This window comes from Stenotrophomonas sp. 62841_Sma (assembly GCF_056482945.1).
The window spans coordinates 115,344-227,489 of record NZ_CM151224.1 but is presented as its reverse complement, the minus strand read 5'-3'; the positions used below and the strand labels follow the sequence as shown (position 1 = coordinate 227,489).

General features: G+C 66.8%; 103 protein-coding genes, 2 pseudogenes and 1 riboswitch (2 of these 106 running past the window's edge). Of the genes and pseudogenes, 37 read left to right on the top strand and 68 right to left on the bottom strand.

Annotated features, from left to right (window positions below; translation table 11 throughout):
• The 4 genes from ACZK5G_RS01005 to aceB form a co-directional block, all read right to left on the bottom strand.
• On the bottom strand, nt 1-302 hold the beginning of the coding sequence (locus tag ACZK5G_RS01005) for a putative peptide modification system cyclase (protein WP_478465018.1). The gene continues 2,203 nt to the left of window position 1, outside the view; the window shows 302 of its 2,505 coding nt (coding positions 1-302); its start codon is at nt 300-302; its stop codon lies off the left edge, out of view.
• Nucleotides 303-315: 13 nt separating this feature from the next.
• Nucleotides 316-1,356, bottom strand: a complete 1,041-nt coding sequence (locus ACZK5G_RS01000; protein WP_478465016.1) for a GGDEF domain-containing protein — start codon at nt 1,354-1,356, stop codon at nt 316-318.
• Between the two features lie 420 nt (nt 1,357-1,776).
• On the bottom strand, nt 1,777-3,078 hold the full coding sequence (gene aceA / locus ACZK5G_RS00995; RefSeq protein ID WP_478465014.1) for an isocitrate lyase: 1,302 nt from the start codon (nt 3,076-3,078) through the stop codon (nt 1,777-1,779).
• A 64-nt stretch (nt 3,079-3,142) separates the two neighbouring features.
• The gene (gene aceB / locus ACZK5G_RS00990; RefSeq protein ID WP_478465012.1) at nt 3,143-4,780 is read right to left on the bottom strand and encodes a malate synthase A; all 1,638 of its coding nucleotides are present in this window, start codon (nt 4,778-4,780) and stop codon (nt 3,143-3,145) included.
• A 110-nt stretch (nt 4,781-4,890) separates the two neighbouring features.
• Here aceB and ACZK5G_RS00985 point away from each other — a divergent pair, with 110 nt between their 5' ends.
• On the top strand, nt 4,891-5,859 hold the full coding sequence (locus ACZK5G_RS00985; protein ID WP_478465010.1) for a LysR family transcriptional regulator: 969 nt from the start codon (nt 4,891-4,893) through the stop codon (nt 5,857-5,859).
• 287 nt (nt 5,860-6,146) lie between these two features.
• Nucleotides 6,147-7,055 (top strand): LysR family transcriptional regulator, encoded by a 909-nt coding sequence (locus ACZK5G_RS00980; RefSeq protein WP_032956221.1) that lies wholly within the window; start codon nt 6,147-6,149, stop codon nt 7,053-7,055.
• 82 nt (nt 7,056-7,137) lie between these two features.
• On the opposite strand, the gene ACZK5G_RS00975 is transcribed toward ACZK5G_RS00980, so the two are convergent.
• Nucleotides 7,138-8,394 (bottom strand): MFS transporter, encoded by a 1,257-nt coding sequence (locus ACZK5G_RS00975; RefSeq protein ID WP_478465009.1) that lies wholly within the window; start codon nt 8,392-8,394, stop codon nt 7,138-7,140.
• 124 nt (nt 8,395-8,518) lie between these two features.
• Nucleotides 8,519-9,145 carry a signal peptidase I gene (gene lepB, locus ACZK5G_RS00970; RefSeq protein WP_189720369.1) on the bottom strand — a complete coding sequence of 209 codons (627 nt, stop codon included), beginning with the start codon at nt 9,143-9,145 and terminating at the stop codon, nt 8,519-8,521.
• A gap of 182 nt (nt 9,146-9,327) precedes the next feature.
• On the opposite strand from lepB, the gene ACZK5G_RS00965 reads away from it, so the two are divergent.
• Together ACZK5G_RS00965 and ACZK5G_RS00960 are read left to right on the top strand one after the other, a co-directional pair.
• Nucleotides 9,328-9,729 (top strand): hypothetical protein, encoded by a 402-nt coding sequence (locus ACZK5G_RS00965; protein WP_478465007.1) that lies wholly within the window; start codon nt 9,328-9,330, stop codon nt 9,727-9,729.
• A 3-nt stretch (nt 9,730-9,732) separates the two neighbouring features.
• A complete protein-coding gene (locus ACZK5G_RS00960; RefSeq protein ID WP_032968155.1) occupies nt 9,733-10,179 on the top strand; it encodes a 3-dehydroquinate dehydratase in 447 nt (148 codons plus the stop codon).
• Nucleotides 10,180-10,292: 113 nt separating this feature from the next.
• Here the strand turns inward: ACZK5G_RS00960 and dcp are convergent, their stop codons facing one another.
• The 3 genes from dcp to arfB all read right to left on the bottom strand — a co-directional run bounded on the left by dcp (nt 10,293) and on the right by arfB (nt 13,599).
• Nucleotides 10,293-12,449, bottom strand: coding sequence for a peptidyl-dipeptidase Dcp (gene dcp / locus ACZK5G_RS00955; RefSeq protein WP_032130469.1), 2,157 nt, complete (start codon nt 12,447-12,449; stop codon nt 10,293-10,295).
• 111 nt (nt 12,450-12,560) lie between these two features.
• Entirely contained in the window at nt 12,561-13,121 is a 561-nt protein-coding gene (locus ACZK5G_RS00950; RefSeq protein ID WP_223276957.1) for a lysophospholipid acyltransferase family protein, read from the bottom strand.
• A gap of 46 nt (nt 13,122-13,167) precedes the next feature.
• Nucleotides 13,168-13,599, bottom strand: coding sequence for an alternative ribosome rescue aminoacyl-tRNA hydrolase ArfB (arfB, locus tag ACZK5G_RS00945; RefSeq protein WP_032130467.1), 432 nt, complete (start codon nt 13,597-13,599; stop codon nt 13,168-13,170).
• A gap of 133 nt (nt 13,600-13,732) precedes the next feature.
• Between arfB and ACZK5G_RS00940 the strand changes: the two genes are divergently transcribed.
• Nucleotides 13,733-14,260, top strand: a complete 528-nt coding sequence (locus ACZK5G_RS00940; RefSeq protein ID WP_010487093.1) for a DUF2059 domain-containing protein — start codon at nt 13,733-13,735, stop codon at nt 14,258-14,260.
• A 75-nt stretch (nt 14,261-14,335) separates the two neighbouring features.
• Here the strand turns inward: ACZK5G_RS00940 and ACZK5G_RS00935 are convergent, their stop codons facing one another.
• From ACZK5G_RS00935 to ACZK5G_RS00920, 4 genes are all read right to left on the bottom strand, one after another.
• A complete protein-coding gene (locus ACZK5G_RS00935) occupies nt 14,336-15,103 on the bottom strand; it encodes a pseudouridine synthase (protein ID WP_430544502.1) in 768 nt (255 codons plus the stop codon).
• Between the two features lie 117 nt (nt 15,104-15,220).
• Complete coding sequence (locus ACZK5G_RS00930) at nt 15,221-15,799, bottom strand: O-methyltransferase (protein ID WP_132808784.1); 579 nt, start codon at nt 15,797-15,799, stop codon at nt 15,221-15,223.
• Between the two features lie 5 nt (nt 15,800-15,804).
• Entirely contained in the window at nt 15,805-17,460 is a 1,656-nt protein-coding gene (gene ubiB / locus ACZK5G_RS00925) for a ubiquinone biosynthesis regulatory protein kinase UbiB (protein WP_329893759.1), read from the bottom strand.
• Nucleotides 17,457-18,092: a ubiquinone biosynthesis accessory factor UbiJ gene (locus tag ACZK5G_RS00920; RefSeq protein WP_032130462.1), complete on the bottom strand. Its 636-nt coding sequence runs from the start codon at nt 18,090-18,092 to the stop codon at nt 17,457-17,459. Before ACZK5G_RS00920 ends, ubiB begins: the two co-directional genes overlap by 4 nt.
• Before the next feature lie 623 nt (nt 18,093-18,715).
• Here ACZK5G_RS00920 and ddlA point away from each other — a divergent pair.
• Entirely contained in the window at nt 18,716-19,810 is a 1,095-nt protein-coding gene (gene ddlA / locus ACZK5G_RS00915; RefSeq protein ID WP_478465004.1) for a D-alanine--D-alanine ligase, read from the top strand.
• Between the two features lie 227 nt (nt 19,811-20,037).
• Here ddlA and ACZK5G_RS00910 read toward each other — a convergent pair whose 3' ends face one another.
• The 3 genes from ACZK5G_RS00910 to oleC all read right to left on the bottom strand — a co-directional run bounded on the left by ACZK5G_RS00910 (nt 20,038) and on the right by oleC (nt 22,923).
• The gene (locus ACZK5G_RS00910) at nt 20,038-20,193 is read right to left on the bottom strand and encodes a DUF1328 domain-containing protein (protein ID WP_004153593.1); all 156 of its coding nucleotides are present in this window, start codon (nt 20,191-20,193) and stop codon (nt 20,038-20,040) included.
• An 82-nt stretch (nt 20,194-20,275) separates the two neighbouring features.
• Nucleotides 20,276-21,268: a 2-alkyl-3-oxoalkanoate reductase gene (gene oleD / locus ACZK5G_RS00905; protein ID WP_032130147.1), complete on the bottom strand. Its 993-nt coding sequence runs from the start codon at nt 21,266-21,268 to the stop codon at nt 20,276-20,278.
• Complete coding sequence (gene oleC, locus ACZK5G_RS00900) at nt 21,265-22,923, bottom strand: olefin beta-lactone synthetase (protein WP_478465002.1); 1,659 nt, start codon at nt 22,921-22,923, stop codon at nt 21,265-21,267. Before oleC ends, oleD begins: the two co-directional genes overlap by 4 nt.
• A 104-nt stretch (nt 22,924-23,027) precedes the next feature.
• On the opposite strand from oleC, the gene ACZK5G_RS00895 reads away from it, so the two are divergent.
• Nucleotides 23,028-23,453 carry a YkgJ family cysteine cluster protein gene (locus ACZK5G_RS00895; protein WP_004135417.1) on the top strand — a complete coding sequence of 142 codons (426 nt, stop codon included), beginning with the start codon at nt 23,028-23,030 and terminating at the stop codon, nt 23,451-23,453.
• 100 nt (nt 23,454-23,553) lie between these two features.
• On the opposite strand, the gene ACZK5G_RS00890 is transcribed toward ACZK5G_RS00895, so the two are convergent.
• From ACZK5G_RS00890 to ACZK5G_RS00875, 4 genes are all read right to left on the bottom strand, one after another.
• Nucleotides 23,554-24,444 (bottom strand): alpha/beta fold hydrolase, encoded by an 891-nt coding sequence (locus tag ACZK5G_RS00890; protein ID WP_478465000.1) that lies wholly within the window; start codon nt 24,442-24,444, stop codon nt 23,554-23,556.
• A 95-nt stretch (nt 24,445-24,539) separates the two neighbouring features.
• A complete protein-coding gene (locus tag ACZK5G_RS00885) occupies nt 24,540-25,556 on the bottom strand; it encodes a 3-oxoacyl-ACP synthase III (RefSeq protein ID WP_014035559.1) in 1,017 nt (338 codons plus the stop codon).
• Nucleotides 25,557-25,659: 103 nt separating this feature from the next.
• Complete coding sequence (locus tag ACZK5G_RS00880; RefSeq protein ID WP_005407628.1) at nt 25,660-25,977, bottom strand: DUF4156 domain-containing protein; 318 nt, start codon at nt 25,975-25,977, stop codon at nt 25,660-25,662.
• Between the two features lie 254 nt (nt 25,978-26,231).
• Nucleotides 26,232-29,081 carry a M16 family metallopeptidase gene (locus ACZK5G_RS00875; protein ID WP_032130144.1) on the bottom strand — a complete coding sequence of 950 codons (2,850 nt, stop codon included), beginning with the start codon at nt 29,079-29,081 and terminating at the stop codon, nt 26,232-26,234.
• Between the two features lie 415 nt (nt 29,082-29,496).
• On the opposite strand from ACZK5G_RS00875, the gene ACZK5G_RS00870 reads away from it, so the two are divergent.
• Nucleotides 29,497-29,973: an XAC0231 family protein gene (locus ACZK5G_RS00870; RefSeq protein ID WP_032130143.1), complete on the top strand. Its 477-nt coding sequence runs from the start codon at nt 29,497-29,499 to the stop codon at nt 29,971-29,973.
• Nucleotides 29,974-30,042: 69 nt separating this feature from the next.
• On the top strand, nt 30,043-30,522 hold the full coding sequence (locus ACZK5G_RS00865; RefSeq protein ID WP_005407625.1) for a tRNA (cytidine(34)-2'-O)-methyltransferase: 480 nt from the start codon (nt 30,043-30,045) through the stop codon (nt 30,520-30,522).
• 706 nt (nt 30,523-31,228) lie between these two features.
• On the opposite strand, the gene ACZK5G_RS00860 is transcribed toward ACZK5G_RS00865, so the two are convergent.
• On the bottom strand, nt 31,229-32,392 hold the full coding sequence (locus ACZK5G_RS00860; protein WP_134951103.1) for an acyl-CoA dehydrogenase family protein: 1,164 nt from the start codon (nt 32,390-32,392) through the stop codon (nt 31,229-31,231).
• Nucleotides 32,393-32,707: 315 nt separating this feature from the next.
• Here ACZK5G_RS00860 and ACZK5G_RS00855 point away from each other — a divergent pair, with 315 nt between their 5' ends.
• From ACZK5G_RS00855 to ACZK5G_RS00840, 4 genes and pseudogenes are all read left to right on the top strand, one after another.
• Nucleotides 32,708-34,384 (top strand): electron transfer flavoprotein-ubiquinone oxidoreductase, encoded by a 1,677-nt coding sequence (locus ACZK5G_RS00855; protein ID WP_032130141.1) that lies wholly within the window; start codon nt 32,708-32,710, stop codon nt 34,382-34,384.
• Nucleotides 34,385-34,449: 65 nt separating this feature from the next.
• A pseudogene (locus ACZK5G_RS00850) lies at nt 34,450-34,596 on the top strand (c-type cytochrome); the annotation flags it as partial.
• 1,181 nt (nt 34,597-35,777) lie between these two features.
• A complete protein-coding gene (locus ACZK5G_RS00845; RefSeq protein WP_239684336.1) occupies nt 35,778-36,050 on the top strand; it encodes a type II toxin-antitoxin system RelE/ParE family toxin in 273 nt (90 codons plus the stop codon).
• Nucleotides 36,047-36,394 (top strand): helix-turn-helix domain-containing protein, encoded by a 348-nt coding sequence (locus ACZK5G_RS00840; RefSeq protein WP_049395288.1) that lies wholly within the window; start codon nt 36,047-36,049, stop codon nt 36,392-36,394. Before ACZK5G_RS00845 ends, ACZK5G_RS00840 begins: the two co-directional genes overlap by 4 nt.
• 92 nt (nt 36,395-36,486) lie before the next feature.
• Here ACZK5G_RS00840 and ACZK5G_RS00835 read toward each other — a convergent pair whose 3' ends face one another.
• The 11 genes from ACZK5G_RS00835 to ACZK5G_RS00785 form a co-directional block, all read right to left on the bottom strand.
• On the bottom strand, nt 36,487-37,524 hold the full coding sequence (locus ACZK5G_RS00835) for a phage portal protein (protein ID WP_049395287.1): 1,038 nt from the start codon (nt 37,522-37,524) through the stop codon (nt 36,487-36,489).
• Nucleotides 37,524-38,276 carry a hypothetical protein gene (locus ACZK5G_RS00830; RefSeq protein WP_049450320.1) on the bottom strand — a complete coding sequence of 251 codons (753 nt, stop codon included), beginning with the start codon at nt 38,274-38,276 and terminating at the stop codon, nt 37,524-37,526. The genes ACZK5G_RS00835 and ACZK5G_RS00830 overlap by 1 nt, the downstream gene beginning before the upstream one ends.
• A gap of 73 nt (nt 38,277-38,349) precedes the next feature.
• A complete protein-coding gene (locus ACZK5G_RS00825; protein ID WP_478464996.1) occupies nt 38,350-40,206 on the bottom strand; it encodes a DUF927 domain-containing protein in 1,857 nt (618 codons plus the stop codon).
• 58 nt (nt 40,207-40,264) lie between these two features.
• On the bottom strand, nt 40,265-41,116 hold the full coding sequence (locus tag ACZK5G_RS00820) for a toprim domain-containing protein (RefSeq protein ID WP_478464994.1): 852 nt from the start codon (nt 41,114-41,116) through the stop codon (nt 40,265-40,267).
• The gene (locus ACZK5G_RS00815; protein WP_478464992.1) at nt 41,103-41,741 is read right to left on the bottom strand and encodes a hypothetical protein; all 639 of its coding nucleotides are present in this window, start codon (nt 41,739-41,741) and stop codon (nt 41,103-41,105) included. Before ACZK5G_RS00815 ends, ACZK5G_RS00820 begins: the two co-directional genes overlap by 14 nt.
• Nucleotides 41,738-41,953: a hypothetical protein gene (locus tag ACZK5G_RS00810; protein WP_049395282.1), complete on the bottom strand. Its 216-nt coding sequence runs from the start codon at nt 41,951-41,953 to the stop codon at nt 41,738-41,740. Before ACZK5G_RS00810 ends, ACZK5G_RS00815 begins: the two co-directional genes overlap by 4 nt.
• A complete protein-coding gene (locus ACZK5G_RS00805; RefSeq protein ID WP_049395281.1) occupies nt 41,950-42,159 on the bottom strand; it encodes a hypothetical protein in 210 nt (69 codons plus the stop codon). Before ACZK5G_RS00805 ends, ACZK5G_RS00810 begins: the two co-directional genes overlap by 4 nt.
• A 294-nt stretch (nt 42,160-42,453) precedes the next feature.
• Nucleotides 42,454-42,738 carry an Ogr/Delta-like zinc finger protein gene (locus ACZK5G_RS00800; RefSeq protein WP_449156947.1) on the bottom strand — a complete coding sequence of 95 codons (285 nt, stop codon included), beginning with the start codon at nt 42,736-42,738 and terminating at the stop codon, nt 42,454-42,456.
• Between the two features lie 9 nt (nt 42,739-42,747).
• Nucleotides 42,748-42,951, bottom strand: a complete 204-nt coding sequence (locus ACZK5G_RS00795; RefSeq protein ID WP_312456796.1) for a hypothetical protein — start codon at nt 42,949-42,951, stop codon at nt 42,748-42,750.
• Nucleotides 42,948-43,220 (bottom strand): helix-turn-helix transcriptional regulator, encoded by a 273-nt coding sequence (locus ACZK5G_RS00790; RefSeq protein WP_449156946.1) that lies wholly within the window; start codon nt 43,218-43,220, stop codon nt 42,948-42,950. Before ACZK5G_RS00790 ends, ACZK5G_RS00795 begins: the two co-directional genes overlap by 4 nt.
• Before the next feature lie 660 nt (nt 43,221-43,880).
• Nucleotides 43,881-45,071: a tyrosine-type recombinase/integrase gene (locus ACZK5G_RS00785; protein WP_449156945.1), complete on the bottom strand. Its 1,191-nt coding sequence runs from the start codon at nt 45,069-45,071 to the stop codon at nt 43,881-43,883.
• A gap of 173 nt (nt 45,072-45,244) precedes the next feature.
• On the opposite strand from ACZK5G_RS00785, the pseudogene ACZK5G_RS00780 reads away from it, so the two are divergent.
• Nucleotides 45,245-45,517: pseudogene (locus ACZK5G_RS00780) on the top strand (c-type cytochrome); the annotation flags it as partial.
• On the opposite strand, the gene ACZK5G_RS00775 reads toward ACZK5G_RS00780, so the two are convergent.
• Nucleotides 45,511-49,110, bottom strand: coding sequence for an ATP-binding protein (locus tag ACZK5G_RS00775; RefSeq protein ID WP_478464990.1), 3,600 nt, complete (start codon nt 49,108-49,110; stop codon nt 45,511-45,513). The pseudogene ACZK5G_RS00780 and the gene ACZK5G_RS00775 sit on opposite strands and share 7 nt — an antisense overlap.
• Before the next feature lie 74 nt (nt 49,111-49,184).
• Here ACZK5G_RS00775 and ACZK5G_RS00770 point away from each other — a divergent pair, with 74 nt between their 5' ends.
• The 7 genes from ACZK5G_RS00770 to pnuC all read left to right on the top strand — a co-directional run bounded on the left by ACZK5G_RS00770 (nt 49,185) and on the right by pnuC (nt 57,932).
• A complete protein-coding gene (locus ACZK5G_RS00770) occupies nt 49,185-49,823 on the top strand; it encodes a response regulator (protein WP_032130138.1) in 639 nt (212 codons plus the stop codon).
• Nucleotides 49,824-50,201: 378 nt separating this feature from the next.
• Nucleotides 50,202-50,972 carry a hypothetical protein gene (locus ACZK5G_RS00765; protein ID WP_478464988.1) on the top strand — a complete coding sequence of 257 codons (771 nt, stop codon included), beginning with the start codon at nt 50,202-50,204 and terminating at the stop codon, nt 50,970-50,972.
• Between the two features lie 111 nt (nt 50,973-51,083).
• Entirely contained in the window at nt 51,084-53,075 is a 1,992-nt protein-coding gene (locus tag ACZK5G_RS00760; RefSeq protein WP_478464987.1) for an XVIPCD domain-containing protein, read from the top strand.
• Nucleotides 53,076-53,321: 246 nt separating this feature from the next.
• Nucleotides 53,322-53,705, top strand: a complete 384-nt coding sequence (locus ACZK5G_RS00755) for a glycine zipper 2TM domain-containing protein (protein ID WP_478464985.1) — start codon at nt 53,322-53,324, stop codon at nt 53,703-53,705.
• A 125-nt stretch (nt 53,706-53,830) separates the two neighbouring features.
• Nucleotides 53,831-54,955, top strand: a complete 1,125-nt coding sequence (locus ACZK5G_RS00750; RefSeq protein WP_478464984.1) for a phosphotransferase enzyme family protein — start codon at nt 53,831-53,833, stop codon at nt 54,953-54,955.
• Nucleotides 54,956-54,998: 43 nt separating this feature from the next.
• A riboswitch (TPP riboswitch) is annotated at nt 54,999-55,094 on the top strand.
• Between the two features lie 70 nt (nt 55,095-55,164).
• Nucleotides 55,165-57,354: a TonB-dependent receptor gene (locus ACZK5G_RS00745; RefSeq protein WP_478464983.1), complete on the top strand. Its 2,190-nt coding sequence runs from the start codon at nt 55,165-55,167 to the stop codon at nt 57,352-57,354.
• 8 nt (nt 57,355-57,362) lie between these two features.
• Nucleotides 57,363-57,932 carry a nicotinamide riboside transporter PnuC gene (pnuC, locus tag ACZK5G_RS00740; protein ID WP_478464981.1) on the top strand — a complete coding sequence of 190 codons (570 nt, stop codon included), beginning with the start codon at nt 57,363-57,365 and terminating at the stop codon, nt 57,930-57,932.
• A gap of 1,296 nt (nt 57,933-59,228) precedes the next feature.
• Here pnuC and ACZK5G_RS00735 read toward each other — a convergent pair.
• The 5 genes from ACZK5G_RS00735 to ACZK5G_RS00715 form a co-directional block, all read right to left on the bottom strand.
• Complete coding sequence (locus ACZK5G_RS00735; protein ID WP_478464980.1) at nt 59,229-59,645, bottom strand: hypothetical protein; 417 nt, start codon at nt 59,643-59,645, stop codon at nt 59,229-59,231.
• Between the two features lie 84 nt (nt 59,646-59,729).
• Nucleotides 59,730-60,704, bottom strand: coding sequence for a Dyp-type peroxidase (locus ACZK5G_RS00730; protein WP_478464978.1), 975 nt, complete (start codon nt 60,702-60,704; stop codon nt 59,730-59,732).
• A gap of 123 nt (nt 60,705-60,827) precedes the next feature.
• Nucleotides 60,828-61,196, bottom strand: a complete 369-nt coding sequence (locus ACZK5G_RS00725; RefSeq protein ID WP_478464977.1) for a VOC family protein — start codon at nt 61,194-61,196, stop codon at nt 60,828-60,830.
• A gap of 68 nt (nt 61,197-61,264) precedes the next feature.
• The gene (locus ACZK5G_RS00720) at nt 61,265-62,032 is read right to left on the bottom strand and encodes a helix-turn-helix transcriptional regulator (protein WP_478464976.1); all 768 of its coding nucleotides are present in this window, start codon (nt 62,030-62,032) and stop codon (nt 61,265-61,267) included.
• A 123-nt stretch (nt 62,033-62,155) separates the two neighbouring features.
• Entirely contained in the window at nt 62,156-62,731 is a 576-nt protein-coding gene (locus ACZK5G_RS00715; RefSeq protein WP_004134798.1) for an OmpO family porin, read from the bottom strand.
• Between the two features lie 206 nt (nt 62,732-62,937).
• Here ACZK5G_RS00715 and ACZK5G_RS00710 point away from each other — a divergent pair, with 206 nt between their 5' ends.
• The 5 genes from ACZK5G_RS00710 to ACZK5G_RS00690 all read left to right on the top strand — a co-directional run bounded on the left by ACZK5G_RS00710 (nt 62,938) and on the right by ACZK5G_RS00690 (nt 67,262).
• Nucleotides 62,938-63,888 (top strand): DUF2268 domain-containing putative Zn-dependent protease, encoded by a 951-nt coding sequence (locus tag ACZK5G_RS00710; RefSeq protein WP_478464975.1) that lies wholly within the window; start codon nt 62,938-62,940, stop codon nt 63,886-63,888.
• Between the two features lie 212 nt (nt 63,889-64,100).
• Nucleotides 64,101-64,373: a hypothetical protein gene (locus ACZK5G_RS00705; protein WP_012509703.1), complete on the top strand. Its 273-nt coding sequence runs from the start codon at nt 64,101-64,103 to the stop codon at nt 64,371-64,373.
• Nucleotides 64,374-64,529: 156 nt separating this feature from the next.
• Nucleotides 64,530-65,216: a L,D-transpeptidase gene (locus ACZK5G_RS00700; RefSeq protein WP_032130168.1), complete on the top strand. Its 687-nt coding sequence runs from the start codon at nt 64,530-64,532 to the stop codon at nt 65,214-65,216.
• 439 nt (nt 65,217-65,655) lie between these two features.
• A complete protein-coding gene (locus ACZK5G_RS00695; RefSeq protein ID WP_240792106.1) occupies nt 65,656-65,877 on the top strand; it encodes a helix-turn-helix domain-containing protein in 222 nt (73 codons plus the stop codon).
• Complete coding sequence (locus ACZK5G_RS00690) at nt 65,874-67,262, top strand: HipA domain-containing protein (RefSeq protein ID WP_478464973.1); 1,389 nt, start codon at nt 65,874-65,876, stop codon at nt 67,260-67,262. The genes ACZK5G_RS00695 and ACZK5G_RS00690 overlap by 4 nt, the downstream gene beginning before the upstream one ends.
• A gap of 36 nt (nt 67,263-67,298) precedes the next feature.
• On the opposite strand, the gene ACZK5G_RS00685 is transcribed toward ACZK5G_RS00690, so the two are convergent.
• Nucleotides 67,299-67,964, bottom strand: a complete 666-nt coding sequence (locus tag ACZK5G_RS00685; RefSeq protein WP_107431376.1) for an Ivy family c-type lysozyme inhibitor — start codon at nt 67,962-67,964, stop codon at nt 67,299-67,301.
• 115 nt (nt 67,965-68,079) lie between these two features.
• Here ACZK5G_RS00685 and ACZK5G_RS00680 point away from each other — a divergent pair, with 115 nt between their 5' ends.
• Nucleotides 68,080-68,556, top strand: coding sequence for a YybH family protein (locus ACZK5G_RS00680; RefSeq protein ID WP_478464971.1), 477 nt, complete (start codon nt 68,080-68,082; stop codon nt 68,554-68,556).
• A 141-nt stretch (nt 68,557-68,697) separates the two neighbouring features.
• Here the strand turns inward: ACZK5G_RS00680 and ACZK5G_RS00675 are convergent, their stop codons facing one another.
• From ACZK5G_RS00675 to ACZK5G_RS00650, 6 genes are all read right to left on the bottom strand, one after another.
• Nucleotides 68,698-70,029, bottom strand: a complete 1,332-nt coding sequence (locus tag ACZK5G_RS00675) for an IS4 family transposase (protein ID WP_478464969.1) — start codon at nt 70,027-70,029, stop codon at nt 68,698-68,700.
• Between the two features lie 93 nt (nt 70,030-70,122).
• The gene (locus tag ACZK5G_RS00670; RefSeq protein ID WP_005407597.1) at nt 70,123-71,148 is read right to left on the bottom strand and encodes an NAD(P)H-dependent glycerol-3-phosphate dehydrogenase; all 1,026 of its coding nucleotides are present in this window, start codon (nt 71,146-71,148) and stop codon (nt 70,123-70,125) included.
• A gap of 20 nt (nt 71,149-71,168) precedes the next feature.
• The gene (secB, locus tag ACZK5G_RS00665) at nt 71,169-71,687 is read right to left on the bottom strand and encodes a protein-export chaperone SecB (protein WP_005407596.1); all 519 of its coding nucleotides are present in this window, start codon (nt 71,685-71,687) and stop codon (nt 71,169-71,171) included.
• Between the two features lie 100 nt (nt 71,688-71,787).
• Nucleotides 71,788-72,225, bottom strand: coding sequence for a rhodanese-like domain-containing protein (locus tag ACZK5G_RS00660; protein WP_004134671.1), 438 nt, complete (start codon nt 72,223-72,225; stop codon nt 71,788-71,790).
• Between the two features lie 57 nt (nt 72,226-72,282).
• Nucleotides 72,283-72,708, bottom strand: a complete 426-nt coding sequence (locus ACZK5G_RS00655; protein WP_049423133.1) for a hypothetical protein — start codon at nt 72,706-72,708, stop codon at nt 72,283-72,285.
• Nucleotides 72,709-72,740: 32 nt separating this feature from the next.
• A complete protein-coding gene (locus ACZK5G_RS00650) occupies nt 72,741-73,208 on the bottom strand; it encodes a YiiD C-terminal domain-containing protein (RefSeq protein ID WP_005407593.1) in 468 nt (155 codons plus the stop codon).
• A 35-nt stretch (nt 73,209-73,243) separates the two neighbouring features.
• Here ACZK5G_RS00650 and ACZK5G_RS00645 point away from each other — a divergent pair, with 35 nt between their 5' ends.
• The 3 genes from ACZK5G_RS00645 to ACZK5G_RS00635 all read left to right on the top strand — a co-directional run bounded on the left by ACZK5G_RS00645 (nt 73,244) and on the right by ACZK5G_RS00635 (nt 76,437).
• Nucleotides 73,244-74,053 (top strand): uroporphyrinogen-III synthase, encoded by an 810-nt coding sequence (locus ACZK5G_RS00645; RefSeq protein WP_032130164.1) that lies wholly within the window; start codon nt 73,244-73,246, stop codon nt 74,051-74,053.
• 104 nt (nt 74,054-74,157) lie between these two features.
• On the top strand, nt 74,158-75,135 hold the full coding sequence (locus ACZK5G_RS00640; protein WP_049462222.1) for a uroporphyrinogen-III C-methyltransferase: 978 nt from the start codon (nt 74,158-74,160) through the stop codon (nt 75,133-75,135).
• A 6-nt stretch (nt 75,136-75,141) separates the two neighbouring features.
• Entirely contained in the window at nt 75,142-76,437 is a 1,296-nt protein-coding gene (locus ACZK5G_RS00635; RefSeq protein ID WP_032130162.1) for a heme biosynthesis HemY N-terminal domain-containing protein, read from the top strand.
• A 221-nt stretch (nt 76,438-76,658) separates the two neighbouring features.
• Here the strand turns inward: ACZK5G_RS00635 and ACZK5G_RS00630 are convergent, their stop codons facing one another.
• Entirely contained in the window at nt 76,659-77,954 is a 1,296-nt protein-coding gene (locus ACZK5G_RS00630) for an acetyl-CoA C-acetyltransferase (protein ID WP_099551602.1), read from the bottom strand.
• A gap of 93 nt (nt 77,955-78,047) precedes the next feature.
• Between ACZK5G_RS00630 and ACZK5G_RS00625 the strand changes: the two genes are divergently transcribed.
• On the top strand, nt 78,048-78,935 hold the full coding sequence (locus ACZK5G_RS00625) for a hypothetical protein (RefSeq protein ID WP_049423143.1): 888 nt from the start codon (nt 78,048-78,050) through the stop codon (nt 78,933-78,935).
• Between the two features lie 316 nt (nt 78,936-79,251).
• Here ACZK5G_RS00625 and ACZK5G_RS00620 read toward each other — a convergent pair whose 3' ends face one another.
• The 8 genes from ACZK5G_RS00620 to ACZK5G_RS00585 all read right to left on the bottom strand — a co-directional run bounded on the left by ACZK5G_RS00620 (nt 79,252) and on the right by ACZK5G_RS00585 (nt 88,481).
• The gene (locus ACZK5G_RS00620; protein WP_478464967.1) at nt 79,252-79,866 is read right to left on the bottom strand and encodes a superoxide dismutase family protein; all 615 of its coding nucleotides are present in this window, start codon (nt 79,864-79,866) and stop codon (nt 79,252-79,254) included.
• A 31-nt stretch (nt 79,867-79,897) separates the two neighbouring features.
• A complete protein-coding gene (locus tag ACZK5G_RS00615; protein WP_004134573.1) occupies nt 79,898-80,467 on the bottom strand; it encodes a superoxide dismutase family protein in 570 nt (189 codons plus the stop codon).
• A gap of 93 nt (nt 80,468-80,560) precedes the next feature.
• The gene (gene ntrC, locus ACZK5G_RS00610) at nt 80,561-82,009 is read right to left on the bottom strand and encodes a nitrogen regulation protein NR(I) (RefSeq protein ID WP_478464965.1); all 1,449 of its coding nucleotides are present in this window, start codon (nt 82,007-82,009) and stop codon (nt 80,561-80,563) included.
• Entirely contained in the window at nt 82,002-83,063 is a 1,062-nt protein-coding gene (locus ACZK5G_RS00605; protein WP_032130157.1) for a two-component system sensor histidine kinase NtrB, read from the bottom strand. Before ACZK5G_RS00605 ends, ntrC begins: the two co-directional genes overlap by 8 nt.
• Nucleotides 83,064-83,178: 115 nt before the next feature.
• Nucleotides 83,179-85,224: a TonB-dependent receptor gene (locus ACZK5G_RS00600; RefSeq protein WP_478464964.1), complete on the bottom strand. Its 2,046-nt coding sequence runs from the start codon at nt 85,222-85,224 to the stop codon at nt 83,179-83,181.
• Between the two features lie 105 nt (nt 85,225-85,329).
• Nucleotides 85,330-85,644, bottom strand: coding sequence for a hypothetical protein (locus tag ACZK5G_RS00595; RefSeq protein WP_032130155.1), 315 nt, complete (start codon nt 85,642-85,644; stop codon nt 85,330-85,332).
• Between the two features lie 84 nt (nt 85,645-85,728).
• Complete coding sequence (gene mltA, locus ACZK5G_RS00590) at nt 85,729-86,904, bottom strand: murein transglycosylase A (RefSeq protein WP_478464962.1); 1,176 nt, start codon at nt 86,902-86,904, stop codon at nt 85,729-85,731.
• A gap of 65 nt (nt 86,905-86,969) precedes the next feature.
• Complete coding sequence (locus ACZK5G_RS00585) at nt 86,970-88,481, bottom strand: alpha/beta hydrolase (RefSeq protein WP_478464960.1); 1,512 nt, start codon at nt 88,479-88,481, stop codon at nt 86,970-86,972.
• Nucleotides 88,482-88,608: 127 nt separating this feature from the next.
• On the opposite strand from ACZK5G_RS00585, the gene ACZK5G_RS00580 reads away from it, so the two are divergent.
• Nucleotides 88,609-90,318, top strand: a complete 1,710-nt coding sequence (locus ACZK5G_RS00580; RefSeq protein ID WP_478464959.1) for a histidine kinase — start codon at nt 88,609-88,611, stop codon at nt 90,316-90,318.
• Nucleotides 90,306-91,007 (top strand): LytR/AlgR family response regulator transcription factor, encoded by a 702-nt coding sequence (locus ACZK5G_RS00575; RefSeq protein WP_346487194.1) that lies wholly within the window; start codon nt 90,306-90,308, stop codon nt 91,005-91,007. The genes ACZK5G_RS00580 and ACZK5G_RS00575 overlap by 13 nt, the downstream gene beginning before the upstream one ends.
• An 88-nt stretch (nt 91,008-91,095) precedes the next feature.
• Here ACZK5G_RS00575 and ACZK5G_RS00570 read toward each other — a convergent pair whose 3' ends face one another.
• From ACZK5G_RS00570 to glnA, 4 genes are all read right to left on the bottom strand, one after another.
• Nucleotides 91,096-91,842 (bottom strand): N-acetylmuramoyl-L-alanine amidase, encoded by a 747-nt coding sequence (locus tag ACZK5G_RS00570; protein WP_180844558.1) that lies wholly within the window; start codon nt 91,840-91,842, stop codon nt 91,096-91,098.
• Between the two features lie 249 nt (nt 91,843-92,091).
• Nucleotides 92,092-93,522 (bottom strand): ammonium transporter, encoded by a 1,431-nt coding sequence (locus ACZK5G_RS00565; RefSeq protein ID WP_478464958.1) that lies wholly within the window; start codon nt 93,520-93,522, stop codon nt 92,092-92,094.
• Nucleotides 93,523-93,543: 21 nt separating this feature from the next.
• Nucleotides 93,544-93,882, bottom strand: coding sequence for a P-II family nitrogen regulator (locus ACZK5G_RS00560; protein ID WP_004134334.1), 339 nt, complete (start codon nt 93,880-93,882; stop codon nt 93,544-93,546).
• 368 nt (nt 93,883-94,250) lie between these two features.
• Entirely contained in the window at nt 94,251-95,660 is a 1,410-nt protein-coding gene (gene glnA / locus ACZK5G_RS00555; RefSeq protein WP_004153533.1) for a type I glutamate--ammonia ligase, read from the bottom strand.
• A gap of 224 nt (nt 95,661-95,884) precedes the next feature.
• Here glnA and ACZK5G_RS00550 point away from each other — a divergent pair, with 224 nt between their 5' ends.
• Together ACZK5G_RS00550 and ACZK5G_RS00545 are read left to right on the top strand one after the other, a co-directional pair.
• Nucleotides 95,885-96,679 carry an undecaprenyl-diphosphate phosphatase gene (locus ACZK5G_RS00550; RefSeq protein WP_197655637.1) on the top strand — a complete coding sequence of 265 codons (795 nt, stop codon included), beginning with the start codon at nt 95,885-95,887 and terminating at the stop codon, nt 96,677-96,679.
• A gap of 73 nt (nt 96,680-96,752) precedes the next feature.
• Nucleotides 96,753-97,580, top strand: coding sequence for an META and DUF4377 domain-containing protein (locus ACZK5G_RS00545; protein ID WP_012509681.1), 828 nt, complete (start codon nt 96,753-96,755; stop codon nt 97,578-97,580).
• A 137-nt stretch (nt 97,581-97,717) separates the two neighbouring features.
• On the opposite strand, the gene ACZK5G_RS00540 is transcribed toward ACZK5G_RS00545, so the two are convergent.
• The 9 genes from ACZK5G_RS00540 to ACZK5G_RS00500 form a co-directional block, all read right to left on the bottom strand.
• Entirely contained in the window at nt 97,718-98,329 is a 612-nt protein-coding gene (locus ACZK5G_RS00540; RefSeq protein ID WP_049398185.1) for a YbhB/YbcL family Raf kinase inhibitor-like protein, read from the bottom strand.
• A 10-nt stretch (nt 98,330-98,339) separates the two neighbouring features.
• Entirely contained in the window at nt 98,340-100,409 is a 2,070-nt protein-coding gene (locus ACZK5G_RS00535) for a tetratricopeptide repeat protein (RefSeq protein ID WP_478464957.1), read from the bottom strand.
• Between the two features lie 56 nt (nt 100,410-100,465).
• Nucleotides 100,466-101,455, bottom strand: coding sequence for a YheT family hydrolase (locus ACZK5G_RS00530; protein ID WP_050509830.1), 990 nt, complete (start codon nt 101,453-101,455; stop codon nt 100,466-100,468).
• 52 nt (nt 101,456-101,507) lie between these two features.
• Nucleotides 101,508-102,299 carry a lysophospholipid acyltransferase family protein gene (locus ACZK5G_RS00525; protein ID WP_478464955.1) on the bottom strand — a complete coding sequence of 264 codons (792 nt, stop codon included), beginning with the start codon at nt 102,297-102,299 and terminating at the stop codon, nt 101,508-101,510.
• Between the two features lie 120 nt (nt 102,300-102,419).
• Nucleotides 102,420-102,854, bottom strand: a complete 435-nt coding sequence (locus ACZK5G_RS00520) for a hotdog fold thioesterase (protein WP_032128719.1) — start codon at nt 102,852-102,854, stop codon at nt 102,420-102,422.
• Nucleotides 102,855-102,864: 10 nt separating this feature from the next.
• Nucleotides 102,865-104,916: a phospholipase D family protein gene (locus tag ACZK5G_RS00515; RefSeq protein WP_071228820.1), complete on the bottom strand. Its 2,052-nt coding sequence runs from the start codon at nt 104,914-104,916 to the stop codon at nt 102,865-102,867.
• Nucleotides 104,913-105,530: a YceI family protein gene (locus ACZK5G_RS00510; protein ID WP_032128717.1), complete on the bottom strand. Its 618-nt coding sequence runs from the start codon at nt 105,528-105,530 to the stop codon at nt 104,913-104,915. The genes ACZK5G_RS00515 and ACZK5G_RS00510 overlap by 4 nt, the downstream gene beginning before the upstream one ends.
• A gap of 4 nt (nt 105,531-105,534) precedes the next feature.
• Nucleotides 105,535-106,011, bottom strand: coding sequence for a SixA phosphatase family protein (locus ACZK5G_RS00505; protein ID WP_005407539.1), 477 nt, complete (start codon nt 106,009-106,011; stop codon nt 105,535-105,537).
• Nucleotides 106,012-106,060: 49 nt separating this feature from the next.
• Nucleotides 106,061-106,690, bottom strand: a complete 630-nt coding sequence (locus ACZK5G_RS00500; protein WP_010487235.1) for a ParA family protein — start codon at nt 106,688-106,690, stop codon at nt 106,061-106,063.
• A 123-nt stretch (nt 106,691-106,813) separates the two neighbouring features.
• On the opposite strand from ACZK5G_RS00500, the gene ACZK5G_RS00495 reads away from it, so the two are divergent.
• The gene (locus ACZK5G_RS00495; protein WP_049398189.1) at nt 106,814-108,298 is read left to right on the top strand and encodes an AAA family ATPase; all 1,485 of its coding nucleotides are present in this window, start codon (nt 106,814-106,816) and stop codon (nt 108,296-108,298) included.
• A gap of 748 nt (nt 108,299-109,046) precedes the next feature.
• Here the strand turns inward: ACZK5G_RS00495 and ACZK5G_RS00490 are convergent.
• Nucleotides 109,047-109,682, bottom strand: a complete 636-nt coding sequence (locus ACZK5G_RS00490; protein WP_032128715.1) for a tetratricopeptide repeat protein — start codon at nt 109,680-109,682, stop codon at nt 109,047-109,049.
• Nucleotides 109,683-109,850: 168 nt separating this feature from the next.
• Here ACZK5G_RS00490 and ACZK5G_RS00485 point away from each other — a divergent pair, with 168 nt between their 5' ends.
• Nucleotides 109,851-112,146: the 5' portion of an indolepyruvate ferredoxin oxidoreductase family protein gene (locus tag ACZK5G_RS00485; RefSeq protein ID WP_478464953.1), read on the top strand. It continues 1,391 nt past the right edge of the window; only the first 2,296 of its 3,687 coding nucleotides appear in the window; its start codon is at nt 109,851-109,853; the stop codon falls past the right edge of the window.

Below are 112,146 nucleotides of genomic sequence, written 5' to 3'. Positions count from 1 at the left end.
GCCTGCAGTCGGAGATCACGCGCCTGCCCCAGCGGCTGCAGGCCACGCTGGTAATCCAGGGCGAATCCGAGCGCATCAATCGGGCGCTCGAACAGCATGAACAATCCGTCGGAGCGGTCGATCAGCTGGCCGTGCCAGCGCTGCTGCAGCGCCAGCACCAAGCGGTCGTGTTCCTGGAACAGTTCGGCAGCGGCAACATCGCCGATGCGTTCGACCAGCAGCAGCGAATCACACAGATCGGTGAACAGCAGCGCACGCAGTTGCTGGTTGTGCGGCGTCGACGTTCCGTTGTCGCCATTCATCGCCTGCATCTCCCTATGGGCCGTCCGGAGCATCCGCCCAGCGCAGGCAGTTGCCACCATCGCGCTTGGCCTGGTACAGCGCGCGGTCCGCGTTGGCGTACCACTCGCTCCAGCCTGCCTCCGGCGCCAGCAGGCTGGCACCGATGCTGACCAGGCTGACGTGCGGCGTGCCATGACTGCGTTCGAGCAGGCCATGCACCGCGCTGAGGATGAACTCGGCCGCGTGCTGCACGATCTCATGGTTGCCACGGCGCAGGATCAGGCAGAACTCATCGCCGCCGAGGCGGCAGGCCAGGTCCTGTTCGCCGGCCATCGAGCGCAGGATGTTGCCCATGCTCTGCAGTACACGGTCGCCGGCCTGGTGGCCGTGGCGATCATTGATCTGCTTGAAGCGGTCGCAGTCGATCAGCAGCAGTGCCTGCGGCAACCCTTCGCCATCGGCGCGGCATTCCTGCAGGTACAGGGTGAGGCCACGACGGTTGTGCAGCCCGGTCAGTTCATCGGTACGCACCAGTTCACGGGTGTGGGTCAACTGGTGGGTGGTGATGTAGAGGTTGTCCAGCGCGGTTTCCAGATCGTGGTTGCGCCGGCGCAGCTGGCTGATCAGCGCCTGCTCGTTGGTCAGCACGCGCATGATCGTACGGCGCAGGAAGTAGGCGACCAGGCCGGGATCGGATTCCACCAGGCGATGGAAGTCGGCCGGGCCCAGCTCCAGTACTTCACAGTCGGCCAGCGCGCGTGCACTGGCGCTGCGCAGGTGATCGCCGACCAGCAGGCCAAGCTCACCGAAGAACTCATGCTGGCCGAGCGTCTTGATCACCAGGTCCTCGCCGAAGTCCAGTTCTATCTGGCCTTGGAGGATCACATACATCCGTTCGCCGCGATGGCCACGCTGGAACAACCACTGTCCGGCATGAAGCTTGCATGGACGGGCATATCTGGCGAACAATGCGACCTCGGCAGCGGACAGCAGCGCGTGCACGATCTCGGCCATCGCCACCCGGGCGATACCTGACGTCACATCACTGTTCTCGGCCGCACCCCTGCCGGTCATTCCCTGCACCCGCCGCCAGCGTCCCCTGGTGAGCCGCGGAGCATAGCACCGCTTTAAAGTGTGCGCCCTATCTCATTTTGACCCGTCTGCCGATCTTGATTGATGTGAAGATCGGTGGTGGCCCGTTCTGGTCACAGGTGTCCGGGCAAAACCCCTGCTGGATCAATCCGATGCTGGGTTTCACAGGCTTTCGGCCAAGTTGCCGGCACGCGGGGGTGCGCCTGATTGACGCTGGCTGCGCGCTGCTCCCTTGCATCGATACAACAACGCCGGCAGGTCCCCCGACCGGCCGGCGTTGTCTGGCCCTTCCCTGGCCACCCTGATCGGATTCCGAAGCTTCGGTAGCGCCGGCCGCTGGCCGGCTTCCCTGTGGTGCCCGAAGGATCACGTGGTTGCCGGCCAGCGGCCGGCACTACCGCATCACGCCGCGCGTTCGCTGTGCCCGCCGTGGAACTGCTCTTCCTCGGTCGAACCGGTCAATGCGGTGGTCGACGACTGGCCCTGCTGGATCGCCTGGGTCACCGCATCGAAGTAGCCGGTGCCGACTTCGCGCTGATGCTTGACCGCAGTGAAGCCGCGCTCGGCCGCTTCAAACTCGGCTTCCTGCAGTTCCACGAACGCGCTCATCTGTCGACGTGCATAGCCGTGGGCCAGATTGAACATGCCGTAGTTCAATGCATGGAAGCCGGCCAGGGTGATGAACTGGAACTTGTAGCCGTAGCTGCCCAGCTCGCGCTGGAACTTGGCGATGGTGGCGTCGTCCAGGTTCTTCTTCCAGTTGAAGCTGGGCGAGCAGTTGTAGGCCAGCAGCTTGCCCGGGAACTTCGCATGGATCGCCTCGGCGAACTTGCGCGCGAACTCCAGGTCCGGCTTGCCGGTCTCGCACCACACCAGGTCGGCGTAGGGCGCATAGGCCAGGCCACGGCTGATCGCCTGGTCCAGGCCGTTGCGGGTCTTGTAGAAGCCTTCCACGGTGCGCTCGCCGGTGGCGAATGGCTTGTCGTTGCCATCGATGTCGCTGGTCAGCAGATCCGCGGCTTCGGCATCGGTACGTGCCACCAGCAGGGTCGGCACGCCCAGCACGTCGGCGGCCAGGCGCGCAGCGTTGAGCTTCTCGATGGCCTCGCGGGTCGGCACCAGCACCTTGCCGCCCATGTGGCCGCACTTCTTCACCGACGCCAGCTGGTCTTCGAAATGCACGCCGGCGGCACCGGCCTCGATCATCGCCTTCATCAGTTCGAACGCATTGAGCACGCCGCCGAAACCGGCTTCCGCATCGGCCACGATCGGCTGCAGGAAGTCGATGTCGTCCTTGCCTTCGGCGTGGTGCAGCTGGTCGGCGCGCAGCAGCGTGTTGTTGATGCGCTTGACCACCGCCGGCACCGAATCGGCCGGGTACAGCGACTGGTCCGGGTACATCTGCCCGGCCAGGTTGGCGTCGGCCGCCACCTGCCAGCCGGACAGGTAGATCGCCTTCAGGCCCGCCTTGACCTGCTGCATGGCCTGGTTGCCGGTCAGCGCACCCAGCGCGTTGACGAACTCGCGCTCATGCAGCGACGCCCACAGCTTCTCTGCGCCCAGGCGGGCCAGCGAATGCTCGATGTGGACGGTGCCGCGCAGGCGCACCACGTCGGCGGCGCTGTAGTTGCGCTGGATGCCTTCCCAGCGCGGGTTGGTATCCCAGTCGTGCTGGATCTGTTCGGCAGTGGGCAGCTTGCTCATGTCTTTCTCCAGTTCGGTTCGTGCGTGCAGCGGGGAGGGAAACGGCGGGATTGCGGGCAGTCGGTCAGTCGATGCGCGCGTAGGCCGGCAGGGTCAGGAAATCGGTGAGCTCTTCGCTGCGGCTCAGTTCGCCGAGCAGGGCGATGGCCTCGCCGATGCGTGTGCCACCGGGCAGCGCGGCGGTATCGCCCAGCCGTGCCGGCAGCTGCGAGAGGGTGGAATCCAGCAACGCCAGATCGATCGCAGTGCCATCGTCCAGCTGCTGGCCCGGCGTATGCAGCCACTGCCACAGCTGGCTGCGGCTGATCTCCGCGGTGGCCGCGTCCTCCATCAGGTGGTGGATCGGCACGCAGCCGTTGCCATCCAGCCATGCCGCCAGGTAGCGCACGCAGACTTCCACATTGCCTTCGAAGCCGGCGCGGGTGATGGTGCCGGGCGGCCGTGCGATCAGTTCGTCGCGGCCGACGCGCACATCCTGGCGCAGCACGCTGTGCTGGTTCGCACCGGGCATGTGTTCGTCGAAGATCGCCATCGCCACCGGAATCAATGCCGGATGCGCGACCCAGGTTCCGTCGTGGCCGGCGGTCACTTCGCGCAGCTTGTCGGCGCGCACGCGGGCCATCGCCTGTTCGTTGGCGGCGGCATCGTTGTTGATGGGAATCTGCGCGGCCATGCCGCCCATCGCATGCGCACCACGGCGATGGCAGGTCTGGATCAGCAGCTCCGAATACGCCTTCAGGAACGGCTGGGTCATGGTCACCTGGCCGCGCTCGGGCAGCACGCGGTCGGCGTGGCGGCGGAAGGTCTTCAGGTACGAGAAGATGTAGTCCCAGCGCCCGCAGTTCAGGCCGACGATGCGGTCACGCAGCGCGTACAGGATCTCATCCATCTCGAACACCGCCGGCAGCGTTTCGATCAGCACGGTCACCTTGATCTGGCCGTGCGGCAGGCCGAGCATGCCTTCGATGTGCGACAGCGCGGTCTCCCACAGCGCCGCCTCTTCCATGCTCTGCAGCTTGGGCAGGTAGAAGTACGGGCCGCGATCCTTGGCCTGCAGGGTGCGGGCGTTGTGGAAGGCGAACACCGCCGCGTCGAACAGGCCACCAGCGATGAACTGGCCATCGATGCGCACGTGCTTCTCGTCCAGGTGCCAGCCGCGCGGGCGCACGATCAGCACCGCCTGTTCGTCGAACGGGCGCAAGGTGTAGTGCTTGCCGGCCTTCCCGTTGGATGCCGGTGCGGTGTACTCGAGATCGCCACGCACCGCGGCGGCCAGCGACTGCTGCCCGGCCAGCAGGTTGCGCCAGGTCGGCGAGGTCGAATCCTCGAAGTCGGCCATGAACACCTTGGCGCCGGAGTTCAGCGCGTTGATGACCATCTTCGGGTCGGTCGGGCCGGTGATCTCGACGCGGCGGTCCTGCAGCGCGGTCGGCAGCGGGGCAACACGCCAGTCGCCGCTGCGGATCGCGGTGGTGTCTTCGCGGAAGTCCGGCAGGCCGCCCTGGTCGAAGAACGCCTGACGCTCCCGACGGGCCTGCAGCCGTGCCTGCCGGCCCGGTTCCACCGCGCGGTGCAGCGACACCAGCAGGGCCAGCAGCGGCGCGGGCAGCAGAGTGTCCTGGCCGGCCACGCGGGTCGCCAGGGCGATACCGGGGGTGGCCTTGCTGGCGGGGGTGGGAACAGCGGAAGCGACGGCGGACATGGGGCGACTCCAGCGGTGGGGGAACGCCTCCACGGTGCCGTCGGCGCCGAGTATTTGGCAAAACAGTTTTTGCAATGCTCTACATAAGTTGTGCTAATACTTGTGACACGATGAGCACACGCACCCCGCCAAGTCCGCGTTTTTCCTACAAATCCGACCGGCTGAAGCCACTGCGCGCGTTCTGCCAGACCGTGCGCCTGGGCTCGGTCTCACGGGCAGCTGAGGCACTTTTCGTCAGCCAGCCGGCCATCAGCCTGCAGTTGCAGGCCTTGGAGCGAGAGCTGGGGGTGCCGTTGTTCGAGCGCAGCGGGCGCCGCCTGGTGCCCAGCCGCGAGGGCCAGCTGCTGTACGAGATGGCGCAGCCACTGGTGGAGAGCCTGGACGGTCTGGAGGCGCGCTTCCGCGACAAGGTGCGCGGCCTGGACGCGGGCGAGCTGAACATCGCCGCCAACAGTTCAACCATCCTGTATTTGCTGCCGAAGATCGTCGAACGCTTCCGCCTGCACCATCCGGACGTGCGCCTGACCCTGCACAACGCGATCAGTGCCGATGGCACCGACCTGCTGCGCGAGGATGCCGCCGACCTGGCGATCGGCTCGATGACTGATGTGCCGGCCGATCTCAGCTACGCACCGGCCTACCGTTTCGAGCAGGTGCTGATCGCGCCGCACGACCATCCGCTGGCCAGTGGCGGCGAGCTGGAGCTGGCCGACATCGCACGCTATCCGCTGGTGCTGCCGCCGAAGCGGCAGATCACCTACCGCCTGGTGGACCAGGTGTTCCAGCGCCACCGCATCGCCTACACCGTGGCATTGGAAGTGGGTGGCTGGGAGGTGATCAAGCAGTACGTGGCGATGGGCATGGGCATTTCCATCGTGCCGGCGCTGTGCCTGAACGAGGCTGACCGCGAGCGGCTGGCGGCGCGGTCGATGAAGCGCTGGTTCCCGGAACGCAGTTACGGGGTGATCGTGCGGCGTGGCAAGGCGCTGTCGGCGCAGGCGCGGGCGTTTGTGGAGCTGATCCAGCCGGAGTTGTTCAGTCCGCGCGACTACGACCAGAGCGGGCATTCCGAGCGGTGAGGGGTGTTCTGGTTTGCAGGGCTGCCGCCCTGCACCTGCAGAGGCCGAAGCAACGGCAACGTCAACGTCAAAAGCTGGCGTTCCGTGGGATGGCGGGGTGGGTCCGGTTACGGGGGACGCTGCAAGTACGTCCATGTAAGCTCGGTCGCCGCATCCATGCGGCTCACGCCCCCGCAACCGGACCCACCCCGCCTTCGACAGTTGGCCGCGATCTGTCGGGGTCGGATCCCGTTGCTGCGCAACGGGCTCTGACCCCATTTCCGGCTGGCGATGAATAAACTGGCCCCATGTCCATCGAACTCCGCCATCTGCGTTACTTCCTTGCCGTTGCCGATACGCTGCACTTCGGACAGGCGGCGGAGCGGCTGGGCATGTCGCAGCCGCCGCTCAGCCAGCAGATCCGCCAGCTGGAAGATCTGATCGGTGCGCGCCTGTTCGTGCGCAGCCATCGTCGTGTGCAGCTGACGCCTGCGGGCGAGCTGCTGCAGGAACGTGCACGCGCCATCGTGCAGCAGGTGGAAACGGCGGTGGACGAGGTGCAGCGCGCGCAGCGCGGCGAGCAGGGTGAGCTGCGCATCGGGCTGACCCGGGCGACGCCGCTGTCGCCACAGATTCCGCGTTCGATCCTGCGCTACCGCCAGCAGTACCCGCAGGTGCGGCTGCAGCTGAGCGAGATGAACACCCTACAGCAGATCGATGCACTGCTCGATGGCAGCCTGGACGTGGGCATCATCCGCAAGCGCGCGTTGCCGCCGGAACTGGTGGCGCACAGCCTGTTCGTCGATCCGCTGGCGTTGATCGTGCATGCCGACCATCCTGCCCTGCGCAGACTGTCGAAGCAGGGCACGTTGTCGCTGCGCGACTTCGCGCAGGAGCCGTTCGTAGCATTCCGGCGCAGTGCCGGTGCGGGCATCCATGACCACATGATCGCGTTGTGTGCGGCTGCCGGGTTCACTCCGCGCATCGTGCAGGAAGCCGGTGAGGCATCGACATTGATCAGTCTTGCGGCTGCCGGTCTCGGTGCGGCGATCCTGCCGTCGTCCTGCGACCACATCCGGGTGGAAGGCGCGCGCTTCGTAGCGCTGGCCGATGCCGGTGCGCATTCGGAAGTGCAGCTGGCGTGGCATCGCGAGGGTGTGACGCCGCTGATCCGCAATTTTGCTGGTCTGCTGCGCGAGGCGTTCGCGGAAGGGTGAGGCGCAACTCACCCGGTAGTGGCCAACCTTGGTTGGCCCACGGCCACAGCGCCGACCAAGGTCGGCATCTACCAGAGCAGGATCACGCCGTCACCGGCTGCGGGGCGCGCTGCTGCAGCGCCCAGACGATGCCACCGCCGATCAGGGTCAGCACGGCGGCGAACAGGCACACGCCCAGCCAGTCCCACGCCGCATAGGCCAGGCCGCCTACACCACCGAGCACGCTGGAACCCAGATAGTAGGCAAACAGATACAGCGCCGAGGCTTCCGCGCGCATTGCACCTGCGCGGCTGCCGACCCAGCTGCTGGCCACCGAATGGCCGCCGAAGAACCCAAACGTGACCAGCGCGATACCCAGTGCCATCGTGCTCAGCCACGGCATCGCCAACAGCGCGATGCCGGCACCAATCAGTGCGAACGAGATCGACAGGATGCGCCCGCGCCCGTAACGCGTCGCCTGCTGGCCCATCCACGCCGAACTGAAGGTACCCACCAGGTACACGCTGAAGATCAGTCCGACCACGGTCTGGCTGAGGTGGTACGGCGGCGCCAGCAGGTGATACCCGAGGTAGTTGTAGAGGGTGACGAACACACCCATCAGCGCGAACGAGGTGGCGAACAGCCACGGCAGGCCCGGGTCGGCGAACAGCGTGCGCCAGCGCGACGGCAATTGGCGCAGGCCATCGCGGCGCGGGTGGAAGTGGCGCGACGGCGGCAGCTGCAGCCACAACAGCACGGTACTGGCGATGGCGATGATCGAGACGACGCCGATGCCCCAGCGCCAGCCCCAGTGGTCGGCGATGATGCCGGCCAGCAGGCGCCCGCTCATGCCACCGATGGCGTTGCCGCCGATGTACAGGCCCATCGCCAGGCCCAGCGCGCGGCTGTCCATTTCCTCGACAAGGTAGGTCATCGCCACCGCAGGCACGCCGCTCAGCGCCAGGCCGAGCAGCGTGCGCAGCACCAGCAGCGTGGTCCAGTCATCCACCAGCGCCGTGCATAGCGACAGCGTGGCCGAGGCCAGCAGCGCGGCGATCATCATCGGGCGACGGCCAACCGCGTCGGAGATCAGGCCGGCCAGCAACATCGCCACCGCCAGCGTGCCGGTGGTCAACGACAGCGACATCGCGCTGCCGGCGGCGGACACGCCGAAGTGACGGCTGAACTCCGGCAGCAGCGGCTGCACGGTGTACAGCAGGCCGAAGGTGGAGAAGCCGGCCAGGAACAGCGCCAGCGCGGTGCGGCGGAAGGCCGGCGTGCCCTGCTGGATGCGGGTCTCGGCGATGGGATCGACAGTGGGGGGGCGGCGTTCGAGGGCCGCCGCGGTTTCGCCAGTCATGGGATCGATGGGCCGGTGGGGGCGGCCGGGCGTGGGAGGGAACGGGCTTAAGGCTAGGCCCGTCGATCCAGTCGATCCATAACCTGATAGGTCATGATTGATACATCAGAAGTATCAATTCAGCTTACAGGCGCTGCCATTCGAAGCCGGCACCCCGGCGGTAGTACACCGCCACGGCGCGCCCATAGACCTTGTCGGCGTCGACGAAGCCGAAGAAGCGGCCATCGAAGCTGTTGCCACGGTGGTCACCCAGCACCAGCACCTTGCCGTCCGGCACCACCAGGTCAGCGATGTCCGGGCCGCCGCCCATGTCCAGGTCGAGGCTGGCATGGCGGTCGCCGAAGGCTTCCACGTCCTGCAGGTCGGCGATCTGCAGCGGCTGGCCGTTGATGCTCAGATGGCCTTCGCGCAGCTGCACATGATCACCGGCCACTGCAGCCACGCGCTTGATCAGGCGGGTGCCGTCGGCCGGCGAGTCGAATACCGCCACTTCGCCGCGCTGCGGGGTGCCGGTCGCCATCAGTTCCTTGCCGGTAAACGGCAGGCGCAGGCCATAGGCGCGCATGTCCACCACCACCCGGTCGCCGGGCTGCAGGGTCGGCTGCATCGAGCCGCTGGGCACCACGTAGTGGTTGGCGAGGGTATCGCGGGCGGCGGCGAGCAGGCCAAGCATCACCAGCAACGGCAGCGCCTCCTTCTTCAGCCAGGCCAGCGCGCGTTCGGAAAAGGGAGGGCGGGCAACAGCATCCATGACAGGCTCCGGGTGATTGGTAGCGGTATCAGACCACACGCAGGCGCCGCAGGTTCCCGGTAGCGCCGGACACGGGTTACGCAGGTTTTACGCCCCGGCCCGGCCGCGGGCATCGCACCTTTACGGGCAGCACGCGCATCGTGTGCCCACCGCGCCACAGGGCGCATTCCGCAAGGTGTTGTATGACCCTCCTGGTGATCCGCCACGCGTCTTCGTCGGCGCCGCGCCCGCAGCTGCCGGCGCAGCTGAGCGGCCATCGCGTGCTGTGCAGCGACTGCGCCAGCCTGTCTGAAGTGCGCCAGTGCCTGTGCCAGCCGCAGGCGCGCTCGGCCGACTGGGTGCTGCTGGATGTCGGCGTGGCCGACGAGGCGCAATGGCAGGCCGAAGGTGGCGCGCTGCAGGCGGCGCTGGAACGGCTGCCGGCACAGTACATCGAGCTGCAGGCCCCCAGCGAACCCGGCCTGGAGGCACGCCTGCGCCTGCAGCATGGTCCTGCCGCGGTAGTGGTCGACCAGCGCAGCCAGCAGGCCGGCTATCCGCTGTCGCTGGCCATCGTCGGCCGCCGCCTGGCACAGGAGGGCTGAGCCATGTCGATCTTCATCATCCGTGGCCCGGAAGCGTCCGGTGCGTTGATCCGCACAGCAATGCCGCTGCCGGCGCCGGTACTGAAGTCGCTGGTGCATCGCGCGATCGACGCCGGTACCAGTGTGGCGATCCGTGCCTGCGGTTCGGAACAGGAACTGCTGGATGCGCTGCGCGTGGCCGACCACAGTCGCGGCGAGGTGACCCTGCTTGACCCGGGTGCATGTGCCAACAGCCTGCGCCTGCAGCGCCTGCTGCCCTACCTGCACAACGCCTATGTGGAAGTGCATGACGACGGTGCAGTGGCCGAGCCGTGCCTGCCGGCCGGTGTCGGCCAGCGCCTGGGCATCGCCGCTGGTTACGGCGCGCAGAGCTATGTGCTGGCGCTGGATATCGCGCTGGATCACCTGGGCCTGGCCGAGCAGGCGAACCGGGTGCACGTGGGGACGTAAGCCGCTTGTGTAGAGTCGAGCTTGCTCGACTGGCTTTTCGTGGAAAGACCGTCGAGCAAGCTCGACGCTACACAAAGAAAAACGGCGGGGTTGCCCCCGCCGTTTTCTGTTTCTTATTTCAGCCCGCGGAACTTCAGCAGCGGTTCCACCGACGGGTCCTTGCCGCGGAAATCGCGGTACAGGGTCGACAGCTCCACGCTGTTGCCGCGCGAGAGGATCTTGTCGCGGAACTCCTGGCCATTGGCCGCGGTCAGGCCACCGTGTTCGGTGAACCACTGGTAGGCGTCATGGTCCAGCACTTCGGCCCAGAAGTAGGCGTAGTAACCGGCCGAGTAACCGCCACCCCAGATGTGGTCGAAGTAGGTGGTGCGGTAACGCGGCGGCACCTGCGGCAGGTCGACCTTGAACTTCTTCAGCGCACTGGCTTCAAAGGCGCCGACATCCTGCAGCGGCGCATCGGCCTTCTGCGTATGCCAGGCCAGGTCCAGCAGCGCGGCCGACAGGTACTCGGTGGTCGCATAACCCTGGTTGAAGCTGCGTGCCTTGAGGATCTTGTCGACCAGTTCCTGCGGCATCGCCTCGCCGGTCTTGTAGTGCTTGGCGTAGTTGGCGAACACCTTCGGATCCAGTGCCCAGTGCTCGTTGAACTGCGACGGGAACTCGACGAAGTCGCGCGAGGTGGCGGTGCCCGCGATCGACGGGTACTTCACGTTCGAGAACATGCCGTGCAGCGCATGGCCGAACTCATGGAACATGGTGGTGACGTCGTCGAAGCTGATCAGCGCAGGCTGGCCGGCGGCCGGCTTGGTGAAGTTGCAGACGTTGTAGACCACCGGCTTGGCACCGGTCAGGCCGTCCTGTTCGACGAACACGTCCATCCAGGCACCGCCGGACTTGCTGTCACGCTTGAAGTAGTCGGTGTAGAACAGGGCCAGCGAGGTGCCGTCCTTGTCGAACACTTCGTACACCTTCATGTCCGGGTTGTAGGTCGGAATGTCGGTACGCGGCTTGAAGGTGATGCCGTACAGCTGGGTGGCGGCGTAGAAGACGCCGTTCTGCAGCACGTTGTCCAGTTCGAAGTACGGCTTGATCTGCGACTCGTCCAGATCGTACTTGGCCTTGCGCACCTGCTCGGCGTAGAAGTCCCAGTCCGAGGCAGCGACCTGGAAACCACCCTTCTGCGCGTCGATCACCTTCTGGATCTCGCCGGCCTCGGCGCGCGCCTTGGCGGTGGCGGCCGGCACGGTGTCGGTCAGCAGCTTGAGCGCGGCGGCCGGGGTCTTGGCCATCTGGTCGCCCAGCTGGTAGTCGGCGAAGGTGTCAAAGCCGAGCAGCTTGGCCTTCTGCGCACGCAGCTGGGCCAGGCGCTGCACGGTCTGCCGGGTGTCGTTGGCATCGCCACGCTCGGCGCGGGTTTCCGAAGCCTTCAGCACGGCGGCACGCTGGTCGCGGTCGCTCAGCGAGCCGAGCACCGGCTGCTGGGTGGTGTTCTGCAGCGGCAGCAGGAACTTGCCATCCAGCTTGCGGTCCTTGGCGGCGTTGGCGGCGTTGTTGATCGCGTCCTCGTCCAGGCCGGCCAGCTTGGCCTTGTCGTCGACAACGACGGCCGCAGCGGCGGTGGCGGCCACCAGGCGGGTATGGAACTGGGTGGAAAGGGTGGTCTCTTCCACGTTGAGCTTGCGCAGACTCGCCTTGTCGGCATCGGACAGCTGCGCACCGGCGCGCACCAGACCGTCGTAGTAGTGCTCGACCAGGCGCTTCTGCACCGGGTCCAGCTCCAGCGTGTCACGCTGGTCGTACAGCGACTTCACGCGCGCGAACAGCTTCGGATCGAGATTGATCTCGTCCTGGTGCGCGGCCAGCTTCGGCGCCACGTCTTCCTGGATCTTCTGGCGCGCATCGTTGGTATCGGCCTGGACCAGGCCGAAGAAGATGCGCGACACGCGGTTCAGGGTCTCGCCGCTGCGCTCCATCGCCACGATGGTGTTGTCGAAGGTGGCCGGCTCGCTGCTGTCAGCGATCTTGCGCACGTCGGCCAGGTGCTGGCGCATGCCTTCCTCGAACGCCGGCAGGTAGTCGCTATCCTTGATCTTGTCGAACTGCGGCGCCTGGAACGGCAGCGTGCTGGCGCTCAGCAGCGGATTGGTGGAGGCTTCGGCCGGCTGCTGGGCCGGGGCTTTCTGGGCATCGGACACGGGGGTGGACTCCTTGCCGGAACAGGCCGCCAGCGCCAGGCTGATGGCGGCGGCCAGGACTACGGTACGCGACATGTAAAACACTCCTTGGGCAGACGGTACGGGATACCAGCCCTCCACCCTACTCCTGTCGCGCTCGCCCGGCATGTGCCGGACGTGGCGTCTATGCGGCGGCCTGCGGCCGGCTCAGACCGTACCGCGGGTCTTGCCGATCCAGGGCCGGTAGAACTCGCGGATGGCGGCCATGTCGGCGGCGTCATCGCCGGTCGGCGTGAACAGCGGGCCGATGCCGATAGTCTTCTCCGGGTAGTGGAAATACGCGGCCAGGATCGGCACGTCGGCCATCCGCGCGATCTTCAGGAAGCCGGCCTTCCAGTCCTTCACGGCCTTGCGGGTGCCCTCGGGCGTGATGGCAAACCACATCTTCTCGTTGTTGCGCAGCAGGTCCACGGCCTGGCCGACGGTGCCCTGCGGCGAGCTGCGGTCCAGCGGGATCACACCCAGCTTGTGCAGCAGCGGGCCGAGCGGCCACCAGAACAGCGATGCCTTGCCCAGCACCTTCACCTTCATGCCCAGCGCGATCTTCGCGGCCATGCCCCACAGGCCATCCCAGTTGGACGAATGCGGGGCGATGATGAAGACCAGCCTGGGGATGTCGGGCAGGGTACCGGTCACCTTCCAGCCGCCCATGCGCAGGGTGCAGCGCGCCAGCCAGCGCAGGAAGGCGTTGGGTTTGACCTGCGGCATCTGCGGCGGCACGGCCGGCAGCAACGAAGTCGGGTTGTTCAAGCAATCACTCCCAGTCACGTGATGAGCGCCCGCGCTTGATCTGCGCGCGCCCGCGTTTGGCGTCCAGACGACGCAGTTTCGACCCGAGGGTCGGCTTGGTGGCCTTGCGCGGCTTGGGCACGCTCAGCCCGGCCTGGATGAAGGCCGCCAGCCGATCGCGCGCATCCTCGCGATTGCGATCCTGGGTCCGGAAACGTTGCGCGTCGATGACCAGCACGCCTTCGCCGGTCATGCGCCGGTCACGCCGCGCCAGCAGGCGCGCGCGCAACGGTTCGGGCAACGAGGGCGAGTTGGCCACATCGAAACGTAGTTCCACCGCGGTGGAGACTTTGTTGACGTTCTGGCCACCGGCGCCACTGGCACGCACGAACCGCTCGACGATCTCGCCGTCGGGGATTTCAAGCTGCGCGCTGATGGTGACCGGTCCACTGCCCATCCGCGCATTGTAGCGGCAGCCACGCACCGGAGTGCGGCATCGCGCCCCGTATGCCGCCGATCAGGTACCGAACACGCCGCCTTCGCCTTGGCTGCGGGTATGCTGGCCGTCCCATGTACTGCAGGAAGCCCGCATGACCCGCACCGCACCCGCCCTGCCGTCCCTGCTGCGCCGCGCCGCCCTGCTGCTGGCGCTGGCCGTGGCCAGCGTTCCGGCCCTGGCCGCGCCGCCGACCGATGGCGACATCAACCGCCTGCTGTCGGCGTCACGCGCGCAGAGCATGATCGACACCATGCTGCCGCAGATCGAGGCGATGCAGCAGCAGCAGTTCCAGCAGGTAGCCGCACAGCGCCAGCTCAATGCCCAGCAGCAGGAACAGCTGAAGCGGATCCAGGCGCGGACCAGCCAGACCCTGCGCCAGGCCCTGTCCTGGCAGCAGCTGCGGCCGATGTACGTGGACCTGTACAAAAAGACCTTCAGCAAGGAAGACGTGCTGGCGATGGCCGAGTTCTACGAGAGCGCGGCCGGCCAGAGCCTGCTGGACAAGACCCCGGCGCTGATGCAGAACGTGATGGTGGCGATCCAGGCGCGCATGCAGCCGCTGTTTGCGGACCTGCAGAAGGATCTGGAAGCGATCGTCAACGAGCCGGAAAAGAAATGAGGTAGTGCCGGCCGCTGGCCGGCTCCCCATTACATCTGGAATCACGCAGATGCCGGCCAGTGGCCGGCACTACCGTCAATCGGTATCCACCTGCCAACCGAACAGGTCCAGCGCCTTCTGGAACCCGCCGTCCAACGGCGCACGCACGTCCACCGTGCCACCGTCCGGATGCGGGAAGCGCAGGCGCTCGGCGTGCAGCAGCATGCGGTGCACGCCCTGCATGCGGAAGATGCGGTTGTGGCGGCCATCGCCGTGGCTGGTGTCGCCGATCATGTGATGCGAGAGGTGCTTGAGGTGCCGGCGGATCTGCCGGAAGCGTCCGGTCTGCGGCTGGCAGCGCAGCAGTGCGTAGCGCGAGCTGGTGAATTCACCGACCGGCACCGACAGCTCGCCGGTGGCCAGGCGCTGGAAGTCGGTGATCGCCGGCTTTTTCACCGGCTTGCCCGGGCCGCCGTCCAGATCATGATCGACCTGCCAGGTGAGCTCGGCCGGCCAGCCCCGGCAGACCGTCAGGTAGTCCTTCAGCACTTCGCCGCCCATCAGTGCCTTGCCCAGCGCGCTGGCGGTGTCGCGGTCGAAGGCCAGCAGCAGGCAGCCGCTGGTGGCCCGGTCCAGGCGATGCACGAGGAAGATCGGGCGGCCCAGCTGCTCGCGCAGGCGGTCGGCCAGGAAGTCGTCTTCGCCACGGGCCAGCTTGCTGTCGTGGACCATCAGCCCGGCAGGCTTGTTGACCACGGCCAGGCGCTCATCCAGGTGCAGCAGCTGCAGGGGCGCGGTGTCGGTCTCGACCGCGGCGAGGGTATCGGGTTCGGTGCTCACGGCAGGATTATCGGGGCTGGGCACTGAATGGGGTAGAGCCGACCGCTGGCCGGCTGCCTCCGGGCAATCGGATGGCTGCGGTTGCCGGCCAGCGGCCGGCAACCGCGTGCCAACCAAGGTTGGCACCTACCTGTAGAGCGGTCAGGCGCTGCGCACGGCCAACAGCTCGCCGTTGCCCACCGGCACCAGGCTGGTGCTGAAGTCCGGATCAGCGTCCAGCAGCACGCGCAGCGGTTGCATCTCTTCCGCATGCGAGGTGGCGTTGTCCACCACCAGCAGGCCACCCGGGCGCAGCACGCGACGCAGCTGCGGCCACCAGCCGGCGTACTGCCCGCGGTCCGAATCGAGGAACAGCAGGTCGATGCAGGCATCGGCGGCCTGCGCCAGCCAGAGCCCGGCATCGCCATGGACCAGGCTGATGCGATCACCCAGGCCACTCCGTGCAAACGTGGCTCGCGCCATCGCCACCTTGTCGTCGGCGTACTCCAGCGTGGTCACGTGGCCGTCGATGGCTGTGGCTGCCTCGGCCAGCCACAGCGTGGAATAGCCGTTGGACGTACCGATTTCCAGCACCCGGCGAGCGTTGCCGAAGCGCACCAGCACCGACAGGAATTCACCGGTGTCGGGCGTGATGTTGAGCATGCGTCGGCCGCGCTCGCTTTCGCGTGCGTCGTTGTCGGCGCCGAAGCGGATCAGTTCGTCCTTGAGTGCCTGCAGCATGGGGCCTACTTCCACCACGCGCGCAGCAGCGCCACTGCGCCGAGCGCACCGGACAGCCAGCTCCACGCCGGCACGTCGCCCCAGTACCAGCCCGGCGGCTGCAGCACATACATCAGTGCAGCGATGGCCAGCAGGCCGACACCGGTGATCGCGCCGACCGCATGCTTCTGCAGGCGCTGCACGCTGGCATCCAGTGCGGCCAGGTCGCGCGAACGCATCGACAGTTCGTGGCGGCCTTCCACCTGCTGGGTCAGCCAGGCGTGCACCAGGCGCGGCATGTCCGGCGCATGGGTCATGATTTCCGGCAGGCGCTTGCCGATCTCGCGTACCACCCGGCGCGGGCTGTAACGCTCGCGCAGGATCTTCGCCAGCACCGGCTTGGCCACCGCCCAGATGTCGATCTGCGGGTCGAGCTGGCGGCCGACGCCTTCGATGTTCAGCAGGGTCTTCTGCAGCAGGATCAGCTGCGGCTGCAGGGTCAGCTGGTAACGCTGGGCCACGCGGAACAGCTTCATCAGCACTTCGGCCAGCGAGATCTGCGACAGCGGCCGGGTGAAGTACGGCTCGCACACCGAACGCACGGCGGCCTCGAGGTCATCGATGCGCACGTTGTCCGGCATCCAGCGCGCCTGCACGTGCAGTTCGGCGATGCGGCGGTAATCGCGGTTGAAGATGGCCATGAAGTTCTCGGCCAGGTAGTACTGATCTTCCTGCGAGAGCTGGCCCATGATGCCGAAGTCCAGCGCGATGAAACGCGGGTTGGCGCGGCGCACCGGATCGGTGTCGACCCAGATGTTGCCGGCGTGCGCATCGGCGTGGAAGAAGTTGTCGCGGAACACCTGGGTGTAGAACACCCGCACGCCCTTGGCGGCCAGCGCCTTGCGGTCGATGCCGGCCTTGTCCAGTGCGGCGATGTCATCGGACGGGATGCCCCACACGCGTTCCAGGGTCAGTGCCCGCTCGGCGGTGTGGCTCCAGATCACTTCCGGCACGTACAGATCGTCGCTGTTTTCCCAGAAGCGGCGCAGCACGCTGGCATTGGCGCCTTCGCGCTGCAGGTCCAGCTCGGCAGCCAGAGTGTTCTCGACTTCGGCCACCACTTCGCGCGGGCGGATCTTGTCGGCGCGCGGGTGGGTGCGCTCGACCAGGGCAGCCAGCGAATTGAGCAACGCGATATCGGCGTCGATCTGCTTCTCGATGCCCGGGCGCAGCACCTTGACCACCACCTGGCGGCCATCGGCCAGCGTGGCTGCGTGCACCTGCGCGATCGAGGCCGAGGCCAGCGGTTCGGTATCGAAGCTGGCGAAGGCCTCGCTGACCGGCAGGCCCAGCGCTTCCTCGACGATGCGACGCGCGGTCTCACCATCGAACGGCTTGACCCGGTCCTGCAGCAGGGTCAGTTCATTGGCCACATCCGGCGGCACCAGGTCGCGGCGGGTGGACAGGATCTGGCCGAACTTGACGAAGATCGGGCCCAGATCCTGCAGCGCCAGACGCAGGCGTGCACCGCGCGACTGAGCGGCGATGTCGGCCGAGGCGCGCGGCACGAACGGCTTGGCCAGGCGCAACCAGCGCTCGGCCGGGGTGCCCTGCAGGAGGTCGTCGAGGCGGTAACGCAGGATCACCCGGCCGATGCGGCTGGCGCGCAGCACGGCCTTCATGCGGCACCCCGCAGGCGCTGCACGCGTGCACCGAGACGTTCGACGTCATCGCGCAGCACGTCCACATCGTCGTGGAAGGCATCCAGCTCGGCGCGCGGCACCACGTCACGCGATTCCTCGGTGATGAACTCGGCGGCGCTGTGGGCCAGGTCGATCGCGCCCTGGCGCGCATGCTGCAGGGCGCTGCGCAGGGTGTTGGCTACCTGCACGCCCAGCACGTCGCCGAACACGCTGACGAACGGTTGCTGCCAGTCCGGGTCGAAGCCCTTGGCGAGCTGCTGCAGGCGACGCGCCAGTTCGGCATCACCGGCCACGCGCACGCGACCCTTGCCGTTGTTGTCGCCGCGCCGTGCGTTGGCCAGCAGCGGCAGCTGCGCCAGCACGCCGGCCAGGCTGCTGCGCACGGCCAGGTCGGCTTCCTGCGCGTCCACCGGGCCGACCCGCAGTGCATCACCGTCGACGCTGATGCGCATGGCCAGCGACGGCGCTTCCAGGGTCAGGTCGATGTGCCGGCCGTCGAGGCTGGCCAGTGCATGGCGGGTATCCGGATCCAGCGCCAGCGCGCGGTTCAGGGCGATCTGCAGGGCGCGGCCAGCGACCGGCTTGAGGGACTTGAGCAGGGAGAGAGCCATGTGCGCATTCTACCTGCGTGGGTGGGGGGCTTGGGCCGGGCTGCCGCCCGGCACCCGCAGATGCAACGGCAACAGCCGAAGCAACAGCGACAGCGGCATTCCGTGGGTTGGCGGGGTGGGGCCGGTTGCGGGGGCCGCTGCAAGTCCCCCTCCGGGGCCCGGCCCAGCCGCTGGCGGCTGTGCGTTCGGGCGCTTGCGAAGCAGTGCTTCGCAAGCAAAGCGCCCTCACCCATGTAAGCTCGGTCGCCGCATGCTCGTGTGCGCTGTCCTGCGCACACGGCAAGACCGGGGTTGGGCGTCCTGCCCAACCCGCCCGAGGCATGCCTCGGGCCCATGCGGCTCACGCCCCCGCAACCGGACCCACCCCGCCTTCGACAGGTTCCTGCGATCTGTCAGGCTATCCGGGGTCGGATCCCGTTGCTGCGCAACGGGCTCTGACCCCAATGCTGATGGCATCTCGCGTTGGTGGATGCCGACCTTGGTCGGCGCTGGATTTCCGGGGGTGCCAACCAGGGTTGGCCGCTACTCGAGCCGACCGTCAGGCGGTTCATCTGTGCCTCACGCGGAGGGCCGATGAAGGTTCATGCTATGAGGCCACGCAACGCACAGGACATTGCAACACCATGGCACGGACCCGGGTCGGCATCATCTTCGGGGGCAAGTCCTCCGAGCACGAAGTTTCGCTGCAGTCGGCGAAGAACATCCTCGATGCGCTTGATCGCGAGCGCTTCGAGCCGGTGCTGGTCGGTATCGACAAGCAGGGCCAGTGGCATCTGAGCCAGCCGGATACCTTCCTGATCAATGCCGATGATCCGTCGCGCATCGCGCTGCATCGGTCCGGTACGTCGCTGGCGGTGCGCCCGGGTGTGGAACAGGCACAGCTGCAGCCCTCCGATGCGGCCAGTGTGCTGGGGCAGATCGATGTGGTGCTGCCGATCGTGCACGGGCCGCTGGGCGAGGACGGTGCGCTGCAGGGGCTGCTGCGCATGGCGAACCTGCCCTTCGTCGGTTCGCCGGTGCTGGGCTCGGCGGTGGCGATGGACAAGGACGTGACCAAGCGCCTGTTGCGCGACGCTGGCCTGCAGGTGGCGCCGTGGCTGTGCATCCGGCGTCACCAGGCCGCTGACGTCGATGTCGATGCGGTGATCGCGCAGCTCGGCCTGCCGTTGTTCGTGAAGCCGGCCAACCAGGGTTCGTCGGTGGGTGTGAGCAAGGTCAAGGATGCGGCGGGCTTCGCCGAGGCGCTGGCATTGGCGCTGCGCTACGACCACAAGGTGCTGGTGGAATCGGCGGTGGTCGGCCGTGAGATCGAGTGCGCGGTGCTGGGCAACGAACTGCCGCAGGCCAGCCTGTGCGGCGAGGTGGTGGTACACGACGAGTTCTACGCCTACGACACCAAGTACATCAACGAGGATGGCGCCGAGGTGGTCGTGCCGGCGGATATCGATGCTGCAACCCAGGCGCGTATCCAGCAGATCGCGCTGCGGGCCTACCAGGCGCTGGAGTGTGCGGGCATGGCGCGCGTGGATGTGTTCCTCACCGCAGACGGCGAGATCGTCATCAACGAGGTCAACACGCTGCCGGGCTTCACCCGCATCAGCATGTACCCGAAGCTGTGGGGCGCCAGCGGTGTGGATTACACCACGCTGATCACGCGCCTGATCGAACTGGCGCTGGAGCGCCATGAAGCCGATCGCGGATTGCACAGCGCCGTGTAGAGGCGCTCTGTGTTTCTGTAGAGTCGAGCCATGTTCGACTCTACAAAAGGCGTGCCAACCAAGGTAGGCACCTACCAGACGATGGCGTGCCGACCAAGGTGGGCACCTACCAGACGATGGCGTGCCGACCAAGGTGGGCACCTACCAGACGATGGCGTGCCGACCAACGGTCGGCACCCACCGGAAAGAACAGTGCCGGCCAGCGGCCGGCACTACCCAGCGGTCTTCTAGCCGCGCTTGCGGAACATCGAAATCACTGCCAGTACCAGGAACACAACGAACAGGATCCAGGCGATGTTGCTGGCGGCACCGGCGATGCCGGAGAAGCCGAGCACGGCGGCGATGATGGCGATGACGAAAAAGATGACGGCGTAATGCAGCATGGCGCTCCTCGCAGATGTCCGGGCCGTTGGATGGCGTGGGTCCATCCTCCCGATCTGGCGGTGTGCAACCAGTGATGGCGACCTATGCGGCAGATGAAGCCTTCAGTCTGCGCAGCCCTTCCTCGATGCTGACCTGCGGCACGTAGCCGAAGTCACGGCGCGCCGGCTCCATGCTGTACCAGTGCGGCGTGCACAGCTGCTCGGCCAGGAAGCGGGTCAGCGGCGGCTCGCCACGCAGGCGCAGCAGCGGCCACAGCCGCTCGCAGACCGCACCGATGCGATAAGCGGTCTTGAAGCTGATCGCCTTGTCCACCGTTGGTGCACCCACCGCGGACAACAGCTTGTTGACCAGCTCGCGCATGGGCAGCGGTTCGCCGTTGGAAATGAAGTAGGCCTTGCCCGCACAAGCCGCGCCCGGCGCCAATGCCTCGAAAGCGAGGAAGTGCGCGAGCGCGGCATTGTCGATGTAAGTGGTATCCACCTTGTTGTTGCCATCGCCCACCAGACGCAGGCGGCCCTGCCGCGCACGTTCGGCCAGGCGCGGCACCAGCTGCTGGTCGCCCGGGCCCCAGATCAGGCGCGGGCGCAGCGCCACCGTCGCCAACGAGGCGTCATTGGCCGCCAGCACGCGCTGTTCGGCGATCGCCTTGGTCGCCGCATACGGTGCCTGGAAGTCCTCGCCGTACGGCACCTCATCAGCCCCCAGGCCTTCCACCGGGTGGGTCGCGCGGTGGGTCACGCTGGGCGTGGAGGTGTAGACCAGCCGGCTGATGCCGTGCGCGCGGCAGGCGGCGATCACGTTGTCGGTGCCGACCACGTTGGCCTGGTGGTAGCTGTCATAGCTGCCCCAGGCGCCGGCCTTGGCGCCGTTATGGAACACCGCATCGACGCCGGCCACCGCGTGCAGCACCGCCTGCGCATCGGCCAGATCGCCACGGATCTGGCCCACGCCCATGGCCTGCAGTTCCGGGTAGTGGCTGCGGTTGAACGCCAGCACCTGGTGGCCACGTTCGACCAGCCCACGGCACAGCGCCTGGCCAAGGAAACCACCACCACCGGTGACCAGGATCTTCATGCGCGCTTCTCCAGTTCGGCGCTGGCCCAGACGGCGAGCTTCTCGCGGCCGATCTTGGCGTTGTGACGGATATCGACGGGGAACGCGGGGTGCATCAGTACGTGCTGCAGGTTCGCCTCGGGCAATCGCAGGGTGCCCTGGGCGCGCAGCGCCTCGCGCAAGGCCGGGCTGTCGCTCTGGCCACGCTGCAGTTCCACGCACAGCACCGGCACCTGCGCACCCGCCGGGCCAACGCCAACCAGTGCCGTGCGCGCCACGCCCGGCACGGTGTTGAACACCGGCTCCACCTGTTCGGTGTACAGCGGCCCCTGTGCGGTTTCCACGCGATGGGTCTTGCGGCCGCAGAACCACAGGCGGCCCTGCGCATCGAAGTAGCCCACGTCACCCATGCGATGCACCACGCGCGTGCTGCCATCGGCCAGCGTCTCGCGGATCTTCGCCGCCGCGGTGGCCTGCGGGCGGTTGAAGTAACTGTCGGTAGCGGTCGGTCCGGCCACGGTGATCTCGCCCACCTCGCCGGTGGCCAGCACGCGCGCCTGCGACCAGTCGGCCAACGGTGCGTCATCGATGGCGATGATGCGCACCTCATTCGGTTCAACCACGCTGCCCACGCAGGTACCGGCACCGGCCTCGGTGGCGGCACGGGTGCGCTCCAGCTCGCGGCCTTCCACCACCGCCACCGGCAGGCACTCGGTGGCGCCGTACGGGGTCCAGAACTGCGCATCGGCCGGCAACAGGCTGCGGATGGTGGCGACCACATCCGGCGGCACCGGCGCACCGGCCGAGGTCACCCGGGTCACCGTCGGCAACGGCCGGCCGTGACGGGCCAGCACCCGCATCAGCGCAGGCGAGCCAAACAGCTGGGTCACGCCGAAGCGCTGGATGGCGTCATGCAGGCGTGCCGGGTCGGCCTGTGCCGGCCGGGTCGGGTCCATGTCCGGAATCACCGAGGTCAGGCCCAGCGCAGGGTCGAACAGCGCGAACGGCGGGAAGGTCGGCAGGTCCACGCCGCCCGCTTCCATGCCGAAGGCACTGCCCAGCAGCTGGATCTGGCCGACGAAATGGCGGTGGCGGTAGACCACGCCCTTGGGCACACCGGTGGAGCCGCTGGTGAACAGGATCGCGGCCATGTCCTCGCCATCGGTGGCAGCCAGCATCGGCCCACCGTTGGCACCGGCGCGCTCCAGCGCAGCCAGCGTGGTCCCACCCCAGCCGAGGCGGCGGCCGACGGTGACCAGGCGGGTCGCCGAGGGCGCCCAGCGCAGCACCAACCGCGCCACGTGTGCCAGCGGAATGCCGATGAAGGCCTCCGGCTGCGCCTCGTCCAGGCACTGCTTCAGTGCGCGTTTGTCGATGCCCGGGTCGACCAGCACCGGCACCGCGCCCAGTTTGAACAGGGCAAACATCAACAGGAAGAACTCCGGCGACGGCCGCACCATCACCACCGTGCGCACCCCGCGGCCGATCCCGTAGCCGGCCAGGCCAGTCGCCATGGCGTCGCTGCGGGCGTCCAGCTGGCGGTAATCCAGGGTCACGTCGTAGGCGGCCATGCCGTTGCCGGCGCCACGGCGGCCCGGGCAGCGGATGGCGATCTGGTCTGGCCGTTCACGCGCCAGTTCAGGCAAACGGGCGGCAATATTGCAGGGTCGGTTCATCCGTTCATTGTCGCCGCTTACGGAATTTCTTGCGCGGCGGCCAACTTCGTGGAAAATCCGCACCCTCGTTCCTGATTCCGACTGCCGCCCGAGGCGGCTTGCCCATGCAACATCCCTGCATGACCTGCGGCGCCTGCTGCACCCAATACCGCGTGGCCTTCCACTGGATGGAATCAGACGAGGTCACCCCCGGCGGCGTACCGCACCAGCTGACCGAGGTGCTGGACCCGCATCGCCTGTGCATGCGCGGCACCCACTCCAAGCCGGTGCGCTGCGTGGCGCTGGATGCGCAGATCGGCGTGTATTCACGCTGCACGATCCACCCCAACCGGCCCAGCGTGTGCCGTGAGGTGGATGCATCGTGGGAGTACGGCAAGGCCAGCCCGCAGTGCGACAAAGCGCGCATCGCCTACGGCCTGGATCCGTTGACCCTGGCCGACTGGCGCTGGCGCGACGAAGCGGGCAACGACGACGACCACCCGGACGACAACGGCAACAGCCCGTCACCGCAGGCGCCGATCGCGGCGTAGTGGTAGTGCCGGCCGCTGGCCGGCAAGCGCGCTATGCGCGCCGGGTTCATGAGGTTGCCGGCCAGCGGCCGGCACTACCGGGATCCGCCCCGGGAACCGATCAGATCGGGTTCTTGTCCAGGAACGCGCGGATTTCCGGCACCAGAACTTCATGCTTGTCTTCCAGCACGTAATGCCCGGCATCCTCGAAGGCATGCACCTGGGCCTGCGGTAGCGCGGCCTGGAAGCCCTTCAGGAAGTGGTGGTCGAACACGAAGTCGCGCAGGCCCCAGCCGAGGAAGGCCGGGCGGTCGGCGAACGACGGCAGCGCTTTGCCGGCACGCTCCAGCAGCGACCAGGCCTTGTCGGCCGGCGACAGCGGGATGTCCTGCATGAAACGGATGGTGCTGATGCGGTTGGCGTAGTTGTTGTACGGCAACACGTAGGCGCGGCGCACATCGGCCGGCATCTTCCGCTCCACACCCAGCCACGAGGCACCGGACGAGAACGCGTTGAAGGTGCGGATGATCCACTCGCCGATCTTCCAGTGGCGGCCCAGCGCGATCTGCCACGGCATCGTCTTCGCGGCCGGCATCGGGAACGCGGCGGTGTTGAGCACCACCAGGCGCTTCACCTGGTCGTGGTGCGACAGCGCCCAGCCGAAGCCGATCATGCCGCCCCAGTCGTGCACGGCCAGGGTCACCGGACCGGTGATGCCCAGGTGCTTCAGCAGCGCATCAAGGTCGTCCACGCGCGACTGCAGCGTGTACTCGTAGCGGCTGTCATCGGGTTTGTCCGACAGGCCCATGCCGATGTGGTCCGGCACGATGCAGCGGTACGTGTCCGACAGGCCGGCCACCAGCGTGCGCCAGTAATAGCTCCACGACGGGTTGCCGTGCACCATCACCACCACTTCGCCATCGCGCGGGCCTTCGTCGAGATAGTTCATCGACAGGCCGGGGCGGACCTCGAAGCGCTGCGGGTGGGCGGGGTAACCGGGAAGCTGGGACATCGAATCGCACCTGTAGAAAGGGCCGGTAGAACCGGCCCCTGGACACTTGGAAAAATCATCGCTGCCCATCGTGCAGCAGGTCAGCGGTGACTTTGTTACCAGACCACTTCAGCCATCGAGCAGTTCAGGCCCGAGCCAATGCCCAGAAGCGCGATGCGATCGCCCTTCTTCAGCTTGCCCAGCTGCTTGAGCTTGCTCAGCACGATCGGCACCGAGGCCGGGCCGATGTTGCCGTGCTCGCCGAAGATGGTCATGACCTTCTTCGGGTCGATGCCGAAGTTCTTGATGAACGCAGCAGTGTGCGGCTGGCTGACCTGGTGGATCACGAACTGGTCCAGCTCTTCCACGGCCCAGCCCAAGGCGATCTTGGCGGCGGTGAAGGTCTTCTGCGCCAGCTTGATGCCTTCGATCAGCAGCAGTCGGGTATCGGTGACCATGCGGTCCAGGTTGCCCAGGCACAGCTGGTTCCACTCGGTGGCCGAGCGGGTCACGCCACCCTTGTAGCGCGGCGCATCCGGCACCAGTTCCGAGCGCGCCATCACCATCGCGGCGGCGCCCGAACCCGTGGTCAGGGCGGCCAGCTCGTTGCGGAAATCGTCGGCGGTGACGTCCGGGGCGGTCATGCGCTCCAGGGTCTTCTCGTACACCAGGTTGGCGGTCTCGCCATCCACCACCAGCGCGTAGTCGATGTCGCCGCGCTCGATCATGCGCGCCGCGATATCCATGCCGTTGATGAAGGCCAGGCAGGCATTGGCGACGTCGAAGGTCATGCACTCGTCGCTGACGCCGAGGTTGCCCGACACGATGGAGGCCGTGGACGGCTCCAGGTAGTCGCGGCTGACCGAGGTGTTGACCAGCAGGCCAACCTGCGTTGCATCGATGCCCGCGTCTTCCAGCGCCTTGCGGCCGGCCATGGTGGCGGCATCGGACGCAAGCACGCCGTTGTCCCACAGGCGGCGGGCATGGATGCCGGCGATATCGCCGAGCACGTCGGTGCGGATACCGAGGCGATCCAACGTCGGCTGCAGCCGCTCGTTGATTTCCTTGGTCGTCAGCGTGTGCGGCGCATCAACGTGTGCCAGGCCGGCGATCGAGACATTCTTGAAGAGCATCGAGGTTAGCGCCAAGGCTCAGGCAAAAGGGGGCGCTATTCTATAACCCCCGGGGCCTTCACCGCATCTTTACGAATTCAGGCTTGGCCGTATGGTGAAGCGTTCAGCGCGGCGGGCACTGGAAAGCGGCGAAGCGCTGGCTGCCATCGGCCGGAGCGGCGGCGGCCTGCACGGCATTGGCACCGGCGCTCGGGGCCTCGTTGCGGGCCAGGGTTTCCAGCTCTTCCTGCACACGCAGCGGGTTGCGGTTGTAGAAGCCGACCTTGCTCTTCACGGTGACCACCACCTCGCCCTTGGCGATGCAGCCAGCGGGAACCGGGCCTGCCGGCAGCACGCGGGTCGCCTTGCCGGCCGGTTCGATCGGCACCCAGGTACAGGCGGTGACGGTGAGCAGCAGGGAGGAAAGCAGCAGAACGCGCATGGGCAGATCCTGGAAGGGTATGGGGGGATTCTGCCTGAACAGCCTGAATCGGGGGTAGCCGGTGGGTGGGTGGGGTCAGATCCCCCGCAGGGGGTCCTTGACCCCGCCTTCGGGTCACGGAGTTGCCGGCCAGCGGCCGGCACTACCACGACAAGGTTGCCGGCCAGCGGCCGGCACTACCACGGCAAGGTTGCCGGCCAGCGGCCGGCACTACCGGAGGAGCCGGCCCGCCCCATGGCGGGCCGGGTAGTGCCTTACTTCTTGACCGGATTGCCTTCGGCATCGATCACCGTCACCTCGCCCAGGTTCAGCGCGCGCACGGCCGCTTCGGTCTGCTTGAGGTCACCCACCACCACCCAGGTCAGCGCCTGCGGCTTGATCTCGGCGGCGGCCTGCTGCACCTGTGCCGGGGTCATCGCCTCGATCTCGGCCTTGCGGCGCAGCACGTAGTCATCCGGGCGCTTGAACTGCACGATCGAACCGATGGTCGACGCCACCGCGCTGGCGGTCTCATAGGCACCGGGCAGGCTCAGGGTCTGGATGTTGCGGATGCGGTTGACCTCGGCGGCGGTGGCCGGCTTGCTGCCGTCGGCGAACGCGGCGATTTCCTTGCGCATTTCCGCCATCGCCGGGCCGGTCTTGTCGATCTGCACCGGCGCGCTGGCCATCCACGGGCGCTGGCCCACCGAATTGATCGCGCTGCTGCGCGCACCGTACGACCAGTGCTTGTCCTCACGCAGGTTCATGTTCAGGCGCGAGGTGAAGTCGCCACCGATCACGCCGTTGGCAATATCGAAGCGGGTCGAGCTGGTGGCGCTGGACGGCGCGACCACCTGGCCGGCGAACAGGTTGGCCTGCACCGCGCCCGGCTGGTCGATCAGGAACACACGCGGGCCCTTCGGCAATGCGACGTCGGTGGCCGCCTTCACCTGCGGGGCATCGCCGGCAGCCTTCCAGTCGCCCAGCTGCTTGTCCAGCAGCGGCACGATTTCCGCCAGCGTGGTATCACCGACCACGATCAGGGTGCCGTTCTGCGGGCGCAGCCAGTCGTGGTGGAAATCAACCAGATCTTCGCGGGTCAGGCCGCTGATCGCCGCCTCATCGCCACTGCCGGTGAACGGAATGGCATACGGGTGGCCCTTGCCATACAGCAGTGGCGGCAGCACGCGCATCGCCACCGCACCCGGGTTGACCTTCTCCTGCTGGATGCCGGCGATCCAGGTCGCCTTGACCCGGTCGATCTCACCCTGCTCGAAGCGCGGCTCGCGCAGCAGGTCGCGGTACAGCGCCAGCGACGGTGCCAGGTTTTCCTTCAGTGCCGACAGGTCCACGCTCATCGAGTCCAGGCCGGCCGAGGCATCCAGGCTGGCGCCCAGCGCATCGGCAGCATCGGCGAAGGCCAGCGAGCCGAGCTTGCCGGCGCCTTCGGTCATCAGGCTCATGGTGAAGTTGGCGGTGCCCGGCTTGCGGCCCTGGTCGGCGCTGAAGCCGCCCGGGAACTGGTAGCTGAACTGCACCACCGGAATCTCATGGCGTTCGGCCAGGATCACCTGGGTGCCGTTCTTCAGCGTGGCGCGCTGCAGCGCCGGGAACTTCAGCTGCGGGAACTCGCGGGTCTGCGGCACGCCGGCCTTGCGGTCGACCTGCTCCGGCAGGGTGCTGTACTTGGGGTCCACCGCGGGAACGTTGAACGGCTTCGGCGCCTGGCTCGGGTCTTCCTTCAGCGCCACACGCTCACCCGGTGCGATCACCAGGGTGTGGCTGCCCTTGTCCAGCCACTGCGCGCCCAGCCGGCTCAGATCAGCAGCACTGGCCTTCTCGATGTTGGCCAGCGAGGTGCGGAAGCAGCCCGGGTCGCCGGTGAACACCGCGCACTCGGCCAGTGCGTCGGCCTTGCCACCGAAGCCGCCGATGCGCTCGATGCCGCGGATGAAGCCGGCGCGGGCACCGGTCTTGGCGCGCTCCAGCTCGGCCGCGGTGGGGCCCTGCTTGATCAGGCGGTCCAGTTCCTCGTCGATGATCTTCTCGACCTTGGCCGGGTCCTGGCCCTGCTTGACCGTCGCCATGATCACGAAGTTCGAACCCAGCTGCGAGGTCGAAAGGCCCGAGGCGATGCTGTCCACCAGCTTGTCCTGGTGCTGCAGGCGCTGGCTCAGGCGCGAGGACTTGGCACCGCCCAGGACCTGCGCGAACAGCTGCAGCTGATCGACATCGGTGGTGCCGACCTGCGGCACGTTCCAGGCGCGGTAGATGCGCGCCTGCGGCACCTTGTCGGTCATCGTCTCGCGCGTGTCGGCGTTGCGCTTGGCCACGTTCACTGCCGGCTGCGCCATGGTCGGGCCGGCCGGGATGCTGCCGAAGTACTTGCCGACCTTTTCCTTGGCAGTGGCCAGGTCGATGTCGCCGGCCAGCACCAGCACCGCGTTGTTCGGGCCGTACCAGGTGCGGAACCAGGTCTTCACGTCATCCAGCGACGCCGCGTTCAGATCGTTCATCGAACCGATCACGCCGTGGTGATACGGGTGGCCTACCGGGTACAGCGCCTTGTTGAGCTGGTCCCAGGCCTGACCGTAGGGCTGGTTCTCGCCCTGGCGCTTCTCGTTCTGCACCACGCCACGCTGCTCGTCCAGCGCCGCCTGGTCGATCGCACCGACCAGATGGCCCATGCGGTCCGACTCCATCCACAGCGCCATGTCCAGCGCGGTGGTGGGCACGTTCTCGAAGTAGTTGGTGCGGTCGGTATTGGTGGTGCCGTTCTGGTTGGTGGCACCGACCTGCTTGAACGGTTCGAAGAATTCGCCGTCGTGGTTTTCGCTGCCCTGGAACATCAGGTGTTCGAACAGGTGCGCGAAGCCGGTACGGCCGGCCGGTTCGTCCTTGCTGCCCACGTGGTACCAGACGTTGACGGCGACGATCGGCGCCTTGCGATCGGTATGCACGATCACGCGCAGGCCGTTGGGCAGGGTGAACTGCTCATACGGGATATCGACCTTGGCCGGTGCTGCCGGCTTGGCCGCCAGCGCATGGGAAGGCACAAGCGTGCCCAGGGCGGTGCTGAGGGCGACGGCCAGCAGTGCAGCGCGCGGGCGAAGGGCGAGAGACATATCCGGATCCTTGGTCACATAGGTGAACCCCGATCCTAGCCTGCGCACGCAGCGGCAGGAATCGGCCAGCAGTCACTGGGGGTGTTTGCCCCTGTGCCCCATCCGCAGCGCCGATCTGCGCTGCCTGACCGGTCACAAGCGCCCGCCAGGACCGTCCGGACAGTGTCCGCAGCACATCGAATGGACAGGTGTCCGCCTACCGGACACTTCTCGACCAAACAAAAACTCTTGCAAATCAACAACTAAAAGTTGGCACGGGGATTGCTTGGTACTTCCTGCGCCAGGAAGGGCTTCAGATGAAAGCTGACTGAAGACTGAACAAATGCAGGAAACCGAAAATTTTCCTTGCAAGCCCAGAATTGGTGTACTACCTTACTACCACACCACTGATCACCAACACTAAACAGGCCCCGTCATGAACGCCAAGACCATTGCCATCGCCATCGCCCTGATCGCCGGCACCGCGGTTGTTTCGTCGGTGCAGGCCTCCGAATCCATCCAGACCCTGGCCACCGTGCAGGTCCGCCCGGCCGCCGACCAGCTGGCCCAGCAGGCCTGGGAACAGGCCAGCGGCATCCCGACCCTGGCCACCGTGGAAGTGCGCCCGAGCGCCGACCAGCTGGCCGAGCGCAACGGCTACGTTGCCGCCCCGGTTGCTGCCGCGATGCCGATCACCACCCTGGCCTCGGTGGAAGTGCGCCCGAGCCTGGAACAGCGCGTCGCCCTGGCCGCCGAAATGGAAGCCCAGCGCTACGCCGCCACCCTGGCTGCCGCCGCCACCAACGTCGCCAACTCGGTCATCGTCAACCTGCCGGCCCTGCAGGTGCGCCCGAGCGCCGCCGACCTGCAGGCCCTGGCCACCGAAACCGCCCAGGTCCTGCTGCGCCCGTAAGCGGTGCCGCCCTGCCCAGCGCAGGGCGTGCGCCGTAAAGGCGGCGGTCGTCGCAGGTACACTGCGCCGATGAATGCCGCGCCCCAGTTCCATGTGATCCTGTTCCAACCGGAAATCCCGCCCAACACGGGCAATGTGATCCGGCTCTGCGCCAACACCGGCGCGCAGCTGCACCTGGTCGAGCCGCTCGGCTTCGCACTGGAAGACAAGCAGCTCAAGCGCGCCGGCCTGGACTACCACGAATACTCGCGCCTGCAGGTGCACCCCGACCTGGACACCGCGCTGGCGCGGATCGCACCGAAGCGGTTGTTCGCACTGAGTACCCGGGCCAGCGTGCGCTACGACAGCGTGGCCTTTGAAGATGGCGATGCCTTCCTGTTCGGCCCGGAAAGCCGCGGCCTGCCGCAGGACGTGCTCGATGCATTGCCCGATGGCCGCCGCCTGCGCCTGCCGATGCGGCCGGACAACCGCAGCCTCAATCTTTCCAACACCGTTGCGGTGGTGATGTACGAAGCGTGGCGGCAGCACGGGTTTGCTGGCGGCGCGTAAACCGCCTCAGGTGGGTGCGGACCCACTTCTGGTGGGTGCGGACCCTGGTCCGCACCGATGCCTGGTCGCGCGCTGAAGGAATGTGCCAACCAAGGTTGGCACCTACCAAAGGCAGGTCCAGGCCGCCGCCGAGAACCTCTGATGGCTGTGGATCGCTTCTGGTGGGTGCGGACCTTGGTCCGCACCGATGCCCGGTCGCGCGCTGAAGGAATGTGCCAACCAAGGTTGGCACCTACCAAAGGCAGGTCCAGGCAGGCGCCGAGAACCTCTGATGGCTGTGGATCGCTTCTGGTGGGTGCGGACCTTGGTCCGCACCGATGCCCGGTCGCGCGCTGAAGGAATGTGCCAACCAAGGTTGGCACCTACCAAAGGCAGGTCCAGGCCGCCGCCGAGAACCTCTGATGGCTGTGGATCGCTTCTGGTGGGTGCGGACCCTGGTCCGCACTGATGCCCGGTCGCGCGCTGAAGGAATGTGCCAACCAAGGTTGGCACCTACCAAAGGCAGGTCCAGGCCGCCGCCGAGAACCTCTGATGGCTGTGGATCGCTTCTGGAGGGTGCGGACCTTGGTCCGCACCGATGCCCGGTCGTGCGCTGAAGGAATGTGCCAACCAGGGTTGGCACCTACCAAAGCACATCCCAGGTGGCCGTGGCAGGTGCCATGTGCAGCAGATCCACGCCATGCGTGGATGGTGTTCCCCGCACCGCTCAGAACGCGCTGATGCCGGTCAGTTCGCGGCCGATCACCAGCTGGTGCACGGTCTCGGTGCCTTCATAGGTGATCACCGATTCCAGGTTCAGCGCATGCCGGATCGCTACATGCTCGGTGGTGATGCCGGCGCCGCCCAGCAGATCGCGACACTCGCGGGCGATGTCGATGGCCATGCGGCAGTTGTTCCACTTGGCCAGGCTGACCTGCTGCGGCTGCAGTTGGCCGGCTTCCTTCAGGCGGCCCAGCTGCAGCGCCAGCAGCTGCGCGGTGGTGATGCGGCGGGCCATTTCGGCCAGTTTGATCTGCGCGCTCTGCGTGGCGGCCAGCGGGCGACCGAACAGCACGCGTTCCTTGGCATAGCCCAGCGCCTCATCCAGGCAGGCAATGGCAGCGCCGATCGGGCCCCAGCTGATGCCGTAGCGGGCCTGGGTCAGGCAACCCAGCGGTCCCTTGAGGCCCTTCACGTTCGGCAGGCGGTGGCTGTCGGGCACGCGCACGTCGTCGAAGAACAGCGCGCCGGTCAGCGATGCGCGCAGGCTCATCTTGTGCTTGATCTCCTGCGTGGTGAAGCCGGCCATGCCCTTTTCCAGCACGAAGCCCTGGATGCCGTCCTCGGTCTGCGCCCAGACGATGGCCAGATCGGCCACCGGGCCGCTGGTGATCCACATCTTGCTGCCGCTGATGCGCCAGTCGCTGCCGTCGCGCACCGCGCGGGTCTTCATGCTGGCCGGATCGGAACCGCCGTGTGCCTCGGTCAGGCCGAAGCAGCCGATCAGCTCACCGCGCGCCATCGCCGGCAACCACTGCTGGCGTTGCTCCTCGCTGCCGTAGGCATAGATCGGGTACATGCACAGCGAGCTCTGCACCGAGACGAAGCTGCGCAGGCCCGAATCGCCGCGCTCCAGCTCCTGGCAGATCAGGCCATAGCTGACCGCACCGAGGTCGCCGCCGCCGTATTCGGCCGGCAGGGTGGCACCGAGCAGGCCCAGCGCGGCGATCTCCGGCACCAGCTCCGAAGGGAAGCGGGCCTGGTCGAAGGCATCGCCGATGATCGGCAGCACGCGCTCGTTGGTGAAGCGGGCGACGCTCTCCTGCACCGCGCGCTCTTCCTCGTTGAGCAGGGAACGGACATCGAACAGATCGTACGGATGCAAAGCCATGGCACTCACGCGCAGTCAGGACCCGGCCATTGTCGGTCATCCGCAAGCATCGCGTCTGGTAGGTGTGGACCTTGGTCCACACGGAAACGGGTCCGGGCGGTGAAACAATGTGCCAACCAAGGTTGGCACCTACCCGGCCACGTGCCCTACGCTGCACCGCAGCAATCATGACGTGAACATCGTCGATCTAGCTCGATCACGCGCGGCCCGGTACCCTGACACATTCAAACAACCGTTTCGCTCGTGGCTGCACGCGCGATTCCCAGGCACCGCCGGTGGCCCCGATGCCGGCCCTACCCACGAGTCATGCAATCGATGAGCGCTGAAGCCAACGCCCTGCCCCCGCGTGAAGTAATGGAGTTCGACGTGGTGATCGTCGGCGCCGGCCCCGCCGGCCTGGCCACCGCGATCCGCCTGCGCCAGCGCGCGATCGAAGCCGGCCGCGAACTGTCGGTGTGCGTGCTGGAGAAGGGCTCCGAACCGGGCGCGCACGTCCTGTCCGGCGCCGTGATGGATCCGCGCGCACTGACCGAACTGTTCCCGGACTGGGCCGAGCGCGGCGCACCGCTGAAGCAGAAGGTCACCCGCGACGAATTCCTGTTCCTCAGCGAAACCGGCGCACGCAGCACGCCCAATGCGCTGCTGCCGGAGTGCTTCCACAACGAAGGCAACTACATCATCAGCCTGGGTGAAGTGACCCGCTGGCTGGCGCAGCAGGCCGAAGCGCTGGAAGTGGCGATCTTCCCCGGCTTCGCCGCAGCCGAGGTGCTGTACGGCGACAACGGTGAAGTGATCGGCGTGGCCACCGGCGACATGGGCATCGAGAAGGACGGCAGCATCGGCCCGGCCTTCGAACGGGGCATGGCGCTGCAGGCCAAGTACACGATCTTCGCCGAAGGCGCACGCGGCCACCTCGGCCGCCAGCTGATCGCGCGCTACAAGCTGGACGAAGGCAAGGACCCGCAGGCCTACGGCATCGGCATCAAGGAACTGTGGCAGATCGACCCGGCCAAGCATGAGCCGGGCCTGGTGGTGCACGCCGCCGGCTGGCCGCTGGACAGCGACACCTACGGTGGTGCGTTCCTGTACCACGCCGACGGTGGCAAGGTCGCCATCGGCTACGTGGTCGGCCTGGACTACAGGAACCCGTGGCTGAGCCCGTTCGAGGAATTCCAGCGCTTCAAGACCCATCCGTCCATCCGCAAGCACCTGGAGGGTGGCACGCGCATCGGTTACGGCGCGCGTGCGATCACCGCCGGTGGCCTGCTGTCGCTGCCCAAGACCGTGTTCCCCGGTGGCGCGCTGGTCGGCTGCGAGGCCGGCTACCTCAACGCCAGCCGCATCAAGGGCAGCCATGCCGCGATCAAGACCGGCATGCTGTGCGCCGATGCCGCGTTCGACGCGCTGGCCGCCGACCGCCAGCACGATGAACTGAGCGCCTACCCGAAGGCGTTCGAAGCCAGCTGGCTGTTCACCGAACTGCAGCAGGCCAAGAACTTCAAGCAGTGGTTCAAGAAGGGCCAGACCGTGGCCACGCTGATGACCGGCGTGGAGCAGTGGCTGCTGCCGAAGCTGGGCGTGCGCAATCCGCCGTGGACCCTGCACCGCACGCAGCCGGATCACGTCTGCCTGGAGCCGGCGGCCAAGCACACCCGCATCGCCTACCCGAAGCCGGATGGCGTGCTGACCTTCGACCGTCTCAGCTCGGTGTTCCTCAGCAGCACCAACCACGACGAGAACCAGCCCAGCCACCTGACGCTGAAGGACCCCAGCATTCCGGTGAAGGTGAACCTGGCCGAGTACGCCGGCCCGGAAGCCCGCTACTGCCCGGCGGGTGTGTACGAGTTCGTCGGTGAAGCCGATAACGCGCGCCTGCAGATCAACGCGCAGAACTGCGTGCACTGCAAGACCTGCGACATCAAGGACCCGACCCAGAACATCGTCTGGGTGACCCCGCAGGGCGGTGGCGGCCCGAACTATTCGGGCATGTGATTGCTCCGGGCTGCGACCGCGTGTCGCAGCCCACCTGCCCCGCTGCGTCGCTATCCTGCCCGCCCATGCGTGCTTTCCGCCTGCTCATCACCATTGCTTTGACCCTGGCGGCCACGGCCTGCCAGCGCCCGCCTGCGGCACCGGCCACGCCGGAACAGGCGCAGCAGCAGGCCATGCAGCGCGCGTTCGAGCTGTGTGCCGGACTCCACACAACAACCGGCTAGCCATTGCTACATATAGATTTCGCCAAGAGTTGATTTGGAAGTTACCGCCACAATTACCGCCATCAGCGCAAAGCTTGGCCTGAGCGGCGGGCACTAGGGGCGTAACGGAATGCTGCTGCGCGTGCACCGGCTCTCAGCACGCGCAGCAGCGTGCTACCGCATGACGCCAGGACGTGGGATGGCGCAGCAGTGCGCGTAGCCAATGAGCGGCCACTGGTGGCGGCTGACAGTGAATCGGGCATACGGGCCTACAGGAGGCCCGCCGCAGTGCGCACCCCGGCGTGCGCACTCGTCTCCCCGCCACGCCTGCGCACTTCATAGGGTGCTTTTTCTGCACTACCTGCACACAGGGCAAGAACAGGCCCAGCATGGCTGTCGGGGGCACAGGGAGGCCACGCCAGTACCTGCGAATCCCTGCACCAAAGGGGGTTTCTGGCGGGGCACTGAGCGGCCAGATGGAGGCCAGATTTGCAGTGACCAGGGAGGGGTGAAAACAAGGCGTCCAACAGTGTCCAAGAAGAAAACATCCACTACTTACAGTGTTTCAGGAAGGCTATGAAATGAGGGTCTGTAACGCTTTTTTGGTTACACGCCCTGCGCAGGCACCATGGCCCCATCCCTCACCCGATTCCCTTGTCTCCCAAGGCTTTTACCCATATCCGCGCCTTCTTATCGCCTGCTATCTCCCGAATGTAATTTCTGACTGACTGTTTTTACTGGTTACAGTGGTAACACTGGTTACAGGCACCTAAAAAATTATAAATATCAATTGGTTGCACGAACGTGCAGCGCGCGCCAGTTCCTGGTTACAGCTGGTTACAGTGGTTACACCGCATGCCGTCGTGGAGCGCATGATCGATTGGCCTCCAGCCGCTGAACCAGGAGAGTCCCTTCTTCCCCGTATCGGCGCGCTGGCCAGATATACGTGACGGGCCATCGCCGCACCCGCCAACGACGCCAGCACGGCATGCCGCCAGGCGCACACCTTGCTGGCGGGCGCGGAGAGGGACGCTCCAGGCACGACCGATCCAAGCGGCGCCCCCTGAACGGATGTACATAAATAAGTACGCGGCAGGACGGCTCCGGCGTATACTGGACGCATGAAGACAGTCTTGGACGTCCGGTTCTACCGATCCGCCTCGGCCGATGAGCCTGTGCGGGTCTGGCTCATGAAGGAGGTCTCCGCCGAGGCGCGCAAGGCCATCGGTGGCGACATTAAGACGGTCCAGCTGGGTTGGCCCATGGGCATGCCACTGGTGCGAAAGATGGATGACCGGCTGTGGGAGGTGCGTAGTTCGATTCCCGAAGGAATTGCCCGCGTCATGTTCACCACCGTCAAGCAGGACATGGTGCTGCTGCACGGGTTCGTGAAGAAGTCACCGACCACGCCCAAGACCGACCTGGCACTGGCGAAGAAGCGTAGAGATGAGGTGATCAAATGAGCAAGAACAAGCACATCGGATCAAGCTTTGACGACTTCCTTGAGTCGGAAGGGCTGCTGGAAGAGTCGGCATCTGTCGCCGTCAAGCGCGTGATCGCCTGGCAGGTTGCTGAGGCCATGAAGGTGGCCAAGGTCAGCAAGTCTGACTTGGCCAAGCGCATGAACACCAGCCGTTCGCAGTTGGATCGCGTGCTGGATGAGGCCGACACCGGGCTCACGCTCGATACGCTCAGCCGTGCTGCTACCGCCTTGGGCTATCGAATCCATGTTGACCTGGTGCCGCCGAAACAACAGGGCGGCAAGCGGCGAAAGAACGCGGTAGAGCCCGCCATCTGCGCGGCATGAAGCAAAATAGGCCGCCCGTGGGCGGCCTATTGGGTAGCGCGGGCCGGAGCAGGCCGCACATCTGCGGCCGGCTCCGGCGTAGCGACAAGGCGTCAGGTTGCTAGGGGCGCCAGGTCAAACGGGGCGAAGGTAATAACCTCCTCGCCGATCCATTCGTTGACCATGGCCATCCGTGATTGCAGGGGTGCTAGTTCCATCGACGCCCACACGGTGGCGGCATCCCGAATCGAGCCGAATCCGCCCGCATTCTGAGGCACGATGCCGAGCAGCTGCGGCGGTATGCGCAGCGCCGCCAGAATGTCATCGCGGGTCACGCGCTTGATACCGGTGAATTCATCCTTGGCGGCCACTTCGCTGATCGGGATCAGCTGCAAGCCATCCTTCTTGCCATTGGGCGAGTGCACGAACAGGTTGCGGAAGTTGCCCGGACCACGCGAGTCTCGCAGCGCCTCGCGCAACGCGTCCACGTCCATACCCTCCGGCTGCGGGTCGGTCATGTAGAGGATGAACCCGGCGTGCGAGCCGTTGGTGTAGTACCTGCGGCGGAACAACGTCGCCGATTCATTGAGCAACGCCGACTGCACGACGGCCAGCCACTCCGGCATGCCGTAGATCTCCTGATCGGTATCGGCCTCACGGAGCTGGTGCACCGAACCGGGGGAAAACTCGTGTTCGGCCCTGCCAGCTCGCACCTGGAAGAACACACCGGGATCCACGCCACGGCGCGTGTACTGCGCCATCAGCGGGTGCAGCTGCAACAGCCGCCCGGAGTGCGAGATTTGCCGCCCCAGGTAGGCCATGCCGAACACCAGGTAATCCAGCGCCAACTGCGAGAACGCGGTACGGTCCAGCAGTCGATGCGGCACAAAGGTGCGCACCAGCATGTTGCGCTTGAAGATCAGGCCGCTGTGCAGGAACGGATTGGAGCGCGTGGTGCGCGACAGACCACTGAGGGTGATCGGCGGCTCGTAGTAGCGACCGTTGCGCCAGCACTCCAGGTAGTCGAACAACCCGCGCGAGTCCAGAACGGGGGTTGGATCACCAAAGGAAAAGGCCGTGACCGCCCCGGCAGCGCCCGCGCTGGGCGCGGGCACGACCTCACCGATAGCAGCATCGGCAGGGGAATCCATCACGCCGCGCCCCCAGCACTGAGCTGTGCCCGCAACTGTGAACGACGAATGGGGCTACTCACCAGCTCCATATCCACCGCGCTCAGGTCCATCGACGGCAGCGCCAACACTTGCGTCACCTGGTCCGTCACTGCGGCATCGTCCAGGCGATGGCGCACTGCGATGCCGAGACGACCAAAGAACCGACTGGCCAACTCATCGTCATAAACTGCATTCTGGAAGGTTCTATCCGATCTATCCGCCTTCGCGAACAGCGCGAAGGCCACCGCCAGGCTGTCACCCGCTTGCTTCAGCAACTGCTCATAGGTCTGATTGGCGGCTTCACTGATGACGCTGTTCGCCGTGCTGAGACAGCGGTTCGTGACCTCGGCCAACTCCAGATCCAGCTGAGGCAGCTCGGCCGCAATCTCACCTTCCATCGCCTCATATTCCTCAGCCAGCGAGAGCGCCGAGCGCTCATTCGCGCGGAGCTTCTGAATGTCGCGGGTCAGCGTGCCATCGCTCTCGCGCAGCTTGGCACCCCACTGCTGACGGGCAGCGGCGGCATCGCCCTGTGCGGCCTGCTTGGCACGCTGCATGGTATCGACCTTGCCCGCCAACGCTCGCTTGCGCTGCACCGCGCTGGCCAACTGCTGGGCCAATTCATTCAACCGCTGCCTATGCTCCGACACCGGCACCGTTACCTCGCTCCCATCCTCAAGGGGAGCAGCCTGCTGCGGGGTTGCGGTGATGATGGTCTGATTTTCGTTCATTTGGATTCTCCGTTGAAATTGCTTTAACTGGCTCACCGGCATTGCACCTGTAAGCGCTCGAAACGTGATTGGGTCAGTGGGCGCTGTCGTGCACCCTGCGTGGATCAAAGATGAAAAGACGCACCGTGCCTAAGCCTGGTATGCGCACCACTTGCGAAGGTCGGCCATCGCCACTGGGCTTGAGCCAACCGGCCTCCATCAGTGTTCGGGCGGCCAAGCGTGAATCGAAGCCTCCGCACAGTTCGCGGTTGAAGGCTTCCTGCAACACCATGTACTCGGTGACGCCCACCTCATCGAAGCGCCGGAAGCCCGCCCGATCGCGGACCGGTGGCGCTTCCTGGCCGTAGCGCAACGGCTCAAGACGACTTTCACCATGGGCCTCGAAGAACGCACGCACGCGCGAAAGCAGCGCGTCGGTGTCGGCACTGCCGGAACCGCCTCTGCGATGCAGCCATGCCTGAAAGCACGCCGCCACGCCCCGTGTGGCCTCACCCTTGGGCCAGCCGGTGATGCGGTGGCGGCAGCTGCTGGCCAACTCCCCGGCAAAGGCGACAACAGCAAAGCGCTCGGCCACGCGGCGCACCTCGCCGGAGGCGTCCTCAGGCACGTAGGTGGCCAGGAATCGGTCGGTGGATTCGCGCAGCTGGGCGGTCAGCGTGGGGCTGTCCTGCTGGGTCAGGTAGCCCATCCAGAGCGGCCACGGTGCGCCGTAGGTGCGCGCGGCGGCGTCCTTAAGCAGGGCGGATAGCGCGGCGCCGTCGCTGGCATCGTGCAGGCGCTCAAACACGCCGTGCCCGCCCTCGGCCTCCGCCGGTACGTCGGCCAGGCGCACGGACTGGCCCGCCCGTGCCTGCTTGCCCACCTCGGCCATGTGCTGGGCCAACCCGACCTCGCCCGCCGACAGGATCAGCACCCGCCAGCGTGCTGCTGCACGGGCCTCACCGGCCCGGTTGGCGCGGCTCTTGCCGTTGCCGTTGGCCAGCAGGTAGGCGGCATCACCGGCCTGCTTGGGATCGATCTGCGCCAGTTCATCCAGAATGAGCGTGGCATCGTTATGCAGCACGGCCACGCCTTCCAACCCGTTGGCCGTACTGCGCCACTCGCGGGCATAGTCCGGGGGGCCCACCACGCTGGCGGCCACGCGCAGCGCCGTGCTCTTGCCGCTACTGCTGCCGCCGACCAGGTGGAAGCCACCGCCTGTAGCGCCGGTAAAGTGCAGCAGCGGCCCTGCGAACATCGCCGACACCGCCAGCACCAAGCGCGAATTGTCCTGGCACCGCCGGGCCACGTCGCGCCGCCAGTCCTCCAGCGAGCCAACGGCCGCATAGTGGTGCTGCAATCCGCCGCTGTGCTGGTAGACCAGCCGTTCCTCGCCGGTGCCGTAGCTCTCACCGTTGGGCAGCACATATCGGCCCTCATGCCAACCTGGTACGGCCACGTTGCGGGCGCGGGTGTCGATGCGCTCCTGAATGATGTAGGCCAACAGGCGCTGCATGGTGTTGCGGTGGGCCGACATTTCCACGCCACCGGCGGCCAGCTGGCGCACGAACTCGCGCGGATCGCCCACCAGCATTTCGGCAGGTGCCGCCCACTGGTGGGGATGGCCATCGGCATCGGTCCAGGTCAGCAACCGCCCCCATTCCTCGCTCTGGCTGTTGCGGGTCTTGGCCTCGACCTTCAACGGCGAGCAGACAAACACCGGCTCGGCGGGCTCACCGTCCTCGGTGACGCCGACGTAGTACACGCCGGTCTCGTTGAGCTGGTAGTGCGCTCGTGCAGCGCCGCCATTGTCATTGCCGGAGGCATTCTTGCCACCCTTGGTCTTGCCCTTTGCACCCTTGCGCACGGCGCGCTGAATCGAGCCACGCACGGCACCGGTACCGGCATCCTTGGCGGCATCATTGAAATCGACAGATGTAACGTTGCTCATGCACGGGGCTCCAGTGCCACGTCGGCGCGCTGCGCCTTCGTATGGAAGAGGGGGATCATCAGGAGGTAGCCTTAGGGCGTGGCCGCGGCGGCATGGCCACCACTCCACCGACGGCATCGGCGGCGCGTTGGGCGTTGGCCACGCCCGGATTGATGCCCAGCCGGGCGGCGGTGGCCGCATCGTCATCGGCGCATACCACGATCACTGCCGAGGGGAACTTGGCGCGCAGAGCGCAGGCCACCGGCTCCAGGTTCCCGGCATCGAAGGCCACGGCGGTGGGGTGGCCGGTGGCCTCATGGATGCTGGCGGCGGTGGCATAGCCTTCGGCGATGCACACCACGTCGCTGACGGTACGGCCTACGGCGTAGTACAGCCCGCGCTTACGGCCACCGGCCAGGAAGCGCTTGCTGCCATCGGCGGCGATGGTTTGCAGGCTCCACAGTCGCCCCTGCGCATCACGCAAGGGCACCAGCAGCACGCCGTCCAGCTGCCGCAGGCCGTGCACGCCCACGCCCTTGGCCACCAGGTACGGATGATCGGCTGAGGCTGGGCTGGCGCGCTGCCAGCGCTCCCGCGCCTGCTGCCGGGCCACGGCCTGACGCTGGGCGCGCTCGGCCTGCTGCTGGCGCTGTGCACGCACCACGGCCTCGCGCAGCATCGCCCGGTCAGCCTCGCTCAGCGCCTCGCTGCCACCCTCGCACCAGGACTCATTGAGCCCGGTCCTCCAGTTGCCGTAGGCACCGGCCTGCGGCGGGCCTGCGTGCAGCACATACCAGCCGCTGCGCTGGCCGTTGCCATCACCGTCGGCGCGGACGCGGCACAGACGACCATCGGCCAGTACAGCATCGCCCGTACCCACGCATAGACCTGCCGCACGCAGTGCCGTAATGAATCCCTCAGGCCGCGTCATGGTCGGCCTCCAGCTGGCTGCTGTGCCGGGCGTTGGCCACCACAGCGGCCAGATCCTCATGCACGTAGGCGGCGCTGAACGCCACGGCGTCAAATGGAACGGCCATGCGCTCATCAACGCTGGCCAGCAGCAGGGCCGCCGAGCGCGCACGCTCCACGCGATTGAAGCTGTCCTCACTGATCCAGTAGCCATAGGGCATGGGCGCAGCGCTGGGCGCAGGCGCTTGCAGCGGCTCGGCAGCGGCCTGCTCGGCTTGCAGGTCCGCCAGCTGCAAGGCCATGCCTTGATCGAACTGTTCCTGCGACTGCGCCGGGGCGAACAACGACAGGCGCACGCGCACCCGCGCAGCAACGGTGGCCAGCTCCAGGCAATCGCGCTCCAGCGGCCACAGCAGGCGCTCACGCAGGCGGTCCTCCAACGGATGGCCTGCCAGCGCCTCATCCAATTCGCCACTGAGGATGGCCAGACGGCGCGAGGCCTTGTTGTGCAGCCGCTCGATGCGGCGGGCCACCTCGACAATATGGGAGGTGCGCTCGGCATCGAACCAGGCATCGGTGATGGTGGCGCTGAGTACGCCATTGGCCACGCCCGGCACGCCGGACACACTCACGGTATCGACGTTCATGCAGCCACCTCCGCATCACGGACCATGGCCAACAGCTGACCTACGGAGAGTGCTTCCAGTGCACCGTGGCGGCACTCCAAGGCGGCTACCAGCTGCGACAGCGCAGCCATCGGCATCGTGTGGATACGCTGCAACTGGCGCGCGGCACTGAACAGGTCATGCGTGGCGGCATCGTCGTTGGCGACGGCGGCATTCAGGGCAGAGACGTTCATCGCGCGGCCTCCTGGACGGTGGCGGCAATGGCGTGCTGCACCTCGCCCAGCGTCAACGCCTCGGGCACTTTGCCGATGGCCTCCAAGCGCGCAGTCAGCGCCAGCCAGAGGGAATGATTCCAATCGAGGGTGTCGGCGATTTCGCCGAGGTGATGAGCAATACGGGTAGCAAAGCGCGACGGCGCGACCAGGGTGTCGTGAGACATGGCGGGAATCCTTTGGAATGTTGGATTCCGCCACCGCGCTGCTAAACGAGGTGACGGACGGTACGCGGTTAGCAGACCGGCCAAAGGAACCGGCAGACCTTTCGATCTCCGCGCACCGCCCGCCGTAGAACTGGCAAGCAATCGCCCGCGACGACACAGCGAGCAATAAAAAAGCGCCGTGCATCGGTCGATGGGCGCTGGTGCGCCTTTGCTTCGGGCTGCTAAACCCGGTCGCCGATTGTGCGGCGACGGGGCAATGCTGCACCTGCGGGGCGTGCGTTGTCAACAGGCACATCATCGACGTGTACTGCGCTTGGCGCGCGGTGCTTCAGTGGCGTTCTCACTGAGCGCGCGGCGTTCTGCGGAATCGCTGAGCGGCAGGCAAATCTCGGCGCGCGGGCAGGCGCTTGGCACATGCGTACGCACGATCTCGGTGTAGGCGGAGAACGTGTGGCCGCACAGCGCATTGCGGCACTGGAGCACGGATTCACGCAGCAGCTTGGAATGCAGCACGCTGGTACGAACGATGGCGGGCGTATCGCAATGCGGGCAGCGCATGAAGGCTCTAGAACTGGTCATCGCAGCGCCTCAGCAGTCGGTGGTGGAACGGCTACCGGCGACACTGCGCGACAGTGCGATGCGCCCGCCTTGCTGGGTCCGGCTCTGGGAGAAATTCAGCGCCAGGTTCGGCTGTGCCACAGCCGTGCGCAGATGCTCGGCCAGGAACTTAGCCTCTGCCGGGCTGAGGCAGAATTTCTGGTTGGAGATGGTCAGGACGATGGCGTCTTTCATGGCTGCACTCGCTGATGGGTGTCGGGAATGTGGGTGGCAATCCACGCGTCCACGTCCGACTCCAGCCAGACGGTCACGCGCGGGGAAAGGGGGATCGATGCGGGGAACCGGCCACGCTTCATCAGCCAGTACAGGTGCGAGCGGGAAATGCCGGTACGGCTGAGCACGTCGGGCTTGCGCAGAAAGCGCTCACCGCGTGCGATTTCAGGCCGAGAATGATCGGCAGGCTGACCAGGTGCGGTCGCCAGAGGGGAGGGGGAACCAAGCATGTGAGAGGTGGCGGCGCTGACCTTGGGTCAACCGCCGCCGTGTGTTGTGGGCTTGGTTAGAGGCTAGAGACCGCCGCCACCGAACTCACGCGGCGCGCCGTGTAAGAGACCGGCTTACAAATCCCGCATGGGACGCCGATGGACGCGAGCGGACCCACGCCCTTGCGCTTTCGGCAATGCAGAGCGCTCCAACCAAGGCCGAACGACGCGCACGGCAGGTCGATGCGCGCAGCCGCGCAAGCATTCGCGGCGTTTGCCTTGGATAGGGTGGCGGCGCGTCCCAGACGAGACCGAAGGCCGCATCCAGCGGCGGCGCGCAACCAGGTGGATAGCTGCACGACACCGTGCTTAGGAGGAACCACTGTCGCCTCCACGGGTCGGTATGGAGACGCCCTGGCGCATGCCAAGGTTCATGCGACTGGCTGGAAATGGGCTGCGGCACGCCAGTTCGGCGGGGCCGCAGCATCTATCCGTATCCGTCCTATGCGGTCCGCCTGCCCGGCGTTGTAACCAGCGTAACCAGCTGTAACCAGGAAGTGGTGCGCGCCGCGCTGGCGCGCAACCGATTGATATTTATGACGTTTTAGGAGGCTGTAACCAGTGTTACCACTGTAACCAGCAAAAACAGTAAGTCAGAAATGAAAAAGCAGAAAAAGGGGGTCAGAGGGAGGTCCTCAGACCGTCCAAATAGTCCGCCCAGGCCTGCATCATTTTTGCCCGCTCGACCAGGTGAGCCGTACGGTTGTATGCCCGTCCGTTTGGATCACGCACGGCATGTGCGAGCTGGTGCTCGATGTAGTCCGGACGGAAACCCAGCACCTCATCCAGCACAGTACGCGCCATCGCGCGGAAGCCATGGCCGGTCATGGAACCAGATTCATAGCCCAGCCGACGCAGTGCGCCATTGACCGCGTTCTCACTCATTGGTCTTCCCTTGCCAATCATGCAAGGGAAGACGTACTTAGCCCGACAGGTCAAAGGGTGCAGCTCCCGCAAAATGGCAACAGCCTGCACTGCCAACGGAACGATGTGCGGTTGACCTGTCTTGCTGGCGGTGAAGCGCCACTGACCTGCATCAAGATCAATGTCATCCCACAGGGCATGGCGTAATTCGCCAGGACGTACAAATACCAAAGGGGCCAACCGTAGTGCAGCCTGGACCACAGGCGAGCCGTGATAGCCGTACGTTGCACGCAGCAGACCGGTGATCAGCGATGGGTCGGTAATACTGGGAAAGTGCTGCACGTCCGAGGAAGCAAGCGCACCTCTTAGGTCATCTGCCGGATTGCGATCCGCACGGCCAGTAGCGATGGCGTAGCGGAACACCCTGCCAGCTACCCCCCTAGCGAGGTGCGCAGATTTAACCGCGCCGCGCGATTCGATCCTTCGCAGTGCATCCAGCAGCTCCCGTGCAGATATTGAACTTACAGGGCAGCTGCCAACGTAAGGGTTCAAGTTTCTTTCAACGAGGCGTCGCTCATTTTTGATCCAATCAGCAGAGAGCTTCCCAGCTCGCATGGAAAAGTACTCCGCTGCAACAGCCTCAAACGTGCTGGCACTGCTCTCAACGATTGCCCTCTTTTGCGCCTTGCGATGCTCACCAGGATCGATGCCATCGGCTAGCAACTTGCGTGCTGCTGCGTGACGTTCGCGGGCGGTCGCCAGGCTTACATCGGGATAGGTGCCTAACGAAAGCGTATTGCGCTTCCCAGTCGCTGGACGACGGTAGTCCCAGCGCCACCACCTGGCACCGTCAGGGCGCAAAAGTAGATACAGGCCACCACCGTCACGGAGCTTCTGGACGGTGGCGGAAGGCTTGGTCTTACGGATAGCGGTATCGGTCAACGGCATGACGACGGTAACTTGAATTGAGGGAAGAGAGATTACCGCCAAAGATACCGGCAGAAAAATGCGGATCTGAGCGGATCGCATAGGACTCAATTGGACATAGAACAGGCGCAACACATTGATTTTATAAACATTATAGGGCCACAAAGGATCACATAGGACAATGAAGTGGCAGCTGTGCCGGCTGCCACACCGTGCAACCTGGTGGCATCCACCGCTTCGGACCCAATCTGCACGGCGTGATCGGCCGCCGCGCTGGCAGCCTGCCGGACTATGGCTATTCCGACGGCATGCGCCGCGCCGATATCACCTGGACCGCGCAGACCCTGGATGCGTTCCTGCAGTCGCCCACCCACGTGGTGCCCGGCACGCGCATGTACAACGCCTTCCCCAGCGCCGAACGCCGCGCACTGGTGATCGCCTACCTGCAGCAGCAGTCGGCTCAGTGAGCCAGGCGCTGCAGCTGTCGCTGCAGCCGTGCCACAAATTCCGCCACCCCCGCGAACAACGGCGCCACATCGGTTTCCGCCGCATCCTGCAGACGCTCCACCAGCGCATTGGCCTGCCCGGCCAGCACTGTCGCTCCCACCGCGCCCAAACCACCGGCCTGACGATGCAGGTGCAGTGCGGCCGCCTCGCGATCTCCAGCCTGCAGCGCGCGCTGCACGGCGGCAAGATCGCCCTCGCTGGCCTGCAACAGGCTGTCGCGCAGCTGCTCGGCCACCGCACGCGAGCCGAAGCGCCGCTGCAGGCTGTCCAGATCGGGCAGCGCCCCAGCATCGTCGGCAGCGGACCCGGCCTGCGGCTCCTCGAACGACTGTCCCTGCGCCTGCGGCAACCAGCGCAGCAGTGCGGTGCGCAGCGTGGCCAGTGACAGCGGCTTGGCCAGCACTTCGTCCATGCCGGCCTCGCGGCAGCGCCGTGCATCGTCATCCAGCACGCTGGCGGTCAGCGCCAGCACGGTCAGCCGCGGCTGGCCGTTGCGGCCCTCGCGTTCGCGCAGCAGGCGGGTGAAACCGAAGCCATCGAGCACCGGCATCCGGCAGTCGGTGATCACCAGATCGAAACTCTCCGACGACAGCCGATCCAAGCCCTGCTGGCCGTCACCGACCATCACATGCGGCACCCCCAGCTGCTGCAGTCGCCAGGCCATCATCGCCTGGTTGGTCGGGTGGTCTTCGATCACCAGCACCCGCGCCTGGCGCAGCGCCGGCGGCAGCAGCGAGGCCTGTTCCTGCTCGGCGACCAGCGCTTCCACATCACCGCTGCCGGCTTCCACCAGCGACAGCCGCACCTCGGCGCGGGTCCCTTCGCCCAGCGTGCTGTGCAGCTCCAGCTCGCCGTCCATCATCTGCACCAGGCGCTGGCAGATGCTCAGGCCCAGGCCGGTACCCCCATGGTCGCGCTGGATGTAGGCACCGGCCTGAGTGAACGGCGCAAACAGGTGCTGCAGCTGTTCCGGCGCGATGCCGATGCCGGTGTCGGTGACGCTCAGGCACAGCGGCTGGCTGCCGTCTTCGGCGGTCGGCCCCAGCACGTCCAGCTGCAGCCGCACTTCGCCGCGCACGGTGAACTTGATGGCGTTGCTGAGCAGGTTGAACACGATCTGGCGCAGGCGCACGCCATCCACTTCGTGCGCGGCCGCCAGCTGCGGGTCGATCTGCACGTGCAGGTCCAGCCCACGTGCACTGGCCTGCGCCGACAACAACCGGCACACGCTTTCCAGCAATGGCCGCAGCGGCTGCGGCACCGGTTCCAGGCGCAGTGCGCCGGCCTCCAGCCGCGAGTAGTCAAGAATATCGTCGAGGATCTGCCGCAGCATCTGCGCCGAATCCTCGATCACCCCGAGGATGCGCTGCTGCTCGGCATCCAGCGGCGAATGCGCCAGCACTTCCAGCATGCCCAGCACGCCACTCATCGGCGTTCGGATTTCATGGCTCATGGTCGCCAGGAAACGCGACTTCGCCTCCGCCGCCTGTTCGGCGTCGGCCTTGGCCGCAGTCAGGGCCTCGGCCTGTGCACGCGCCTCGCTGACATCCACCCAGTATCCACTCCAGGTGACCACGCCCGCTTCCGCCGCATAGGGATGGGCCTGGCTGCGCACCCAGCGCGCGCCGGTGCCTTCAGGTCGCAGCCGGAACTCGAGAACAAGCGGTGCGAACTGGCGCGCCGCCTGCTCGACCGCATGCAGGATGTGCTCGCGGTCGTCTTCCTCGATGCGCTCCAGCAGGCACATTGCGTCCTGTTCGGCCTGCTGCCGGCTGATCCCGAACAACGCCTGCAGGTCACCGGCAATGAACGGGAAGCTGAGCGTTCCGTCTGCCGCGCGGCGAGCCTGATAGACCACGGCAGGCAGGTTGTCGGTGACTTCGGCCAGGCGCTGTTCCAGGTGACGCCGTCCGGCCACCTCGCGGCGCAGCCGCCAATGCCCGATGGCGTGCACCAGCAGCGCGGTGAGCAGCACCAGCAGCAGCGGCACGCCCCAGCGCATCGCGCTGTTCCAGTCCAGGCCGTTGCGGTACTCGACGGCCAGCCAGTCCCCGCGCAGGGCCTCGCGCTTGCGCGGCGTCATCTGCAGCAGCAGGCGGTCGAAGGTGGTGGCCAGGGCGGCATGGCGGCGCTCAACCGCCAGCACCAGCTGATCGTTGAAACCTGCCGGTGCCGCCACCTGCAGGCGCCCCGGGAAGCGGCTGCGCAGCAGATGGTCAACCAGTGCCAGGTTGCCTACGTAGGCATCGGCGTCGCCATTGATCAGGCGCTGCAGGGCCTGTTCCGCGCTGCGTGCCGCGATGATCCGCGCCTGCGGCGCCTGCTGCAGCACATAGCCACGCACACGTTCCGGATCGGACAGCAGCACCCGCTTGCCCTGCAGGTCGGACAGGCCCAGCAACGCCGGGCTGTCACGCCGGCTGACGATCACGTTCGGCACGCTGATGAAGGGCTGGCTGAACACCCAGTCCGGGCCCAGGTAGCGAGAATCGGCAGGAATGCCCATCACCGCCTGCAGCTCGCCGCGGCGTGCCTTCTCGCGCACCTCGTACCAGTCATGGCTGTTTTCCACCTGCAGGTTGGCGCCAGCCTGCAGCAGGCGCCGCAGGTATTCGCTGGCCAGGCCACTGGGGTTGCCATCCTGGTCCGCGAACGACAGCGGCGCCGCGTTCGGCGCGAAGCCGATCTTCAACGGCTGCTCCAATACCCGTTTCTCGGCCTGGCTCAACGCCAGCTGTGCCGATGCCGACCACTGCGGAGGTGGCAGCCAGCGCTGCGCCAGGGCATCGCGCTGGGCCTGGCTGGTCGCAGCCAGTGCCAGGTCCAATGCTTCGGCCAACGGCTGCTTGCTGTTGGGAACACCGAAGTGCAGCCGTTCGGGCGGCAGATCGCTGGGACGCAGCAGCACGACCCCCTGCAGGTCCTCGCGTGCGATCAGTTCGGTGGCCACGTAGGCATTGCCGATGTAAACGTCTGCCTTGTCGTCTCTGACCATCTCCAGCGCCGCCAACGAGCTGTTTGCGACAAGCTGTCGTGCCCGGGGAAAGCGCGCCCGCACCTGCGGGCCGGTCAGGAAGTCCTGCTCGATCACCACCCGCAGTCCATCCAGGTCGGGGATGTCGGAGGCACGCAGGTCATCCGGGCGTCCCACCAGGGCCAGCGCTGCCTCGCCATAGGCGGCGGTATAGACCATGCAGCGGGTGCGGTCGGCACTGAGACCGACATTCATCACTACATCGATCTCGCCACGACATGCCGCATCCAGCACGGATGTCCAGTCGGGATAGCGCCGCGCCTCCACCTTCACGCCCAGCTGACGGGCGAGAAGCGACAGATAATCCGGGCCCAGGCCGACCTGCTGGCCATCACGGAGGGACTCGAACGGCGGCCAGCCACTGTCATACTGGCCCACGACGATGCTCGGATGCGCGGCAAGGTACTCGCGCTGCAGCGGGCTGAGCGGCAACAGCCCAGGCACTGCCTGTGCCAGCGCCGCAGGCAGCACCAGCACGGCCAGCAGCAGGACCAGCCCGCGAACAGCCCAGCTACGCATCGGCGTTGATCTCCTAGAATCTGCCAGGAACCGCGATGGTCGCGGTCCGGCGTGCCCGGTGGCCATACTAGAGCATGAGCTTGCGCATCATCATCGCAGACGACCACCCGGTGGTCCGTATCGGTACCCGTGCCGTCATCGAATCGAGCGGGGTGGGCCGCGTGGTCGGCGAAGCCGACAGCGCGCAGGCGCTGATGGCCCTGCTCGGCAGCCAGCCCTGTGACCTGCTGGTCACCGACTACTCCATGCCGGGCAGTCCCCAGGCCGACGGCTTCGCCATGATCGGCATGATCCGCCGCCGTCATCCCGACCTGCCGGTGCTGATGCTCAGTGTCTCCAACAACCTGGCGATCCTGCGCATGGTGCTCGACAGCGGCGTGCTCGGCCTGGTCGACAAGAGTTCGTCGATGGACGAACTGCCACAGGCCATCCAGGCGGTCTACCGGGGCCAGCCCTACATCAGCCGCAGCCTGCGCGAGCGGGTCGAGGCCGCTGGCAGCTGGCGCATGCGCGAGGGCGACGGCAAGCCACTGTCGCCACGCGAGGTGGAGGTGCTGCGGCTGCTGGGCACCGGCATGACCGTGAAGGAAATCTCGCTGCAGCTGCACAAGAGCGTCAGTACCATCAGCCGGCAGAAGGGTGACGCCATGCTCAAACTGGGCCTCAAGGGCGACGCCGAGCTGTTCGATTACCTGCGCGACGGCAAGATCTGAGAGCCAGATCACACAAGAAGGGCAGCTGCCACCGCCCTCTTTGACCGGCCGCCGATCTGTGCCAAGATGGTCCGGCATGAGTTCTCAATGCGAGGTCGAAGGAATCGACCGGCTCATGTCCTCGCTCCCGTCCCTGGTGGACGTGGCGCGGTTTCCTGCCGGCCGTCTGGCCCGGCAACGCTGACCATGGAGAGGCGCATGCATCATCCCCCCAAGCTACGTTGGACCCTGCCGTTGCGGCCTCTGCGCGCATTCGCGGCGTGCCTGCTCGTCTCTCTTTCCGCTGCCGCCTGCAGCGCCGCCGATCCGGCCCCCTCGTCCTCCCAGCCCGGCGCCTCTGCGCAGGCTGCCAATGCGCCCCGACAGGATGTTGCCCCGATGCAGACCCCCACCCCCGATGCCGCCGCCACCCCGCCCGACGCGCCGACCGTGATGTATTTCACCTACCAGGTGGACGGCGATGGCGCGACCTCCTATGAGGTCCAGAACGGCAGCGTGGCGACCTTCTGGTTCGGCCACACCTTCATTCTCGATGGCACCACGTACTACACGGGTTTCTCCTGGGATACCCGCGAGCACTACGGCAAGCCGGGCGAGCAGACGCCGGCCGGTCCGGATGACCGCGCCAACCTTGCCGAGGCCACCTTCGTGCTGGCCGGCACCGACGCCAGGAAGCCATGGAAGTTCCGTGGCCAGGAATGGACCATCGGCGCACTGGGCGCGTACGACAAGGCCGACGATGTCGATACCCGGCGCAAGCCGCTTGAACATCGCACGGCCGATGGTCGCCTGCTGCTGGCGGTGCCGACCAGCAGCTTCGACCGCGGCATCAGCAGCACCGGCTATGCGCTGCTGCTGTTCAACCCCAGGCGCAGCGAAGACGACGTGGACAGCAAGGTCTGGCGCTATGTCGGTTCAGTGCGCACGGGTGAGGACAACAGTGCCGCCTGCGACGACGGCAACGTGATGCCCTGCACCGACAGCGATGGCGAACTGGCCTTCGCTGCCGACGGCAACGGCCTGCCGCGACTGACCGTGACCTTCAAGGGCACCACCATCGAAGGCCCCGGCAAGACCCGCGCACTGGGTGCCGGCGACGCCGTGCACTACACCTTCAACAGCGCGACCCAGCAGTACGTCGCGCCCTGATAGCACCCGCCACGCGCGGGTTCCCTGTTGACCGACATGTTCTTGACTCACGGATGAGTCCGGTTGGCGATTCGCGGCACGCGCCGCTCCATCAACCCCGAGGAAAACGTCATGGCACAGCATGACTACAGCAGAAAGGAAGTCCTGGACATCGTCGAGCAGGTCGCCAGGCAGAAGGGCATCCCTGTGGATGACTTCATGCGTTTCGCGCACATCGAGACCGGCGGCACCTTCAACGAGCGCGCCCACAACACCTCATCCGGCGCCAAGGGCCTGTTCCAGTTCGTGCCCGGTTCCGCGCGCCAGTACCACCTGACCGGCCACGAGTTCGACCCCACCCGCAACACCGAAGCGGCCGCACAGATGTACCAGGACAACCTGGACTCGATGGCGCGCCGCAACGAGCGCACCGGCAACCCGTACCTGTCCGGGGGCAACACGCCCACCGGCCTGGACCTGTACCTGGCCCACCAGCAGGGCAGCGCCGGCTACGGCTCGGTGCAGACTGCCATTGCCACCGGCACCTTCGGTGTGGTCCGCAACAGCCACGGCGACGAGATCAACATGCGCCGCAACGTGCTGAACCAGATCGGCTCCGACGCGAAGGCGCTGACCGGCCACACCCTGGCCGAGATGCGCGGGATGAACGATGGCGACCTGGCGCGGACGTTCTCCAGCTACTACATCCACAAGTACGCGGCGATCAGCATTCCGGAAAAGAACATCGAACCGCAGGCGGTGGCGCAGGGCCAGGGCCAGACCCCGGCAGCGCCTGCACAGGCCAGCGCAGCCGTGGCGGCGGGTGCAGCCACGCTGGCGGCAACCGCAACGGCGGCTGCCACGCCGAAGCCAGGCATTGAACTGCAGGCCGCCTACGAGGCCGGCGTGAAGTACGACGACGTCAAGTACGCCATCAACATTCCGGGCCACGCGCTGTACGTACCGGGCAAGACCGGCAAGAACGTGGAGCAGGGTTACATCGACTGTTCCGGCTGGGTCGGCACGCTGCAGAACCGGACCATGGACGAGATCAACCAGAAGGCCGGGCACGCGGTGTTCAGCAAGGCTGATCGCATCGATCTGGGCAACCTCGGTTCCGGTGGCATCGTGCGCAAGGCGTTCGACCAGTCCGGCGTGCTGCTGGACCGCGACGCGATCCTGAAGCCCGATGCGCTGAAGGAAGGCATGATCATCGGCCTGGATACGGCCAGGACCCGCCATGAGCACTGGAACGGCATCGACCACATCGTGATGGTGGTGCGCGACCCCAACACCGACAAGCTGCTGATCAGCCAGTCCACCGGCAGCAAGGGCGTGCACACCATGCCGGTGGAGGACTACCTCAAGCAGGTGAAGGACCACCCGAACTGGAAGCTGTACGCCTCCGATCCGCTGTCCAAGGCGCGCGACCTGCTGGAAAACCGCACCCAGTCGCACGAGCAGACCCAGGGCAAGCCTGCGCCCGAGCACAAGGCCGCTGCCACGCCGCACGCCGAACTGTACAAGCAGGGCGCGCACAGCGAGGGCGTGCGCAAGGTGCAGGAGCAGCTGGGCCACCTGGGCTACGTCGGCGCCGACGGCAAGCCGCTGGTCGAAGATGGCCGCTTCGGCCGCAACACCGACGCGGCAGTGCGCCAGCTGCAGAAGGACAACGGCCTGGTGGTCGACGGCATTGTCGGGGCGAAGACCCTGGAGGCAATCAAGGACGCACGCGAACGGCCGTTGCTGAACGACGAGCGGCACCCGCGCAATCCGTTGTTCATCCAGGCCAGCAAGGGTCTGGAACTGCTGCCGGCCGGGACCTTCAAGGACCGCCACACGCTGGAAAGCGCTGCTGCGGCTTTGACCAAGGAGGCGCATGCCGCCGGCCTGCAGCGCATCGACTCGGTGGTGCCCAGCCCGAACGGTGAGCGCCTGTTCGCCGTGCAGGGCACCATCGGCGACCCGGCCGCCAGCCGCGTGGCGGTGGAGACCCGTGCCGCCAGCGAGCAGAGCCTGGCGCTCAGCAGCGGTGCCGTGCAGGGCGCGCCGAACGTGCTGCATCAGCAGCAGGACGCCCAGCAGGAGCAGGCCCGGCAGGCCCAGAAGGCGATGGGCGTCTAAGCCCGCGGCGCCTTGGGAGAGAAGGGAGGGCCACGTCCGCGTGGCCTTTTCCCTTTCTGCCAGCTGAGCGGCCGAGGCCGCTTTCAGCCTTGCTTCATGCCGCCTGCCGCTAGATGAATGCGCAAGCCGCACGGTGGACCAGGCAATGTTCCGGCAATGTTGGAACGCCAGCGTGGACATCACGGCAGCCGGGGCGCCCCGCGCCCTCCCTGCCCAGCGTGGCATGCACCTCACAGGAGAACGAACATGCTCAGTACTTCCGCACTCAGCTTCCGTGGTCTGGCGATGACCCTGGCACTGGTGGCCGGTGTGGCCGTGGTCAGCGATGCCAGCGCGATGTCGAGGAAGGACAAGCGCACCCTGGTCGGCGCCGTGGTCGGTGGCGTGGCCGGCAACCTGCTCTCCAACGGTGATCCTGCTGCCACTGTCGGCGGTGCCGTGGCCGGCGGCGCGATCGGCAACCTGACCACCTCCGACCGCCGCGATCGTCGTTACTACGACAATCGCCGTTACGACCGTGGCTACTACCGCAGCGGCTACTACGACCGCGGTGACGACCGTCGCTGGCAGCGCGAGCGCTACTACGACAACCGCTACTACCACGACCGCGGCCGCCATCGCGGCTGGTAAGCAGCGCGGCATCCCCCATGCCGATGCACGGACGGGCGGGTCGATGAACCGCCCGTTTGCGTTGGCCGCGTGCATGGCGTTGAATGCGCAGCCTTGGATGTGACTTTCCCCACTGGGGCTGCGGCATGACTTCTTCCTCCCACCGCGTGCAGGGCCTCAACAACGACGAGGTTGCTGCCGACTGGCCACCGATCAGCACCGCAGACCTCGCGTGGCTGCGCCAGCGCTTTCCGCAGCTGGATGCGGGCAGCCAGCCGCACTGGCACAGTCCTCGACCGTTGTCGGCCGCCGCCATCGTCAATGGCACGCGCGGACCGGTGTTCATCAAGCGCCACCACCACAGCGTTCGCAGCGCCGCCTGCCTGGAAGAAGAACACCACTTCATCGCCCATCTCGCTGCCGCCGGCGTACCGGTGGTGCAGGTGCTGGCGGCAACCGATGGCCACACCGCAGTAGAGCACGGCGAATGGACCTTCGAACTGCATGCCGTGGGCGTGGGCGAGGACCTGTACCGCGATGCCGTGTCGTGGTCGTTGCTGACCGATGTCGCGCAGGCCCGCGAAGCCGGCCGCATGCTGGCCCGGCTGCACCGTGCCGCCGTCAGCTATCACGCGCCACAGCGCAGTACCCATCTGCTGGTCGCGCGCGACGATCTGATCCGCGCCGACGATCCCATCGCCGCGATCAAAGCCGAACTGCCCACACGACCAGGGCTGGCCCGCTATCTCGCGCGCATTCCGTGGGAAGCACAGCTGCAGCGCGACGTGCTGCCTTGGCACACGGGCCTGGCCGAGCGCCTGCGCGACGAGCCACGGCTGTGGGCGCACAACGACTGGCATGTCTCCAACCTGCTGTGGCGCGACGGGCAGGTCAGCACCGTGCTGGATTTCGGCCTGGCTTCGCCCACCAGCGCACTGTTCGACCTCGCCACCGCCATCGAGCGCAACGCAGTGGCCTGGCTGGAACTGGAGCGCGGCATGGAGGCGGTGCGCATCGACATCGCACTGGCGTTGCTCGACGGCTACCGCGAGGTGCTGCCGCTGTCGGCGGCACGCGTGCAGCTGCTGGCCGACCTGCTGCCGATGGTCCATTTCGACTTCGCACTGTCCGAAGTGGAGTACTTCGAAGGCATCACTGGCTCCACCGCAAACGCGGATGTGGCGTGGCAGCCGTTCATGCTGGGGCATCCGGCGTGGTTCCACAGCGCGCCGGGACAGGCACTGCTGCAGGCGTTGCACGCGGCAGCCTGAAGGGCACCGGCTCGCAAATCCGTACCATTTGTAGTGAAATGGTCACCTGAAGCGGGGGTGCCTGGATCTGCCAGGCTGAGAGAGTCCCTTGGAACCTGATCCGGTTTGCACCGGCGTAGGGAGCTTTGAGCCGCAGCCACACCCCCGTCATGGGCCGGTGCACCTGCGCGCCGTCGCTTCGTCTCCCTTGTTGTCCGAAGACGAACCGAATGAACCGCTGCCTGCGCCCCACCCTGCTCTCCCTCGCCCTCTGCGCCGCCTTGCCGCTGCATGCCAGCGAGGCCGACGCTGCCACCGATGCGGCTGCCACCGGCGCCGAGCGCTCGCCCACCGAACTGGCGGCAGTGCGCGTGCAGGCCGGCAAACCCAAGGCCGATACCTCACGCGTGAACGCCTTCGGTGGTGGGTCCTGGAAGGACACCCCGGCCTCGGTGAACGTGCTCGAGCGCGACTACCTCGACCGCCGCCAGGTGCGTTCGCTGTCCGAGCTGGCCAGCAATGATGCCTCGCTGGGTGATGCGTATGCGCCGGTGGGCTACTACCAGAACGTCGCCATCCGCGGCTTTGCGCTGGATGCCGCCACCGGCTACCGCTTCAACGGCCTGTCCATCGCCGGCGAACAGCGCCTGGCGCTGGAGAACGTGCAGTCGGTTGAGATCCTCAAGGGTGAAGCCGGCCTGGCCGCGGGTGTGATGGCGCCCGGCGGGATCATCAACTACATCGGCAAGCGCCCGGCCGAAGTGCGCACCGCCACGCTCGGTACCGACTCGGAAGGCTCGCGCTACGTCGCCGTCGATGTCGGCCACTGGATCACCCCGCGTTTCGGCCTGCGCCTGAATGCCGCATGGGATTCCAGCAATTCCTACGTCGAGCACGCCGATGGCCGTCGCAACTTCTACTCGCTGGCCGCCGACTGGCTGATTGGCGAACGCGGCAAGCTGGAAGTGGATGCCAACTACCAGACCAGCTCGCAGCGTTCGGTGTCCGGCTACCAGCTGCTGGGCGCGCGTGAGCTGCCGCACGGCGTGGATCGCGAATTCCTGCTCGGCTACCAGCCGTGGCAGCGCCCGGTGGATATCGCCAGCACCAACATCACCGCGTTGCACACCTACGACTTCAACGATGCCTGGCAGTCGCGCGTCTCGGTCGGCCACAGCCGTTCGGTGATCGATGACAACGTCGCCTTCGCCTACGGCTGCTACTACGCCACGCAGTGCGCCGATGGCAGTGTGCCGGGCAACTACTTCGCGCCCAATGGCGATTACGACGTCTACGACTACCGCAGCCCGGACGACACCCGCCGCAACCAGCAGGCCCGTGCCGAGCTGCGCGGCCGCTTCGAGACCGGCAGCGTCGGCCATGAGCTGACCTTCGGTGCCGACTACTTCCGCCGCACGGTGGACAAGCGCCCGAGCGTCAACGAGTACGTCGGCACCAGCAACATCCACGACGCGCAGGTGCCGGTGTTCGCGCCGTCGCCGAAGATGCCCGGCCCCTCCGCACGGCGCCTGGACAGCCGCCAGACCGCGTTCTTCGCGCTGGACCGGATGAGCTTCGGTGATGACTGGCAGTGGCTGGCCGGCGGCCGCTTCGTGCGCCTGGACGAGCGTGCCTACGACAAGCGGGGCACCCCGCAGCGGCACAGCCGCCTGTCGCGTTTCCTGCCGCAGACCGCCGTGGTGTGGAAGGCCACCGATCAGCTCAACGCCTATGCCAGCTACGTGCGCGGCATCTCGCTGGGCCAGGAAGCGCCGTTCTGGACCAGCAACGCCGACACCTTCCTGCCGTCGGTGCAGTCGCGGCAGCTGGAAGTGGGCGTGAAGTACGTGCCGGTCGAGGCGCTGACGCTGGGCGCAGCCGTGTTCCGCATTTCGCAGCCGTACCAGTACGCCAGGCCGGACAACAGCGAGGTCGGCTACACCTTCGTTGAGGAAGGCACGCAGACCCACACCGGCCTGGAGCTGACCGCCAACGGCCAGCTGACCGATGCGCTGCAGATCGTGGCCAGCGCCAGCGTGCTGCAGGCGCGCGCGCGCGACACCGGCACCCCGGCCTATGAAGGCCATCAGCTGGTGAACGTGCCGAAGGTGCGCGCCAGCGTGCACGTGGCCTATGCGCTGCCGTTCGTGCAGGGCCTGGATGTGACCGGTGGCTGGCGCTATGCCGGTGCCAATGTCGCCCGCGCCGATGGTGATGTGCGCGCACCGGACTACTCGGTGTTCGATGCCGGCCTGCGCTTCCAGCATCGCCTGCACGAACGTGCGGTGACCTGGAACCTGTCGGTGGACAACGTGTTCAACCGCTTCTACTGGCGCGATACCGGCAGCAGTGGTGGTGACTATTACCTGTTCCCCGGCGCACCGCGACAGGCCCGCCTGTCGGTGACGTTCGCGCTGTGAGCGGCGTCATGCTCGAGTGGACCGCCGCGCTGTGCAGCATCCTCGGCGTCTGGCTGATGGCCAAGCGCCGGCTGGTGGCGTGGCCGGCCGGCCTGCTGTCGGTGACGCTGTATGGCCTGGTGTTCGCCGAGGCCAAGCTGTACTCGGACACCCTGCTGCAGGTCGCCTTCGGTGGCTTCCTGGTCTACGGCTGGCTCAACTGGCGGCAGCACGCCGCCGACGAGGGCAGCGTCCGCATCGTGCCACTGGCACGCGGCAAGCTGCTGCGCGACCTGGCCATCGGCCTGTGCGGCGGCGTGGCGCTGGGTGCGGCCATGCACACCTTCACCGATGCCGCGCTGCCGTGGCTGGACGCGATGCTGACCGCGCTGAGCCTGGTCGGCCAGTGGTGGCAGGCGCGCCGCCACGTGGCCTGCTGGTGGGTGTGGATCGCGGTGGACGTGGTCTACGTGGGTGCCTACCTGTTCAAGTCGCTGCACGTGACCGCCGCGCTGTACGTGTTCTTCCTCGGCCTGGCCGTGTTCGGGCTGCGCGCATGGAGCGCGGCAGCCCGTGAACCACAGGTAGCAACGCAGTAGCGCCACGCCATGCGTGGCTGGGGCTTACCGGTAGTCGCCAACCTTGGTTGGCGCACACCTGCCGACCAAGGTCGGCATCTACCCAACACATCCACGCATGGCGTGGATCTACTGCACCCGCAAGATCAGTAGAGCCACGCCATGCGTGGCTTGGGGCTTACCGGTAGTCGCCAACCTTGGTTGGCGCGCGTGCCGACCAAGGTCGGCATCTACCAGACGCATCCACGCATGGCGTGGATCTACTGCACCCGCAAGATCAGTAGCGCCACGCCATGCGTGGCTTGGGGCTACCGGTAGTCGCCAACCTTGGTTGGCGCACACCTGCCGACCAAGGTCGGCATCTACCCAACACATCCACGCAGGGCGTGGATCTACTGCACCCGCAAGATCAGCGCCACGCCATGCGTGGCCGGGGCTTACCGGTAGTCGCCAACCTTGGTTGGCGCACGCCTGCCGACCAAGGTCGGCATCTACCCAACACATCCACGCAGGGCCTGAATCTACTGCACCCGCAAGATCAGTAGCGCCACGCCATGCGTGGCCGGGGCTTACCGGTAGTCGCCAACCTTGGTTGGCGCACGCCTGCCGACCAAGGTCGGCATCTACCCAACACATCCACGCAGAGCCTGAATCTACTGCACCCGCAAGATCAGTAGAGCCACGCCATGCGTGGCTGGGGGCCTACCGGTAGTCGCCAACCTTGGTTGGCGTGCGCGTGCCGACCAAGGTCGGCATCTACCAGACGCATCCACGCATGGCGTGGATCTACTGCACCCGCAAGATCAATAGCGCCACGCCATGCGTGGCTTGGGGCTACCGGTAGTCGCCAACCTTGGTTGGCGCACACCTGCCGACCAAGGTCGGCATCTACCCAACACATCCACGCAGGGCCTGAATCTACTGCACCCGCAAGATCAGTAGAGCCACGCCATGCGTGGCTGGGGGCCTACCGGTAGTCGCCAACCTTGGTTGGCGCACGCCTGCCGACCAAGGTCGGCATCTACCCAACACATCCACGGAGGGCCTGAATCTACTGCACCCGCAAGATCAGTAGCGCCACGCCATGCGTGGCTTGGGGCTTACCGGTAGTCGCCAACCTTGGTTGGCGCACACCTGCCGACCAAGGTCGGCATCTACCCAACACATCCACGCAGGGCCTGAATCTACTGCACCCGCAAGGTCAGTAGAGCCACGCCATGCGTGGCTGGGGGCCTACCGGTAGTCGCCAACCTTGGTTGGCGTGCGCGTGCCGACCAAGGTCGGCATCTACCAGACGCATCCACGCATGGCGTGGATCTACTGGGTAAGCAGCAGGCCCAGCCGCAGCGGCTGGCGCATGTCGGCCGGTGGGGCCGCCTGCAACGGTGCGGACTGCAATGTCGCGCGCAGGTCGGCGTCGATCTGGGCGTCGCCCAGGCTGTCGAATTCGAGTTTCGAAATGCGGCCATCCGCCGCGATCCACACGCTCACCGGCAACGGCGTCGGTGCATCAGGGTGTGCCTGCAGCCATTCCAGCACGCGCTGCGCCTGCGGGTTCTGCTCCTGCTGCAGACGCTGCTGCAACTGGCCGCCCACGGCGGCGGCATAGGCCATCCAGTGTGCGGGAGCCTCCTGCGCGGACACCGCGGCGCTCCCCAGTGCCAGCGCACCGAACAGCGCGGCCAACGGCCGCCACCAGCGGCGTGCGCCGGTTGTGTTCCTTGCCATCGCCATCGCCCGCCCCTGCGCTCTCATCCAACGGCTGATGGTCGGCGCGTTAGATGACAGGCAGATGGCGGTCGGCACTGCCCGGCGCGATCAATCGCCCAGGTCGGCCAGCACCTTGCGCGAGGGCGCGAAGAAGGTCACGCCGGTGGTGGCTGTGGAGAAGTCGAGGATGCGGTCATGCAGCGGCGCGGGATTGCCGATGAACATGCGCTCGAGCATCTTCTCGATCACCCACAGGCGGCGCGTGTAGCCGATGAAGTAGGTGCCGTACTCGCCGCGGCCAGGGTTGGCGAACGGCATGTTGTCGCGCAGGATCTCGTGCTCGCCGTCGGCATCCTCGATGGTGCACAGCGTCTTGTGCGATTTCTGCGCATCGGCCGGCGCATCATCCAGCTCGATGTTGTCGTGCTTGGTGCGGCCGATGATCGCTTCCTGCGCCTCGGTCTTCTGCGCGCGCCAGGCATCGAGGTTGTGCAGGTACTTCTGCACCACCACGTAGCTGCCACCTGCGTGGTCCGGATCCTCGTCACCAACAATCGTGGCTTCCGGCAGCGACAGCCCTTCCGGGTTGGCGGTGCCGTCGACGAAGTCGAGCAGGTCGCGGCCATCGAAATAGCGGAAGCCGGCCACGTCATCGACTGCTTCCACCGCATCGCCGAACGCCATCAGCAGGTTGCGCTCGAACGCCACGATCAGGTCCATGGTGCGTGCGCGGATGTGGTAAAGCAGGTCGCCCGGCGTGGACACGGCCGTGTGGGTCGCACCCTTGATCTCGCGGAACGGTGCCAGCTCGCGCGGCGGCGTGGTGCCCACCAGCGGCTGCCACACGCGATGGCCGATGGCCACGTTGCAGGTAAACGTGCGCTCGATCTCGCGGATGGCGGTGTTCTTGATCAGATCATCGGTGCTGGCCAGCACCTCGCGCGCCTTGGCGATCGACGCCTCGTCATCCTTCACCTTCAGCACCAGGAACGCCGCCGAATGGGTCAGTGGCGCGGTGATCTGCTGCGGCTCGTTGTCGAGCGTGTGGTTGACGGCGGTGATCGGTGCGGGCTGGGAGTTCACGGCGGTTCCTGCTGGCTTGAGGCGGACGCATCGCGTGTGGCGATGTGCGGGCGATCATAGCGGAACCGCCTGACCGGGGACGGAGCGGTTCTCGTTCCGTCCACCGGCGAAGGTACGAAGACCTCAATCCATATCACTCCAGACCGCCAGCTCGTAGCCATCCAGATCGCGGAAGTGGAAGCGGCGGCCACCGGGGAAGGCGAATACCGCCTGCACCACCTCGCCACCGGCGGCAATCACGCGCTGCTGGGCGTCGGCAAGGTCCGCGCAGTAGAGAATCACCAGTGGGCCGCCCTGCGCACGCACCGGCGCGTCGGAAACGAAACCACCTTTCAGGCGACCATCGTCGAACTCGGTATAGGCGGGGCCGTAGTCGGTGAAGCACCACCCGAATACCTTGCCGTAGAAGCGTTTGCTGCGGGCGATGTCGGCGACGTTGAATTCGATGTTGTCGATGCGGCGCTCGGCATCGCGGGGTGCGGCGTGGCTCATGGCGTGACTCCTGGGTGGGAGCCCCAGCTTCGGTCAGCGCGGCACGGCGGTCTTGAACAAAACGGCCATCATCGGCCCCATTCCAGGCGCAGCTGCCGTGCGGTCATGCTGGCAAGCTCGCGCGCCTCACGGCTGAGGTGGGCCTGGTCGGCATAGCCGGCATCAGCGGCCAGCATCGCCAACGAGTGCTGCGGCAGCGCGCGGCTATGGCGAAGAAAGCGCTGCAGGCGCAGGATGCGCTCCAGCGTCTTGGCGCCGTAGCCGAACTGCGACTGGCTGAAACGCCGCAGGCTGCGCGGGCTCAGACTCAAGTGCGCCGCCAGCGTATCCAGCGTGGCGTGCCCCCCGGCGAGCGCCTGGAACAGGACATGTGCACGCTGCGCCGGGGTGTCGAGTGCGGCCGCGCCCATATGCTGTTGCAGGCACTGCGCCATCCGCTGCAATCGTTGAGCCGGCGCGGTATCGCCAATGGAAGCAGCGGCTGCTGTGGCCCATCCGCCCTTCAGATCGGCCAACGGCACCGCCTGTCCAATGATGCCGGCCAGTGGCAGTCCCAGCGCGGCCAACGCCTGGCCGGAACGAAAGCGCGCACCCAGTACCTGTGCACCGGGTGCCAGTGCCGGATGTGCAGCCACCCGATCCGGGCCGACCACGAACAGCGCGCCGTCGCGCCAGAGGATATCCACGCAGCCATCGGGCAATACGGTGATGTGCCCATCGGCATCGGCAGGGAGCTGGCTCTGCCACAGCTGGCCGAAGTGGCCACGCAGCGGCGCAGGCGCCAGATGCTCCTGGTAGGCCGTGCCAGTACCTTCGAGGGAGGAAGGGTCGCCCATGCCGCATTGTGGCGCCACAGGGCCCATAAAAGTGAAGCCCGGCGCGAGGCCGGGCTTCGGTTGGCGTGTGGGAGAGAGAGAGAGTCACACGCCAGCACAACACGCACTAACGACAGGCGTTTGTTACCAGGTGAAGCGCGGGCCCACGAACCACTCGCGGTCGCCGGCCTTGGCCAGCTTCACTTCACCACTCAGGCCCCAGTTCTGGTTGAACTTGGCGGTGGCGCCGACGCGGCCGTAGAACTCGCCGTCCGGGTTGTAGCCGTGCTTCTTGCTGAAATCTTCGTAGCCGGCCATCACGTAGCCTTCGACGTACGGGTTGAACGCGGTGCGCACGCCCACTTCGGTGGAGTAGCCGTTGAAGTCCAGGCCGCGCTTCTCGTCGTACTTCTGGTACGCAACACGGGCCACCAGGTCGGTGTTCGGTGCGATGCCGTAGTTGTAGCCGACACCCAGGCGCCACTGGTCGACGTCATTCTTGAACTTGTCGGTTTCCTGGGCGCTGTAGTCGCCAAAGACGTGGAAGTTCGGGTGCACCGCAACGGAACCCTTCACCTTCCAGCCATCGGCGTCGCCGCCCTTGGCATCGGTGTTCACGTAGCCGCCTTCAACGTAGTTGTACGACAGGCCATCGGTTGCCGATGCAGCGAACGGCAGAGCAGCCAGAAGACCCAGGGCAAGCAGCGAATTCTTGTTCATCGGGACACACCTTTAATTATTTTGGTTTCGTCGACCGCCTCCCGGGAGGGGGAGAGAGAGGAGGCGGTCGACAGGTGTGAATTATCCGTTAGGGGGTCTAATCAACCCTGAATATTGAACTGACTGGTGTATAAATAAGGCTGGCGTTCAGGGAACTCCGCATGGCATTGCTGCCGGCTTCTTACGCGCATCACGCTCGATGCTTGATGCGGGCACTGATCCTGATCGCCTCGCCGATCGCGCTGCTGCAGGCACAGGCGGCTGAGCGTGTCGGTCCTGCCGGGCACATCGTCGTACAGACAGACGATGTCACGCGCTTCTTCAAGGTGCTGGACGCCAACCATGGGCGCCCAAGCGCCGATGATCTGCAGCACGGCTATCTGGATGCGGGTACGGATGCCCTGCGCAGCTTCACCGACAGCCGTATCGGCTCGATGGAGCGGCTGGCCAGGGCCATCCAGGACAAGCCGGCATTGTTTGCGAAAGCGGGAACCTGCGCGGCCGCATTGCCATCGATCCGCACGCGCGTCGCCGCTGCCGTCGATCAGCTCGGCGCCTTGTTGCCGTCTGCGCGCTTTCCTCCGGTCACCGTACTGGTGGGCCGCGGCAACAGTGGTGGCGTTACCACCGAAGCAGGTGTGGTCATCGGACTGGAAGCGCTGTGCAATGCGGACTGGATGCAGGCCGATGCAAGCGACCGCTTCGTGCACCTGATCGCCCATGAGTACGTGCACGTGCAACAGCCCGGCGCGCGCGTTGATGTCGAGCAGCCCACCCTGCTCTATCAGACGCTGCTGGAAGGCGGCGCCGAATACGTGGCCGAACGGATCTCCGGGCAACCGGCCAACGCGCATCTGCAGCGTTGGGCGCAGGGTCGCGAGTGTGCGCTGGAGCGCGCGTTCCTGCAGGACAGCATGGGTACCGATCTTTCGAGGTGGCTGTACAACGGCCCCGGCGACGATACGCGCCGCGGAGATCTCGGCTACTGGATCGGCTACCGCATCGCCCACGCCTATGTTGCGCGCGCGCCCGACACGCCCAACGCCATCGCCGAACTGCTGGATGTCCAGCCTGGAAACGCTGCAGCGCTGCTGGAAGCAAGTGGATGGCAGCCTGCGTGCGGAGCAGGCGAAAGCACACAGACGCACATGCCGTGATGCCGGCTTCATGCAGGTGAATGGGTGATATTGAACAGGCACAAGGCGATACGCCGGTGCAGATCAGCTCGCTTGATCCCGCTTGTTAAGGTTCGTTGATTTACAGGCCTTCACAGCCCATCCACGTACTCAAATTCCAGCTGAAAGCGCTTGGTAGCGCCGGGAACAAACGCCGCTATATTCCAGCTTCCCCAGACGAAGGAGGGAGTGGAATGAAACTGACCTCGCAACACATGAAGATGGCCCGTGCACTCAGCGTGGCGCTCATCGCCACCGTGAGCCTTGGCGCTTGCGCCTCTTACAAGAACGAGTTTGCAACGATCAACTCGCGTCTCGACCAGCTCGATGTAAAGGTGCAGGGCGCCGCCCAGAGTGCCGAGTCCGCCAACCAGTCGGCGCAGCAGGCCAACCAGCGTCTGGACCAGATCGAAGGTCGCGTGCAGCAGCTTGAAAGGGCACCAGCGGGCCGCAAGCCGCGCGGCTGATCGCTCCCTCACCGTTTGAACTGATCCATCTCTGTATCGGGAACCAGTGGCCTTCGCCGGCCACTGGCATCCTTCCACCAAGATTGCACTGCAAGGAGCCGTCCCATTCGTACCTCCTCCTCCCCTGCGCGCCGCGCCCTCCATGCCGCACTGGCCATGGCACTGGCCGTTGCGTGCAGCGGCGTAGCCAACGCCAGGGACAAGGACGCACCTGCACCCCCGGTCGCCGCAGTCGATGAACTGCCCGCTGACCAGAGCGTGTCCGAGACGGTGATCGAACTGGCCGGCTGGGTAGTCGCCAGCAAGGACAACCAGGGTTATCCGTTCGCGATCATGGACAAGGCGGCTGCGCAGGTACTGGTCTTCGGTGGAGACGGCAAGCTGCGCGGTGCCGCACCGGCGCTGTTCGGTTCGGCCATCGGCGATCACTCCGCACCCGGCGTTGCCAAGCTCGCGCTGAGTGCGATTCCAGGCCATGACCGCACCACCCCGGCGGGCCGTTTCATTGGTGGCTACGGCCCCTCCGACGATGCCGGTCGCGTGCTGTGGGTGGACTACGATTCCGCCGTTTCGATGCACCCGCTGCCGCCAGGCACTCCGAAAGAGAAGCGCGCCGAACGGCTGGCATCACCTTCGCCGGACGACAACCGCGTTACGCACGGCTGCATCAACGTCACGCCTGCGTTCTACGAGCAGATCGTGCAATCCACGTTCGAGAAGGGCGGCGTGTTCTACATCCTTCCGGACAAGGATTCGATCGCGAAGACGTTCCCGGAGTTCGCGCAGAGCCGGGGCGATGCAAAGGACGAAGACGAGAAGGGCGCGCGGCGCGCGAGCAAGTAACAGACGCTTTGCCTGCGGCCTGTTGACGATGCGAGCCTGCGCTGCAGGCAGAGGTTCCCGGGTGCGCTCCTGGCAGGCCCCACCTGGACCCCACTCATCGCGGACGTCCCACCCTCGTGGCGCTGCCCATATGGACCGGATGAGGCATCGCGCTCTCACGGCGTCAAAGAATCCTTGAGTTCATGAGGATTTTTTGCAGGCTGGACGCCTTTACAGATAAATCCTTATTTCAATGAGGATTTTCTTGCATCCAGCTCTTTTGCGAAAAAATCCTCAAGATCGAAAGGATTCTAAGGAATCCTGGGTTATGCGCGAAGAATCCTCACTGCAGTGAGGATTCTATGGTATAGACGATGGGTCGAATCCAGAGCGTCAGGCTCTGCTGGGGGAGTTCCCATTGAAGATCAGGCTTGAGAAGGCTGAGGCCTTGGGACCACTGGTGAGAGCCGCCCGCAAGCATCAGGGACTGCGCCAGGATGCAACCGCCGAAGGCATCGGGGTCAGCGAGAATTTCCTGGCCAAGGTCGAACGCGGCGGTACCACGGTGCAATGGGGCAAGTTGTTCACCGTGCTTGACGAGCTGGGGCTGCATGTCGAAATCGACGTGCCGGACGAAGCGATGGCCCTGCTGGCCAAACGTGCCAACTGGAAGGTGCCATGAGCGCCCCCCGTATCGATCTCAAGGACGTCATTACAACGACCGTCCTGTCTGGACTGCACTATCCGCTTCCACCACGCGAACTGCAGGTCACCATCGACGAAGCGCCGGTGGGCCGCCTGACCGAAGCAGCAAACCTGTGGCGCTTCACCTATGCGCCGGAGTGGCTCGGCAGCGCACATCGGTTTCCACTGGCGCCTGCGTTGCCACTGCAAGACACCGCCATCCTCGATGGCTCCAGCCAACGCCCCGTGCAGTGGTACTTCGACAATCTGCTGCCGGAAGAGCAGCAACGCACGCTGATGGCAACCGATGCCAGGGTGGATGGCGCGGACGCGTTCGCATTGCTGGCCGCCTATGGCGCGGAATCGGCAGGCTCGTTGACGCTGCTGCCTCCAGGCCAGCGCCTGCCACCCGGCGGCAGAAAACCACTGCCCGATGCGGAACTCTCCACGCGTATCCAAGGCCTGCCACGCACGTCGCTTGCGGCGGGTGCCGCCAAGCGCATGTCACTGGCAGGTGCCCAGCACAAGCTGGCAATCATCGAGACAGGGGGAGAACTCTACCAACCTCTGGGCGCCGAGCCCTCGACCCACATCCTCAAGCCTGACAGCACCAGCAGCAGCAGCAGTTATCCCCACAGCGTGGCCAACGAGTGGTTCGTGATGCGCCTTGCACAGCGCATGGGGCTGCAGGTGCCGAAGATCGAGCGCCGCTACGTACCGGAGCCGGTCTTCATCATCGAGCGCTTTGATCGCGAAATCACCGCCGATGCCATCCATCGCCGTCATGCCATCGACGCCTGCCAGCTGCTCAACCTCGACCGGCAGTTCAAGTACACGCTCGGCAGCATCGACACCCTGAAGGTCATTGTCGAGCAATGCAGAAGCAAGCTCAAGACGCGCGTCCGCCTGTTCGACTGGTTGATCTTCAATGTACTCACCGGCAACAACGATGCGCACCTGAAGAACCTGAGCTTCCTGGTCGACAGCAGGGGCATCGAACTGGCCCCCCACTACGACCTGCTGTCCACCGCATGTTACGAGACCCGCGCGTATGCCGACGAGGGCGCACGTTGGCCAGAACGCTCGGAACCGTCGTGGCCCATTCTCGGTGTCGCGCGCTTCCACGACCTTCGTTTCGAGCATCTGGTTTCTGCCGGTGAAGCCCTGGGCCTGGGAAGACCAGCCGCCACCCGGCAGCTGCGCCATCAGATCGACCGCATCACGAGCGAAGCCCAGGCGCTTTACGCGCTGGTGCTGCAGGAAAACCAGCAATGGTCGACACGTTTCGACATCGGCCCAACCCTGGAAGGCGAAGTGCATTTCCTGAGAACACTGGTCCACGTGATCATCGCCGACATGGTGAGGCAGCTTTCACCGGCATGATGCGGCCGCCGGAACATCATCCGGCGTCGCCACCGATTACTCGCAGGACTCGCCTTCTTCCTTCAGCATCGCTTTGTCCACCGGCTGCTCGCGCTCGATCAGCGCGCGCTGCTCGTCGCTGGGTTCACCCAGCCACCAGATTCGGCAGCGCGCGGTAAGACGGCCGACCATCTTCGACTGATCGGGCGAGTACAGCATCGCCAGCGCGGTGCCGGGGCAGTCGTGGGCCTGGCAGGCGGTGTAGAACCACCATGGCTCGCCCTGCAGCACCACCAGCTCGCCGGGTCCGCTGGGCCCGCTCAACAGGCGTTCGCGCAGCGACGGAATCTCCTTGTCAGCAGATTCGGCCGCGGCTGTGTTCTTCATCAGGGCGTTGAACGCGGCCAGCACCTTCGGGTCCTTGCGGCCGCAGTCGTCCACGGTGTTGCCGCCGACCAGGGTGAAGAAGTGGGTCGCCAGCGGATTGTCCGCGCAGGTGAGTTCGCCGCCAGCACCCGGGTCTTCCGGTTCGCCTTCGTTGTCCCACACCGAGGGGTCTACGCCGTCTTCGATGGACGGCGCCTGCTCGACCACCGTTGCCGTGGCCGCAGGTGCTTCGGTGGTTGGTGCCGGTGCGGTCGGTGCTGCATCCGGCGCTGGTGCCTGTCCGCAGGCGGCCAGCAGTGCGACCGTCAGTGCCATCCCTGTGATTCGAATCTTCATTCCTTGTCCTTGTCTGATCTGCGGTGCATGCCGCCGCGCGGGCGCCTGCGTGATTCTAACCAGCAGCGCGCTAGGATGCGTTCGCACGTTCCCGTCATCGCCTGGAGCCGGACGCATGCACCGCACACGACTCGCCGTGATTTTCTGCAGTGCCCTGCTGCTGGCATCGCCGGCCATCGCCCACGATGCTGAAGGTGCGAAGCCCGCACAGCCTCTTCCTGATGCGGCCCTGCCCGCGACGCTGGACCGCGTGCTGCGCGACTACGAGCAGGCCTGGTGCACGGGCGATGCCAGGGCACTGGCTGCGCTGTTCGCCGAGGATGGTTTTGTGCTGCAGAGCAACCAGCTACCGGTGCGTGGGCGCAGCGCGATCGAAGCCGCGTATGCCGGCCAAGGCGGCAGCCCGTTGCGGCTGCGCGCGCTGGCGTACTCGGTGGAGGGCAGCACGGGCTACATCATTGGTGCCTACCGCTACGGCAACAACGTGGGGGACACCGGCAAGTTCACGCTGACGCTGAAGCGCGTGGGCGACGGGCCGTGGTTGATCTTCTCGGACATGGACAACGGCAACGCACCGCCGCGGGCGCGGTGATGGATTCCGCCGGGCATGGCTCGGCGCTACCGGGCGCCAACCAAGGTTGGCTGCTACCAGAAGCGGATTCCGGAGTAGATCCACGCCATGCGTGGATGGGCCACACACATAAAAAACCCCGGCACATGGCCGTAATGCTGTTCACTTAAGCGGTGCAGCCTTGCGATCGACGGGATAACGGGTTTTGGAGATCTTCACCGTCCTCGGCGTTGTTGGCCGGGGACGGTGCTCCAGGAAGAGGCTGGCGACGCCGGATCGCAGCTGGGATAAACGCCTTCCGGTAGCCGAAGCGGGTTGTGCCGCCGCCATCACGATCAGCTGCGCGGCGATGTAGTGGCAGGCAGGTTTGAAACGTATCTCCGAGGGTGCGCGCCCGTAGGCAACCGCTGCCTGGCTGGCCTCCCGGCGGATGATGTTGTACGCCAAAAGCAGGCCCCAGACTTCCTGATACACCAGCTCGACGGTCTTGCTGCGCAGGGTGATGGCATTCCGCTGCATTGAGCTTTTAAGGTCCCTGAAACCAAGCTCGATTTCCCAGCGCTCCTGATAGAGCTCGGCTACGGCCTTTGTGCTGTACGTCTCTGCCGGTAGCGAGGTCAGCACCGTTTTCAGCTTGCCCTGATGCTCATAGCTCACTTCGCGCACCCGCCAGTGCGTGGGCAGCGCAGGATTTTTCTTCCGCGCCTGCGCAGAGACGCGCATTTCCAGCAACCGATCATGCGCGTTGTAACGCTCCACTTGCTCAGATGCCAGATGGCTACGCGAGGGCATGAGCCAGTGCCGCTGATTGCCAGTGCGCGCCAACCCCAACAGCAGATCCGCACCCCAGAAACCCTTGTCCAACAAGGTAATTGAGCGATCTGGAATCTTCTCGACGAAGTCCTGGGCCAAGCGCATTTCGCCGCGACGATAAGGGCTGAGCCGAGCGTCGAGCATGATGTGCGAGCGCACGTTCATCAGCGCTACCAGCCGCATCAGCGGATAAGGCGTCTGGCGTTCGGTGCCGGTATTGCCAGAGCCAAAATGCGCGCGCAGTTCCGGTGTATCTGCGGTGCGCAACAGAGCACCATCAACGGCCAGAACCTGCAGACCCTGCCAGTCATCGCCGGGGTAGCGCTCGGCTCCCCAATGCTGGCCGCATCTGCGGAAAAGATCCTCCACTGGATCAGCGCCAAGCCGCGCGCGAGCGTGGCTGATGCCGCTGCGTGCAGGCAGATCCAGCGACGCAAGGCCTTGGGCACAGATGTTCAGCCGCCTGGCCACCTCATGCACCGGCTCGTCGCGGAACAGGGCCATACCCAGCACCAGCCAAAGCACCTGATCGCTGGGCAGTCTGCGTCTGCGGATTGTGGCCTGCGACGAGAGCTCCAGCGCGCTGGACACCCACTCCACCGGAATGTTCTGGGTGAAGGTGCTCAGGTCGGAGAAATTGAACAGTTCACCAAGGTCGAGCAATTGCTGTTGGACGCCCACAAAAAATCCGATGCCAGGAAACTGGCATCGGATTCTGAGTTGCCCGGCTGCTTAAGTGAACAGCATTACGGCACATGGCCGGGGTTTTTCGATTCACTTGAACAGCGTATCCGGATACTCCGGTTTCTGTTCCCGCGCCAGCAGCGCGCGCAGGCCTTCCTCAGGCGTCTGCTCGCCGTGCAGCACGGCACGCACGCGGTCCGAGATCGGCAGGTCGATGCCATGACGGCGTGCCTGTCGCATCACTTCGTCGGCGGTCTGCACCGACTCGACCACCTGGCCGATTTCGCGCACGGCATCCTGCAGCGTCTGGCCACGGCCCAGGGCCAGGCCCAGGCGGCGGTTGCGCGACAGGTCGCCGGTGCAGGTCAGCACCAGATCGCCGAGGCCAGCCAGGCCCATCAGCGTTTCCGGCTTGGCGCCGATCGCCGCGGCCAGGCGCAGCATCTCGTTGAGGCCACGGGTGATCAGGCCGGCACGGGCGTTGAGGCCCAGCTGCATGCCGTCGGCCACACCGGTAGCCACGGCCAGCACGTTCTTCATCGCGCCGCCCAGCTCGGCACCGACCATGTCGTCGCCGGTGTAGGCGCGGAACGCCGGGCCATGCATCGCCTCGGCCACCGTCTGCGCGAACTCGGGCACGTCGCCGTGCACGGTGATCGCGGTCGGCAGGCCCTGGGTCACTTCCTTGGCGAACGACGGACCGGTGACGACGGCCAGCGGCACGTCCTCACCCAGCACTTCGCGCGCCACTTCATGCAGGAAGCGGCCCGAACCAGGTTCGAAGCCCTTGGTGGCCCAGGCCACGCCGGCACCGGCCGGACGCAGCGGCGCCAGCGCACGCACGGTTTCACCGAAGGCATGCGACGGGGTGACCACCAGGATCCAGGCGGCGCCCTCCACTGCCGACGCCAGGTCGGTGGTGGCACGCAGGCTGTCCGGCAGCGGGATGCCCGGCAGGTAGCGCGGGTTCTCGTGGCGCTGGTCGATGGCCTCGACCACGGCAGCGTCGCGCCCCCACAGCACGGTCGGGTGACCGTGCCGTGCGAGCAGGCTGGCCAGCGCGGTTCCCCAGGAACCGGCGCCAAGCACGGCGATCTTGTCAGCGGTAGTGCTCATCCGTGACGTCGCGGCAGGAATCAGGCGTTGCCAGCCGGCTCGGAGTCAGCCAGCGACGGTGCGTCGCCCTGCTCCTGGCGCTGGCGCAGGGTTTCTGCGTACAGGCCTTCGAAGTTGATCGGCTGCAGGAAGAACGGCGGGAAGCCGCCGGCCTGGATCAGGTCGCTGATCAGCTGGCGCACGTACGGGAACAGGATGTTCGGGCACTGGGTGCCGAGCAGCACGTCGATCGACTGCGGGTCCAGGCCGACCAGGCCGAACACGCCGGCCTGCTTCACTTCGGCCACGTAGGCGGTGCGCTCACCGGCCTGGCAGGTCAGGGTCACGGCCAGCACGACTTCGAAGGCGTTCTCGCCCAGGCGCTGCACCTGCTGGTTCAGGTTGAGCTGCAGTTCCGGCTGCACCTGGTCATTGAAGATGGTCGGAGCGTTCGGCGACTCGAAGGAGACGTCCTTGACGTAGATCTTCTCGACGGTGAAAGCAGGGCCGGTAGCGGCATCGACCGGCGCAGCGGCGCCGTTGGTGATCTCTTCGGACATTTCCAGTAACTCCAGGTGAATGCAATGAAAACGATGGTCGAACTACTGCGATGGGGGCGGGATCAGGCCCATACAAGGCCGGATCCGCCACCTGCGGCAATCAGTTGCGGCCCTTGACCAGCGGCAGCTCGGCCTGCTGCCAGGCGGGAATGCCGCCGTCGAGCACGTAGACCTTTTCGAAGCCGGCCTTCTTCAGCGCCTTGGCGGCGGTTTCCGAGGCGTTGCCGCTGCGGCACACCAGCACCACCGGCGACTGCTTGGCGTTGGCCACCAGCTTGTTGTCCGGGCCGAAGGCACTGGCCTGGGCATTGCGGCTGCCGGCAATGTGGCCCTTCTCGAAGTCACCGCTGGCCGACAGGTCGACCACCACCGTGCCACCCGCGTTGATCAGCTGGGTCAGTTCGGCGGGCTTGATGCCCTTGAAGCCCCGGAACAGGCGGCGGATCTCGGTGACGATGATGGCCACGGTCAGGCCGACCAGGGCCGCGGACAGCATCGGGTTTCGGCCTGCAAAGGCCAGCAACTCTTCGTAATTCACTCAGGTCACGGGTCGATTAAGCGGGCGCCGATTGTCGCACAAGCCGGACGCGGCCCGTCACTGCCCCTTCCACAGGTCCGGCAGGCCGGCGGTCTGCCACCAGCGCTTGGCCTCGGCATCCCAGCGCCAGCGCTCGACCACCACCACGGTGCGTTCGGCCTGGGTGTTCTGGTTGATCACCCCGATTTCGACCCGGCGCTCGACCAGGCCCCCGTCCAGCGCGGCGCTGCTGCGCTCGCGGTAGGACGACACGCGCAGCTGCGCGTAGCGGTTGAGCTCGAACTCGGTGGGCGGCTTTTCCTTGCGCAGCTTGGGGTCCAGATAGCCGATGGCATCGTCCATGCTGCCCCAGCGGATGGTGGCGCCGTAGGCGATCTGGGTCTCTTCCAGCAGCTTGCGCTGCTTGCGGCTCAGGTCGTCGGCCGAAGCCACGGCGCTGGCCAGCAGCAGGGAACACATCAGGAACTGGATGAGGCGGCGCATCGGTGGTTTCCCCAGAACGTCAGCCTGCCATCCTACCCTTTGGCGAAGGCAACGAAGCGACCGCTGAACTCGGCGGCGGGCTTGCCATCGGCACCGGGCTGGGTGGCGATGATGCTGATGCGGGCCTTGCGGCGCTGGCGGAAGGTGTTCAGGAAGGCATCCCAGCCAGTGGCCTCGGCCGCTTCGGCATGGGCGTGCAGGTCTTCGTAGACCGGTGCCAGGTAGCGCAGGTTGCTGTCGGCCACGTAGACCTCGGCATCGTGGCCGGCCAGGCGCAGGCGCAGGCTGACCAGTGCCCAGCCGGACAGGGTCAGCACCGAGGCCAGGCTGCCACCGAAGGCGTTGCCCTTGTCGTTGACGTTGGCGGCCAGCGGCGCGGTGATGCGCAGCACGCCATCGGCATAGCCGTCGAGCTGGATCTGCATGGCGCGGACCGCCGGCATGCAGTCAAGCACGTCCTGCAGGGCGGCCAGCGAGGAAGTCAGAGCATCAACGGACATCGGAGCAGGGACCACGACAACGAAGGGCCCGCATAATGCAGGCAATGGCCGACCATACGATACCCACTGGCGCCGCCGGTTCCGAACCGGGCTGGACCTTCATTTCGCTGCGACCGCAGGGCCAGAATTCCGCGCTGCGCCGCGCCGTTGCTGGGCTGGGCGGGCATGTGCTGGCCCTGCCACCCTGGCGCCTGCAGCGCCTGAACGGCACGCCAGTGGTGCACCAGCTGCAACGCGCGCTGAACTGCGATCGGGTGGTGTTCACCAGCCCGGCCGCCGTTACCGCAGCCGCCACCCTGTTGCCACTGGCCGAGGCACAACGCAGCCCGTGGCTGACCGTGGGCGAAGGCACCGCGCGCGCGCTGCGGGCGCAGGGCGTCGCCGAGGTGCATGCGCCGCAGCGGATGGACAGCGAGGGCCTGCTGGCGCTGCCGGTGCTGGCCGAGGTGCAGGGCCTGCGCATCGGGCTGGTGACCGCCCCCGGGGGGCGCGGCCTGATTGCTGCGCAACTGCAGGCGGCCGGCGCCAGCATCGAGCGCGCCGATGTCTATCAGCGTCGCCTGCTGCGCCTGTCGCCACGCACGCTGGCTCGATTGGCGCATTCAGCGTATCCGTGGGTGCTGGCGGTCAGCAGTGGTGAGGCGTTGCTGCATTTCTGGCAGCAGCTTCCGCCGGCATTGCAGCAACGCTGTCAGGCACATGCCACCGCCGTCGTGGCCAGCGAACGGCTGGGCGAACAGGCGCACGCATTGGGGCTGCAGCGCGTGGTGCGCGCGGCCGGGCCCACCACCGCGCAGCTGGTGGCGGCTGCACACGCCACGCTCACCGTCCCGGCAGCGAACTGAACAGGGACGTGGGTCACGCTTGCCGCTGTGGTCGGTAACAGTGATGCTGTGCACAACGCGGCCTGCCGGAACCTGACCGGCGACGGTGCCGACAAGGAAGCCCCATGAACGAGACTCCGCCCGTTTCCCCGCCCCGTCGACCCGTGCGCTGGCTGCTGCCGCTGGCCGGGGTGGTCGTGCTTGGCGTGGGCGGCTATGCCGGCTGGTACGTCTGGCAGCAGCAACAGCACGAACAGGAAGCGCAGGCGCAGACCACGGCCGTACAACTGCAGGGCCTGCAGGCGACGCTGGATGCATTGCGCCGCGACCAGCGCGCGACCAGCCAGCGCCTGCAGGATGCGGCGACCACCAACCGCGTGCTGCGCGACGAGATGCTCGGCCTTTCCCAGCGCAGTGCGCTGCTGGAAGAGAACCTGGCCAAGCTGGCCGACAGCGCCAACCAGGGCCGTCAGGCGGTACAGCGCGATGAGGCCGAACTGCTGCTGACCCAGGCGGCGCAACGCCTGAACTACGCCGACGACGTGGAAGGCGCACGCCGCCTGTATGCACAGGCCGCCACCGCGCTGGCCGATCTGCCCGACAGCGACGGCCTGAACCTGCGCCAGGCACTGGTACAGGAACGCGATGCACTGGATGCGCTGGGCACCGGCCCGCGCGTGCAATCGCTGCAACGCCTGGATGCCCTGGCCAAGGCCCTGCAGGGCCTGCCCTCGCAGGTGACGGGTGGCACCGCGCCCGGCGCCGGCAAGCCCTGGTGGCAGGCCACGCTGGCTCCGTTCGTGGATATCACCCCGAGCCGCCAGAATGGCCCGCTGACCGCCGCCGAACGCCGCAATGCCGACGATGCGCTGCAGCTGGAACTGACCCTGGCGCGTGCCGCAATCGAACGTGGCGACCGCACCGGTCGCGATACCGCGTTGGCGCGCGTGGAACACTGGGCACAGCGGCGTTGGCCGGATTCACCGGCCCTGCGCGCGCAACGTGCTGAACTGAAGGCCTTGCGCGAGCTTCCGCTGCAGGCCAGCAACAGCGTTCTTGGCAGCACCCTGCAGCAACTGCGCACCCAGACCGACCGGAGGTAATCCCCCATGAAACCCCTGCAATCCCTGGTCGTGCTGTTGCTGGCCGTGGCCATCGGCGTGGTGGCCGCGCAATGGCTCGGCGCCGATGACCTCAACCGCTTCGGCGAAGTGACCCTGCGCTACGGCGGCTACGACTACCACAGCAACCTGCCCAAGGTGGCACTGCTGTCGGTGATCGCGGTGCTGGTGCTGTGGCTGCTGTGGAGCCTGATCGCAGCACCGTTCCGCGCCTGGGGCCGCTACCGCCGCAAGCAGGGCCGGGTGCGCCTGATCGACGGCCTGCAGGCCTATGAGCACGGCCAGTGGCAGCGTGCCGAAAAGCTGCTGGATGGTGCCGCCAAGGATCCGGAAGTGAGCGCGGTGGCGCTGGCCAATGCCGTGCGCAGTGCGCAGGCACGTGCCGACGGCCCCGCCGGTGAAGCCCTGCTGCAGCGCCTGGGCGAGAGCGATGCCACCCTGCAGGCGCTTCTGCGCGCCGAACAGCTGCTGGCGCGCGATCTGCCGGTGGATGCGATTAACGCGTTGGATGTGGCGACGATCCAGCCGCTGCCGCCGCGCGGCCTGTGGCTGCGTACCGAAGCGCTGGCACAGGCCGGCCGCGCCCACGAGGCGTATGGCCAGCTGGGTGCACTGCGCCAGAGCAAGGTGCTGCCGGCCGACGCCAACAGCGAACTGGAAGCACGCCTGGCCGCACAGGCGCTGCTGGAAGCAGCCGACGTCAATGCGCTGGCCGCGCAGTGGGAAGCCACGCCGAAGGCGCTGCGGCCAACCCCGGACGTGGTGGGTGCGTATGCCAGCCGTGCGGTTGCATTGAACTGGGACGAACCGGCGCTGCTGGCGTTGGAACAGGCACTGGACCAGCGTTGGGATGACGAACTGGTGGCGCTGTATGGCCGCCTGCCGGCCGAGCGCCTGGCCACGCGTCAGGCCAACCTCGCGCGCTGGCGCAACGTGCACGACAGCTCGGCTGCGCTGCGCCTGGCACAGGGCCGCGTGGCCCTGGCCCAGCAGCAGTGGGATGCCGCCGATGCGTTCCTGCACGAGGCCATCGCCGCGGGCGCCGGTGCCCCGGCGTGGGAGGCACTGGGTGAGCTGTTCGCACAGCGTGGCGAGCACGCGCTGGCCGCGCAGTGCCTGGCCAATGCGCTGCGACTGCAGCGTGGCGAGGACAGCGTGGAACTGGTGCGCGGCACCGAAGCGCCGCTGCGTGCCACGGTGGAGGAGCAGCCGGTTACGGTGCAGCCGCCGGTGTATGACGCCAACGAAGAGCGCGACGAATTCGGCAATCCACGGTTGCCGTGAAGCGTGCCGACCCACGGTCGGCACCCACCGGAGCAAGAAAAAACGCCGCCCGATGGGCGGCGTTTTCATCTGTGGAACCCGGTAGTCGCCAACCTTGGTTGGCGCTCTGACATCTTCCGAACGATGACATCGCATGGCCGACCAAGGTCGGCATCTACCAAAGCAGATCCAGCGCGCATTCCCGGTAGTCGCCAACCTTGGTTGGCGCGCGGTCGCAGCGATCAGCGCTCGACGATCGCCACTACGCCCATGCCGCCGGCGGTGCAGATCGACACCAGCGCGCGGCCACCGCCGCGTTCGGCCAGCTGCTTGGCGGCGGTGGCGATGACGCGTGCGCCAGTCGCCGCGAACGGGTGGCCGGTGGCCAGCGAGGAACCCAGCAGGTTGATCTTGTCCGGGTCGATGCGGCCCAGCGGTGCATCCAGGCCCAGGCGGTTGCGGCAGTAATCCTCGCTCTCCCACGCACGCAGGGTGCACAGCACCTGCGCGGCGAAGGCTTCGTGGATCTCGTAGATGTCGAAGTCCTGCAGGGTCAGGCCGTTGCGCTTGAGCATCTCCGGCACGGCCACGGTCGGCGCCATCAGCAGGCCTTCGCCATGCACGAAGTCCACCGCCGAGACGTGCGCGTCACGCAGATAGGCCTGCGGCTCATGGCCGTGGGCACGCGCCCACTCTTCGCTGGCCAGCAGCACGGCGGCGGCGCCGTCGGTCAGCGGCGTGGAGTTGGCGGCGGTGAGCGTGCCGCGGCCGGAGACCTTGTCGAACGCCGGCTTCAGCGTGGCCAGCTTCTCCAGCGAAGTATCCGGGCGCAGGATGTTGTCACGCTCGACACCACGGAACGGTGCGATCAGGTCGTTGAAGAAACCGCGCTCATAGGCAGCAGCCAGCTTCTTGTGCGACGACACCGCCCACTCGTCCTGCGAGTCACGCGAGATGTTCCATTCCTTGGCCATGTCCTCGCAGTGGTCGCCCATGCTCTTGCCGGTGCGCGGCTCGGCCACGCCCGGGAACTCGGGCTTGAGCTCGGAGAACTTGAAGCCAGCGGTCAGCGCGCGGATCTTGTCGCCAGTGCTCTTGGCACGGTTGGCGGCCAGCAGGCGCGCGCGCAGCTTCTTGCCGTAGACGATCGGCACGTCGGAGGTGGTATCCGAACCGCCACCGATACCCGATTCGATCTGGCCCAGCGCGATCTTGTTGGCAACCGTGATGATGCTGTCCAGCGAGGTGCCGCAGGCGCGCTGCAGGGTGATGCCTGGGGTCAACGGCGACAGGCCAGAAGAGAGCGTGGCTTCGCGGCCCAGGTTCCAGTCGCTGGAGTGCTTGATCACCGCACCCATCGCCACTTCACCCAGCTGCTGGCCGTGCAGGCCGAAACGTTCGACCAGCGCGCCCAGCGTACGGACCGACATGCCGAGGTTGCCGACATCCGAATACGCGGTGTTCTGGCGGCAGAACGGAATGCGGACGCCACCGAGGATGGCGACGGGACGAGCGTTGGGCATGGAGATACCTGGCATGGATGAGGGTGTCTGCAACATGGCCTGCACGACGGAGCAGGCATAATGGAGCCAAGTGTAGCTGCCGCCCTGTGATGGGCCAACCGTGGAACCATGAGCAAACCCGACCCCGCGATGAATGCCCTTGGCGTGCTGGCCCTGGAACTGGCCGGCGGCGAAATCCCCCGCCAGGCGGTGCTCAGCGCCGAACAGGCCGGTGAACTGGCCGATCGCGTCGGCCGCGACCTGTCCAAGCTGGTGCCGCAGGTGGCCGAGCTGGACCTGGTGTTCGCCGCCGCCCATTTCGACCCGGCCGAAGTACTGCGCCCGGGCTGGCCGATCCATCGCCGCCTGGAAGAACTGCAGATGCGTGCGCCGGGCCGCAACCAGGGCCCGCGCCTGCTGGCCTTCGGTACCGATGCCAACGGTGATGTGCCGCTGCCGTTCCAGGCCGATGCCAGCCTGGTGGGCGGTGGCCTGCGCGTGGTGCCGTTCCTGCTGACCGGCAGCGACGTGGCGACGACCAATGCAGTGGCCGAGGCGCTGGAAGACACGCTGCTGGCCAACGGCATGGCGCATGCCGACACCGCGTTGATGGCGCAGAACACCTTCGGTGCCCGCATCGAGCATGCGCGCTATTTCACCGTGAATGATCTGGCCGCGATGATGTCGATGCAGTACGACAATCAGGGCCTGGCCGCGCTGTGGCCGCTGATCGAGACCGCGATCATGGCCCCGGGCGAGGACGAATGGCTCAACGCCGCGCCCGAGCCGCTGCTGCGCTACACGCACGGCGAGGCACGCATGGCGCTGTTCGACCCGGCCGGCTGGTGCGCGCACTACAACCACGGCAAGAACGACTGCGACCGCCTGAAGGGCATCTACGAGCAGTTCCTGATGCGCCAGCGGCAGATGGCCGCGGTGCTGGAAGCGCACGGCGTGCCGGTGCTGTTCGTGCACTGCGAGGCCGGTCAGGACGCGCGCGAACTGCTGGCGCGCTGATCCGGGTGGCCTGTTGGTAGTGCCGGCCGCTGGCCGGCAACCTCCGGATCTGCGATTGCCGGCCAGCGGCCGGCACTACCGATAAAGAAAAACGCCGGCTTGCGCCGGCGTTTTCCATTTCCAGCAAAATGGCCGCGGTGCTGTTCGTGCACTGCGAAGCCGGTCAGGACGCGCGCGAACTGCTGGCGTGCTGATCCGGGTGGCCTGATGGTAGTGCCGGCCGCTGGCCGGCAACCTCCGGATCTGCGATTGCCGGCCAGCGGCCGGCACTACCGATAAAGAAAAACGCCGGCTTGCGCCGGCGTTTTCTGATGGCTTACTGCGCCTTCTGGATCACCGCACACGCCAGGCGCGCACCGGCGTTGCCGGTCGGCTGGGTCTTGTAGTCATCCGCATCGGCGTGGACGATCAGGCCGCGGCCGATGATGTCGAAGTCATCGCCCTTGCCGATGTTGACGTTGCTCGACACCGGGCCGTCGATGGTGGCCACGCCCTTGTCGTCGGCCTTGATGTTGGGCATGTCGCCACCGTGGTGCGGATCGGCGGACACGCTGCCGTGATCCTGCTTGCCCGGGTTGAAGTGGCCACCGGCGCTCATGCCGTCCGGCGCGCTGCAGTCGCCCTTCTCGTGGATGTGGAAGCCGTGCTCGCTGCCCGGCTTCAGGCCGCTGATCTGGCCGGTCACGTGGACCTTGCCGTCAACCACCTTGAAGGTGACGCTGCCCTTGGCCTCGTTGCCCTGGGTCGGCGCCAGCTCGGCCGTGGCCGAGGCATCGGCAGCCGGTGCAGGTGCTGCGGCCGGTTCGGCGGTGGCGCCGTCGGCCGGAGCGGCCGGCGCGGTTTCAGCCTGCGGCGCGGCCGGCTGCTGGTTGCAGGCCGCCAGGCCCAGCGCGGCGATGGCCGCAAACAGCGAAGTGTGGATCAAACGCATGGAATCTCTCCCTGGATGATGCCTGCAGTGATCAGCGGACAACCCGGATCACGCCACAGGCGATGCGGACGCCGGCATTGCCGGCGGGCTGGCTGCGATAGTCGTCGGCGTTGGCATGCACGACCAGTGCACGTCCGGCGATATCGGTGGCGGCGCCTCCGCCAAGGGTAACGCCCTTGAGGTGGATATCGACGTTGGCGCGGCCCTGGGCGTCGGCACGCAGATTGTCCATGTCGCCCAGGTGGTGCTTGCCGGTGCCGGCGCGGCCATGCGCAGCGCCACCGGGGTTGAAGTGATTGCCGGCACTGCTGGCATCCACCGCGCTGCAGTCACCGCGCTCGTGGATGTGGAAACCGGCCTGCTGCATCGGCTGCAGGCCACCGATCAGCCCGGTGATGTGGATGCCACCGGGCTCCACCATCAGCGCGATGCGGCCACTGACGATGCTGGCCGAGGCCGGCGACAGATTGGCCTCGGCCTGCTTGGCGGCGCTGACCACGGTCGGCGGTGGCGGGGTGGGCTCGGCCTTCTTCGGCGCACTGCCACAGGCAGACAGCAGCGCGGCGGCGGACAACGGCAGGATGGCAAAGGACAGACGCATCGAAGACTCCTTGCAGGTGACACTACGGACGGCATCGTCCATGAACGATCAACGGTTCGGCAAGCGGGCGCGAGGATCGCGTGCAGGGACCGTTCAATGGCCCCCGCGACGGCGCCCGGCGCCCAGCTTGCGGGTAAGGGTATTGCGGCCAAGGCCCAGGCGGGCCGCGGCTTCGGCACGGCGGCCATGGGTGATCTGCAGCGCCGCCTCCAGCAGGGCATGGTCGACCCGCTCTCGCACCTGCGCGTGCAGCCCTTCCACGCCTTCGGCCAGCTGACGGCGTGCCCATTCGGCCAGCAGCGCCTCCCACTGCCCCGGATCGGCGTTGGTGGTGCTGCTGCGACGACCGCGCGTACGGTTGAGCGCGGTATCGACGTCGGCCACGCCAATGGTGTCAGCGGCGGCCAGCGCCGCCATCCGCCAGCACACGTTTTCCAGTTCGCGCACGTTGCCCGGCCAGTCGTGTTCGCGCAGCGCCTGCAGTGCGGCAGCGGTCAGGCGCTTCGGCGGCGTATCCAGCTTGCGTGCGGCGGCGCCCAGGAACGTACTTGCCAGTTGTGCGATGTCCTCGCGACGCTCGCGCAGCGGCGGCAGCTGCAGGCGCACCACATCCAGGCGGTGCAGCAGATCGGCGCGGAACCTGCCCTGCGCGACCAGTCCTTCCAGGTCCTGGTGGGTGGCGGCAATCACCCGCACGTCGACGCGGATCAACTCGCGACCACCGACGCGGAAGAACTCGCCCTGTGCCAGCACGCGCAACAGACGGGTCTGCAGCGGCAACGGCATATCGCCTATTTCATCGAGGAACAGCGTGCCGCCGTTGGCCTGCTCAAAGCGACCGATATGGCGGCGCTGGGCACCGGTGAAGGCGCCGGCTTCGTGGCCGAACAACTCGCTTTCCAGCAGCTCGGACGGGATTGCAGCAGTATTGAGCGCGACGAACGGCCCCTGCGCGCGCGGCGATTCGCGATGAAGCGCATTGGCCACCAGCTCCTTGCCTGTGCCGGTTTCGCCGGTGATCAGCACCGCCAGCGGCGCCTGCGCCAGGCGGCCGATGGCACGGAACAGCGCGCGCATCGGCGGGGTATCGCCCACCAGTTGCGGCGGCTGGTCGCCATGCGCTTCCGCCGCAGGTGTGGGCGCCGCCAGTGCCGGTGCAACGGCCGGCAGCACACGCTGCGCCAGCGCCACGGCGTCGTCCAGATCGAACGGCTTGGACAGGAATTCATGCGCGCCACCGCGGAACGCACCGGCCGTGCTGGCCACGTCGGTGTAGGCCGACATCACCACCACCGGCAGCTGCGGCAGCGCGGCCTTGAGCTTGTCCAACAGCACCAGGCCATCGTCACCCGGCATGCGCACATCGGTGAACAGCAGCGCCGGCGGCGGGCCTTCGCTCAACGCCTGCAGGGCGGGAGCGGCGCTGTCGAAGTCGACAACCTGGTAGCCCGCCTCGCGCAGCGCGGTGCACAGCACGAAGCGCACGGCGCGGTCGTCGTCGACCACCCAGATGCGTTGTGCGGGAATGGAGGCGTCAGACATCACGCGGGGCCTCCTCGGCCGGGGCGGCGCCGCTGATGATCGGCAGCAGCAGGGTGAACACGGTATGGCCCGGGCGCGAGCGGTAGGTCAGCGTACCGCGGTGTTCGCGCGCGACCTGCTGCGCCAGCGCCAGGCCCAGGCCAGTGCCTTCGGCGCGACCACTGACCAGCGGCAGGAACAGATGCTCGGCCAGCTCCTCGGGCACGCCACGGCCGTCGTCGGCAATCTCCAGGCGCAGCGCCAGCGTGTGCAGCTGCTCGGCGATGCGTACACCGTGTTCTACGCGGGTACGCAGGGTGATGTTGCCGGCGCCGGCCTGGATCGCGTTGCGCACCAGGTTCCACACCGCCTGGGTGAGACGGTCGGCGTCGCCGTGGAATTCGGGAATGCTGGGGTCGTAGTCGCGCTGCAGGCGTACCGCCCAGCCGGCCTCGTTCTCGGCCAGGCGCAGCACGCGTTCCAGCGCGGCGTGGATGTTCAGTTCGGCATGCGGTGCGGCCGGGGCCGGCGACAGCAGCTGGTCGAGCAGGCCGTTGAGGCGCTCGATCTCGGACCCGATCAATTCGATCAGCTCACGTTCGCTGGCATCGCGTTGGGCCGCGCGGCGGGCCAGCAGCTGGGCCGCGCCCTTCAGCCCGGCCAGTGGGTTGCGCAGCTCGTGGGCCAGTCCCTTCAGCGCCGCACTGAGCGCGCTGGGCAGGGCCTGGGTCGGGTCGAGCCCGGGGAATTCATCAACCGGATGCGCCTCCAGCAGCCAACCGCCATCGTCGCGGCGGCTCATCCAGCCCTCGGCGAAGCGCGGGGCCTCGCCGGGCACCGCCAGCGCCAACCGGTTCAGGCGCAGGCTGTCGCGCTCATCGCGGGCCAGGAAATGGGCCAGTGCCTCGCCCTGCACTTCCAGTGCGGCCAGCGGCCGCCCCAGCAGGCGCCGGACGCTGACGCCCAGCCAGCGGGCGAAGGCCGGGTTGCAGCCGGCAATGCAGCCATCGGCCCCGGCCCAGGCCAACGGCGTGCCCAGGGCATCGAGGGACGGCGGGGGTGCGGGGTCGGACATTGCACCAATGTAGTGCAAAACGCGCGTCCGGGGTCGGATCCCTTTCCGTCAGGAAAGGGCCCTGACCACTGCCGCTGGGCGAGCAAGCTCGCCCACTACCGGATACGTGAGCGGGTCACAGTTTCATATTGAGGCCGACGAACACGCTACGGCCAGGGGCCGGCGAAAACATCGGGCGAGCGCTGTCCCAGAAGAAGCTGTCGTACCAGGCGTAGGCGTACTGGCGTCCGGTAACGTTCTTCAGCTGCAGGTCCACGCTCCAGCGTGGGTTGATCTGATAGGCCGCGCTGAGGTCGAGCACGGCAAAGCCACCGAACTTTCCGGCCACATTGCGCTCCTCAAGGTAGTAGTCGCCCTGCGCGCGTGCCTGCAGGCCGAGGCGAAGCGCGTCGCTGGCGCGGTAATCCGCCCCCAGGTTGCTGATGTATCGCGGGGTGGCGGCCACTTCGCGGCCCTGCAGGGAAATGCTGGCGTCGCGGTCGTCGCGGGTGATCTTCGCTTCCTGGTAGGCGTGCGACGCCCATACCGTCCAGTCGTCGCCCAGCTGCAGGCTCAACTGCGCATCCACGCCGCGTCGGCGGGTCTTGCCCAAGGTGACCGTGGTACCGGTGGCCGGCATGTTGGACACCTCGTTTTCCGCATCCTGCTGCCATACCGCCAGACGTGCCTGGCTGCCCGCGAACGGCTGGAACTTCAGGCCCAGCTCCATGCCGGTGTTGGTGGACGGATGCATCGGCGCCTGGCCCGGGGCGAGGTAAGCCGGCGCGGTGGATCCAGTGAGCACCTGGAAGGTGCGGCCCCAGTTTGCGTAGACGTGGGTGTTCTCGCCCAGGCTGTGGATGACGCTCAGTTTGGGCTGGCCGATGCTGCCGTAATCCTGCAGCCGAGCGCTGAGGCCGTTCATCAGGTGGGTACGGCCACTGAAGCGGTCCACACGGTAGGCCGGCACGATCTTCCACGCCTCGACGGGCTGGTAGATGGCCTGCACGTAGGCGCCCCAGTTGTCGAAGCTGTGGCGGTCGTTGTTCTGCACCCGTGTCGGGGCACGGCTGAAGTCGGTGGGTTCGGCGTAGGCGTAGCGATCGCGGAGGTAGCTGTTGTCCTGCTGCTCGTAGTTCAAGCCGCCCTCGACGGTAAGCGCGGGGCTGGCCTGCCAGGTGAGCGTGCTGAGCAGGCCGGTCTGCCGCTCATCCCACACGCGGCGCTGGCGCGGCAGGTTGCCGGTGGGCAGGTCGCTGAAGGTCACGCGGCGGTCGTCTTCGTAGCGGTTGTAATAGAGCCGCGTGCCGAAGGTGAGCCTCTCGGACAGTTTCATATCCAGGTGCGCGGCAATCTGGCGCATGTCGCGGTCATCGCCATCGTTTCCGTTGCGCAGGTCGCTGCCGCGGCGATGCGTGCGCAGTTCGTCGGCGGTCATGAAGCCGGGTTCTTCGGCTTCGTGGTGGTATGCACGCGCGGTCAGGCCCACGCGCAGGCCCTCGTCCAGCGAGCCGTAGAACCACTTGCCGCCCAGCGAATATTTCTTCGAGGTGTCGTGGTCGCGGTAGCCATCGCTGGCCTGGGTGCCGACGAAATAGTTCTGTGCGACGCCATTGGCTTCACGGCCTACCGCCAGCTGCGCATCACGGGTGTTGTAGCTGCCGTAGGCCAGCCGCGCATCGGTATAGCTGCCGCCCTGGCGCGTGCCGAAGTTCACGTTGCCGCCGATGTTGTGCAAGCCATAGCGCGGATCGTTGGTACCGCGCACTACTTCGATGTAGCTGATTTCCAGCGGGAACAGCATGTCGATGAAGCGCTGGTTGCCGCTGTTGACGTTGCTGGGGATGCCATCGATCAGCGTCTTGATGGCATTGAGGTAGCCCTCACCGTTGAAGGCGCGGAAGCTGACCTTGCCCGATTCGGCACCCTGCCGGGTTTCGGTGAGCTGGATGCCGGGCATCTGCCCGAGCAGTTCCCAGCTGTGCGAGACGTTTCGGTCTTCGATCTGGTCCGCGCCCAGCACGTCCACCGAGGTCAGCACCTGGTGCGCGCTCAGCTGGCCCTCCCCGTGCTGGTGTACCTGCACCCTGCCGAGGGTGAGTGCGGCGTCCGCCGATTGTGCGAGTGCTTCAGGGGCGAACGGAGCCGCCGCGAGGGTGGCCACCAGCGTGGAGGTTTTCATGGGGGTGGACGGGCGCAGATGAAATGTAATTATATAACATTACATGCGTCTGCCATGTGGAGTCGAGCCATGCTCGACTCTACAAAAACGGGGTGGAGCGGTGGCTTACACCGGGTAGCCGGTGGCCTCCCGGGCCTTCTTCCAGGCACTTTCGAATTCGCGCGCGGAGATTTCGTCGTCTTCGTCGAAATCCAGGAACGACACCGGCTGGTCGGCCAGCAGGAAGCGGTCATCGCTGTGGGCATGCTCGTCGGCCCAGACCATCTTGGTGCCGTAGATCTCCACCTGGCGCACGATCTTCTCGCCACGGGCTTCCATCAGCACGTTGCCCTTGCCCAGGCCCGATTCGGCCCAGTGCTTGTAGTACTTCTTTGCGGCGGATTTCGCGCCGGGTTTTGCGTTGTGCTTTGCGTAGGTCATTGCAGAGGTCCTGGCCGCAGGCGCGGTCGGAAAGTTCGGAATGGCGCCATTATCGCCCGACCTCGCAGCGCGCAGGTGAGTGCTTCACCGGGCCGACGCAGGCAGCGCCACGCCCTTCGGCCACAGCATCCAGATGTTGCCCTTCTGCTTCATGTCGCCGGCCAGCTTGCCTGCGGCATCGCCACTGCCCCAGTACAGGTCCGCGCGTACTTCACCGGCAATCGCGCCGCCGGTGTCCTGTGCGGCCACCGGGCGCACCACCGGGCTGCCGTCCGGGCGCGTGGTGGACAGCCACAGCAGGCTGCCCAGCGGCACCACGCTGCGATCCACTGCGACGCTGTAGCCGGCGGTGAGCGGCACGTTCAGTGAACCGCGTGGACCCTCCGGGCTGTCCGGGTTGCGCACGAAGAACACGTAGCTGGGGTTGCTGCGCAGCAGTTCCGGCACGCGCGCGGGATTGGCCCGGGCCCAGGCGCGGATCGCATCCATGGTGACGTCTTCCTTCTTCAGCTGGCCCTGGTCGACCAGCCAGCGACCGATCGCGCGGTAGGGGTGGCCGTTCTGCTCGGCATAGGCCAGCCGTACCTGCGTGCCGTCGCCCAGGCGCACCCGGCCCGACCCCTGGATCTGCAGCAGCTGCAGGTCCATCGGGTCGGTCAGCCAGGCCAGTACCGGCGCCTTGGCGCCCTTGGCCGCGATGGTGCCGGCGTCGTCATAGGGCTTGAGCACCTTGCCCTCGACGCGCCCGCGCAGGCGCTTGCCCTTCAATTCCGGGTAGACGCTGTCCAGCTGCACCACGATCAGATCATTCGGCGTGCCGTACACCGGTACGGTGGCAGCAGCCGTGCGGGTGAGGCTGCCGGGGTAGATCGGCTCGTAGTAGCCGGTAATCAGCCCGTCGGCCTGGTGGCCGCCGGCACGCAATGCATAGACATCCAAATCGCGCTGAAGGAACTGGCGGATCGCCGCCGGGTCCTTGTCCGAAACCGTCGCGGCGGTGGCGCAGGGTTTGGCCCAGACCGCATCGTTCTTCAGGCGGGTGCAGCTGCTGCGCCAGGCGACGAAACCGGCCTGCAGGTCGCTGTCGGAGACCGGTGGCAGTGCGCTCCATGCGGCCTTGGCATAGGTGGCCGCGGGCGGCGTGACCGGCGTCGGCACTTCGGTTCCGGTGCGGGGAGCGGTGGTGGAGCAGCCGGCGAGCACGGCCAGCGCAACAAGGCCCAAGCTCGTGCGGTTCAGGGGGGCAATGATGTCTTTCATTGCCCCAATGTAGAGGAAACAGCACGGTGCCGGACGCGCCGGGTGCCCGGCACCACGCTCTCCCTTCAGCGTCCGCCACTGCCCAGCAGGCCACTGTTGCTGGTGGCGAACACCGGCGGCGGTACGTCCAGCTCGGCATCGTTCACGATGCGACCGGCCAGGAAGTCGACGATGCTGCGGGCAATGGCAGGATTGCCGGTCCACAGCTCGTGGTGATGGCTGGCGTTGCGCACCAGCAGCGAGCGGCCATGGCTGAAGCCTGGACGCAGCGCATCGGCGTTGGCCGGTGGCGTGCGCCCATCCAGCGTGCCGCTGATGAACAGCACCGGCACGTCGCTGCGCAGCGGCCCGCGGAAGGATTCGCCCAGATCGGCCAGGCCCAGGCCGTTGCCGATGGCAGGGAACGGGAAGTTCAGGGCGTCGCCGAACAGGCTTTCGCGTGCCTGCGCCTCCACCCGCGCCAGACGCTGCGGGCTCTGCCCGGAAGCCACGTCCATGGCCAGCCCCATCGCCGGGTACTGGGCGAACTGTGCGCGCACGATCAGCACCAGATCGGCCAGCGGGTCGTAGTTGCCGCGCTCGGCCTCGCGGAGTATCAACGGCAGCCACTGCTGGGTATGCCGCTGGCCAAGAGTATTGGCAATCAGGATCTGCGCATCGAATTCACCGATGGTCACCTGGCGACCGTCATGCATGCGGCTGCGACCCTGTCGCGGCTGCTCACGCAATGCCTGCAGCACGCGCTTTGCCGATCCGGCCAGATCATCGAAGCCGTCCCTGCGGGCCAGTGGCGTCAGTTCCTGTAGCAGCGCATCGCTGCTGAGCGGCAGCTTCAGTGTGTCATCGGGGCCTTCGGTGCCCATCAGCACGACGCGTTCCAGATCTTTGCCGTGCAGGCGCACCGTCGCAAGCGCCAGGTGGGTGCCGTAGCTCATGCCCCACAAGCTGATCCTGGGCACACCCAGTGCGCGCCGCAGATCATCCAGGTCATCGGCACTCTCGGCGGTCGTATAGGCGCCCAGATCGACGCCAGCCTGACGCCAGAATTCCACGCACTTGGCAGCCGTCGCCTGCAATGCGGCCAGGGCCGCATCGCGCTGCAGTGGTTGGCCATCGTCGAAGCGGGTTTCATGCGGACACTCCGGCGGTGGTTCAGACAGACCGGCACCTCGCTGGTCGAGCAGCAGCACGTCGGCTTCGCGTCGGACCTGGTCGAACACCGGCCAGCGCGGGCCGCGCGCGGTATCGATGCCGGAACCACCCGGGCCACCGGCCAGATAAACCACGGGGGCGCTGCGGCCATCGCCGCCGGTTGCACGCAGGCGTACCACCTTCAGCCCCATGCGCGGTCCGTCCGGCTCGCTGTGTCGGCGCGGCACTTCCAGCACGGCGATCTCTGCAGGGATGGCGCCATGTGCTCTGGTCTGCAGCGTGTACGGCTCGAACACCAATGCCCTAGGCGTGGCCTGCGCCGGCATGGCCGCAGCAAGCGCCAGACAGAACGTGGCCACCGTGGCGACCAGGGCAGAGCGACGAGGATGGGGACTGCTGGACGATGTGCAGGCGTTGCGGCTCATGGTGGGCTCCAAAGGAGGGACGTGCGCGGTCAGCATCGGCTCGATCACAGGGCTGTGGGGGCACCCGCCTGCCGAACGTCTCCAAAAGGCGGTCCAATGGCTCCACGCAACCGATACGATGGCCGCCATGCAGATCCCACGTACCCTGGCTGTTCTTGCTCTGCTGCTTGCGGCGGTGGCCGCATGGCTGGTCGTGTCGACGCCACCCGCCGGCGTGGTATTCGTGCAGGGGGCGCAGATGGCACCTGCGGACGCCGGGGCATCCAGCCCCCTGCCTGCGCGGCCGCCGCAGGACCTGGCCTGGCGTCCGCTGGATCAGCAGCTGCTGGCGCAGTGGCGCGGCCCGTACTGGCTGCGCTGGCAGGTGCCGGCGCCAACCGGCACCGACGATCATGACCGCACGTTGCGGCTGTCGCTGCGCGCTGCCAGCCAGCTGTACTGGAACGGCACGCCCTGGATCAGCAATGGCGTCGTGGGCCGCACCGCTGAAGAAGAACAACCAGGACGCATCGACCTTGTCCACGTGCTTCCCCCCGCTTCTGGCAATGCCACCGATGAGCTGGTCGTGCTTGCATCCAGCCAGCGACAACATTTCACCCTGCATGGCGCCGACGCGATGGCACTGATCGCGCCCGCAGCTGTGCTGTATGGCCAGATCATCCTGCCATGGCTGGTTGCGGCCTTCGCCATCGGCGCACTGGCGGCAGCCAGCCTGTATTTCCTGGCGGTACTGCGTGGCCAGACCCGCACGCCCGGCGCTCGCCTTCTGCTGGCACTGGGCGTGGTGGGACTGGCGTTGCCTGCAGTGGAAGCGTGGCGCTCCCTGCTGGGGTATGACTACCCGTGGCATGTCCCGCGCCTGATTGCACTGCTGGCATTGCACGTAGCCGCGGCCATGCTCCTGCCAGCCTATCTGGCGCGGCGATTCCAGGTGGCGGTTCCGCGTGCCGGGTGCTTCGTCTATCTGTCCGTGATCGCGGTGCTCGCCATCGTCCTGCCTGGCTTTGACACCCGCTCGGCGGCAGTGCTCTTGTTGAGCCTGCTCGCTTCGGCATCGCTGCTGCTGCGTGCGCGCGGCGACACAGAGGATCGATGGCCGATCCTGGTCCTGCTGCTGGCCGGCCTGCTGGCGTTGCTGGTCGCGCGCGGCGCTTTCCTTGACGGACCGTACTTCCTGCTGCTGGCGGTACTGATGGTGTTCCTGCTGCTGCGTCACGCGGTACAACTGCAGGCACTGGACCGGCACAACGCGTTGTTGCGTGAAGAGCGCGCACGGCTTTCATTGCAGCTGTTGCAGCGAGGCATCCAGCCACATTGGCTGATGAACACCCTCACAAGTCTGCAGGAACTGATCGAGCAGGCACCTTCGCGTGCCAGCCGCCTGGTGGAGTCATTGGCCGATCAGTTCGATCGGCTGCGTGACAGCAGCAGCCGGCAGAGCATTCCGTTGCAGGACGAGCTGGCCCTGTGCCGCAGCCATCTGGACATCGTTGGCCAGGCACTGGGCCAGCCCCTGGTGCTGGACGTGGATGGCGAGGATGCGCCGCTGTTGCTGCCGCCCGGCATCCTGCATGCACAGGTGGAAAACGCGCTGACGCATGCCGGTGCGCTGGCATGCGCGCAGCACCCGTTCCGTCTGCGCGTGCAGCGCGGCGGTGGACGCTGGGTGCTGGAACTGCACAGCGCGCACGGCTCATCCTCGCATCGCGGTCGCGGCACGGGCACGCGCTACATCGAAGCCAGTCTGGCGGCCGCCAGCCCCGGCGGATGGAGCTTCGTGCAAGGCATCGACGGCAACCAATGGTGCGGACGGATCGAACTGACATGCGCATCCTGATCGTTGAAGACGAACCGCTGGTACGCCAACGTCTGCAGCGGCTGTGCGCCGAGCTGGCAGGAACGCGCGCACGCTTCGATGCCGTGGCCGATCTGGAGGCAGCCGGCGACCGCCTGCAGCGCAATGTCTACGACGGCCTGCTGCTGGACCTCAACCTTGGGGGCGAGGACGGCTTCGAACTGCTGCGGCGTGCGGTAGCCGGCCGCTACCAGTGCGTAGTGGTGTCGGCCCACCGTGATCGTGCGCTGCAGGCATTTGAACACGGTGTACTCGACTTCGTTCCCAAGCCCTTTTCGCGCGAACGCCTTGGTCAGGCGCTGGAACGCTTGTTCGATACCAGCGGTATGCGTTCAGGCCGGGCACGCTACCTGGGCATCTGGCGTGCGCAGGGAACGGCAACCGTCGAGCTCTCGGAGGTGATGTGGATCGCGGCAGATGGCGACTACAGCCAGGTGCGCATGCGCGATGGCCGCAGCGAGCTGCATGACAAATCCCTGACTGCACTGGCCTCGGTACTGCCTCAGGATTTCGTCCGCTGCCATCGATCGCACCTGGTCAACCTGCGGCACGTGCGTACGTTGCATGCGGGTTCCGGCAGCCGCTACTGGCTGGTGCTGAGCGACGGTAGCGAGCTGGTTGTTGGCCGCGCGCACATCGTGGCGCTACGCGATGCGCTGGGACTGGGGTGATCGCCAGAGGATGACAGGCATGGTCTGGCACTACCGGGGAGCGGGAACGGCATGGAGATGCCTGCGCTGCGAACGCGCCAGGCATGGTTCACGGCGTCTGCAGCAGCAGGGAATGCAGGATGCGGGCGTCTTCAGCATCCAGTGTCTTCGGCAGGTCGTCGCGGCCACGGAAACGGCGGTGGAAGGCAGCGACGGCGGCGTCCCGGTTGTCGAGCGGATAGCCGAAGCGGGCCAGCGCACTCCACGCGTCGAAGCCTTCCGGCGCCGCACCGTCGGCAGCGCGCGGCCAGACGCCGAATCCAGCCTCGGCCAGCTGCTGCCACGGGAAAAAGCGGCTCGGGTCCTGCTTGCGTGTCGGCGCCAGGTCGGCATGGCCAATCACCTGCCGCGGCGGAATGTTCAGGCGGGCGGTGAGATCGCGCAGCAGCACGATCAGCGATTCGATCTGCGCCGCACTGAACGGGCTGCGGCCATCGTTGTCGAGCTCGATGCCGATCGATGCCGAGTTGAGGTCGGTGATAGTGCCCCAACGCCCGGCGCCGGCGTGCCAGGCGCGGCGCTCATCGGCAACCAACTGATAGCGATGGCCATCGGCACCGATCAGGTAGTGCGCGCTGACCGGTCCACCGCTGTTGGCCGTGCGCAACGTACGCAGGCTCTGCTGCACCGACTTCTGCTCGGTGTGATGGATGACGATGATGACGGGCGTGCGCGCGTTCTGGTTGGGTGACGGCACCCAGGTGGCGAGCGGGTTGCGGGTTTCCTGCGGCGCGGAGGCACAGGCGGCCAGCAGCAGGCAGGCCGAGAGCATCAGGGCGGTGCGGATCGGGTGCATGGCCCGATTGTGCGCGATCAGGCGCGATGATGCATGCTGCCGTGCCGAGCAAGCTTGGCACCCACCAGAGAGGATGCGGTAGATCCACGCCATGCGTGGATGGTCTACCCGCTGTGCCGACCAAGTGGTCGGCACCCACCAGAGCAGACCCAGACCCAGTGCCAAGCAAGCTTGGCACCTACCAGACCGGTAGAAGTGCCGACCAACGGTCGGCACCCACAACATCAATGCAGCAGCTCGGCCGCTATTTCAGGCCTCGTACGCGGACTCGCCGTGCGAAGTCACATCCAGGCCGGTGCGCTCTGCTTCCTCGGTCACGCGCAGGCCGACCACGCTGCGCACCACCAGCAGGATAAGCGTGGTCACTACCGCCGACCAGACCACGGTCAGGCCGACGCTGACCACCTGCACCCAGACCTGATGGGCGATATCCAGATCGGCCTTGGTGCCGCCCAGCGACTGCGCGCTGAACACACCGGTGAGAATCGCGCCGACGATGCCGCCGACACCATGCACACCGAACACGTCGGCGGTGTCGTCCACCTTCAGCAGGCGCTTCAAGCCGGTCACACCCCACACGCAGACCACGCCGGCGACGAAGCCGATGATGATCGCGCCGAGCGGGCCGACGGTGCCGCAGGCCGGCGTGATGCCGACCAGGCCGGCGACTGCGCCCGAGGCAGCCCCCAGTGCCGACGGCTTGCCCTTGCTGATCGCTTCCACCAGCGTCCAACCGAGTACGGCAGCGGCCGTGGCCAGCACGGTATTAAGGAAGGCCAGCGAGGCGACGGTATCGGCGGCAGCGGCGGAACCCGCGTTGAAGCCGAACCAGCCGACCCACAGCAGCATCGCGCCGATATAGGTAAACGGCACGTTGTGCGGCTTCAGCGCGGTCTGGCCATAGCCCAGGCGCTTGCCGACGAACCACGCGGCGACCAGACCGGACACACCTGCGTTGATGTGGACCACGGTGCCACCGGCGAAATCGATCGCGCCCATCTCACTCAGGTAGCCGCCACCCCAGACGATGTGCGCCATCGGGATGTAGCTGAGGGTGAACCACAGCGCCGAGAACAGCAGCACCGCACGGAACTTGATGCGCTCGGCGAACGCGCCGACGATCAGCGCGGTGGTGATGCCAGCAAACGTCGACTGGAAGGCGACGAACAGGTAATCCGGCAGGCCCTTGATCGGGGTGTTGCCGACCGACTCCGGAGTGAAGCCCTTGAGGAAGGCGAATTCGGTGAACGAGCCGAAGAACGGGTTGCCCGTGCTGAACACCGCGCTGTAGCCATAGGCCACCCACAGCAGCAGCACCAGCGAGAACACCACCAGGATCTGGCTGAGCACCGACAGCACGTTCTTCGAACGCACCAGGCCGCCATAGAACAACGCCAGGCCCGGCACCACCATCAGCAGCACCAGCAGGGTGGACGTCAGCATCCAGGCCACGTCGCCATGGTCGTAGGTCGCGGCGGCTTCAGCCGCGGCCGGTGCGGCGGCCGCAGCGACCGGGTCCTGCAGTGGTTCGACCGCCACGCTTTCGCTCGGCAGCGGCGACACCTGGACCTGCGCGTGGGCACTGCCCGGCCACGCACCGGCGGCCAGCGCGCTGAGCAGCATCAACAGGCACACGAAGTGGAACCGGGCTTGCCACCCGGTGAGAAGGCACATCTTCATGGGGGAGTCTCCGGAAAGGGGTTACAGCGCGTCGGCACCGATTTCGCCGGTGCGGATGCGGATGACCTGTTCGACGGCGGTGACGAAGATCTTGCCGTCACCGATCTTGCCGGTGCCTGCCGACGACTGGATCGCTTCGATCACCGCGTCGGCACGCTCGTCGGTGACCACGGTTTCGATCTTGATCTTGGGCAGGAAGTCGACGACGTACTCGGCGCCGCGATACAGCTCGGTGTGGCCCTTCTGGCGGCCGAAGCCTTTCACTTCGGTCACGGTGATGCCCGACACGCCTGCGTCGGAGAGGGCCTCGCGGACCTCGTCGAGCTTGAACGGCCGGATGATGGCGGAGATCAGTTTCATGCGCATGTCCCGAGGGTGGATGGGGCCAGCGCGCCAGCGCGCGTTGGCATCAGGCAACCAGCGGCCATCAGGATGATGGCCGTGGCTGTTGCACCGGACACGTACAGGGCCGGGACGGCCGTGCCTCTCTCCTTGCACGACCGACGCGGGAGGGAGGGCGGCCCTGGTCGCGTATCCGGTCTCTCTTGCCCCTGTTTCAGCGGACCAACAGTCCGCTCTACTGCAGCGGGCCAGCGGCCCGCTCTACCACGGCGGGTCGGGGTCCGCTCTACCACGGCGGACCGGGGCCCGCCCTGCGGCTCCCCAGCCGCGAAGACGGAAGCGATGGCGGCGGGTGGGAGGGGGAGGCCCACCGCCATCGCCACCGGTCAGCTGGCGTAGTACAGCTGGTATTCCAGCGGGTGGGTGGCCGCGCGGAACTTGGTCACTTCCTGCATCTTCAGCGCAATGTAGCCGTCGATGAAGTCATCGCTCATCACGCCGCCGGCCTTCAGGAACTCGCGGTCCTTGTCCAGCGCTTCCAGCGCCTGGTCCAGCGAGGAGCAGACCTGCGGGATCAGCTTCTCTTCTTCCGGCGGCAGGTCGTACAGGTCCTTGTCGCTCGGTGCGCCCGGGTCGATCTGGTTCTTGATGCCGTCCAGGCCGGCCATCATCAGCGCGGTGAAGGTGAGGTAGCCGGACTGGATCGGATCCGGGAAGCGCATTTCGATGCGGCGTGCCTTCGGGTTGGACACCCACGGAATGCGGCACGAAGCCGAACGGTTGCGGGCCGAGTAGGCCAGCATCACCGGTGCTTCGTAGCCCGGCACCAGGCGCTTGTAGCTGTTGGTGCCCGAGTTGGCGAAGGCGTTGATGGCCTTGGCGTGCTTGAAGATGCCGCCGATGTACCACAGCGCCAGCTGGCTCAGGCCGCCGTAGCCGTCGCCGGAGAACAGGTTGGTGCCGCCCTTGGACAGCGACTGGTGCACATGCATGCCGCTGCCGTTGTCGCCGACGATCGGCTTGGGCATGAAGGTGACGGTCTTGCCGTTACGGTGCGCGACGTTCTTGATCACGTACTTCATGCGCAGCAGTTCGTCGGCCTTCTGCACCAGGGTGCTGAACTTGGTGCCGATCTCGCACTGGCCGGCGGTGGCCACTTCGTGGTGCTGCACTTCCACTTCGATGCCGACCTGTTCCAGGGTCTTGCACATCTCGGCGCGCAGGTCGTGCAGGGTGTCGGTCGGCGGCACCGGGAAGTAACCGCCCTTCACGCCCGGACGGTAGCCGCTGTTGGCGCCGTCGTACTTGGCGCCGCTGTTCCATGCCGCTTCTTCCGAGTCGACCTGGAAGAAGGTGTGGCCCATTTCATTGGCGAAGCGGACCGAATCGAAGATGAAGAATTCCGGCTCCGGGCCGAAGAACGCGGTTTCGGCGATGCCGGAGGACTTCAGGTAGGCCTCGGCGCGCTTGGCGATGCCGCGCGGGCAACGGCCATACGGCTGCATGGTGGCCGGATCGAGGATGTCGCAGCTGATCACGATGGTCGGATCGGCGTAGAACGGGTCGACGTAGGCGCTGGCGGTATCCGGCAGCAGCACCATGTCCGATTCGGCGATGCCCTTCCAGCCGGCGATCGAGCTGCCATCGAACATCTTGCCTTCTTCGAACAGCGACGGCTCGACGATGCTGACCGGGAAGGTCACGTGCTGCTCGACACCACGCATGTCGACAAAGCGCAGGTCGACGAACTCGATCTGGTTGTCCTTGATCAGCTTCTCAACGTTTTCCACGGACATCGGTACGACCTCGGATGGGGATGAATGCCTGCTGAGGTACAGCAACGACCGTGCCAACTTTTCGTAGGCTGCAAGTCATTGATTTCAAAAAGGCCGCCCCGCAGCGGTGCAGAACCGTGCGCACCAAATGGGTGCAGCCGACAGCGGACGCACCCGTTTGGTGCGGCAGTGATCGTCTATCCTCTCGACCTTCTTCCTTCCTGCCGCGCGTGCCCGCACCGTCCATGTCCGACCTGCTCTCCGCCCTGTTGCTGGGCATCCTCGAAGGCTTGACCGAGTTCCTGCCGATCTCCAGCACCGGCCACCTGCTCATCGCCCAGCACTGGCTGGGTGCCCGTTCGGACTTCTTCAACATCGTCATCCAGGCCGGCGCGATCGTGGCGGTGGTACTGGTGTTCCGCCAGCGCCTGCTGCAGTTGGCCACCGGTTTCGGGCAGCGCGAGAACCGCGAGTACGTATTCAAGCTGGGCGCGGCCTTCCTGGTCACCGCCGTGGTCGGCCTGGTGGTGCGCAAAGCCGGCTGGTCGCTGCCCGAGACGGTCAGCCCGGTGGCCTGGGCACTGATCATCGGTGGCATCTGGATGCTGCTGGTGGAGGCCTACACCGCGCGCCTGCCCGACCGCGACCAGGTGACCTGGACCGTGGCGATCGGCGTCGGCCTGGCGCAGGTGGTGGCCGGCGTGTTCCCCGGCACCTCGCGTTCGGCCTCGGCGATCTTCCTGGCCATGCTGCTGGGCCTGAGCCGCCGCGCGGCCGCCGCCGAGTTCGTGTTCCTGGTTGGCATTCCCACCATGTTCGCCGCCAGCGCCTACACCTTCCTGGAAATGGCCAAGGCCGGACAGCTGAGCAGCGAGAACTGGACCGAGGTGGGCGTGGCCTTCCTTGCCGCGGCCGTCACCGGCTTCGTCGTAGTGAAGTGGCTGATGGGCTACATCAAATCGCACAAGTTCACCGCGTTCGCGCTTTACCGCATCGCGCTGGGCGCCGCGCTGCTGCTGTGGTTGCCGTCCGGCAGCTGAACAGCGCCGGGGCACGGTAACCCCGTTGCTGGCCCCACCCCGTTTCCCCCACGGTTCCCCAAGGAGAATCACCATGAACCGCAAGCTCACCCTGCTCCTCCCGCTGGCCCTGCTGGCCGCCTGCAGCCAGACCCCGGCCCCGGCCGGCACCGGCGGCGACGACGTGGCCCCGGCCGCGGCCAAGGCAGCAGACCAGCAGACGCTGGCGCACCTGGATGCGCAGCGCCTGCAGAGCCAGCACTGGCTGCTGCAGCAGGCCACCGCCGCCGACGGCAAGCGCATCGACGCGCTGTTCGCCCGCGAAGACAAGCCGGTCACCCTGGACTTCGCTGATGGCCGCCTGTCGGTCAGCAACGCCTGCAACCACATGGGTGGCGGCTACACCCTGGCCGACGGCAAGCTGACGGTCAGTGCGATGGCCTCGACCATGATGGCCTGCACCGACAAGGCGCTGATGGCGCTGGACGAGGCCGTGTCGAGCCGCCTGCAGGGCGAGCTGAAGGCCGAGCAGGATGCCGATGGCAAGCTGACCCTGACCAACGCCAAGGGCGACGTGCTGGTGTTCAACCCGGAACCGACCGCTGAAACCCGCTACGGCGGCGCCGGCGAAACCGTGTTCCTGGAAGTGGCCGCCAAGACCGAGAAGTGCTCGCACCCGCTGATCCCGGACTACCAGTGCCTGCAGGTGCGTGAAGTGAAGTTCGACGACAAGGGCCTGAAGCAGGGTGAGCCGGGCAAGTTCGAGAACTTCTACGGCAACATCGAGGGTTACACCCACGAAGACGGCGTGCGCAACGTAGTGCGCGTGAAGCGCTACGAAGTGAAGAACCCGCCGGCCGATGCGCCGTCGCAGGCGTACGTGCTGGACATGGTGGTCGAGTCGGCCATCGAGAAGAAGTAAGACGACAGAAGGGCGGCCGCGAGGTCGCCCTTCTTCGTGGTGGGTAGAGCCGGCCGCTGGCCGGCCGCCCCTTTTCATGGTGGCTCGACGCTACAGAAGCAAAGCCGGCCAGCGGCCGGCTCTACCCATCGTGCCGCTCAGCCCAGCGCCGGGTTCAACGTGTAGGTGCCATGCAGTGCGGCTTCGGCCAGCACGTGGCCGTGCATGGCGCGATATGCGTCGGCGGCGGTGAAGCGCGCCGGAAGCTCCAGCGAGGCCACATCCAGCGCGAACACGCGGAAGAAATAGCGGTGCACGCGTTCGTCGTTGAACGGCGGATAGGGGCCGTCATAGCCCAGGTAATCGCCGGCCATGTCCGGGTTGCCCGCAAACCAGCCGGTGAAGTCGTTCAGGCCCTGGCGGCTGCCCGCCGGGCCAGCCGGTGCGGTCTTGCCCTTCACCACGAAGCCATCGCTGCAGCTGCCGGCGGCGATCTCCTGCACCGAGGCCGGAATATCGGCCATCACCCAGTGCACGAAGTCGCAGCGCGGCTGGTCGCGCGGCACGGTCATGTCGCTGCGGCCGACCGTTTCCGCAACGGTCGGCACATCCGGGTCCACGCACACCAGCAGGAACGAACGCGTGCCTTCGGGTGCGCCGTTCCAGGCCAGGTGCGGATTGCGGTCCGGCGCGAAGCCGGTGGCATCGCCGGCGGCGAACTCGCGGTCGATCGGCGCGCCGTTGGTCAGGCTGTGGCTGCTCAGTTGCATCGGCTTCTCCTTACTCTTCCGGGTAACCCAGGCGCACCGCAATCGGGGTGAGCTTGGCAAAGGCGGCGCTCATCACGTCGCGGTAGTTGCGCCAGTGGCCCGGCGGGAAGCGCGGTGCGCCCAGCTGTGCGGCCGGCGGCATCTGCCGCTCGAACAGGCGTCCCAGCAGCTCGGCCATCGCGTGCGGATCATTGCCGATCTGGTCGATGCGCAGCAGCACGTGCGGATACAGTTCTTCCTCATGCAGGGTGGCAACCTGCGCCAGCCCGCGCGCCAGCCATTCGCTGGCTTCAGCCAGCGAGGTCATCGCCAGCGGAGCGGCAGCGCCGTAGGCCACCCAGTCCAGCAGCATGTCGCGCGGATCACGCAGCACGAGCACCAGTCGTCCCTGCGGCAGCTGCGGGCGCAGCGCCCACAGCAGGGCGTTGTCCCACCACAGCAGCCAGTCGATGACGGCATCGCCCTGCAGGCCACGCGCCGGCAGCTGCTCGCGCCAGCGCTGCACCAGCCGCTCCGGGGTCAGCACGCCGGAGGCGAGGTCCTGCAGCGTGTGGTAGTTCTGGAATGCATCATCCGGCGGATTGCTGGTGTAGCGGTCGCTGCGCAGCACCGGGCTGGCGGCCGCCAGGCCGGTCGCAACCCGCTCCACACCCGAACCCGGCGCACCCCACAGGAAGATCGGCGCGGAGCTGGCATCACTGTCGATCTCGCCCTTCTCCGGCCAGCTCGGCGGCGCCTTGGCCTGCGGTGGAAGCGGCAGGCGCTGCGGTGCCTGGTCGGCCTGCAGCGCCATCCACGTCTGCAGCGCCTGTTCCGGCTGGCCAGCGCGGTCCTGGATTTCACCCAGCCAGGTACGCAGGTCGGCGCGATGGCCGTCCGGCGCCCTGTCGATCAGCGCCTGCACGCGCGCGATCGCGGCAACCGGATCACGCTGCAGCAGGCCTTCGACCAGGCGTGTTTCGCCACTGACGCGGCCCGGTTCGAGGCTGACGATACGTTCGGCGATGGCTTCGGCCTGTTCGTGTTCGCCCACCATGTCATGCAGGCGCAGGCGTGCTTCCAGTGCCGGAAGATGACCCGGCATCGCGTCCATCCAGCGCTCCACGGTCGCCGCGGCGGTCGGGCTGCCGACTTCTTCCACGGCCAGGCGTGCCAGCCACAGGTCGTGCAGCTGCGGATGCTGTTCCAGGGCCGCGTCCAGGCGCGCGCGGGCCTCGTCTTCGCGGCCCAGGCGCTGCCAGGACATCAGCAGCAGCTGCAGCACCTGGCGGTCGTCGGGGATCGATTCCAGCAACGGCAGCAGATGGTCCAGCGCCTGCAGCGGCTGGCCGCCGCGCAGCGACAGTTCACCGGCCAGGCGACGCATCGACGGCGTATCCATGCCTTCCTGCTGAAGCGCGATCTGCATCGCTTCGGCAGCCGCCTCCAGGTTGCCCTGGCGCAGCGCCAACTGCACTACCAGGCCATGCAGCGAGCTGATGGCCGGGTTCAGCTCCAGCACGCGGCGGAACGCCTGCTCGGCGAAGGCCAGCATGTCCTTGCCCAGGTAGGCGAAGCCCAGTGCGTACAGCACGCGGGTGTCGTTGGGCTGCGCCTGGTTGGCCGCCGACAGCAGCGTCAGCGCACGATCCGGGTCGTCGCGGCGCAGCGCGATCATGCCGTCGATGGTCAGCAGTTCCGGGTGGTCCGGCTCAACGCGCGAGGCCAGCGTGGACAGGCGCTGGGCTTCATCGAAGTCGTTGCGGCCGATCGCCAGGTGCGCCTGCATCAGGTAGGCGGCGAATGAGTTCGGGTCAAGCCCGGTGGTACGTGCCAGCGCTTCGTCAGCGCCCTGGTACTGGCGCAGGGCGAGCAGCAGGCCAGCGTGCTGCAGGTGCAGCTGGGCATCATCGGGGGCCAGCTGCAACGCCTGCTGCAGCGCCTCCATCGCATCCTCGGCCTTGCCCTGCTGCTGCAGCGCAAGCGCCAGCCAGCGGTGGGCGTCGACCTGGCCGGGTTCATCACGGGTCCACGCCTGGGCCAGCTGCACGGCCTGGTCGGCCTGGTTCTGGCGCAACGCTTGGATGATCTGGTCTTGCATGGCGGTCCGGTTCAAGTGCAAACCCGCATTGTAGCGGTCCACGCACCGGTGCCGGTTCAGCCCGCCAGCACCCGCTGCAGGCGCTGCGCCACCCAGCGCTCGGAGAAGCCGTCACCCCGCCAGTTTTCCAGGAAGCCGCAGTGGCCTCCCCAGCAGGCGGTTTCCAGGTGCGCCTGGCGCGGCAGCTGCCAATCGCTGAAGGTCGCGTACGGGATCACCGGGTCGTCCTGCGCCATCAGGATGTCGGCCGGCACCTGCAGGGTGGACAGGCGGTCACCGGCAATCGAATAGCCATCGAAATAGGCCTGCAGCGAGCCGAAGGTGGTGTGCCGTTCGACCAGCCAGGCAGTCAGTGCACGGATGTCCAGCTTCAGCACGCGATCGTCGCAGTCGCTCAGCTCGGGAAACAGATCGCGCTTGCGGCGCAGCGAGCCGGCCCATTTGCGGCGGAAGTACCAGTCGTACATCGCCGGGCCGTTTTCGATGCTCTCCATCGTCAGCCCCGGGTCCAGCACCGGGCACACCGAGGCCACCCGCAGCAGCGGCACGCCGGCAGCCGGCGCGCGCAGGGCCAGGCGCAGCACGAAGTTGCCACCCAGCGAATAGCCGGCGGCCACCAGCGGCAGCTGCGGCCAGCGCTGGGCGATGTCACCCGCGGCATGCACCACTTCATCGATCAGGTTGGAGTGGAAGATGCCGGGGTTCAGATGGTGGGTGTTGCCATGATCGCGGAAGTTCAGCCGCACCACATCGAAACCCTGTTCGATCATGCGCGCGGCAGCCATGCGCATGTAACTGGATTCGGCACTGCCCTCCCAGCCATGCAGCAGCAGGGCCATGCCCTTCGGTTCGCGGCCTTCGACATGGCTGTGCCAGCCCTGCAGGCGCACGCCATCACCGCCGTCAAGGATCAGCTCTTCGCTGACCGCACCGGTGGCGGCCAGCAGCAGCAGGCCGCGCTGCAGGCGCATGCGGCTGGAGCTGAGCATCGACTGCAGGTGCGGATTGCGCAGCCAGCGCGGCGGCTGGTAGTCAGTCGCATGCAACGTCGGTGTACCGGCGTCCAGGACGGGTGGCGGGACCAGGGCCACCGTGCCCTCAGCCGGTGCTCATGGCCGCCACGATGCGCGCGCGCGAGGTTTCCGCGATGCGTCGACGGCCTTCCAGGTCCTGGGTACCGATCGGCTCCAGGAAATGCACTTCGGTATGCCGCGCCGGCTCACCCAGCAGGCGCAGGAAATTGGCGGCGAAACTCTCGCCCGGGCCGAATGCCACGATGGTCTGTGCGTCACACTTGAACCCATAGATCAGCGCCACAGGCTGCACCGGGACACCGGTTTCGACCGCGGCCTGGAAGATGCGGGCATGGAACGGCCCCACTTCATGGCCACCGCGGGTGCGCCCTTCCGGGAACACGCCTACCGCCTTGCCGGCACGCAGGCGATCGGCCATCACCTGCATCACGCCACCGAGCGATTCGGTGTTGCCGCGCTGGTGGAAGATGGTCTGCCCGCGCGCGGCGAGCCAACCGACCAGCGGCCAGCTTGCGATTTCGCGCTTGGCGACGAAGCCCATCATGCGCTGGCTGTGCAGGATGGAGATGTCGACCCAGCTGACGTGGTTGGCGACGAACAGCACGGCACCGGGCAAGGGCTGGCCCACCCGTGACAGGCGGAAGCCGAAGATCCACATCAGGCCGCCCTGCCACCAGTTCACCACCTTCGCCCCGAAGGTATCCTCGCCCACGCGCAGCTCGCCCCACGGCGGGAGCATGCCGATCAGGATCAGCGGCAGGAACACGGTGATGTGGACCAACAGCAGCGGTACGCGGTACAGGTAACGGCACACACGCGCCACGCCGCCACGGGGGGCCGGAGTGGGGGAAGTCATCCGCGCACGATACCGGAGCGCCGCAGCAGCTGCCAGCCGATTTAGGCCATAACCGCCATTGACCGGGGCAATCGGCGGGGAACGCTGGGTTCTGCCGCCGTCAACACGCCCGCCGGGGGCTCAACCGTGGCCGGCGGCCACCACCGCCAGGGTCAGCCGAGAGATGCACACCAGCCGGCCCTGCTCGTCTTCGATGCGGATCTCCCACAGCTGGGTGCTGCGGCCGACGTGCAGCGCGCGGGCAGTCCCGGTGACCGTGCCCGAGCGCACGGCGCGCACGTGGTTGGCGTTGATTTCCAGGCCCACGCAGATCTGCTTGCCGGTATCCACGCACAGGTTGCCGGCACTGCTGCCCAGGGTCTCGGCCAGCACCACCGAGGCACCGCCGTGCAGGATGCCGTACGGCTGCCGGGTGCGCTCGTCCACCGGCATGGTGGCCTGCAGCCAGTCTTCGCCCGCAGCGCTGAAGACGATGCCGAGGGATTCGATCGCCGTGTTGCGGCTGAGCGCGTTGAGCTGCTCGATGGAAACGGCTTCGCGGAACACCTGGGTCATGCGGGCACCTTCAGAGGATGGGAACGAGGCCGGCGCCGAATGCAGTCAGCATGCGCACCAGCAGCCACTTCGGGCCGACGTTGACTTCGGGGAAGTCGCCGACGGCGACGTAGCAGTTGTGGAACGCCGGGTCCTGCCGGGGCAGCGGCTGCGGGCAGTCCGGACCGGGCTTGAACTCGTAGTCGGTGGCGTAGCGCCACGGCCAGAAGTCGAGGATCGGCAGCGCTTCGGAGGCTTTGCCGACGCTGTAGTTCAGGCCCGACAGCACTGGCGGCTTGGCCCGCGGCGCCACTGTCCACGAGTTCTGCGGATGGGTATCGCGCAGGATGCTCTCGGCCAGCTGCTCGGCAAACACCGGATCGTCGATGATCACCGCGCCTTCGGTGTTGTAGTTCTCGCTGCGCGGATCGAAGTTGTGGGTGCCGACCACGCCGATGCGGCGATCGACCACCAGCGACTTGGCGTGCAGGCCCATGCGGGCGCCCTTGCGGGTGACCGGCAACGGCTTGTTGACCGCCTTGCTGCCCAGGAACGACGGACGCGTCTCGGTGCGCAGCAGGCGCGTTTCCACCTCGCTGCCGGCGGCGCGGCGACGTTCGCGCGCGTTCTGGTAGGCACTGCCGGTACGCGGATGATGCACCGCCACCTGCTTGCGGGGCGCGGCCAGATCCCCGTCGCTGCCACCACCGGCATTGCTGCCAGCGGCGCTGCCGCCGATCAGCGGATTGCGCCCACCGTCGTCGTCGCCTCCGGGCGCGGCGATCGGGTCGGGCAGCAGATTGCGGTAGTCGACCGGTGCATCCAGCGGGAACGGCTTGTATTCGAAGATGTTGAAGCCCAGTTCGCGCATGTTGCGCCGCTTGTACTTGTACGACAGCGCATACACGATCGGGTTGTCGGTGGCCGCCAGGCTGTTGCTGGACACCACCACGCGCGGCGGCTGCGGGCGCTTGCGCAGCTCGCGGAACAGCTTCTGCGCCGGCTTGGACAGCACCAGGTACGGCGTCTGCAGGATCACTTCCTTCTGCGCGCCGGCGATCAGTGCATCCAGCTGCGGCTCGGTCACGTGCTGGCCGGCCAGCGGGGCATCGGCCTTCTCGCGGCGGTGCTTGCGCGGCAGGTCGGCGACGTAGCGCACCGAGGCCACCGGCAGCGCGGTATCCACGAAGGAACGGGTGACGAACTCCATGTCATTGGCTTCAGCGCTGACCCGCTGCACCCGCTCCGGGCGGCGGAACGTGGCGGGCGGCAGCACCGGCACGCCTTCGCGTAGCAGGGTGCGGCCCACGTCATTCAGGCGCTCGGCCGGCACGCTGCGCTTGGCGCGCCAGAACGCATCGAAGTTGGCCGCCATCGCCCGCGCTTCCGGGCCGGCGATCATGACGTCGCGATCGCGGAAGTTGTACTCGCGATCCCAGTCGTAATAGTCGTCCTGGTAGTTGCGGCCGCCGACCACGCCGATCGCATCGTCGATCACCAGCAGCTTGTTGTGCATGCGCTGGTTGAAGCGACGGAAGCAGCACAGCACGCTGCCGGCGTAATCGAAGTAGTTCAGCCGGGCCTTGCCGAAGGTCGGGTTGTAGACCCTCAGCTGGAAATTCTGGTGGGCACCGGACAGCGCGCCGAGGATCTCCAGGTCGGAGATCGCCGAGAGCTGGTCGATCAGCACCCGCACCTTCACCCCGCGCCGCGACGCGGCCAGCAGTTCGTCGATGACCAGCCGCGCGCTGTCGTCCTTGTCGAAGATGTAGGTCTGCAGGTCGATGCTGCGGGTGGCACTGCGCAGCAGGTTCAGGCGCGCCACCAGGGCGCCCTCCCCCTCGTCCAGCAGGGTGGCGTAGTGGCGCGGCTGCTCCGGGGTGGATTCGGTGAACGCCCGGCCGGCCAACGCCCGCAGCGGCGAATCCTGTGCGCAGCGGTCGGCGCGCTGGCAGTCGACCTGGATCGAGCGCGCCTGCACGGCGATCGCTTCGGCGCGGTCGCGCTCGGCATTGGACAGCGATGCACAACCGCTGCCCAGCAACACGGTTGCCAGCGCCAGTACACGCAGCAGGAGGTTCACGGTTTCGGCGCCTCACTCAGGCGCGCTCGCAATACGAAGGTCACTCGGTCACTCAAGGCAAGCTGCCAGCTGTCCATTCCATACCGGCCTCGCTGCACGGTACCGCGGCTGACGACGTCGCAATCATAGCCGGGTCGGGCGCAATCCGCTTTCTCGACCTTCAGTGTCTCGGGGTGGCTGATCCCGCGCAGGGTCAGCCGCCCGTTGATGTCGCCCCCGTCTTCCACGGTCTCCGGCCAGTACGGCAGCGAGTCGAACTCGACCACCGGGTGGCGGCCTGCGTCGAAGAACTCCTCGCCGCGCATCCAGCCGGTGTAGCGCGCCTTGCCGGGGATCTCGACCGAGCGCGTGAACATCTTCAGGTGCACCTGGTGGCGGCCGTCGGAGAGGATCTCGATGCGACCCTCGAAGTGCGGGAACAGGCCTTCGATGCGCTGCCCGAAGCGGGTGCGCACCTCGAAACCGATCTGCGAGCGCTGGGTATCCAGGTGCAGGACCCGGTGCGCTTCAGCGACCACCGGCGGCAAGGGCGTTGGCGGTGGCGCGGCAGCCCAGGCCGCGCCGGAAGCCAGCAGCACGGGCAGCAGAAAGCGGCTGCGCCGCGCCAGGCTCATTGGATCACGGCCACCAGAACGCGTTCAGGCTGGCCACGCCCGGCTCGATCGAGGCCTCGCGCGGGAAGCCGAGCACGGCAATGCCGGCCGGCGGCATGCCGCGATAGTCGCTGCTGGTGCCTTCCGTCATCAACGCCACCAGGCGCTCCAGGCCGGGGTTGTGGCCGACGATCAGCACCCGGTCGAGGTCACGGCGGTCGTCCACCAGCGCCGCCAGGGTGCCGGGGGTAGCCTCGTAGATGCGGTCTTCCAGGCGCTTCTCGACATAGCCGATGGTGCCGAGCACGGCTTCCAGGGTCTCCCGGGTGCGCCGCGCCGGTGAGCACAGCACGCAGTCCGGCAGCAGGTTGTTCTCCTTCAGCCACTTGCCGGCGGCTTCGGCTTCGGCGAGCCCCACCGGCGACAACGGCCGGTCGAGGTCGGCCTGGCCGGGGGTAGCCGGTTCGGCATGGGCATGGCGCAGCAGGATCAGTTCACGCATCGCGGGTTTCCATGAAGAAGAGGATGCAGCAGAAAGAGTGACGCAGGCATCAAAGCTTCAGCCAGGACAGCAGCGGCTCCCAGTCGGCCTGGTGCTCGCGCACCTGGGCCGAGCGGTAGTCGAACAGGCTGCGGCCCAGGCCGGTCATGACCACATAGCTCTGGCTGTCGCGCAGCTGCGCGACCACCGGGTACGGCCATTCACCCAGCATCTGCAGCGCCTGCTGCGAGGTCTGGGTCCATGGTTTGGTACGGTTGAGCACCAGCCCCACCGGCAGCTTGCGGCTGTGCACGCGCGGGTTCTGGGCCAGGCTGTTGAGGAAGCCGACGATCGCTTCGATGTCCAGCGCCGAGGGCAGCACCGGTACCACCACCGCGTCGGCAGCGTCGAGGAAATGGGGAATATCGTCAGCCAGGGCACCGGCCGGCGCATCGATGATGACGGTGTCGGTGCCGTCGGGCAGCTTCTGCGCCCACTGCTTCTTCCGGTACACGTCGATGGGGAGCACCGCGCTTTCCAGCCCGGCACGGCGTTGTGCCCAGCGGGTGCTGGAACCCTGCGGGTCGGCATCGGCAATCACCGTGGCCTTGCCCTGCAATGCCGCGTACGCGGCCAGGTGGGTGGCGACGGTGGTCTTGCCCACCCCGCCCTTGGAACCGGCCACCAGGATCGTCTTCATGCCAGCCTCGCTTCCGGGTACGTGCCCCGAGCGTACACCGGTGATGGTGACGGGAGGTAGCGTCGTGCTGAACCAGCGGCCATCGCCTTTGCTATCGTGGCGCCCCCGAAGGATCGAACCGGCATGAGCGAACTGCAGGATCTGAGCGCGTTGATCCGCGCCAATACCCCACTGATCGTCATCGAGACCCAGGACGAGGGTCGCATCGTCGAGCTGTTCCGGCAGACGCTGATGCACGTATGGCGGGCGCTGCACCGCTGGTCGATCACCGAGGGCCTGCGCCGGATCGACCTGGACAGCGAAGACCCGCCGGTCGGGCCGCCCGATGCCAGCGCGGCCCTGCAGATGATCCGCCAGGCCGACCAGCGCGGCGTCTACCTGCTGCTCGATTTCCACCCCTACCTGGGCTATGCCAGCCACCAGCGCGCCCTGCGCGACCTGATCCAGCGCCGCCACAGCGAGCCGCACGTGCTGGTGCTGATCGGCGCCAAGGTGGAACTGCCGGCCGAGCTGGAAGCACTGGCGGTGCGCTTCAACCCGCGCCTGCCCGATGCCAATGCCCTGCTGAAGATGCTGCGCGAGGAGGCCGACGCCTATGCGCGCGAGCATGGCGGCCGCCGGGTTGAAGTCGACAGCGAAGCGGTCAAGAAGATCCTGAAGAACCTGCAGGGCCTGAGCCTGGTCGATGCCCGGCGCATCGCGCGCCAGCTGATCTACGCCGACGGCGCACTGCGCGACGACGATCTGCCGCAGCTGGCGCGGCTGAAGTTCGAGCTGCTCAACCGCAGCGGCCACCTGTTCTTCGAGCATGACAGCGCGCGCTTCGGCGATGTGGCCGGCGCCAACCGGCTCAAGCGCTGGATCAACCAGCGGCGCGTGGCCTTCATTGCCGGCTCCGCCCCGGCCGGGCTGGACCCGCCGCGCGGCATGCTGCTGCTGGGTGTACAGGGCTGTGGCAAGTCGATGCTGGCCAAGGCCACCGCCGCCGGCTTCGGCGTGCCCCTGCTGCGCCTGGACGTGGGCGCGCTGTACAACAAGTACCACGGCGAGACCGAAGCCAACCTGCGCCAGGCGCTGGCCTCGGCCGAACAACTCGCGCCCTGCGTGCTGTGGATGGACGAGATCGAGAAGGGCCTGGCCAGCGGTGGCGAGGATGGCGGCGTGTCACGCCGCGTGCTCGGTTACCTGCTGACCTGGATGGCCGAACGCAAAGCGCCGGTGTTCATCGTCGCCACCGCCAACCAGGTGCACGAGCTGCCCGCCGAGCTGCTGCGCAAGGGCCGCTTCGACGAGATCTTCTTCGTTGATCTGCCCTCGCCTGACGTGCGCGTGGAACTGCTGCGGCTGCACCTGGGCCGGCGCCAGCTCAACGCCGACGACTTCGCACTGCCGGCGCTGGCGGCGGCCGCCAATGGTTTTTCCGGCGCCGAGATCGAGCAGGCGATCGTGGCTGGCCTGTATGCGGCACATGCCGAAGGCCGGCCGCTGGACACCGAGCTGCTGATGACCGAGATCCGCGCCACCCGACCGCTGTCGGTGCTGATGGCAGAGCAGGTAGAAGCACTGCGTGCGTGGGCGTCGGGGCGGACGGTTTCCGCGGACGACTGAGGGGTTTCCAGCGAACGGCGCAGCCCCTCGTGGCGGCTGGTTGACTGTGAACATCAAAAGCCGCGCTTGGCCGGGCGGGATGGATTCGCGGGGGACGCCGTCAACCCGTCCATGGGGGCTTGGCCGCGGCATCCATGCCGCGGACACCCCCGCGAACCCACCCCGCCCGGCCTCTGACAATTTCCGAGTGCGTCCGCCACGGAAAAGAAAAAAGAAAAGCAGAAGCAAAAGCCGGTTGGTTGGCCGCCTTCTGTAGCCGAGCCCACACTCGGCTGCTCTTCGATCAGATATCGAATAGTCGATTCCGTTACAGATTCATCCACGCATGGCGTGGATCTACCGTGTCGACCAAGGTCGACACCTACCAGCAGCAGGGAACTGTCGGAGGCGGGGCGGTGTGGGTTGGCAGGACCGTTGGCGCCATGGGCCCGAGGCATGCCTCGGGCGGGTTGGGCAGGATGCCCAACCCCGGCCTTGCCGTGTGCGCAGGACAGCGCACACGAGCAAGGCGCCATCGAGCCCCCATGGGTGAGGGCGCTTTGCCTGCGAGGCATGCCTCGCAAGCCCCCGAACGCACAGCCGCCAGCGGCTGGGCCGGACCCCGGAGGGGGGTTTACGGCGTGTCCTGCCAACCCACACCGCCCTGCCATCCCACAGATTGCCCGCTGTTGCTGTTGCTGTTGCTGTTGCTGTTGCTTTGGCTGTTGCCTCTGCGGGTGCCGGGTGCAACCCGGCCGAACCCCTTCCCTCAGGGCCAGGCAGGTGGTGCGGCCGCCCAGGCCTGCTGCACCTCGGCCAGCGACGCGCGCTCATCCTCACGCCACTGCGGCAGCAGCTGCCCATAGTTGGCCGTGGTACTCCACTGCGTCGGCTCGGTGCGTACCGCAGCCGCATACCACTGCACCGCCTCCTGCTTCTGCCCCATCCGCCACAATGCCAACGCATAGGTCGGTGGCACCCAGGTGGGCTTCGTACGGGCGTTGCTGGCCGATACCAGCCACTGTTCCAGCGCCGCCTCCGGCTTGCCCTGGCGCAGCAGGTCCCAACCGTAGTTCCAGCGCACGCTGCGGCCGCTGCTGCTCTGTGCCGGCGCCTCTTTCATCGCCTCGCCATACAGCTGCTCGGCCAGCTCGCCACGGCCCTGCGCGCCGGCCACCGATGCCAGCTGCACCGTCGCTTCCACCGCGCGGCGGCCGCGCTCACGCAGCTTGACCAGCTGGGCCACCAGCTCATCGCCCTCGCCCTGCACCGCCACCATCGGCGTTGCCGCCAGGTCGTTGTCGAAGTAGAACTCCTGTGGTGCCGGCACGGCCGGCGCGGCCCACGCAGTGGCCACTCCCGAGGCCAGCAGCACGCTGGCCAGGATCTTTCCTGGAACTGACATCCCTTCTCCCCAGGCCGCAACTGCAGCCTCCCTCTCTCTTCCCGATCCTAACCCCAGCACCGCCGCGGGCGCGAGTGCCGGGGCCTCGCGGCCCCGCTGCTACAATTCGCGCCTTTCCCGCCGCGTGCCTGCACGCGGCCGGTGCCAGCCGATCCTACCGGGCCAGCCATGACCAGTACCGCGCAACTCACTTCGCCCTCGTCCGCCGACCTGCTCGACCGTGATTACACGCTCGACCACAAGTACACCCGCAGCGAGGGGCGGATCTATCTGAGTGGCGTGCAGGCGCTGGTGCGGCTGCCGCTGATGCAGCGGCTGCGCGACGCCGCCGAAGGCATCGACAGCGCCGGCTTTGTCAGCGGCTACCGTGGCAGCCCGCTGGGTGGCTTCGACCTGGAACTGTGGCGCGCACGCAAGCACCTTGAAGCAGCCAAGGTGAAGTTCACCCCGGGCCTGAACGAGGACCTGGGCGCCACCATGGTGTGGGGCACGCAGCAGACCAACCTGTTCCCCGGCGCCAACGTGCAGGGCGTGTTCGGCATGTGGTACGGCAAGGGCCCGGGCGTGGACCGCTGCGGCGACGTGTTCAAGCACGCCAATGCCGCCGGCACCTCGCGCTACGGTGGCGTGCTGGCACTGGCCGCCGATGACCATGCCTGCCGCAGTTCGACGCTGCCGCACGGCAGCGAGGACGAGTTCGTCAGCGCGATGATGCCGGTGCTGAACCCGGCCGGCGTGCAGGACATCCTCGACATGGGCCTGCTGGGCTGGGCGATGAGCCGCTATACCGGCCGCTGGGTCGGCTTCAAGACGATCGCCGAGACGGTGGAATCGTCGGCGTCGGTGCAGGTCGATCCGATGGCGCGCCGCATCGTGCTGCCGGAAGACTTCGAGATGCCGTCGGGTGGCCTCAACATCCGCTGGCCAGACCCGCCGCTGGACCAGGAAATGCGCCTGCACCGCTATGCGGTGAAGGCCGCACAGGCCTTTGCCCGCGCCAACGGCATCGACAAGGTGGTGATGGATGCGCCGCGCGCGCGGCTGGGCATCGTCACCACCGGCAAGAGCTACCTGGACGTGCTGCAGGCGCTGGAGTACCTGGGCCTGGACGAAGCCGCGTGCGCCGACATCGGCATCCGCGTGTACAAGGTCGGCATGACCTGGCCGCTGGAACCGCAGGGCATCGCGCGCTTCGCGCAGGGCCTGGAAGACATCATCGTGGTGGAGGAGAAGCGTGCCTTCATCGAGCGCCAGATGAAGGAACAGTTCTTCAACTGGCCGGCCAGCTGGGGCCAGCGCCCGTCCATCGTCGGCAAGTACGATGAAAGCGGCGAATGGATCCTGCCGTCCACCGGTGAGCTGACGCCGGCCACCATCGCCGGCGTGATCGGTCGCCGCATCCAGAAGTTCTTCAACAACGAATCGATCGAGCAGCGCCTGCAGTGGATGCAGGAGAAGGAAGCCGAGCTTGCGTTGCCGCGCGCCAGCTTCCCGCGCGTACCGCACTACTGCTCGGGCTGCCCGCACAACACCTCTACCCAGGTGCCGGAAGGCTCGCGGGCGCTGGCCGGCATCGGTTGCCACTACATGGTGACCTGGATGGACCGCAGCACCGACACCTTCACTCACATGGGCGGCGAAGGCGTGACCTGGGCCGGGCAGGCGCCGTTCACCGACACCCCGCACGTATTCCAGAATCTGGGCGACGGCACCTATTTCCACAGCGGCTCGCTGGCGATCCGCCAGGCAGTCGCCGCCGGCGTCAACATCACCTACAAGATCCTCTACAACGACGCGGTGGCGATGACCGGCGGCCAGCCGGTGGACGGCCCGCTGAGCGTGCCGGACATCGCAAAGCAGATGCGCGCCGAAGGCATCCACACCATCGTGGTGCTGTCGGACAACATCGGCAAGTGGACCGGCCAGCGCGAGCACTTCCCCAGCGACGTCGAGTTCCACGACCGCAGCGAGCTGGATGAGGTGCAGAAGCGCCTGCGCGAGGTGAAGGGTGTTTCGATCCTGATCTACGAACAGACCTGCGCCACCGAGAAGCGCCGCCGCCGCAAGCGCGGCAAGCTGGAAGATCCGCAGAAGCGCGTGCTGATCAATTCGCTGGTCTGTGAAGGCTGTGGCGACTGCGGCAAGAAGAGCTTCTGCGTGTCGGTACTGCCGAAGGAAACCGAGTTCGGGCGCAAGCGCGAGATCGACCAGTCCAACTGCAACAAGGACTATTCCTGCGTGAACGGTTTCTGCCCGAGCTTCGTCACCGTGCACGGTGGCCAGCCGCGCAAGGGCAGCAAGCGCGATGCTTCCACCCTGCTGGACAACCTGCCGGCACCGGCCATCCGCGGCACCCTCGAACAGCCCTGGAACATCCTGATCACCGGCGTCGGCGGTACCGGCGTGGTGACCATCGGCGCGCTGCTGGGCATGGCCGGCCACCTGGAAGGCAAGGGTGCGACCG

Bases quoted from the DNA above. Each gene is read 5' to 3' on its own strand.
- ddlA (WP_478465004.1), top strand. From the start codon at position 18,716: ATGGCACGGACCCGGGTCGGCATCATCTTCGGGGGCAAGTCCTCCGAG.
- ACZK5G_RS00705 (WP_012509703.1), top strand. From the start codon at position 64,101: ATGAAACTGACCTCGCAACACATGAAGATGGCCCGTGCACTCAGCGTG.
- ACZK5G_RS00560 (WP_004134334.1), bottom strand. From the start codon at position 93,882: ATGAAACTGATCTCCGCCATCATCCGGCCGTTCAAGCTCGACGAGGTC.
- ACZK5G_RS00875 (WP_032130144.1), bottom strand. From the start codon at position 29,081: ATGTCTCTCGCCCTTCGCCCGCGCGCTGCACTGCTGGCCGTCGCCCTC.
- ACZK5G_RS00855 (WP_032130141.1), top strand. From the start codon at position 32,708: ATGAGCGCTGAAGCCAACGCCCTGCCCCCGCGTGAAGTAATGGAGTTC.
- ACZK5G_RS00825 (WP_478464996.1), bottom strand. From the start codon at position 40,206: ATGAGCAACGTTACATCTGTCGATTTCAATGATGCCGCCAAGGATGCC.
- ACZK5G_RS00975 (WP_478465009.1), bottom strand. From the start codon at position 8,394: ATGACTGGCGAAACCGCGGCGGCCCTCGAACGCCGCCCCCCCACTGTC.
- ACZK5G_RS00500 (WP_010487235.1), bottom strand. From the start codon at position 106,690: ATGAAGACGATCCTGGTGGCCGGTTCCAAGGGCGGGGTGGGCAAGACC.
- ACZK5G_RS00920 (WP_032130462.1), bottom strand. From the start codon at position 18,092: ATGGCTCTCTCCCTGCTCAAGTCCCTCAAGCCGGTCGCTGGCCGCGCC.
- lepB (WP_189720369.1), bottom strand. From the start codon at position 9,145: ATGGATGCTGTTGCCCGCCCTCCCTTTTCCGAACGCGCGCTGGCCTGG.
- ACZK5G_RS00755 (WP_478464985.1), top strand. From the start codon at position 53,322: ATGCTCAGTACTTCCGCACTCAGCTTCCGTGGTCTGGCGATGACCCTG.
- ACZK5G_RS00600 (WP_478464964.1), bottom strand. From the start codon at position 85,224: ATGAAAACCTCCACGCTGGTGGCCACCCTCGCGGCGGCTCCGTTCGCC.
- ACZK5G_RS00640 (WP_049462222.1), top strand. From the start codon at position 74,158: ATGAACGAGACTCCGCCCGTTTCCCCGCCCCGTCGACCCGTGCGCTGG.
- ACZK5G_RS00635 (WP_032130162.1), top strand. From the start codon at position 75,142: ATGAAACCCCTGCAATCCCTGGTCGTGCTGTTGCTGGCCGTGGCCATC.
- ACZK5G_RS00575 (WP_346487194.1), top strand. From the start codon at position 90,306: ATGCGCATCCTGATCGTTGAAGACGAACCGCTGGTACGCCAACGTCTG.
- ACZK5G_RS00650 (WP_005407593.1), bottom strand. From the start codon at position 73,208: ATGTCCGTTGATGCTCTGACTTCCTCGCTGGCCGCCCTGCAGGACGTG.
- ACZK5G_RS00800 (WP_449156947.1), bottom strand. From the start codon at position 42,738: ATGACCAGTTCTAGAGCCTTCATGCGCTGCCCGCATTGCGATACGCCC.
- ACZK5G_RS00580 (WP_478464959.1), top strand. From the start codon at position 88,609: ATGCAGATCCCACGTACCCTGGCTGTTCTTGCTCTGCTGCTTGCGGCG.
- ACZK5G_RS00805 (WP_049395281.1), bottom strand. From the start codon at position 42,159: ATGTCTCACGACACCCTGGTCGCGCCGTCGCGCTTTGCTACCCGTATT.
- ACZK5G_RS00700 (WP_032130168.1), top strand. From the start codon at position 64,530: ATGGCACTGGCCGTTGCGTGCAGCGGCGTAGCCAACGCCAGGGACAAG.
- ACZK5G_RS00710 (WP_478464975.1), top strand. From the start codon at position 62,938: ATGCGGGCACTGATCCTGATCGCCTCGCCGATCGCGCTGCTGCAGGCA.
- ACZK5G_RS00845 (WP_239684336.1), top strand. From the start codon at position 35,778: ATGAAGGAGGTCTCCGCCGAGGCGCGCAAGGCCATCGGTGGCGACATT.
- ACZK5G_RS00720 (WP_478464976.1), bottom strand. From the start codon at position 62,032: ATGGGCGACCCTTCCTCCCTCGAAGGTACTGGCACGGCCTACCAGGAG.
- ACZK5G_RS00810 (WP_049395282.1), bottom strand. From the start codon at position 41,953: ATGAACGTCTCTGCCCTGAATGCCGCCGTCGCCAACGACGATGCCGCC.
- ACZK5G_RS00620 (WP_478464967.1), bottom strand. From the start codon at position 79,866: ATGCGTTTGATCCACACTTCGCTGTTTGCGGCCATCGCCGCGCTGGGC.
- aceA (WP_478465014.1), bottom strand. From the start codon at position 3,078: ATGAGCAAGCTGCCCACTGCCGAACAGATCCAGCACGACTGGGATACC.
- ACZK5G_RS00565 (WP_478464958.1), bottom strand. From the start codon at position 93,522: ATGAAGATGTGCCTTCTCACCGGGTGGCAAGCCCGGTTCCACTTCGTG.
- ACZK5G_RS00545 (WP_012509681.1), top strand. From the start codon at position 96,753: ATGAACCGCAAGCTCACCCTGCTCCTCCCGCTGGCCCTGCTGGCCGCC.
- ACZK5G_RS00715 (WP_004134798.1), bottom strand. From the start codon at position 62,731: ATGAACAAGAATTCGCTGCTTGCCCTGGGTCTTCTGGCTGCTCTGCCG.
- ACZK5G_RS00750 (WP_478464984.1), top strand. From the start codon at position 53,831: ATGACTTCTTCCTCCCACCGCGTGCAGGGCCTCAACAACGACGAGGTT.
- ntrC (WP_478464965.1), bottom strand. From the start codon at position 82,009: ATGTCTGACGCCTCCATTCCCGCACAACGCATCTGGGTGGTCGACGAC.
- ACZK5G_RS00860 (WP_134951103.1), bottom strand. From the start codon at position 32,392: ATGGCTTTGCATCCGTACGATCTGTTCGATGTCCGTTCCCTGCTCAAC.
- ACZK5G_RS00865 (WP_005407625.1), top strand. From the start codon at position 30,043: ATGAATGCCGCGCCCCAGTTCCATGTGATCCTGTTCCAACCGGAAATC.
- ACZK5G_RS00520 (WP_032128719.1), bottom strand. From the start codon at position 102,854: ATGACCCAGGTGTTCCGCGAAGCCGTTTCCATCGAGCAGCTCAACGCG.
- ubiB (WP_329893759.1), bottom strand. From the start codon at position 17,460: ATGAAGGCCGTGCTGCGCGCCAGCCGCATCGGCCGGGTGATCCTGCGT.
- ACZK5G_RS00670 (WP_005407597.1), bottom strand. From the start codon at position 71,148: ATGAGCACTACCGCTGACAAGATCGCCGTGCTTGGCGCCGGTTCCTGG.
- ACZK5G_RS00510 (WP_032128717.1), bottom strand. From the start codon at position 105,530: ATGAGCCTGGCGCGGCGCAGCCGCTTTCTGCTGCCCGTGCTGCTGGCT.
- ACZK5G_RS00820 (WP_478464994.1), bottom strand. From the start codon at position 41,116: ATGACGCGGCCTGAGGGATTCATTACGGCACTGCGTGCGGCAGGTCTA.
- ACZK5G_RS00585 (WP_478464960.1), bottom strand. From the start codon at position 88,481: ATGAGCCGCAACGCCTGCACATCGTCCAGCAGTCCCCATCCTCGTCGC.
- ACZK5G_RS00570 (WP_180844558.1), bottom strand. From the start codon at position 91,842: ATGCACCCGATCCGCACCGCCCTGATGCTCTCGGCCTGCCTGCTGCTG.
- ACZK5G_RS00680 (WP_478464971.1), top strand. From the start codon at position 68,080: ATGCACCGCACACGACTCGCCGTGATTTTCTGCAGTGCCCTGCTGCTG.
- ACZK5G_RS00615 (WP_004134573.1), bottom strand. From the start codon at position 80,467: ATGCGTCTGTCCTTTGCCATCCTGCCGTTGTCCGCCGCCGCGCTGCTG.
- oleD (WP_032130147.1), bottom strand. From the start codon at position 21,268: ATGAAGATCCTGGTCACCGGTGGTGGTGGTTTCCTTGGCCAGGCGCTG.
- oleC (WP_478465002.1), bottom strand. From the start codon at position 22,923: ATGAACCGACCCTGCAATATTGCCGCCCGTTTGCCTGAACTGGCGCGT.
- ACZK5G_RS00495 (WP_049398189.1), top strand. From the start codon at position 106,814: ATGAGCGAACTGCAGGATCTGAGCGCGTTGATCCGCGCCAATACCCCA.
- mltA (WP_478464962.1), bottom strand. From the start codon at position 86,904: ATGAAAGACATCATTGCCCCCCTGAACCGCACGAGCTTGGGCCTTGTT.
- ACZK5G_RS00625 (WP_049423143.1), top strand. From the start codon at position 78,048: ATGAGCAAACCCGACCCCGCGATGAATGCCCTTGGCGTGCTGGCCCTG.
- secB (WP_005407596.1), bottom strand. From the start codon at position 71,687: ATGTCCGAAGAGATCACCAACGGCGCCGCTGCGCCGGTCGATGCCGCT.
- ACZK5G_RS00595 (WP_032130155.1), bottom strand. From the start codon at position 85,644: ATGACCTACGCAAAGCACAACGCAAAACCCGGCGCGAAATCCGCCGCA.
- ACZK5G_RS00760 (WP_478464987.1), top strand. From the start codon at position 51,084: ATGGCACAGCATGACTACAGCAGAAAGGAAGTCCTGGACATCGTCGAG.
- ACZK5G_RS00490 (WP_032128715.1), bottom strand. From the start codon at position 109,682: ATGTCAGTTCCAGGAAAGATCCTGGCCAGCGTGCTGCTGGCCTCGGGA.
- ACZK5G_RS00725 (WP_478464977.1), bottom strand. From the start codon at position 61,196: ATGAGCCACGCCGCACCCCGCGATGCCGAGCGCCGCATCGACAACATC.
- ACZK5G_RS00765 (WP_478464988.1), top strand. From the start codon at position 50,202: ATGCAGACCCCCACCCCCGATGCCGCCGCCACCCCGCCCGACGCGCCG.
- ACZK5G_RS00525 (WP_478464955.1), bottom strand. From the start codon at position 102,299: ATGACTTCCCCCACTCCGGCCCCCCGTGGCGGCGTGGCGCGTGTGTGC.
- ACZK5G_RS00790 (WP_449156946.1), bottom strand. From the start codon at position 43,220: ATGCTTGGTTCCCCCTCCCCTCTGGCGACCGCACCTGGTCAGCCTGCC.
- ACZK5G_RS00775 (WP_478464990.1), bottom strand. From the start codon at position 49,110: ATGCGTAGCTGGGCTGTTCGCGGGCTGGTCCTGCTGCTGGCCGTGCTG.
- ACZK5G_RS00655 (WP_049423133.1), bottom strand. From the start codon at position 72,708: ATGCGCCGCCTCATCCAGTTCCTGATGTGTTCCCTGCTGCTGGCCAGC.
- ACZK5G_RS00630 (WP_099551602.1), bottom strand. From the start codon at position 77,954: ATGCCAGGTATCTCCATGCCCAACGCTCGTCCCGTCGCCATCCTCGGT.
- ACZK5G_RS00785 (WP_449156945.1), bottom strand. From the start codon at position 45,071: ATGCCGTTGACCGATACCGCTATCCGTAAGACCAAGCCTTCCGCCACC.
- arfB (WP_032130467.1), bottom strand. From the start codon at position 13,599: ATGGGCAGTGGACCGGTCACCATCAGCGCGCAGCTTGAAATCCCCGAC.
- ACZK5G_RS00960 (WP_032968155.1), top strand. From the start codon at position 9,733: ATGTCGATCTTCATCATCCGTGGCCCGGAAGCGTCCGGTGCGTTGATC.
- ACZK5G_RS00550 (WP_197655637.1), top strand. From the start codon at position 95,885: ATGTCCGACCTGCTCTCCGCCCTGTTGCTGGGCATCCTCGAAGGCTTG.
- ACZK5G_RS00735 (WP_478464980.1), bottom strand. From the start codon at position 59,645: ATGGCGATGGCAAGGAACACAACCGGCGCACGCCGCTGGTGGCGGCCG.
- ACZK5G_RS00690 (WP_478464973.1), top strand. From the start codon at position 65,874: ATGAGCGCCCCCCGTATCGATCTCAAGGACGTCATTACAACGACCGTC.
- ACZK5G_RS00835 (WP_049395287.1), bottom strand. From the start codon at position 37,524: ATGGATTCCCCTGCCGATGCTGCTATCGGTGAGGTCGTGCCCGCGCCC.
- ACZK5G_RS00770 (WP_032130138.1), top strand. From the start codon at position 49,185: ATGAGCTTGCGCATCATCATCGCAGACGACCACCCGGTGGTCCGTATC.
- ACZK5G_RS01000 (WP_478465016.1), bottom strand. From the start codon at position 1,356: ATGACCGGCAGGGGTGCGGCCGAGAACAGTGATGTGACGTCAGGTATC.
- ACZK5G_RS00815 (WP_478464992.1), bottom strand. From the start codon at position 41,741: ATGAACGTCGATACCGTGAGTGTGTCCGGCGTGCCGGGCGTGGCCAAT.
- ACZK5G_RS00535 (WP_478464957.1), bottom strand. From the start codon at position 100,409: ATGCAAGACCAGATCATCCAAGCGTTGCGCCAGAACCAGGCCGACCAG.
- pnuC (WP_478464981.1), top strand. From the start codon at position 57,363: ATGCTCGAGTGGACCGCCGCGCTGTGCAGCATCCTCGGCGTCTGGCTG.
- ACZK5G_RS00885 (WP_014035559.1), bottom strand. From the start codon at position 25,556: ATGCTCTTCAAGAATGTCTCGATCGCCGGCCTGGCACACGTTGATGCG.
- ACZK5G_RS00895 (WP_004135417.1), top strand. From the start codon at position 23,028: ATGCAACATCCCTGCATGACCTGCGGCGCCTGCTGCACCCAATACCGC.
- ACZK5G_RS00930 (WP_132808784.1), bottom strand. From the start codon at position 15,799: ATGCTGCAGGCACTCAAGGACGAACTGATCCGCTTCGGCGCCGACAAC.
- ACZK5G_RS00505 (WP_005407539.1), bottom strand. From the start codon at position 106,011: ATGCGTGAACTGATCCTGCTGCGCCATGCCCATGCCGAACCGGCTACC.
- ACZK5G_RS00685 (WP_107431376.1), bottom strand. From the start codon at position 67,964: ATGAAGATTCGAATCACAGGGATGGCACTGACGGTCGCACTGCTGGCC.
- ACZK5G_RS00605 (WP_032130157.1), bottom strand. From the start codon at position 83,063: ATGTCCGACCCCGCACCCCCGCCGTCCCTCGATGCCCTGGGCACGCCG.
- ACZK5G_RS00980 (WP_032956221.1), top strand. From the start codon at position 6,147: ATGTCCATCGAACTCCGCCATCTGCGTTACTTCCTTGCCGTTGCCGAT.
- ACZK5G_RS00840 (WP_049395288.1), top strand. From the start codon at position 36,047: ATGAGCAAGAACAAGCACATCGGATCAAGCTTTGACGACTTCCTTGAG.
- glnA (WP_004153533.1), bottom strand. From the start codon at position 95,660: ATGTCCGTGGAAAACGTTGAGAAGCTGATCAAGGACAACCAGATCGAG.
- ACZK5G_RS00950 (WP_223276957.1), bottom strand. From the start codon at position 13,121: ATGCCGCAGGTCAAACCCAACGCCTTCCTGCGCTGGCTGGCGCGCTGC.
- ACZK5G_RS00870 (WP_032130143.1), top strand. From the start codon at position 29,497: ATGAACGCCAAGACCATTGCCATCGCCATCGCCCTGATCGCCGGCACC.
- ACZK5G_RS00880 (WP_005407628.1), bottom strand. From the start codon at position 25,977: ATGCGCGTTCTGCTGCTTTCCTCCCTGCTGCTCACCGTCACCGCCTGT.
- ACZK5G_RS00910 (WP_004153593.1), bottom strand. From the start codon at position 20,193: ATGCTGCATTACGCCGTCATCTTTTTCGTCATCGCCATCATCGCCGCC.
- ACZK5G_RS00940 (WP_010487093.1), top strand. From the start codon at position 13,733: ATGACCCGCACCGCACCCGCCCTGCCGTCCCTGCTGCGCCGCGCCGCC.
- ACZK5G_RS00745 (WP_478464983.1), top strand. From the start codon at position 55,165: ATGAACCGCTGCCTGCGCCCCACCCTGCTCTCCCTCGCCCTCTGCGCC.
- ACZK5G_RS00540 (WP_049398185.1), bottom strand. From the start codon at position 98,329: ATGCAACTGAGCAGCCACAGCCTGACCAACGGCGCGCCGATCGACCGC.
- aceB (WP_478465012.1), bottom strand. From the start codon at position 4,780: ATGTCCGCCGTCGCTTCCGCTGTTCCCACCCCCGCCAGCAAGGCCACC.
- ACZK5G_RS00890 (WP_478465000.1), bottom strand. From the start codon at position 24,444: ATGTCCCAGCTTCCCGGTTACCCCGCCCACCCGCAGCGCTTCGAGGTC.
- ACZK5G_RS00965 (WP_478465007.1), top strand. From the start codon at position 9,328: ATGACCCTCCTGGTGATCCGCCACGCGTCTTCGTCGGCGCCGCGCCCG.
- ACZK5G_RS00830 (WP_049450320.1), bottom strand. From the start codon at position 38,276: ATGAACGAAAATCAGACCATCATCACCGCAACCCCGCAGCAGGCTGCT.
- ACZK5G_RS00985 (WP_478465010.1), top strand. From the start codon at position 4,891: ATGAGCACACGCACCCCGCCAAGTCCGCGTTTTTCCTACAAATCCGAC.
- ACZK5G_RS00645 (WP_032130164.1), top strand. From the start codon at position 73,244: ATGCAGGCAATGGCCGACCATACGATACCCACTGGCGCCGCCGGTTCC.
- ACZK5G_RS00795 (WP_312456796.1), bottom strand. From the start codon at position 42,951: ATGAAAGACGCCATCGTCCTGACCATCTCCAACCAGAAATTCTGCCTC.
- dcp (WP_032130469.1), bottom strand. From the start codon at position 12,449: ATGTCGCGTACCGTAGTCCTGGCCGCCGCCATCAGCCTGGCGCTGGCG.